The sequence below is a fragment of the Marinobacter alkalisoli genome, from assembly GCF_045449795.1.
Taxonomy (GTDB): domain Bacteria; phylum Pseudomonadota; class Gammaproteobacteria; order Pseudomonadales; family Oleiphilaceae; genus Marinobacter.
In genome coordinates this window covers 173015-288357 of the sequence record NZ_JBJJLB010000016.1, presented here as the reverse complement: position 1 = coordinate 288357, position 115343 = coordinate 173015, and the positions used below count along the sequence as shown (strand labels likewise).

Annotated in this window: 94 protein-coding genes, 1 tRNA gene and 1 other RNA gene (2 of these 96 running past the window's edge); 25 read left to right on the top strand and 71 right to left on the bottom strand. The window is 56.1% G+C overall.

Going from position 1 to position 115343, the window contains the following annotated elements:
- The 9 genes from aroC to ACJO3M_RS05830 all read right to left on the bottom strand — a co-directional run.
- A protein-coding gene (gene aroC / locus ACJO3M_RS05870; protein ID WP_407000440.1) for a chorismate synthase crosses the window boundary here: on the bottom strand, nucleotides 1-925 show its 5' portion. It extends 170 nt beyond the left edge of the window; the window shows 925 of its 1095 coding nt (coding positions 1-925); it begins with the start codon at nucleotides 923-925; the stop codon falls past the left edge of the window.
- A 36-nt stretch (nucleotides 926-961) separates the two neighbouring features.
- Nucleotides 962-1864: a 50S ribosomal protein L3 N(5)-glutamine methyltransferase gene (gene prmB / locus ACJO3M_RS05865; RefSeq protein WP_407000439.1), complete on the bottom strand. Its 903-nt coding sequence runs from the start codon at nucleotides 1862-1864 to the stop codon at nucleotides 962-964.
- A gap of 87 nt (nucleotides 1865-1951) precedes the next feature.
- The gene (locus tag ACJO3M_RS05860) at nucleotides 1952-3151 is read right to left on the bottom strand and encodes a patatin-like phospholipase family protein (protein WP_407000438.1); all 1200 of its coding nucleotides are present in this window, start codon (nucleotides 3149-3151) and stop codon (nucleotides 1952-1954) included.
- Nucleotides 3148-4062, bottom strand: coding sequence for a DUF4892 domain-containing protein (locus ACJO3M_RS05855; protein WP_407000437.1), 915 nt, complete (start codon nucleotides 4060-4062; stop codon nucleotides 3148-3150). The genes ACJO3M_RS05860 and ACJO3M_RS05855 overlap by 4 nt, the downstream gene beginning before the upstream one ends.
- Nucleotides 4052-4972, bottom strand: coding sequence for an alpha/beta fold hydrolase (locus tag ACJO3M_RS05850; RefSeq protein WP_407000435.1), 921 nt, complete (start codon nucleotides 4970-4972; stop codon nucleotides 4052-4054). Before ACJO3M_RS05850 ends, ACJO3M_RS05855 begins: the two co-directional genes overlap by 11 nt.
- A 22-nt stretch (nucleotides 4973-4994) precedes the next feature.
- Nucleotides 4995-5345, bottom strand: coding sequence for a PilZ domain-containing protein (locus tag ACJO3M_RS05845; protein WP_008171779.1), 351 nt, complete (start codon nucleotides 5343-5345; stop codon nucleotides 4995-4997).
- 167 nt (nucleotides 5346-5512) lie between these two features.
- A complete protein-coding gene (holB, locus tag ACJO3M_RS05840) occupies nucleotides 5513-6523 on the bottom strand; it encodes a DNA polymerase III subunit delta' (RefSeq protein ID WP_407000914.1) in 1011 nt (336 codons plus the stop codon).
- A gap of 25 nt (nucleotides 6524-6548) precedes the next feature.
- The gene (locus ACJO3M_RS05835; protein ID WP_407000434.1) at nucleotides 6549-8642 is read right to left on the bottom strand and encodes a transglutaminase TgpA family protein; all 2094 of its coding nucleotides are present in this window, start codon (nucleotides 8640-8642) and stop codon (nucleotides 6549-6551) included.
- Complete coding sequence (locus ACJO3M_RS05830; protein ID WP_407000433.1) at nucleotides 8642-9667, bottom strand: DUF58 domain-containing protein; 1026 nt, start codon at nucleotides 9665-9667, stop codon at nucleotides 8642-8644. Before ACJO3M_RS05830 ends, ACJO3M_RS05835 begins: the two co-directional genes overlap by 1 nt.
- Before the next feature lie 225 nt (nucleotides 9668-9892).
- Here ACJO3M_RS05830 and ACJO3M_RS05825 point away from each other — a divergent pair, with 225 nt between their 5' ends.
- On the top strand, nucleotides 9893-10522 hold the full coding sequence (locus ACJO3M_RS05825) for a hypothetical protein (RefSeq protein WP_407000432.1): 630 nt from the start codon (nucleotides 9893-9895) through the stop codon (nucleotides 10520-10522).
- 149 nt (nucleotides 10523-10671) lie between these two features.
- Here ACJO3M_RS05825 and ACJO3M_RS05820 read toward each other — a convergent pair whose 3' ends face one another.
- Both ACJO3M_RS05820 and ACJO3M_RS05815 read right to left on the bottom strand, forming a co-directional pair.
- Nucleotides 10672-11571, bottom strand: coding sequence for a DUF6160 family protein (locus ACJO3M_RS05820; RefSeq protein WP_407000431.1), 900 nt, complete (start codon nucleotides 11569-11571; stop codon nucleotides 10672-10674).
- Nucleotides 11572-11742: 171 nt separating this feature from the next.
- Nucleotides 11743-12351, bottom strand: a complete 609-nt coding sequence (locus ACJO3M_RS05815; protein ID WP_407000430.1) for a hypothetical protein — start codon at nucleotides 12349-12351, stop codon at nucleotides 11743-11745.
- 184 nt (nucleotides 12352-12535) lie between these two features.
- On the opposite strand from ACJO3M_RS05815, the gene pabB reads away from it, so the two are divergent.
- A complete protein-coding gene (pabB, locus tag ACJO3M_RS05810; protein ID WP_407000429.1) occupies nucleotides 12536-13888 on the top strand; it encodes an aminodeoxychorismate synthase component I in 1353 nt (450 codons plus the stop codon).
- 108 nt (nucleotides 13889-13996) lie between these two features.
- On the opposite strand, the gene thrH is transcribed toward pabB, so the two are convergent.
- Nucleotides 13997-14611 (bottom strand): bifunctional phosphoserine phosphatase/homoserine phosphotransferase ThrH, encoded by a 615-nt coding sequence (gene thrH, locus ACJO3M_RS05805; RefSeq protein WP_407000428.1) that lies wholly within the window; start codon nucleotides 14609-14611, stop codon nucleotides 13997-13999.
- A 200-nt stretch (nucleotides 14612-14811) separates the two neighbouring features.
- Between thrH and ACJO3M_RS05800 the strand changes: the two genes are divergently transcribed.
- Entirely contained in the window at nucleotides 14812-15540 is a 729-nt protein-coding gene (locus tag ACJO3M_RS05800) for a phosphoadenylyl-sulfate reductase (RefSeq protein WP_407000427.1), read from the top strand.
- Here ACJO3M_RS05800 and cysB read toward each other — a convergent pair.
- Nucleotides 15534-16511: an HTH-type transcriptional regulator CysB gene (cysB, locus tag ACJO3M_RS05795; RefSeq protein ID WP_406985184.1), complete on the bottom strand. Its 978-nt coding sequence runs from the start codon at nucleotides 16509-16511 to the stop codon at nucleotides 15534-15536. The two genes, ACJO3M_RS05800 and cysB, sit on opposite strands and share 7 nt — an antisense overlap.
- Before the next feature lie 260 nt (nucleotides 16512-16771).
- On the opposite strand from cysB, the gene ACJO3M_RS05790 reads away from it, so the two are divergent.
- Complete coding sequence (locus ACJO3M_RS05790) at nucleotides 16772-19495, top strand: winged helix-turn-helix domain-containing protein (protein WP_407000426.1); 2724 nt, start codon at nucleotides 16772-16774, stop codon at nucleotides 19493-19495.
- 257 nt (nucleotides 19496-19752) lie between these two features.
- On the opposite strand, the gene dinG is transcribed toward ACJO3M_RS05790, so the two are convergent.
- The 5 genes from dinG to ACJO3M_RS05765 all read right to left on the bottom strand — a co-directional run bounded on the left by dinG (nucleotide 19753) and on the right by ACJO3M_RS05765 (nucleotide 26807).
- A complete protein-coding gene (dinG, locus tag ACJO3M_RS05785; RefSeq protein WP_407000425.1) occupies nucleotides 19753-21945 on the bottom strand; it encodes an ATP-dependent DNA helicase DinG in 2193 nt (730 codons plus the stop codon).
- Nucleotides 21945-22700: a general secretion pathway protein GspB gene (locus ACJO3M_RS05780; protein ID WP_407000424.1), complete on the bottom strand. Its 756-nt coding sequence runs from the start codon at nucleotides 22698-22700 to the stop codon at nucleotides 21945-21947. Before ACJO3M_RS05780 ends, dinG begins: the two co-directional genes overlap by 1 nt.
- A complete protein-coding gene (locus tag ACJO3M_RS05775) occupies nucleotides 22700-24415 on the bottom strand; it encodes an AAA family ATPase (protein ID WP_407000423.1) in 1716 nt (571 codons plus the stop codon). The genes ACJO3M_RS05780 and ACJO3M_RS05775 overlap by 1 nt, the downstream gene beginning before the upstream one ends.
- Before the next feature lie 113 nt (nucleotides 24416-24528).
- Nucleotides 24529-26016: a DUF3336 domain-containing protein gene (locus tag ACJO3M_RS05770; protein ID WP_407000913.1), complete on the bottom strand. Its 1488-nt coding sequence runs from the start codon at nucleotides 26014-26016 to the stop codon at nucleotides 24529-24531.
- Nucleotides 26017-26021: 5 nt separating this feature from the next.
- Complete coding sequence (locus tag ACJO3M_RS05765; RefSeq protein WP_407000422.1) at nucleotides 26022-26807, bottom strand: MlaA family lipoprotein; 786 nt, start codon at nucleotides 26805-26807, stop codon at nucleotides 26022-26024.
- Between the two features lie 92 nt (nucleotides 26808-26899).
- Here ACJO3M_RS05765 and ACJO3M_RS05760 point away from each other — a divergent pair, with 92 nt between their 5' ends.
- Nucleotides 26900-27307, top strand: coding sequence for an acyl-CoA thioesterase (locus ACJO3M_RS05760; RefSeq protein ID WP_407000421.1), 408 nt, complete (start codon nucleotides 26900-26902; stop codon nucleotides 27305-27307).
- A 13-nt stretch (nucleotides 27308-27320) separates the two neighbouring features.
- Here ACJO3M_RS05760 and ACJO3M_RS05755 read toward each other — a convergent pair whose 3' ends face one another.
- The 3 genes from ACJO3M_RS05755 to ACJO3M_RS05745 all read right to left on the bottom strand — a co-directional run bounded on the left by ACJO3M_RS05755 (nucleotide 27321) and on the right by ACJO3M_RS05745 (nucleotide 34322).
- Entirely contained in the window at nucleotides 27321-28442 is a 1122-nt protein-coding gene (locus tag ACJO3M_RS05755; protein ID WP_407000420.1) for a beta-ketoacyl-ACP synthase III, read from the bottom strand.
- Nucleotides 28443-28543: 101 nt separating this feature from the next.
- Entirely contained in the window at nucleotides 28544-32488 is a 3945-nt protein-coding gene (gene hrpA, locus ACJO3M_RS05750; RefSeq protein WP_407000419.1) for an ATP-dependent RNA helicase HrpA, read from the bottom strand.
- A gap of 160 nt (nucleotides 32489-32648) precedes the next feature.
- Nucleotides 32649-34322 (bottom strand): AMP-binding protein, encoded by a 1674-nt coding sequence (locus tag ACJO3M_RS05745; protein WP_407000417.1) that lies wholly within the window; start codon nucleotides 34320-34322, stop codon nucleotides 32649-32651.
- Between the two features lie 185 nt (nucleotides 34323-34507).
- Here ACJO3M_RS05745 and ACJO3M_RS05740 point away from each other — a divergent pair, with 185 nt between their 5' ends.
- Nucleotides 34508-34993, top strand: a complete 486-nt coding sequence (locus ACJO3M_RS05740; RefSeq protein WP_407000416.1) for a MaoC/PaaZ C-terminal domain-containing protein — start codon at nucleotides 34508-34510, stop codon at nucleotides 34991-34993.
- On the opposite strand, the gene ACJO3M_RS05735 is transcribed toward ACJO3M_RS05740, so the two are convergent.
- Genes ACJO3M_RS05735 through ACJO3M_RS05695 form a run of 9 tightly spaced genes read right to left on the bottom strand, consistent with a single transcriptional unit; the run spans nucleotide 34994 to nucleotide 43225 of the window.
- The gene (locus tag ACJO3M_RS05735; RefSeq protein WP_407000415.1) at nucleotides 34994-35947 is read right to left on the bottom strand and encodes an AgmX/PglI C-terminal domain-containing protein; all 954 of its coding nucleotides are present in this window, start codon (nucleotides 35945-35947) and stop codon (nucleotides 34994-34996) included. It abuts the gene before it with no gap.
- The gene (locus ACJO3M_RS05730) at nucleotides 35940-36434 is read right to left on the bottom strand and encodes an ExbD/TolR family protein (protein WP_407000414.1); all 495 of its coding nucleotides are present in this window, start codon (nucleotides 36432-36434) and stop codon (nucleotides 35940-35942) included. The genes ACJO3M_RS05735 and ACJO3M_RS05730 overlap by 8 nt, the downstream gene beginning before the upstream one ends.
- Nucleotides 36431-36970 (bottom strand): biopolymer transporter ExbD, encoded by a 540-nt coding sequence (locus ACJO3M_RS05725; protein ID WP_407000413.1) that lies wholly within the window; start codon nucleotides 36968-36970, stop codon nucleotides 36431-36433. The genes ACJO3M_RS05730 and ACJO3M_RS05725 overlap by 4 nt, the downstream gene beginning before the upstream one ends.
- A 16-nt stretch (nucleotides 36971-36986) precedes the next feature.
- The gene (locus ACJO3M_RS05720) at nucleotides 36987-37634 is read right to left on the bottom strand and encodes a MotA/TolQ/ExbB proton channel family protein (RefSeq protein WP_407000411.1); all 648 of its coding nucleotides are present in this window, start codon (nucleotides 37632-37634) and stop codon (nucleotides 36987-36989) included.
- Between the two features lie 16 nt (nucleotides 37635-37650).
- On the bottom strand, nucleotides 37651-37950 hold the full coding sequence (locus ACJO3M_RS05715; RefSeq protein ID WP_407000410.1) for a hypothetical protein: 300 nt from the start codon (nucleotides 37948-37950) through the stop codon (nucleotides 37651-37653).
- Between the two features lie 27 nt (nucleotides 37951-37977).
- Nucleotides 37978-38358, bottom strand: coding sequence for a hypothetical protein (locus ACJO3M_RS05710; RefSeq protein ID WP_407000409.1), 381 nt, complete (start codon nucleotides 38356-38358; stop codon nucleotides 37978-37980).
- Nucleotides 38351-41128, bottom strand: a complete 2778-nt coding sequence (locus ACJO3M_RS05705; protein ID WP_407000408.1) for a tetratricopeptide repeat protein — start codon at nucleotides 41126-41128, stop codon at nucleotides 38351-38353. Before ACJO3M_RS05705 ends, ACJO3M_RS05710 begins: the two co-directional genes overlap by 8 nt.
- A gap of 17 nt (nucleotides 41129-41145) precedes the next feature.
- Nucleotides 41146-42660: a tetratricopeptide repeat protein gene (locus tag ACJO3M_RS05700; RefSeq protein WP_407000407.1), complete on the bottom strand. Its 1515-nt coding sequence runs from the start codon at nucleotides 42658-42660 to the stop codon at nucleotides 41146-41148.
- Between the two features lie 4 nt (nucleotides 42661-42664).
- Nucleotides 42665-43225, bottom strand: coding sequence for an AraC family transcriptional regulator (locus ACJO3M_RS05695; protein ID WP_407000406.1), 561 nt, complete (start codon nucleotides 43223-43225; stop codon nucleotides 42665-42667).
- Nucleotides 43226-43671: 446 nt separating this feature from the next.
- Here ACJO3M_RS05695 and hchA point away from each other — a divergent pair, with 446 nt between their 5' ends.
- Together hchA and ACJO3M_RS05685 are read left to right on the top strand one after the other, a co-directional pair.
- The gene (hchA, locus tag ACJO3M_RS05690; RefSeq protein WP_407000405.1) at nucleotides 43672-44535 is read left to right on the top strand and encodes a glyoxalase III HchA; all 864 of its coding nucleotides are present in this window, start codon (nucleotides 43672-43674) and stop codon (nucleotides 44533-44535) included.
- A gap of 4 nt (nucleotides 44536-44539) precedes the next feature.
- Complete coding sequence (locus ACJO3M_RS05685; protein ID WP_407000404.1) at nucleotides 44540-45250, top strand: PA1136 family autoinducer-binding transcriptional regulator; 711 nt, start codon at nucleotides 44540-44542, stop codon at nucleotides 45248-45250.
- A gap of 21 nt (nucleotides 45251-45271) precedes the next feature.
- Here the strand turns inward: ACJO3M_RS05685 and ACJO3M_RS05680 are convergent, their stop codons facing one another.
- From ACJO3M_RS05680 to ACJO3M_RS05625, 12 genes are all read right to left on the bottom strand, one after another.
- A complete protein-coding gene (locus ACJO3M_RS05680) occupies nucleotides 45272-46450 on the bottom strand; it encodes a vWA domain-containing protein (protein WP_407000403.1) in 1179 nt (392 codons plus the stop codon).
- 22 nt (nucleotides 46451-46472) lie between these two features.
- Complete coding sequence (locus ACJO3M_RS05675) at nucleotides 46473-47315, bottom strand: AAA family ATPase (RefSeq protein WP_407000402.1); 843 nt, start codon at nucleotides 47313-47315, stop codon at nucleotides 46473-46475.
- Between the two features lie 92 nt (nucleotides 47316-47407).
- Nucleotides 47408-49360 (bottom strand): VWA domain-containing protein, encoded by a 1953-nt coding sequence (locus ACJO3M_RS05670; protein WP_407000401.1) that lies wholly within the window; start codon nucleotides 49358-49360, stop codon nucleotides 47408-47410.
- Between the two features lie 31 nt (nucleotides 49361-49391).
- Entirely contained in the window at nucleotides 49392-49736 is a 345-nt protein-coding gene (locus tag ACJO3M_RS05665) for a hypothetical protein (RefSeq protein WP_407000400.1), read from the bottom strand.
- Nucleotides 49736-50182: a YcgN family cysteine cluster protein gene (locus ACJO3M_RS05660; RefSeq protein ID WP_407000399.1), complete on the bottom strand. Its 447-nt coding sequence runs from the start codon at nucleotides 50180-50182 to the stop codon at nucleotides 49736-49738. The genes ACJO3M_RS05665 and ACJO3M_RS05660 overlap by 1 nt, the downstream gene beginning before the upstream one ends.
- A complete protein-coding gene (locus ACJO3M_RS05655; protein ID WP_407000398.1) occupies nucleotides 50179-50472 on the bottom strand; it encodes a YcgL domain-containing protein in 294 nt (97 codons plus the stop codon). Before ACJO3M_RS05655 ends, ACJO3M_RS05660 begins: the two co-directional genes overlap by 4 nt.
- On the bottom strand, nucleotides 50469-51617 hold the full coding sequence (locus tag ACJO3M_RS05650) for a ribonuclease D (RefSeq protein WP_407000397.1): 1149 nt from the start codon (nucleotides 51615-51617) through the stop codon (nucleotides 50469-50471). Before ACJO3M_RS05650 ends, ACJO3M_RS05655 begins: the two co-directional genes overlap by 4 nt.
- 21 nt (nucleotides 51618-51638) lie before the next feature.
- Complete coding sequence (gene recR / locus ACJO3M_RS05645) at nucleotides 51639-52241, bottom strand: recombination mediator RecR (RefSeq protein WP_406985156.1); 603 nt, start codon at nucleotides 52239-52241, stop codon at nucleotides 51639-51641.
- 47 nt (nucleotides 52242-52288) lie between these two features.
- Nucleotides 52289-52612, bottom strand: coding sequence for a YbaB/EbfC family nucleoid-associated protein (locus tag ACJO3M_RS05640; protein ID WP_407000395.1), 324 nt, complete (start codon nucleotides 52610-52612; stop codon nucleotides 52289-52291).
- Nucleotides 52613-52625: 13 nt separating this feature from the next.
- Nucleotides 52626-54512: a DNA polymerase III subunit gamma/tau gene (gene dnaX / locus ACJO3M_RS05635; protein ID WP_407000394.1), complete on the bottom strand. Its 1887-nt coding sequence runs from the start codon at nucleotides 54510-54512 to the stop codon at nucleotides 52626-52628.
- 141 nt (nucleotides 54513-54653) lie between these two features.
- Nucleotides 54654-54750, bottom strand: an RNA gene (gene ffs, locus ACJO3M_RS05630) — signal recognition particle sRNA small type.
- Between the two features lie 80 nt (nucleotides 54751-54830).
- Entirely contained in the window at nucleotides 54831-55586 is a 756-nt protein-coding gene (locus ACJO3M_RS05625) for a 2OG-Fe(II) oxygenase (RefSeq protein ID WP_407000393.1), read from the bottom strand.
- 143 nt (nucleotides 55587-55729) lie between these two features.
- On the opposite strand from ACJO3M_RS05625, the gene ACJO3M_RS05620 reads away from it, so the two are divergent.
- From ACJO3M_RS05620 to ACJO3M_RS05590, 7 genes are all read left to right on the top strand, one after another.
- Complete coding sequence (locus tag ACJO3M_RS05620) at nucleotides 55730-56623, top strand: D-hexose-6-phosphate mutarotase (RefSeq protein ID WP_407000392.1); 894 nt, start codon at nucleotides 55730-55732, stop codon at nucleotides 56621-56623.
- 17 nt (nucleotides 56624-56640) lie between these two features.
- Nucleotides 56641-57456 carry a lysophospholipid acyltransferase family protein gene (locus ACJO3M_RS05615; protein WP_407000390.1) on the top strand — a complete coding sequence of 272 codons (816 nt, stop codon included), beginning with the start codon at nucleotides 56641-56643 and terminating at the stop codon, nucleotides 57454-57456.
- Nucleotides 57456-58403, top strand: coding sequence for an SDR family oxidoreductase (locus ACJO3M_RS05610; RefSeq protein ID WP_407000389.1), 948 nt, complete (start codon nucleotides 57456-57458; stop codon nucleotides 58401-58403). Before ACJO3M_RS05615 ends, ACJO3M_RS05610 begins: the two co-directional genes overlap by 1 nt.
- 68 nt (nucleotides 58404-58471) lie before the next feature.
- The gene (prsK, locus tag ACJO3M_RS05605) at nucleotides 58472-60604 is read left to right on the top strand and encodes an XrtA/PEP-CTERM system histidine kinase PrsK (RefSeq protein ID WP_407000388.1); all 2133 of its coding nucleotides are present in this window, start codon (nucleotides 58472-58474) and stop codon (nucleotides 60602-60604) included.
- A 131-nt stretch (nucleotides 60605-60735) separates the two neighbouring features.
- Complete coding sequence (gene prsR, locus ACJO3M_RS05600) at nucleotides 60736-62109, top strand: PEP-CTERM-box response regulator transcription factor (protein ID WP_407000387.1); 1374 nt, start codon at nucleotides 60736-60738, stop codon at nucleotides 62107-62109.
- A 52-nt stretch (nucleotides 62110-62161) separates the two neighbouring features.
- Nucleotides 62162-64858: a tetratricopeptide repeat protein gene (locus ACJO3M_RS05595; RefSeq protein ID WP_407000386.1), complete on the top strand. Its 2697-nt coding sequence runs from the start codon at nucleotides 62162-62164 to the stop codon at nucleotides 64856-64858.
- 161 nt (nucleotides 64859-65019) lie between these two features.
- Nucleotides 65020-67017, top strand: a complete 1998-nt coding sequence (locus tag ACJO3M_RS05590; protein ID WP_407000385.1) for a PA14 domain-containing protein — start codon at nucleotides 65020-65022, stop codon at nucleotides 67015-67017.
- Between the two features lie 24 nt (nucleotides 67018-67041).
- Here the strand turns inward: ACJO3M_RS05590 and xrt are convergent, their stop codons facing one another.
- Entirely contained in the window at nucleotides 67042-68610 is a 1569-nt protein-coding gene (xrt, locus tag ACJO3M_RS05585; RefSeq protein WP_407000384.1) for an exosortase, read from the bottom strand.
- 11 nt (nucleotides 68611-68621) lie between these two features.
- On the bottom strand, nucleotides 68622-69584 hold the full coding sequence (locus tag ACJO3M_RS05580; protein WP_407000383.1) for a GNAT family N-acetyltransferase: 963 nt from the start codon (nucleotides 69582-69584) through the stop codon (nucleotides 68622-68624).
- Between the two features lie 180 nt (nucleotides 69585-69764).
- Between ACJO3M_RS05580 and ACJO3M_RS05575 the strand changes: the two genes are divergently transcribed.
- The 4 genes from ACJO3M_RS05575 (at nucleotide 69765) to ACJO3M_RS05560 (ending at nucleotide 77901) form a co-directional block, all read left to right on the top strand.
- On the top strand, nucleotides 69765-74267 hold the full coding sequence (locus ACJO3M_RS05575) for a Kelch repeat-containing protein (protein WP_407000382.1): 4503 nt from the start codon (nucleotides 69765-69767) through the stop codon (nucleotides 74265-74267).
- Between the two features lie 146 nt (nucleotides 74268-74413).
- Nucleotides 74414-75391, top strand: coding sequence for a glycosyltransferase family 2 protein (locus ACJO3M_RS05570; RefSeq protein WP_407000381.1), 978 nt, complete (start codon nucleotides 74414-74416; stop codon nucleotides 75389-75391).
- Nucleotide 75392: 1 nt separating this feature from the next.
- On the top strand, nucleotides 75393-76913 hold the full coding sequence (locus ACJO3M_RS05565; RefSeq protein ID WP_407000380.1) for a lipopolysaccharide biosynthesis protein: 1521 nt from the start codon (nucleotides 75393-75395) through the stop codon (nucleotides 76911-76913).
- Between the two features lie 25 nt (nucleotides 76914-76938).
- Nucleotides 76939-77901, top strand: a complete 963-nt coding sequence (locus tag ACJO3M_RS05560) for a glycosyltransferase (protein ID WP_407000379.1) — start codon at nucleotides 76939-76941, stop codon at nucleotides 77899-77901.
- Here ACJO3M_RS05560 and ACJO3M_RS05555 read toward each other — a convergent pair.
- Together ACJO3M_RS05555 and ACJO3M_RS05550 are read right to left on the bottom strand one after the other, a co-directional pair.
- Entirely contained in the window at nucleotides 77898-79262 is a 1365-nt protein-coding gene (locus ACJO3M_RS05555) for an O-antigen ligase family protein (RefSeq protein WP_407000378.1), read from the bottom strand. The two genes, ACJO3M_RS05560 and ACJO3M_RS05555, sit on opposite strands and share 4 nt — an antisense overlap.
- On the bottom strand, nucleotides 79262-80416 hold the full coding sequence (locus ACJO3M_RS05550) for a glycosyltransferase family 4 protein (protein WP_407000377.1): 1155 nt from the start codon (nucleotides 80414-80416) through the stop codon (nucleotides 79262-79264). Before ACJO3M_RS05550 ends, ACJO3M_RS05555 begins: the two co-directional genes overlap by 1 nt.
- A 375-nt stretch (nucleotides 80417-80791) precedes the next feature.
- Between ACJO3M_RS05550 and ACJO3M_RS05545 the strand changes: the two genes are divergently transcribed.
- Nucleotides 80792-81838: a hypothetical protein gene (locus ACJO3M_RS05545; protein ID WP_407000376.1), complete on the top strand. Its 1047-nt coding sequence runs from the start codon at nucleotides 80792-80794 to the stop codon at nucleotides 81836-81838.
- 26 nt (nucleotides 81839-81864) lie between these two features.
- Nucleotides 81865-83094 carry a sugar-transfer associated ATP-grasp domain-containing protein gene (locus ACJO3M_RS05540; RefSeq protein WP_407000375.1) on the top strand — a complete coding sequence of 410 codons (1230 nt, stop codon included), beginning with the start codon at nucleotides 81865-81867 and terminating at the stop codon, nucleotides 83092-83094.
- Here ACJO3M_RS05540 and ACJO3M_RS05535 read toward each other — a convergent pair.
- The 22 genes from ACJO3M_RS05535 to ACJO3M_RS05430 all read right to left on the bottom strand — a co-directional run bounded on the left by ACJO3M_RS05535 (nucleotide 83029) and on the right by ACJO3M_RS05430 (nucleotide 109629).
- Nucleotides 83029-83994, bottom strand: a complete 966-nt coding sequence (locus ACJO3M_RS05535) for a glycosyltransferase family 2 protein (protein ID WP_407000374.1) — start codon at nucleotides 83992-83994, stop codon at nucleotides 83029-83031. The genes ACJO3M_RS05540 and ACJO3M_RS05535 overlap by 66 nt on opposite strands.
- A 1-nt stretch (nucleotide 83995) precedes the next feature.
- Nucleotides 83996-85321, bottom strand: a complete 1326-nt coding sequence (locus ACJO3M_RS05530) for a phenylacetate--CoA ligase family protein (RefSeq protein WP_407000373.1) — start codon at nucleotides 85319-85321, stop codon at nucleotides 83996-83998.
- Complete coding sequence (locus tag ACJO3M_RS05525) at nucleotides 85318-86325, bottom strand: polysaccharide deacetylase family protein (RefSeq protein WP_407000371.1); 1008 nt, start codon at nucleotides 86323-86325, stop codon at nucleotides 85318-85320. The genes ACJO3M_RS05530 and ACJO3M_RS05525 overlap by 4 nt, the downstream gene beginning before the upstream one ends.
- Nucleotides 86326-86327: 2 nt before the next feature.
- Nucleotides 86328-87215, bottom strand: coding sequence for a glycosyltransferase family 2 protein (locus ACJO3M_RS05520; protein WP_407000370.1), 888 nt, complete (start codon nucleotides 87213-87215; stop codon nucleotides 86328-86330).
- 2 nt (nucleotides 87216-87217) lie between these two features.
- Nucleotides 87218-88558: a phenylacetate--CoA ligase family protein gene (locus tag ACJO3M_RS05515; RefSeq protein ID WP_407000368.1), complete on the bottom strand. Its 1341-nt coding sequence runs from the start codon at nucleotides 88556-88558 to the stop codon at nucleotides 87218-87220.
- Nucleotides 88555-89658, bottom strand: coding sequence for a glycosyltransferase (locus ACJO3M_RS05510; protein WP_407000367.1), 1104 nt, complete (start codon nucleotides 89656-89658; stop codon nucleotides 88555-88557). The genes ACJO3M_RS05515 and ACJO3M_RS05510 overlap by 4 nt, the downstream gene beginning before the upstream one ends.
- Complete coding sequence (locus ACJO3M_RS05505; RefSeq protein ID WP_407000366.1) at nucleotides 89655-90779, bottom strand: glycosyltransferase; 1125 nt, start codon at nucleotides 90777-90779, stop codon at nucleotides 89655-89657. The genes ACJO3M_RS05510 and ACJO3M_RS05505 overlap by 4 nt, the downstream gene beginning before the upstream one ends.
- Nucleotides 90780-90789: 10 nt before the next feature.
- Nucleotides 90790-91947: a glycosyltransferase family 2 protein gene (locus tag ACJO3M_RS05500; RefSeq protein ID WP_407000365.1), complete on the bottom strand. Its 1158-nt coding sequence runs from the start codon at nucleotides 91945-91947 to the stop codon at nucleotides 90790-90792.
- Nucleotides 91948-91967: 20 nt separating this feature from the next.
- Nucleotides 91968-92879 (bottom strand): XrtA system polysaccharide deacetylase, encoded by a 912-nt coding sequence (locus ACJO3M_RS05495; protein WP_407000363.1) that lies wholly within the window; start codon nucleotides 92877-92879, stop codon nucleotides 91968-91970.
- Between the two features lie 39 nt (nucleotides 92880-92918).
- Nucleotides 92919-94136, bottom strand: coding sequence for an outer membrane beta-barrel protein (locus ACJO3M_RS05490; protein ID WP_407000362.1), 1218 nt, complete (start codon nucleotides 94134-94136; stop codon nucleotides 92919-92921).
- A 61-nt stretch (nucleotides 94137-94197) separates the two neighbouring features.
- The gene (locus ACJO3M_RS05485) at nucleotides 94198-95094 is read right to left on the bottom strand and encodes a P-loop NTPase family protein (protein ID WP_407000361.1); all 897 of its coding nucleotides are present in this window, start codon (nucleotides 95092-95094) and stop codon (nucleotides 94198-94200) included.
- Nucleotides 95091-96620, bottom strand: coding sequence for an XrtA system polysaccharide chain length determinant (locus ACJO3M_RS05480; RefSeq protein WP_407000360.1), 1530 nt, complete (start codon nucleotides 96618-96620; stop codon nucleotides 95091-95093). Before ACJO3M_RS05480 ends, ACJO3M_RS05485 begins: the two co-directional genes overlap by 4 nt.
- 50 nt (nucleotides 96621-96670) lie before the next feature.
- The gene (locus tag ACJO3M_RS05475) at nucleotides 96671-97315 is read right to left on the bottom strand and encodes an XrtA/PEP-CTERM system exopolysaccharide export protein (protein WP_407000359.1); all 645 of its coding nucleotides are present in this window, start codon (nucleotides 97313-97315) and stop codon (nucleotides 96671-96673) included.
- Nucleotides 97316-97377: 62 nt separating this feature from the next.
- The gene (locus ACJO3M_RS05470) at nucleotides 97378-98790 is read right to left on the bottom strand and encodes a TIGR03013 family XrtA/PEP-CTERM system glycosyltransferase (protein ID WP_407000357.1); all 1413 of its coding nucleotides are present in this window, start codon (nucleotides 98788-98790) and stop codon (nucleotides 97378-97380) included.
- A gap of 198 nt (nucleotides 98791-98988) precedes the next feature.
- Nucleotides 98989-99747, bottom strand: a complete 759-nt coding sequence (locus ACJO3M_RS05465; RefSeq protein ID WP_407000355.1) for a PEP-CTERM sorting domain-containing protein — start codon at nucleotides 99745-99747, stop codon at nucleotides 98989-98991.
- 208 nt (nucleotides 99748-99955) lie between these two features.
- On the bottom strand, nucleotides 99956-101440 hold the full coding sequence (gene prpD, locus ACJO3M_RS05460; protein WP_407000354.1) for a 2-methylcitrate dehydratase: 1485 nt from the start codon (nucleotides 101438-101440) through the stop codon (nucleotides 99956-99958).
- A 79-nt stretch (nucleotides 101441-101519) separates the two neighbouring features.
- A complete protein-coding gene (prpF, locus tag ACJO3M_RS05455) occupies nucleotides 101520-102698 on the bottom strand; it encodes a 2-methylaconitate cis-trans isomerase PrpF (protein WP_407000352.1) in 1179 nt (392 codons plus the stop codon).
- A gap of 62 nt (nucleotides 102699-102760) precedes the next feature.
- Nucleotides 102761-105373 (bottom strand): Fe/S-dependent 2-methylisocitrate dehydratase AcnD, encoded by a 2613-nt coding sequence (gene acnD, locus ACJO3M_RS05450; protein ID WP_407000350.1) that lies wholly within the window; start codon nucleotides 105371-105373, stop codon nucleotides 102761-102763.
- Between the two features lie 125 nt (nucleotides 105374-105498).
- On the bottom strand, nucleotides 105499-106629 hold the full coding sequence (gene prpC, locus ACJO3M_RS05445) for a bifunctional 2-methylcitrate synthase/citrate synthase (protein ID WP_407000348.1): 1131 nt from the start codon (nucleotides 106627-106629) through the stop codon (nucleotides 105499-105501).
- 112 nt (nucleotides 106630-106741) lie between these two features.
- Nucleotides 106742-107629, bottom strand: coding sequence for a methylisocitrate lyase (gene prpB, locus ACJO3M_RS05440; protein WP_406985115.1), 888 nt, complete (start codon nucleotides 107627-107629; stop codon nucleotides 106742-106744).
- A 97-nt stretch (nucleotides 107630-107726) separates the two neighbouring features.
- A complete protein-coding gene (locus ACJO3M_RS05435) occupies nucleotides 107727-108407 on the bottom strand; it encodes a GntR family transcriptional regulator (RefSeq protein WP_407000347.1) in 681 nt (226 codons plus the stop codon).
- Between the two features lie 112 nt (nucleotides 108408-108519).
- Nucleotides 108520-109629 (bottom strand): ShlB/FhaC/HecB family hemolysin secretion/activation protein, encoded by a 1110-nt coding sequence (locus tag ACJO3M_RS05430; RefSeq protein WP_407000346.1) that lies wholly within the window; start codon nucleotides 109627-109629, stop codon nucleotides 108520-108522.
- Nucleotides 109630-109983: 354 nt separating this feature from the next.
- Between ACJO3M_RS05430 and galU the strand changes: the two genes are divergently transcribed.
- On the top strand, nucleotides 109984-110820 hold the full coding sequence (gene galU / locus ACJO3M_RS05425) for a UTP--glucose-1-phosphate uridylyltransferase GalU (RefSeq protein WP_407000345.1): 837 nt from the start codon (nucleotides 109984-109986) through the stop codon (nucleotides 110818-110820).
- Between the two features lie 21 nt (nucleotides 110821-110841).
- Here galU and ACJO3M_RS05420 read toward each other — a convergent pair whose 3' ends face one another.
- Nucleotides 110842-111258 (bottom strand): helix-turn-helix transcriptional regulator, encoded by a 417-nt coding sequence (locus ACJO3M_RS05420; RefSeq protein WP_407000343.1) that lies wholly within the window; start codon nucleotides 111256-111258, stop codon nucleotides 110842-110844.
- A gap of 219 nt (nucleotides 111259-111477) precedes the next feature.
- Here ACJO3M_RS05420 and ACJO3M_RS05415 point away from each other — a divergent pair, with 219 nt between their 5' ends.
- From ACJO3M_RS05415 to ACJO3M_RS05405, 3 genes are all read left to right on the top strand, one after another.
- The gene (locus tag ACJO3M_RS05415) at nucleotides 111478-112428 is read left to right on the top strand and encodes a DMT family transporter (protein ID WP_407000342.1); all 951 of its coding nucleotides are present in this window, start codon (nucleotides 111478-111480) and stop codon (nucleotides 112426-112428) included.
- Between the two features lie 54 nt (nucleotides 112429-112482).
- A tRNA-Val gene (locus ACJO3M_RS05410) sits at nucleotides 112483-112559 on the top strand.
- Nucleotides 112560-112704: 145 nt separating this feature from the next.
- Nucleotides 112705-113526: an RluA family pseudouridine synthase gene (locus ACJO3M_RS05405; RefSeq protein WP_407000341.1), complete on the top strand. Its 822-nt coding sequence runs from the start codon at nucleotides 112705-112707 to the stop codon at nucleotides 113524-113526.
- A gap of 46 nt (nucleotides 113527-113572) precedes the next feature.
- On the opposite strand, the gene ACJO3M_RS05400 is transcribed toward ACJO3M_RS05405, so the two are convergent.
- Together ACJO3M_RS05400 and ACJO3M_RS05395 are read right to left on the bottom strand one after the other, a co-directional pair.
- Entirely contained in the window at nucleotides 113573-114580 is a 1008-nt protein-coding gene (locus tag ACJO3M_RS05400) for an NAD-dependent epimerase (protein ID WP_407000339.1), read from the bottom strand.
- A gap of 145 nt (nucleotides 114581-114725) precedes the next feature.
- Nucleotides 114726-115343, bottom strand: the 3' portion of a protein-coding gene (locus tag ACJO3M_RS05395; RefSeq protein ID WP_407000337.1) for a TIGR04219 family outer membrane beta-barrel protein. 126 nt of this gene lie beyond the right edge of the window; the window shows 618 of its 744 coding nt (coding positions 127-744); its start codon lies beyond the right edge, outside the window — the gene reads right to left on this strand; it ends in the stop codon at nucleotides 114726-114728.

Genomic DNA, 115343 nt, shown 5'->3' with positions numbered 1-115343 from the left:
CGTCAACATCAATACTTCGTCCTGGCAACCGCAGGCTGGATGTCGGTTTCAGGGCAATACTGGCCAGGATCGGCTGGCCGGAAGAAATTCCCCCAAGCACGCCGCCAGCGTTGTTGGACAGAAAGCCTTCAGGCGTCATTTCATCGCGGTGCTCGGTGCCCTTTTGCTCAATACAGCCAAAGCCGGCGCCAATTTCCACCCCTTTCACTGCGTTGATACTCATCAGCGCATGGGCCAGGTCTGCGTCCAGACGGTCAAAAATCGGCTCGCCCAGTCCCGGCGGCACCCCATCAGCCACCACGTTGATCCTGGCGCCAATGGAGTCCCCCTCTTTTCGCAGGGCGTCCATGTAGGCTTCCATCTCCGCTACTTTGTCGACGTCGGGACAGAAGAAGGGATTTTGGTGTACCTGATCCCAATCAAATTTTTCCGCCTTGATCGGGCCGAGCTGCGACAGGTACCCCCGGATGCGGATGCCCAGGCGCTGCTCAAGAAACTTCCTTGCCACCGCGCCTGCCGCAACCCTCATGGCAGTCTCCCGGGCAGAAGAGCGACCACCGCCCCGGTAATCGCGAATGCCGTACTTATGGGCGTAGGTGTAGTCCGCATGGGCCGGACGGAACTGCCCGGAAATCTTGGAGTAATCCTTGGATCGCTGATCGGTGTTTTCAATCACCAGTCCAATTGGAGTGCCGGTGGTCTTTCCCTCGAACACCCCGGACAGGATTTTCACCTCATCCGCTTCACGACGCTGTGTCGTATGTCGAGAAGTTCCCGGCTTGCGGCGATCCAGGTCCCGCTGCATGTCCTCTTCGGACAACGACAGTCCCGGAGGGCAACCGTCAATAATGCATCCCAGTGCAGCGCCGTGACTCTCACCAAAGGTGGTAACTGTGAACAACTTTCCGAAGGAGTTTCCCGACATGATTCAGTATCTTATCCAGGTTTTATAAAAAAGTTCTCAGGATTTTTTCTGCCACTGGCGAAGGTCTTCTGCAGTCACCAGGAAGACGCCGTCACCACCATTTTCAAAATCCAGCCAGGTCAGCGGCATATCCGGATAGGCCTGCTCAAGGGCCACCCAGCTATTGCCGACTTCGACAATAAGCAGCCCGCCCGGGTTCAAATGATCCGCCGCGCCAGCGATGATCCTGTGAGCAATGTGCAGACCGTCATCCCCGGCAGCCAGTCCGAGTTCCGGTTCATGGCGAAACTCATCCGGCATGCCGGCTAAATCCTCGGCGTCAACATAGGGCGGATTACTCAGGATAACGTCATAACGCCCTTCAATGCCGTCGAACACATCCGATTGAACCGTGCGTACCCGGTCGCCCAACTCGTGAAGCTCGATGTTGGATCTGGCCACGTCCAGGGCATCCGGCGAAACATCCGAAAGATCGACTTCCGCGTCTTCAAATATCGTGGCAGCTCCGATGCCGATGCAGCCACTGCCCGTGCAAAGGTCGAGAATACGCCCAACGGGGCGATCACCAAGCCAGGGTTGAAGGCCGCGCTCAATCAGTTCACCAATGGGAGAGCGCGGAACCAGCACGCGCTCATCCACATTGAACGGCATGCCCATAAACCAGGCCTCACCCAGCAGATAAGCCAGCGGCACACGCTCTTCGATGCGCCTGCGCGTACGGCTGATAATAAGCTCCCGTTCCTCCCGGATGAGACGGGCATCCAGGAACAGCGTGTTGTTCTCCAGGGGCAGATGCAGGCTGCGCATCACCAGTTGCACGGCCTCATCCCACACGTTGTCCGTGCCATGGCCAAAATACAACTCCGAGGCGGAGAATCGGGAAGAAACGTACCGCAGGAAGTCCCTCACGGTATGCAGGTCATCGATGGGGCTGGTCACGACATTCGGATTCCTGTGTGGGTGCGTATCTGGCCGGCATTATACGCTGTTTGCCCGCGCTACTGCAGCCCCAACCATCAACCCCGCTCAGACCGCGAGCGGGCCGGAACTGGTGCGACTCTCCTCGTACCGGTCCAATGCCGCTGCCATACGCTCCCGACCCAGCTGAATAAGCTCCGGCGCCTTGTGGTAATCGTAGCTGCGGGAGGCATTCTTCGGCACATTCACCAGCAAGTCCGGCGGATAACCGGCAATCTTGTACTGAACCAGGGCGCTCTGCATGGTTTCGATGGTCAGGTTCATAACGTCAAACTTGCCAATACCCAGCTTGTCCCAGTCGATGGTTTCATGGGTCAGTTCCGGATCATCCTGTATCTTTTCTGCCTGCTTTTTCTCTACGGCCTTGCTGATCTTGTCCACCGGCGAGTCACCGGTGGAGCCCGCCCCCTTGCGACTGGTGAAGGTTTTGATGGCGTCCCAGTCAAACCAGCGCGACGCTTTATCCCGGATAACGTTCACCCACTCTTCAGTATCACTGTCATCGCTTTCACCCGCGTCATTGAAGGCTGCATCGGGAATTCGGCGGCGGCGGTCATCCTCGCCGCTGAGGTTTACCGCCACAATCATATCGGCGTGGGAAGAAATGGTGGGAATGATGGGCAGCGGGTTCAACAATGCGCCGTCAACCAGAACCCGGCCATTCAGAACCAGCGGCGTCACGACACTGGGAATGGCAACGGAAGCACGAATCGCCTGATCAAGAGGCCCTTCCTGAAACCAGATTTCCTTGTGTGACAGTAAGTCCGTGGCAACGGCGGTATAGGCGATGGGCAGATCCTCAATGCGGGTGTCCCCTAGCATGTCACGCACCACGGAGAATATCTTCTCGCCACGAATGGCACCCACCGCATTGAAGGTCACATCCAGTAACCTGAGCACATCAAACTGGCCGAGTCCGGTCACCCAGTCCTTGTAATCCTTCATTTTCCCGGCCGCATACATTCCGCCCACCAGGGCGCCCATGGAACACCCGGATATGGCAGTTATTTCATAGCCCCGCTCTTCCAGAACCTCGATCGCGCCAATATGGGCGTAGCCCCTGGCTCCACCGCTGCCAAGAGTCAGCGCAACGGTTTTGCCCTTGCCCGGTTTCAACGGTTTCTTTTCTGATGACGCAGGCGATTTCGCAGCAGAGATACCTGCCCCCTCGACAACAGCAGACGCACCGTCCGCTGGCTTCTCGGCCTGATCGGCATGCTTGTCTGTCGGTTTATTCACCCGGATCACCTCGTAATCACAACAATTTCGACACGATCACCCTGACGCTCGGGAGAAAGTAAAACAACGGACGGCCCGACGGTTATCAGTGTCTGTCGACTCTTTGATACCCCGCTTTTTTCGAGGACCTGTGACAGGGACTCCATGGCATTTTGTGCCCGCTCCATGGCTGCCTCCAGGGGCTCATCTTCCCCGAGTGACGCAAAACCGGTGAGTACCACCTGAGCGCCCTCTTCCTCTACCCAGTTATTCAGCATTCGACGATCCGTTGCACTCCATTCAAAGCGATGGGTGATGCCCCCCTGCCACGGAATGATGATTGGACCACGCACCCTTGCATTGGCGGAATCGAGACCGGGAATTGCCGCGCCCTCACTGGCCTCCAGATGCTCGATCCAGACATATTCACGTTGGGTACCGCGAGTAACAGTGTAGACCAGGGTCAGCCAGGTCTTGCCGGATTCTCCCGTCACCGCGGCAACCAGGTAGTCCTGATCGGCATCACGCCCGTACAGCGTGGACTGATCAAAAATCTGGTTCGCCCAGACATTACTGCGACCACAACTGCGACCACTGCATTCGAACAGCACCTGGGCACCGCGTGACTGCAGAAGGGTCTGGTAATGCTCCCGAGCTTCGCCACGACTGGCATCCCGGTTAATCTGGTAAAGCCGGCCGACGCCCTTGACCGGAATCCGCGCCATGCGATCAGAGCGAATCGCGTTGTTGACCTCCCTGACCGGACTGAACAGAACCAGATGACCGGATGACACAACCGGAACTTCCTCTTCCAGTGAAGACTGGGGGAATGCATCCGGGAAACCGGACGGGGCATCTTCATCAGCCTGCACAACGGGGGCGACGCCGGCCAACACTAGCAAACCGGCGATGAGATAGTTCAGTAGCGCTTTAACCGTCATGGTTGATAAATGTCCTGATTGCACGGCTGACGGGCGTTACGTCCCCTTCAAAATGACAGTGATGGCCGCCCGGCACGATTACGGTTTCCATCCGGGAAATGGCTTTCAGCCGAGGCTCCCAGCCTTTTCGGTGGGACAACAGGCCATCTTCGGCGCGAATGAAAAGCGTGCGGGTAGTGACCTTCTGCAGACAAGCAAGAACCTGCGATTCTTCCAGCATCATGATTGAAGGATGCCGGAGCCGGGGATCAGTGCGCCAGACATGCCCCTCCCCAACGTCTCTCATGTTGCGGGGGATCAGCGTCATCGCGGCCTCGGGGGACAATGGGCTCAGGCCACCTTCCCTTGCCTTGGCCGCAGTCTCTATATCTGGGTAGACCACTGACTTACCCGAGCCGGTCATGCGTTTTTTGATGGCTTTACGCAACTGCGGGATGGTGTCTTCCGGTGGCCGGCTGATCGGGCCAATGCTGTCAATCATCACCAGGCTGCGGACATGTTCCGGAAACGCCGCGGCGTAGAGCACACAGACGATGCCGCCGAGGGAATGACCCACCAGATCCACCTGGTGGTCAGGACAATCACCGAAATGGCGCTCAACCAGTTCCGCCAGGTCGGATACGTAATCCATCAGCAGGTAACTCTGACCGTCCGGGCGATGGCCGGAATGACCGTGACCCGCCATATCCACTGCGTACACATCACGTTCTGCACACAGCTCCGGCGCCAGGTGAGCAAACGTCAGGCTATTATCCAGCCAGCCATGGAGCATCAGAATCGGACAGGAGTCGCTTTGGCCATCGGCGGCGGGCCAATGCAGCCCGGCCAGTTCGATATTTCGCAGGGGCCAGTTTATCTCTTCACAGGATGCATCAACGGCCACATTTGGGGACAACGCAATATCATTCATTAAAGGGTTTGTTCGCTTCCGGTTACATGGTGTGGGTCGGACGGTCTGAACTCAGTGACCCGGCCAGATAGGACTCGATCTTGGTTCGCGCGGTTTCATCGTCCCCATTGAACTGGACACCGATACCGGCCGCCCGGTTCCCCTGAGCGCCTTTCGGGGTAATCCAGATTACCTTTCCAGCAACCGGGATCTTCTCGGGCTCATCCATCAGGTTGAGCAGCAGAAACACTTCATCCCCAAGTTGATACTGCTTCTGGGTGGGGATGAACAGCCCACCCTGCCGGATGTATGGCATATACGCGGCGTACAGAACGGCCTTGTCCTTGATGGTGAGTGTCAGAATGCCACTTCGTGCGCCAAAACCGGGGCCCATAGTTAACACCTTTCTGTCTGTATGGCTGTAAACGTTGTTTTGTCGGATTACGCCTGCGGCTAATCCGACCTGCTTAACTAATCCGACCTGCGGATCAAATTCCCTGATATTTCGCAATCATAGCAGCAGTTGACCGAAATCGCTCTCCCTGCGGTAGCCGATCGGGATCAGGCCGATGCCCGTTTACGTGGCATTAAATCCTGCCAGGCGATCAACAGCCGAACGGCTTCCAACTCCGGGTTCACATTGTATACGCCGGCAGACCTGGCCTCATGGATCAACGCCAGTATCTGGTGCGCGCGCCAGGGCGGGTTGGATTTGGCCAGATAACCGAGCATATCCGCCGCATCCGTATCCCTCGGGCTGCCGCCGGCCGTTATCCGGGCCAGGTCCGCGGCCCAGCCCTCAAACAGCCAAAGGGCGCCTTCCAACCCCATGGCTTTGAAAGGCTTGGCGGCTTCTCCCACCGTTAACTGCCCTTTCATGAACTGGCGAAACTGCGCCAGTGCCTGATCGCGCTGCGTCAGGAAATCACTGGTCAGATACTCATAGGCCAGTCTGGGTGCATTGCCGGAAAGCGCCAATGCTTTACCGCACAATTCGGCTGACGGTTGGTCTGCCTCGTCGAGCTTCATAACTTCCGCCGCCAGCCATCGGGCAGCCGCGTCGCCATCAGGAATCGCAATCAACAGGTTCTGGCACCGGGACCGGATAGTCGGTAAAACCGGACGCCCGCTTTCCTGCAGCAAAATCAGCACGACATCGTCGGATGGCTCTTCCAGGGTTTTGAGCAGGGCGTTCGCGGAGTTGATGTTCAACTGGTCCGCACGATCAATAATGGCAATCTTGCGCCGCCCGACCTGCGGGGACGACACCGCAAACGTGGACAGGGCGCGCACCTGGTCTATCTTGATCATCCGCGATTTTTCCGGGGTGTATATCCGGATATCCGGATGGGTACCCGCCGAAACCAGCTCGCATTGCTTGCACACACCGCACGGCTGATGGCCGTTATCACTGTCGCTGGCCGGTTGTTCGCAGATCAGCAGCGCAGCCAGCCCGTCCGCGAACATCCGTTTACCGACACCACGCTCCCCGGTAACCAGCAGCGCATGGGGCAGCCGGTTCTCGGCAAGACGTTTCTGCAGGCTCTGCCAGGCTTCATGAAGCCAGGGCATGGACGCTTCAGATGGATTCAACCTGTTACCCTTCCAGTGCTGTTCTAGTGGTGGTTTTACGGGGCTTTGAGGAATCCCGTGACATCTGCTTTTTCATCGTGACCAGGAGGCGCCGCATCTGTTCGAGGGATTGACGCCCTCCCCTGTCCGGATCGCTGCCATAGTAATGCTTGTTAACCATCCGGGCAAAAGCCCTGGCAGTTCCGGCGGCGGCAGGCCTGGCTGAACCAATCCTTTCGGCCAGTTGAGCCGGAGTCTCTCCGAATCGCACCGGAATGCCGGCACGTTCACAAAGCCGGTGCCACTGATGGATCAACCTTACCACGGGATCACGGCTTGCCGACCGACGTACCTGCCACGCCGAGAATACACCCGCCACCAGCAACGCCAACCCGACAATGCCCGCCGTCGCGTAACCCAGCTCCTTGAGCCCGAGCCCCCCGGGCAAACGGGACATCAGGTCCATCTGTGACTGGCCCTGATAGCCAACGACCCAACGCTGCCATTGGTAATTGATCCTGTCCAGCTGCAACGACGCCCATTGCAGCATGGGGATATTGCCGTACCGCTGCGGCGAAGCCCAGTCGTCTTCCAGGAAAGAGCCTTCACCGGCGACAGCATCCCGCAAACCAGATTCAATGCGGTCGGGAGCGATCGCAGCCGTCGGATCCACACGTACCCATCCCTCGCCGTCAATCCAGGCCTCCACCCAGGCGTGGGCGTCGTACTGACGGACGATAAGGTACTCGTCATCAGCCCCGGGATCGCCACCCTGGTAGCCCACAACCACCCGTGTCGGAACGCCCGCCGCCCGCAACAAAAATGTGGTCGCGCCGGCGTAATGGGCGCAAAAGCCCCGTTTTGCATCGAACAGCAGGGCGTCAATGCCGTCTTCCGGCATGGCCGGCGGTCGCAGGGTATAGAAGTACTGCTGCTGCCGGAAGCGGGTCATCAACGCTTCGATCATGGCGCCAGGGTCGGGATAATCGGCTTTCAGCTCCTCCGCCAGCGCCCTGGCCCTGGGGTTGCCGCGACTTGGCAGCTGGAGGTATCGGCGCAGGCTTTGCGGCGCATCAGCTTCATCGGTTTCACCGCCAGTCAGGGCCATTCGATAGCGCACGGCGCTGTCCGCCGGGCGACGAAACCGGAAAAGCCCCTCATCGGTCGGCAACACATTGTCCGAAACCGCCACGGAACCATCCAGCGCGAACGCCCAACGCTCATCCGTGGGCTCCATCAGGACATCGTATTGGCCAGATTCAAGATCTCCCGCGCCGCCGTCAACGGCCACCCTTCCCGGTCGCCTGAAGGGCTCATTACGCCCCTGGCGCCAGGTTTCTCCGTCGAGATAGTCGAGGATCAGTCCACGCCAGTAACGATCCCGGTAGGCCGGAAGATCATCGCCAAAGGTGGCCCGGAAGGCTCTCTCGCTGCTCTGCGCCAGGTTGGAGATGTCACCCGGCCGCATGGTGTCACTGATACCCGATCTTGCCTGACCGGACACCATGGGCACGCTCCATAACGGTGCCATCCTGGGAAAGAAGACAAACAACAGAACCACTATCGGCAGCGTCTTCAGTAACATCGTACCCAGTCGCCGCCAACCGGAGGCCATGGACTCTGGCAGGTCGGGCGCATTCAGAACCTGAAGCCCCACCAGCAACAGCCCGACCGCCATCAGATTCACGACGGCCCAGTAGATCTCCTGATGGAACAGGAAATTTACGGTTGCCAGATACACCAGAATAAAGAACAGCACATAGAAATCCCGCGTAGAACGGGTTTCCAGCCATTTCAGACCAACCGCGAGCACAAAAAACGACGCCGCCGTATCCACCGTAAAACGCCCCTGAACGGTGGCGATATAGACCGCGATCACCCCCAGCATAATGCCGGTTTTCAACCATTTTCCCGGTAAACGGACACGGCCAGACTGTGCCAGCCAACGCCAACCCGCAAGGACAATACAGCTGGCGACCAGCCAGAGTGGAAGTCGATCCCATTGAGGGGTGAGCAGTAGCGCAAAGCTGGCAATCACCCAGATCAGGGCCCTGGTGGGTAATACAGGTGCCTCCGTTCCCTGCAAGGTCTGTTCGCCGTCAGCTCTGGCAAAGGTCATCAAACGCCCTCCCCGGCTACCGTCGACCCGGCGGCCTGGCCCCGTGTACCGAAAGCAGCCGTGGAATCATCCCGCGGCTTCTCCAGCCCAAACACCGCCAGACTCTTCAGGCACCGGCTGACATGGGCAGGCCCCGCGTCCGGACCTATCTCCTGTCCCGGCAGACTCAAACCGAAAGGAACGCCGGTTCGGCTGCGCTCAAGCACCTGGGCGGTGAGATAGCTGACTCTCAACTCCTGATCCACACCCGGAAAGGCCTGATAGTCGAGCCAGTGAGGGCTGCCCTGCTCACCTTCCCAGTCGGCAATCACCATCTGGCCGGTACGGGCGTATCGTTTCCATAACACCCGCTGGGTCAGATCCCCCTCCCGCCAAGGCCGCATATCCGCATGGTCATTGCCGTCCACGGAACGGGAGGTATCCTGATCATCGCCGTCTGTCACAGTGCCCGTTGCTTCCGGTGCCGGAACCGGCCGCGGGTAGACAATGCCAAAGGAGGCCGGTCGCACCCAGGACCAGGCCTTGAGCAGTCCGAACGGGAAGCGAGTTTCAACCCGGACCCGATCGGGACGAAAATACCCACGGCGGGGACTTTCAGCGGACAGCACCATATCCCCGGCCTGGCCTGCTGGAACGTGTTGCTGACTGAGGGTGTAGCGTTCACAGCTGAGCGATATGGCGATCGCATCGTGCCTGCCAGACACGGCACGGAACCGAAACGGGATCCTGTCTCCGGCAAAACCTTCGCCGGCCTGAACAAGGGTAAGCTCCAGACCCGCCAGATTCCGATGGGTCTGGTGCATGGCCGCCACCAGAATCGCGCCCAGCATGAACGTGAGAAGGTAAATCAGGCTGTTCTGATAATTGATCCCGGTGATGAGCATGATGAGCAGCAGCATGCCAAACACCACCCCGGGCCCCGTGGGCAGTATGAAGATATTGCGCTGACTGAAAACCTGCTTGTCCGCGCGGGGAATCCTGCGATTGACCCAGCGCTGCCAGCGTGTACGAATAGCCTGAACCATAAGGCTCCTGTTACCCAGCCAAGAACATTAGGCTGCCTATATAACCATCTTTCACGGGATTTTTATAACAATACTGACAATACACCGATGGTGATCACAAACCCGCCAGAAATCCCTTGAATTTGTGTCTGGCAATCCGAATACTGATTTATGGGGAGCTGACTGAGTGCCGTACCTTTTCAGACGCACCTCATCTTCGTGGATCACAGGCCAAGAGGCTATACCATGACACGCCCAACGTCCCTCTCCATTGCCATTATCAGCGCCACCGGCCTTGCCGCTTTCAGCTCCGCGCTGTCGGCCGGGGTACAAACCATGACATCCGATGAGATGGTGGAAACCTATGTGAAGGACTCCGCCGTTATTGTCGTCCCCAGGGATCAGCAAAAGAGCGCCGCAGACCGACAGCGCATTATTCGCTCCCTGACCATTTCCCCCGGTGAACCGGTTCTTACGGAAGCGGAAGAAGAAGCCTATCGGGAAGCCCTCCAGCGCTATCAGGAAGAAGGCAAGTCTGACGCCCTGGAACAGGCCGAGGAAGAGTTTCTCCGCCGCGCTTTACTGCTGCCCCAGGAAGAGCTGGCCCGCGCTCAGCCCCGGGCGGATTTTGCGCCCACGATCCAGCCCATTATTTTTGGCCAGCAGGCCCAGATCCCGGATGAGCCTTTCACCCAGACATTCCTGAATGACCAGCTCGGCATCGGCTACGATGGCCAGAACGTGAACTTTTCCATTGGCAATCCCCCGGGCATTGACCGCATTGAAGTTCCCCACGCCATTAACGAAGGGCCGGTCACACTGACTCCACGGCCAGGGGGCGGTTTTGATTTGTCGATCGCGGTGCCGGATCAGTAACGGCGTTCAGAACCACCTGGCGGGATAGATCGCATTCCTGTAACGGTGCCTCGCGAGGTACCGTTTTTTTGTTCGCAATTACCTGACAGACAAAAAAATGCCCCGCCAAAGGCGGGGCATAGTCAAGCTAGACTCTTTCGAGTGTTCGCTTAGGGCGTAGTAGCTGCATCAGCGTGACCGTAAACAGCCAGCTTGGTGTCAGTAACCGCCAGGTTGTCGATGGCGAAGGAACCGATGGAAGTACCACCGATTTCAACTGCACCGATAGACATGTCCATATAGACGTTGTTCACGTCGATACGCAACACGCCTGTTTCCGTGGACGCGCCGAGGCCAGCACCCTTGTAGACATCCAGATTTACGTTAGCAAAACCGGCCAGTACCTGAGCTTCCTTGGATGTCGCATCCAGACCGAATTCGCCATCAGCGTCAGCAGACATGACAGAGCCGTCACCGTCATAGTCGAAGTTGGCGCCAGCACCGGTGATCACCATGTCACGGACACCGATACCCAGGAAGTCAACGTCAAAGTCCATATCCTGTACGTCGAAAGCAGCAACGACGTTCAGGTGGTCAGTTTCGGTGTCCACGCGCAAGTCGAGCTGTGCCAGGTTACCGTAACCGCTCATGTTGGAGATCAGCGTGGTGCTGTCTGACCCGGTGCTGCCGGCCAGCAGTTCCATGGAGCCAACGGTCATACCCCAGTCAATCGGGTTGCCGTCCAGGGTGCCCACGTGGATAACTGCGTCGCCGTCATCGGCCACGTCGATATCGATCTTCAACTGATCCAGCAGATCAGTGTAGCCGGCGGCTGCGCCATCAGCTGTCACGCCGGCACCACCAAGAACGATGTCGTTGACCGCGAAGGAGCCTTCATCCGTGTACTTGAACTGGCCGATGCTTACTTTGGTTTCCAGTTCAATGGTCACACCGGCCTGACCGGTGACGTTACCCATTGCACTGTCATCCATTGCCCTCAGGTCAGCGTGAGCCGCGAAAGGGGCAGCGGCGACCGCTGTGGCGAGTGCGATTTTCTTCAGGCCTTTCATATTATCTCCTTGTAAACTCATGTTGTTGTTATCTGAGTTTGTATTTTTGTTGTGGGGTCCCTTACCCCACGACTCCATTTAAGATTGTTTTACAGTCCTAGTCCGTGACTGCATTCACAGTTCTTCACGAGTCGTTTACAACCTGAAACAAACGCGCATTACTTCTCAGTTTCACCCCTGATGAGCCGGCGATTCATTCTTGTCGTCGTAAAACATCTGGAAAGGCTTTTCCCTGGTAACCGCCTGTGAGAACGACACTTCCCCACCATCCAGGCGGAAAGGCACTACCTTGTTGGCGGAAATGCCGAGGCGATGCTCGTGCTCTATAACCAATGCCTCGGCATCCTCACCATCTTTAACCTTGCCGGTATAAAGTATGACTGCCGCATTGATTTTCCCGCGGCGTGCAATCGACTTGAGCGCTGCCCGGTACATCAGAATCCTCACCTGGGCGGGCGCCTGCCCTGCCTGATCATCAATATTGATTCGCTTGATGGTCTCCCCATCCTCCAGCAGCATCCAGGCCGCTGGCATGTTGGGGTCGTTATCACTTAACTCGCTGGCGTACTCTTCCGTTGCTTTTTCCGTGAGTTTTACCAGTTGTTGTTGACCAATAACGGCGAATTTTGCCAACTCTTCCTTAGTCAGCATGCCATCAGAGAGTACGCTGTTCTCCGGTATTTCGACGGCCAGCGTATTGTCCTGAGAAAACGCTAGAGGGGATGTGAGAAAAATTGCGGTCAACGCCATGTTGACCAGTGACTTGTTGAGGTTTGTCATCCTAATCTTCCTTATTATTTTCAATCGGTTTCCACACGACACCCCCGGAAGTCGGTTAAAATAGATTTACCAGCCTGTCCGGAGCTGAGGAATGTCCGCTCTATTAGATCAGCGGGAGTTCGGAACCGACAACGCCCGTTTTGTGGGCTGATTATCATTCTTCTACATTTGTTATGGGGTTAGTTTGAACCTGCCTGTTTCCAGACCCATTACCAGCGAAGAGTACAGCCACCTATTGGGCCATGCCTGCGAGGAACCCGACTTCGCTTATATCGGGAGCGTTGGATCCGGCGAGCCTCGGGGCGTCATCTGTGGGTTTTCCGCCTGCGCCTACCGCTCCCTGGAGATCAGCCCGGGCCGGTCCGCAGCGGCCGATCTCCGCAAGCTCGCCGGGCAAATGGAGGAAGCATCCCGGCACTATGCCACGCCCAGGAATGAAGCCGGGGAACACCTGACAGGCGGCTGGATTGGTTTCCTGGGGTATGAACTGGGCTACGTAAAAGAGAAACGCCTGATTGACCAATGCCCCGGCGTTGATGTTCCGCTCATGCATGCCGGCCTGTACCTGTGGTCTGCCAGCCATAACAGGGCAAGCGACAGCTACTATTTGTGGATCCACCCTGAATGCCCGGGAAACATCCGAAAAAGACTCCAGGAATGGCTGACAGGCGACCCAGCCTCACCGGATAAGAAGTGGCGTATGCCTACTCCGTTTACGCCGACCCAATCCCGGGACGAATTCGTAGCAAGCGTAGCAGCGGTTCGCCAGTACATTGAGGCCGGCGACTGTTACCAGGCCAACCTCTCCCAGGAGTTCAAGGGTCGCTATTCCGGCAATTCATGGCAGGCCTTCCGCGCGCTTTCAGACGCCAACCCCACGCCGTACAGTGCGTTCATCCGGACTGGCAGGCATTCAATACTCTCGATTTCTCCAGAACGCTTTTTGGACATCCGGGGAAAGACCGTTCACACCAGTCCGATCAAGGGCACCCGCCCGCGCGGTGCAACCCCCGAACAGGACGCGGCCCTGGCGGACGAGTTACGTGCCTCGGAAAAGGATCGTGCAGAAAACCTGATGATCGTGGATCTACTCCGGAACGACCTCGGTGTCAGCGCAGTGACCGGAACCGTGGCGGTAGATCAGTTATTCGCCCTTGAGTCCTACCGCAATGTTCATCACCTCGTTAGCCATATCCATGCCACACTCAAGGAGCATGTCTCACCGATAAAAGCACTTCTGGATGCCTTCCCCGGCGGCTCCATAACCGGAGCGCCCAAGATACGGGCCATGGAAATCATCCGGGAGCTGGAACCCCACTGGCGCGGCCCCTATTGCGGATCGGTGTTTTACTGGGGTTTAAACGGTGTATTGGATAGCAATATCGCGATCAGGACCCTGCTTTGTGATGACGAAGGGACCATACGATGCTGGGGAGGTGGAGGGATCGTTGCCGACTCCGATCCGCAGGCGGAGTATGAGGAGACGCTGACCAAAGTCCGGCCGCTTATGGAGTTTCTTGAGAAACTGGTGTTGTGAGTCAGATTCCGAAGTCGGGTTACGCTTTGCTAACCCGACCTACGGCGGTTCTCATGTAGGTCGGATTAGCCGCAGGCGTAATCCGACACAACAATCCACCCCAAAAACTCAGGCGCTGTGAACCGCACTGGCCTTGAGGAACTCCTGCCTGAGATCGTCAAACGTGTGAACCGCCGGGAACTGTGGGAACTCGTCAATGACGTTCTGCGGGGCGTGGAACAGGATGCCGGCTTCCGCCTGGCTCAGCATGGTGGTGTCGTTGTAGGAATCCCCGGCTGCGATAACCCGGTAGTTCAGCAGCTGGAATGCCCTGACCGACTGGCGTTTGGGATCGCGCTGGCGCAGCAGGTAATTGGTGATCTGACCGTTTTCCGCCACTTCCAGCTTGTGACAAAGCAGCGCCGGGAAGCCCAGCTTGGCCATCAGCGGCATGGCAAATTCGTAGAACGTATCGGACAGGATGACCACCTGGAAGCGCTCACGCAGCCAGTCCAGAAACTCACTGGCGCCGGGCAGCGGGTCCAGTTCACTGATCACTTCCTGAATCTGGGGCAGACCATAACCGTGCTCGTCCAGCAGCCGCAGGCGCTGCTTCATCAATACGTCATAATCAGGGATATCGCGGGTGGTGGCCCTCAGTTCCTCAATGCCGGTTTTTTCCGCAAACGCGATCCAGATTTCCGGGATCAGTACTCCTTCGAGGTCAAGGCACGCGAGTTCCACAGTGGTCTCCTGATTGTCATAGTCAGTGTTTCCGGCGGCCAGCCTGGACGCTCGGGTTTCAATGGGCCCGTATGATAAGAAAATCCGCCGCCGAATGCATCGTGCTTCTTGCCCGCTATAAGGATATACGACCACATTCCTTTAGCCCGGCGCGCCTTAATGGTAGATTTATCACACATTTATGAAGGACTAAGCTTTTCATGACAGACATTGGCGCGTTACAGCAGGAACTCGCAGGCCAGAGCCCCCGGGCCATTCTGAAAGCGGCCCTGGCGAAGTTCGATAATATTGCCATCTCCTTCAGTGGGGCCGAAGACGTGGCCCTGATTGAAATGGCCCACAAGCTCACGGATAACCTTCAGGTGTTCACCCTGGATACCGGTCGCCTGCATCCCGAAACCTATGAGTTCGTGGAACGGGTGCGCAAGCATTACGGCATTAACATTGAGGTGATGTTCCCGGATTCGCAGGAAGTAGAGGATCTGGTCACCCGCAAGGGTATGTTCAGTTTCTACGAGGATGGCCACTCCGAATGCTGTGGCATTCGTAAGGTCAACCCGCTCCGCCGCAAGCTGGCCACCGTCGACGCCTGGATTACCGGACAGCGCAAGGACCAGAGCCCGGGCACCCGCAACGATGTGCCGGTGGTGCAGATAGACGAGGCCTTCTCCACGGACGAACGGCAACTGGTGAAGTTCAATCCGCTGGCGGACTGGACATCAAAGGAAGTGTGGGACTACATCCGCATGACGGAAGCCCCATACAACAAGCTGCACGACAGAGGCTTCGTCAGTATCGGCTGTGAGCCCTGCACCCGGCCTGTACTGCCAGGCCAGCACGAACGTGAAGGCCGCTGGTGGTGGGAAGAGGCCACACAGAAAGAATGTGGCCTGCACGCAGGGAATCTGATCGCCAAAGACGGTCAGTAAGTCGGCAGCTCGACATCCCGGAACAGCTCTTCGATTTCCGATCGGCTGCCCTGATGCGCAACCGCCTCATCCACCCTCTCCTGGGTGAGATGGGGTGCGAAGCGCTGGATAAACTCGTACATGTAACCGCGCAGGAAGGTGCCCTTACGGAAACCGATGCGGGTGACGCTGGGCCGGAACAGCTTGCGCGCGTCCAGGGCAACCAGATCGGTATCAACCTTCTCGTCAAATGCCATGCTGGCTATGATGCCTACACCCAACCCCAGGCGGACATACGTCTTGATGACATCGGCATCGGCGGCGGTAAAGACCACCTTTGGCGTTAATCCCTGGGACTGGAACGCTTCATCCAGCTTGGAGCGACCGGTAAAGCCAAAGACATAGGTGACCAGCGGGTACTGCGCCAGCTCCGGCAAGGTTAACTCGGATAGTTTGGCCAGTGGGTGGTTCCTGGGCACGATCACGCTGCGATTCCACTTGTAGCAAGGCATCATGATCAGGTCATTGAACAGCTCCATGGCTTCGGTGGCGATGGCGAAATCCACCGCGCCGTTGGCCGCCATCTCCGAAATCTGCATCGGGGTTCCCTGGTGCATATGCAGAGACACGTCCGGATAGGCCTCGATAAAGCCACTGATAACCGGAGGCAGCGCGTACCGGGCCTGGGTGTGGGTAGTGGCAATACTGAGATCGCCCTTGCGCTGGTTGCTGAACTCCTGGGCAATCTTTTTGATGCCCTCTACCCTGCGAAGTATTTCCCCCGCTTCACGGATAATGATTTCCCCGCCCGGGGTGATCCGCGTCAGGTGTTTACCGCTGCGGGCGAACACCTCGAGACCAAGCTCATCCTCCAGCAGTCGAATCTGTTTGGAAATACCCGGCTGCGAGGTAAAAAGACTCTGGGCGGTGGCAGATACATTGAGATCATGGTGCGCGACTTCCCAGATATAGCGCAACTGTTGTAATTTCATCGACCCTGTTGCTCCCTGAATTCCCGGAAAACTCGGGCTGCGTTACCGCTGTGCTTCAGCCCACACTGATAAAACACAGAATACGCATAAAAATTTCATTTTTCATTCTTTTTTGGTATACACAATACCTTCCCACTCAGTTTAGACCAAAAACCGAATAACGCTGCATTCCTAATGCCCTTTTGCAGCCAGCACCCTTGACTTCAGTGTGACAAAGCACACAATCCGAAATCGATACTTCAAGTGCATTCAGGGATACGATGCTGCTGACCACCAAGTTCCTCAGACCCACCTCCGACCCCCGCGCCGTCAGTCGGGAACGGCTGTGCAGTCTGTTGCAACCCGGCTTCCAGAAACGGCTCAACCTTGTGGTTGCGCCGGCCGGGTTTGGTAAAACAACATTGGTGAGCCAGTGGTGCACGCAGTTGGGCACGTCGACCGCCTGGCTCTCCCTCGATGAACATGATGACGAACCCCGGCGCTTCTGGCAGTACATGGCTGGCGCGTTTGAGCACAGCGGGCTGGCAGGTATGGACCTCTGCCGGCAACATCTCAGCCACTGCTCCCTGCAGGAGCTGGAGGGGCCCATCACCAGTCTCATCAATGCCCTCGCCGCAGATGGCGCCCAGTGGTCGCTGGTGCTGGACGATTTCCACTTCATCCGGAATACCGATATCCAGCGCCAGTTCTCCTATTTTGTGGACTACCTGCCGCCGGGGGTCACGGTAACGCTCGCGTCACGCACGGAGCCTCCCCTGCCCCTGTCCCGTTGGCGAGTCCGGGCGTGGATCGAAGACATTCACCCCGGTTTGCTGGCGTTCTCCGAGGAGGAATGCCAGCGTTTTTTCCGGGAAACCATGGGGCTGGACGTCTCTGAGCAGGAAGTCCGGAAAATCTGCCGGAAAACCGAGGGCTGGGTAGCCGCCATGCAGTTGTCGGCACTCTCCGGGTTCAACAGGTCCACTCGTGAATCCTCGGCTCCGCCTATTACCGTCGATGTCGATGAGCGTCGCATCAATGACTATGTCCTGAGCGAGGTGCTGGAACAGCAGCCCGGGGATATTCGCGACTTTCTGATCAGTACGGCCTGTTGCCCCAAGCTCTGTTCAGCGCTGTGTGATTCGGTACGGGGGGCATCGAACAGTCAGTCTCTGCTCGAACAACTGCTGCGGCAAAACCTGTTCCTGATCCCCCTGGACACGCGCAACCACTGGTTCCGGTACCATGACCTGTTCCGGGACGCGTTGCTGCAGCGGGCATGGGCGCATGACCCGGACATGGCCGAGCAGCATTGGCAGCGGGCAGTGACGTGGTTGCTCAACCATGATCACGTGCAGGAAGGCATTGCCCAGATCGTTCGCCAACAGGACTGGGCCTGGCTGGCACGGGTTCTCGCGGAGCACGGCAATAACCTGATTCACGGCGGCTATCACCTCCCCGTTCTCAACTGGCTGGACTCACTACCGACCGACGTGGTGGATGACAGCCCGCAACTGCAAATGTTGCGGATCTGGGCCCTGTTCTTTGCCAACCGCGTGGAGATGCTTGAGCCGCTGCTTTCGAACCTCGAGGATATTCTGGATAAACGGGTGGCCGACTCCCACCCGGATGCCGAGGGCGCCCTGGGCCTGCAAAGCGAAATATCCCTGATCCGCTCCTACCTTGCGCGTACCAGAAACGATGACAAGAGCGCCAGTGATCTGACACGTCAGGTACTCAGGGATATCGACCATACCCGCATCCCCCTCAAGTCCGTCACCTACTACGGTGTCGGCCTGGACCACTACGGCAAGGGAGACCTGCCTTCCGCCAAAGAGGCGCTTCGTTCCGCGGTCCGCTATGGAGAACTGGAACGCAAACCCAGCACCGTGCTCTCCAGTGGCGGCCTGCTGGCCTGGATTCAGTACAATCGCGGCGATATCGATGACGCCCTGGAAACCTGTACTTCAGTTCGGCGCTGGGTGGACCAGCAGTATACCGATCCGGCTCAACCCAGACTGATTTCCTGCTGGCAGAACAGCGCGCTGACGGAAATATACCGCGAACGTAACGAACCGGAACTGGCGGCCTCTCACCTTGCGCCGCTGCTTGACCATGTCACTAACGGTACCGAACCCGGGCAACACGTTGTTATTCAGTACGTGCGGGGCCATCTCGCCTTCAGCGAGGGCCGTTACCAGGAAGCCATCGAATCCCTCGAGGACGCCGCCACGGTCGCCCGGCGGCGGCGCGATCATATCCTGTTCGAGCCTCCTGCCTGTTCCGCATTGCTTGCCCGGTGTTACCTGGCAGCCGGCCAGCTTCAGCGGGCACAACAGTGGGCCCAATCCGTCACCGATGAGCATTTTTCCAACCCCCTGAACCGGGAGCAGAACCAGATCAGTACGGCCAGGGTCCTGGTGGCTGCGGCCCGCCCGGCGGAGGCCATGTCGATACTTGCGCCGTTACGTCTCAGTGCTGAAAAAGATCAGCATTTCCGACACCTGGTGGAGATCCTGACGGTTTACGGAGAGGCCCTGCATGTCGAGGGGAAAACCTCAGAGGCCAGCCAGATGTTGGCTCAGGCGGTGCAGAAGGCCGCGGATGCCGGATTTATGCGATTGTTCGCTGAGGAAAGTCCCACTGTACGGGAGCTGTTGATGGAGTTGCCCGCCCTGCGAGCGTCTTCCGGCTGGAACAGCCGTTTGCTGGCGATGCTTCGCGGTATCAGCAGCCCGCCAGCGGGCCAGGAATACGCCCCGGGCAGGGATAACGTCGAGACAATGACCGCTTCTGGCGAGATCCTTGCGGAACCCCTGAGCCAGCGGGAACAGGAAGTGCTGACACTGATCAACGAGGGACTGGCCAACAAGGATATCGCCAACCGCATGAACGTTGCCCCTGCGACCGTCAAGGCACACATCCGTAACCTTTACGGCAAACTTGGGGTCAGCCGCCGGACCGAAGCCCTGGCCAGGGCCCGGGAACTCGCCTTACTGGATTGACCCGGATGGGCGGTTCGCTTTTGTGATGCGGATCACATTATTGGCGAACTATTGCGCCCCACTACGCCCTTTGGACGATCCGTCTAAGCCCCTTCTTCTTCTATGATTCATTTCACGGTGAGGCGCGCCCTCACCAGGAATTCTGAAACTTCAGGCCTTCAGATTCCTTGTTCCGCGTTGTTTTCGACGCCCGGGTTCGATTCAGAACCCCTTTTGACAAGAGCCATTCCCAACCGGGATGGCTCTTTTTTTATCGCTCACTGTTCGATAATACGGCGAAAAGGCGGCAAGGCATCCAGTAGTAGCTGTCCATAGCGGCGAGAGACAATCCGCCGGTCAAGAATGGTGACCCGACCGGTATCCTGCTCGGTCCTCAGCAACCGCCCGACAGCCTGGACCAGTTTGATGGAAGCATCCGGAACGGTTATTTCCATAAACGGGTTTCCGCCCCGCTGGGACACCCATTCCGCCAGACTCGCCTCGATCGGATCGTCCGGTACGGAAAATGGCAGGCGGGTGATGATCACGTGGCCGAGGTATTTTCCGGGTAAATCGATGCCTTCAGCAAAACTGGCCACCCCGAACAGCACGCTGGGGCGCCCTTCGTCCACACGGCTGCAATGCTGGCGTAATACTTCGCCCTTTGCCATATCGTCCTGGGTAATGATCAGGTCCGGATACTCCGGCGCCAGGGCGTCGCGAACGAGCTGCATCTGGCGGCGGGCGGTGAACAGTACGAGCGTGGCCTTTTCGCCCACCCAAAGATCCGGCAGGCGTGACACCAGGGCATCGGTAAAGGCGTCATCGGTTGGCATCGCCGTCATGGCAGGTACCTCTACCGTGGCCATTTCGGCGTAGCGGAAGGAACTGGGAACCACCAGGAAGCGGCTGGCTTCCGGCAACCCCGCCCGCGCCTGCAAACGGTCAAAACGCCCAAGCGCCGTCAATGTGGCGCTGGTCAGCACAGCGCCATAAGCACGGGACCAGAGCCTGGAATACAGCAGGTTGTCGGCCAGCACCGGACTGCTGTACAGGGTAATGTCCTCGGCATGGTCCCAGCGCTGGCGAATGGCCCAGCGAGCCGCGGGCGGGCTTTTTGCCTTCGGTTTTACCTGAATCTCTTCCCCGTCGGCCTCATCGGCGTCAGCAGGCCTGGCCCCGGAGGTCTCACACCAGGCTGCCCACAGCCTTAGCTGATCCTCAGATCTGGCATGAAACGAACCAATGACCGGGTACCAGGATTCCGCCGTTTCCCGGTCCACATCGTGTTCCTTGCGCTCATCAAACGCTTTCTGGAGCTCATCCACCAGAACGCCCAGCTGTCGCACCAGGTTGGCGGTCGCAATTCTGGCATCGGCAGCCAGCGCCGCCAGGGCTTCCGGTAGCTCTCCGTCCGGGTATCGCCACTGTGCTGAACGACGTTCTTCACTGAATTCCCAGCCGGTATTCTGCTCCGCCTCGTTGTAGACGTCGGTCAGAGCCATATCAACCCCCCGCGACGCCTCACTGACCCGATCAATGGTTTTTGCGGCCAGGGTCGATGGCGCCAGGAACGGCTGCATTTTCCCCATAGCCTGGGACAGTTGTTTCAGCCACTGCCGCGTCGCGTTCAGCGGTACGGACGCGGCGAAATGGTTCAGCGCCTTGTCCGGGAGGTGATGGGCCTCGTCGAAAATGAACAGCGCGTTTTCCGGCTCCGGCAGAATCGCTCCTCCGCCAAGGGCCAGATCCGCCAGGACAAGGTCGTGGTTGGCCACCACAATGTCGGCGTCGTCTAGATCTTTACGGGCGTCAAAGAACGCACAGCTGTCAAAATAACTGCAGTGGCGGTTGGTACACTGCCGGTGATCAGTGGTGACCTGTCGCCAGATGTCATCGGGAATCTGATCGGGCCAGTGGTCACGGTCGCCGTCCCAGGTCCGGGAGCCATAGCTGGCCAGCATATCCTCGAAAAAGGCGCGGGTTCCCGGCTCCTCGTTGCCGGGTCCATCCAGCAGGAACAGCGGCATGGTATCGCTGTCGCCGTTACCCTCGTCATGGAGGCGGGCCTCAAGCCGGGACATGCAGAGATAGCGCCCGCGCCCCTTGGCCAGGGTCCAGCTGAAATCCTGCTTGCTGTGCTTCCTGAGATCCGGCAGGTCCTTGTGGACGATCTGGTCCTGCAGCGCCACGGTGGCCGTGGAAATCACCAGCGTCTTGCCCAGGGCTTTGGCGACAGGAATAGCCGCAATCAGGTACGCCAGGGTCTTGCCAGTACCGGTGCCCGCCTCCACAACGCAGGCCGACGGCGGCGACGTACGCTGGCCGTCGTTATCGGTGATATCGCCCATATAGCGGGCAATTTCCGCGATCATCAGCCGCTGGCCATACCGGGCCCGAATATCCTTTCCCGCCAGGACATCCCGGTAGGTCTGCTGAATCTGCTGTTTGGTTTCGTCGGTCAGGGCCATCAGCGCGGGCTCACCCAGTCGCGGACCACTCCCACCCGGAACTGGCGGCCATTCTTGCTCAGCACCACGCCCTCCTCGGTAATGCGGTCGACGCGAATGCCGGAAAAGCTGTCACCGGTCCTCATGTACTGGTTGTTGATCATTACCCGCCGCGCGGAAGGATCGGACGAGTAGATATGGCTGTTGAAAATCAAATCGGGAATACTCTTCTGAAATGGCAAAGGGAGTTCGACCAGGTGGGGCACACGCCCCATCGGTTCCTGTTCAGGCAGCGCCGGAACGCTGTTTGCCTCCGTCCGGTTGGGTACGATCACCGTTGGACGAAGGCGGGGCTCCGCCTCACCGCTTTCGGCGAGAGCGTCCATTGGCTCCTCTACGGCCTCACCGGCCGGTTCTGTCCTGGCCGTATCCGATTCCGGAGACGACGTCTGGTTCCCGTCCTGTTGTGGCTGAACCGGGGCCACCGGCTCCCTGGCTGCTGCTTCCGGCGCGGAGTCTGACACACCGGCGCGCTCTCCCACACTCTCACTCGCACTCTTCCCAGCGCTCTCATCGGTGGCGGGCGCGCCACCGGGCCAGAAAATCACCGCCAGCACGATAGCATTAATAATCAACGCGACAGCCACCCAGACGGCGGCTGGTACCGTTTTTTTGCGGGGCTTGTGGATCAACTGGACCTGCTGGCCCAGGTCCGGAATCTTTCCCTGGCGACGCTCGGTTTCGGATTTCCGGAGAGCATCCAGTATATAGGACATCAGTCATCCCTCCGTGCCAGATCCGTTGGCGACAATCTTGGTCCGGATTCGTTCAGGTCATTGTTTATCTGGATAACCGTCATGGCGCCTGCGATACCATCAACCGTCAGCCCCTTCTGCCGCTGGTACCAGCGTACCTGCTCGCGGGTTACCATGCGCTTGACCTGGTCGCTTTCCTGGCGCCCGTCGGCGTGCAGGTCTGCCAGCTCCATCATTCGGGAGCTGAGCCAGAGTTGCTCGGTATCACTGTCGGTGTTGTCCTCACTATCATCCATGTAAGGCGGTAGTTGCCATAACACCGTAAAGTCACCAAACCAGTAGGGCTCAATGGAGTCAAAGGCCACCACCCTGGAATTCCCGGCCATGGCCAGAGTAACCTGGTCGCCTTCAAGGTGCCGGATCGTCACATACCGGCGCTGGCCCTCATCGTTACGAAGTTCAAGGATGGCCGGCCGGTTCAGATCTTCAAGACTTCTGCGCGCGCCCTGCCGAGCCAGACAGTCCAGACCCCGGATACGTGCGTAGATGCAGGGGTCGGGGTTGTCCGCGGGCTTATACTCTTTTCCCCAAAGTTCAAACAGATCACGGAAAGCTCCAGCCCGGGACTGTGAGTGAGACTCGAACCCGAAATCCAGTGCCGGTTCAGTCTCGGACTCCGTTTCTGACGAACGCTCCGGTTGGACAGGCGCTGGCGGGGTTTCCTGCTCAATGCGCTCAACCCTTCCGCCGACGGGATCACTGGTATCGACATCCGCTTCTACAGGTGCCTGCTCCGTAGAATCATCGGCATCCACCTGCCAACGTTCGAAAAGCCAGGCGGTGCCAACAATCGCAACAAGAATGGACGCGGCCAGGGCGAGATACCGGGGCTTGTTGGTATCCGCCGTCATCGGGCGTGCTGTGGGAGAATGGCCGCCATTCACTTCTTTTGCCGCCGTGCGGATATGGGCGGCTGTGATCACGTGCTCGCCTTCGGCATAAGCGCCCAACAGAGCACGATCACTGATCAGATTGATCAGCCGGGGAATACCGTCACTGGCTTTGAACAGCTTCTTGATCGCCCCCGGGCTGAAAATGTCAGCCCGCAGACCTGCCACGCCAAGACGATACCTCAGATAACCGGGCAGTTCGTCACGCCCAAGGGCATCCAGGTGGTAGCGTGCGGTCACCCGCTGGTTGAGCTGGCGCAGCTCGGGCCGCGCCAGTAACTCCTGGAGCTCAGGCTGACCAAGCAACACAATCTGCAGCAGCTTTTTTTCAGCGGTTTCCAGGTTGGTAAGAAGGCGCAACTGCTCCAGTACATCGGCAGACAGGTTCTGCGCCTCATCAATCATCAACACTTTGTGCCGGCCTGCTGCGTGAGCTTTGAGCAGATCCGCGTTGATCAGGTCCACCAGTTTCTTGATGCTGGATCCCACCGGGTGGGGAATTTCCAGTTCATCGCAGATGGACGACAACAGCTCCCTCGCGGAAAGCCGTGGATTGAGAATCAGGGCAATGTCGACGTTGTCCGGTACGTTTTCGATAAAGCAGCGGCTTACCGTGGTTTTCCCGGTTCCTACCTCACCGGTAATCACAATAAAGCCACCCTGCCCCTGAATCCCGTACATGAGGTGGGCCAGCGCTTCTTTGTGACGCTCGCTCAGATACAGGTAGCGGGGGTCCGGAGCAATCGAAAACGGGGGTTCCCGAAAACCGAAGAAATCGTAATACATGAGAGTCCAGTCAGGTGCTCAGGCGGAGCTTGCAGAAGTCATTGGGGAGGATTTCCCCAACAGGCTTCCCGGCCATCGCGGTATCATACCGCCCGCCTCCGGGAGATGTCATCTCAGGAGGCACCGGAATCTGCATTGCTTACCAGTTTGAGCCCCGCGTTTACCCGTTTTTGCTGATGTTTCAGCCGCCGGATGCATCGCTCAAGGGTTTTGGAAATTCTCGCGTGGGAACGGATCATCGAGATTTTCGGCCAGGTTGCCCGCTCACCCGCCAGAATCATCTCCCGCACGTATTCCGGCTCCGGGTTCGCCAGCATGCGCCGGTAATCCCGCAAGCGGTAGGATGGTGCAATAGTCACATCACCGGAGTAACGCTGAGCCATGATGGTATAGAGCTGGCCGGATACCTGCCGCATGATCTCGGGACGAACCCGCTTGCGGAGATAATCAAACAGGCCCTGACCATGAAACTGAATCTCGGACTTGAGTAAATGCATCGGCAGATTCGCCAGACTGAGCTTTTCGTCCCGGCCGCGGCGATTCAGGAAAGGCACCACGTGGGGGTTGGTCTGGCTGACGATGGTGAAGTTCACGTCGTAAAGATGCATCAGACGTTCAATCGGCAGGTCACTGACCACCGAGCCATCCACGAATTTTAACCGGGACATGTACGGCAGCGAGTTGCCATGGATGTCTTTCTTCATCAGGGTTACCGGCGGGTAAATTCCCGGTACAGCGGCACTGGCCAGCGCGGCACTCCACACCAGAAGGTACGGTGAGGTATACCCACACAACAAGCGGGCCTTCTGATGGGCCTGTACCGGCGATACGCTGAAGTTGATCGAACGCCCCGTCCGCTGGAACGCCTCCTCGAACGTAGACTCGCCGATGTTTGCACGCAGGCAGGCCTTGAGCTGATCCTGGTCCATCAGCCCGTCACCCTGCATCGCACTGATCAGCCCGCGCCATTTCCAGGCTTTCAGATTGTGATTCTCCGGCACCAGCATTTCCGGGATTTCCGCATCGGTATGAACCCCCAGGATTCCGGCAATAATCGCTCCAATACTGGACCCCGCAATTACCTGAGGCAGCAGCCCCTTCTCCCACAACGCCTTGATCACGCCAAAATGGAACATACCCAACGTCGCGCCGCCGCTCAGCAACAGCGTCGGGCGGCCGTAGCTGGTCAGGGTATCCCGGAAGAACTGCAGCTTCTCCGCCACTGGGAACCCGGGCACCGGGTGATCACAGAGGAAATCCAGCGCTTCACAGACCTGGGTGATGTATTCCTCCACCAGGTGTTTGGTACCCACGCGGGAGCGGCTGTAAAGCGCAGCGTTACCCATGTTGCCGAGGTCATGGTGAAGACCTTCCCGCAACGCTCGCTTCAGACGTTCGAAATCGTTCTGTTGTCGATACTGGCGAAGGTTACTGAGCCGATCGTAGATCAGCTCATAGTGATAGAGGTCAGAAACAAAGTCTTCTTTCCACTCCACATTTCCCTCGAGGAAATCGAGTTCCAGGGCAGCGGCTTTCCAAACTTCATAATTGGGCGCCTCCGCCAGCATCTTTCGAAACTTGCGAATGCGATCATCGGTCATTGCGATCAAAAATTTTCCAGCATCAGATCATCATTGTCTTCTGCAAACGGATCAGACGTGGTTTTGCCATCGTTGATCAGGTATTCCCTGCGTTGCAGATACGCGCTCCTGACAAAAGTATAGCCGTCTCCGGACATAAAGCCTTCTGCGGGGATGAGATCGGCTCGTTTATCGACAATCTGCAGGGCCCTGGCGAAGTAAACTTCCGGCTCCTCCACGGCGTCCCAGGCGGACGGAATAACCCAAAAATCAGTGCTCAGCCCGACAAAATCCCGGGGGTTGGATGGCCCCAGGAGTGGCAGCATCAGGTATGGACCGGACTCAACCCCCCAATAACCCAGGGTCTGACCAAAATCCTCCGGACGTTCCGGAAGCTCAAAAGCCGTAGCGACGTCAATCAGCCCTCCCAACCCGAATACGGTGTTGTAGGTGAACCGACCAGCCGCCACAACAGCGGCCTCGCCCTTGAGCTGGAACAGACTGTTTGCGAAATTACGGACTTCGGAGAGGTTATTGAAAACATTGGTCACAGCCCGGTCGGCGAACCCTGGCATCACCGTACGGTACGTCTGGGCTACCGGCCTCAAGAACCAGTTATCGATGGTCTCATTGAAGGTATAGACCTTGCGATTCCAGTTTTCATAGGGATCACTTTCATTAACCGGCCCGGACATCTCGGGGGCGGGTTCCTGCACGTTTTGGGCGGCCACCTGCGCAGCGCCCCCCACGAATCCGATGAGAGCGGCCAGCACTATGGCAAGTGCCCGGCACCGGGAAAAATAATCTGTCATTTTTGAGCCTGAGGTTGTTAAATCCGTTTCAGTTCGTCGAAAATACCGGCTCTGTTTTTCTTTTTATTCGCTCTCAGGTTCGGAGGAACCCGATGTCAGTACCGGGAAATCTAGTCAACACTTTGTCCGTCCCCCTTCGCTGGGGAGATATGGACGCATACGGCCACGCCAACAATACGGTTTATTTCCGCTTCTTCGAGGAAGCCCGGATCGTATGGCTGAGATCCCTTGAATTAGGCGGACCCGAGGCAGCCGACGGGCCGATCATTATAAAGACCAGCGCCACCTTTCTGAAAGAGCTGAACCACCCGGCCACCGTTGTGGTGAAAACATACGCCGACAAAGCCGGCAATACCAGTCTGGATACTTACCATACCCTGACGGATGCCGACACGGGTGAATTGTATGCAGAGGGTTATGCCAAGATTGTCTGGTTTGACCGGGCAGCCCGCTCATCCACCCGGCTGCCGGACACACTCAGGGCCCTGGCAGCCGAATAGATATCAGCAGGGGCTATCGGCGGCGTACCACTACGCTGCCGATGGAGTAACCAGCCCCGAAGGAGCAGATCACGCCCAGGTCACCGGATTCCAAATCATCCTTGTGTTTGTGGAAAGCAATGATGGAGCCGGCGGAACTGGTATTGGCGTATTCATCAAGAATCACCGGCGCCTCATCGATATCGGCATCGCGACCCAGCACCTTGCGGGCAATCAACTGGTTCATGTTCAGGTTGGCCTGGTGAAGCCACATGCGACGCAGGTCATCTGCCGCCAGTGACAACCCCTTGAGCTGGTTCAGGATCGTTTCCGCAACCAGCGGGGACACTTCCTTGAAGACCTTCCGACCCTGCTGCACGAACAACTTGTCCGGCTTACCAATGCCAGTCTCATCGCCCCGATTCAGGAAACCAAAGTTATTGCGGATGTTGTTGGAGAACTTGGTCTTGAGGCTGGTGCCCAGAACCTCGAACCCCTGCCCTGAAGCTGTATCTTCCTCTCGCTCCACCAATATCGCGGTACAGGCGTCGCCAAAAATGAAGTGGCTGTCGCGGTCACGGAAATTCAGGTGGCCGGAACAGATTTCCGGGCTGACCACCAGCACAGCGCGGGCACTGCCGTTTTCCACGGAATTGACCGCCGCCTGCAGACCAAACGTTGCCGAACTGCACGCCACGTTCATGTCATAGGCAAAACCTTCAATACCCAGGGCGGCCTGAACTTCGACAGAGATCGCCGGGTATGGGCGCTGCATGTTGGAACAGGCAACGATCACCGCATCCACGTCTGCCGCCGTCTTTCCGGCCTGTTCCAAGGCTTCCTTGCAGGCTGCCACCGACATATCACACTGCACGGAGGGCTCATCATTCCCACGCTCGGGGATGTGCGGCGCCATACGCTCCGGATCAAGAATGCCGGTCTTGTCGATCACATGACGACGTTTAATACCGGATGCCTTTTCTATGAAGCTCGAGGAAGAAGGCTGCAGAGCTTCCAGTTCGCCACGGGCGATCTCGTCGGCATGCTGGCCATTATGGATTTCAACGAAGGCGTTGAATGCCTCCACCAGTTCGTCGTTGTCGATGGTTGCAGGCGGTGTATACAGACCGGTTCCGCTGATGACGGCTTTAATCACGCTAACCCCACGTCATGGTAGTGAAAACAAATGAAAGAACGTTCCGCTTATGCACCAAATAGTAACACAGTCCTGATAATTTGCTCGCGCCGACGAAGGTCTCAGACCCGGGTCTTCTCCCACTGGCGGTCCAGCCTTTTAACAGACACCGGCATGACTGTGCCCAACTGCTGGGCAAAGAAAGACACCCGGAACTCTTCCAGCATCCACCGATACAGCACCAGTTCCGGATCCCGTACACCCTGGCGCTGCTGCTCCGCCTGTTTACTGGCGTAACGCGACCAGAGCGGCTCGATCGTGTGAAGAAACTCCCGCTCACGCCCCATTTCCCGCGGCATTTTCTCGAAGCGGACAGACGCCGCTTCGAAGTAGCGGCCAAACTGTTCCAGCCACTGGGTCGGGGTGGCGACCAGAAAGCCGGGATAGACCAGGTTCTGAAGCTGAAATTTCAGGTCCGCCATGCTGTTTGCCTGCGCCAGGCTGATCTTGCCTTTCAGCTGTTTAGCCACGGCATGATAGCCTTTCATCGCCTGATGGAGGTGTTCATCCGCCTGCTCCAGGGCCGGGATGAAATCCCCCCGGCCGCCGTCGAAAATGGCTTCGAACTGTTGCCGGTCACGGGGCAAACCGTCCGACAGAAAGTGCTCCATGGCAGTCGCCACCAGCAAATCATCCAGTAACACTCTGGCCTGCCCCACCGGTGCAAACATCAACGCCGAACCTTTGAAGTACGGAAGTTTTCGTTCCAGATCATCCAGGGTGTTGCCGAACCGGTTAAGCATCAGCCGGGCGACCGCCTTGCGGGTGGCATCCTCCGCGGTCAGCGGGTCCAGGTAGCGGGCCTGTTTCACGGCTTTACCAAGGTCTTCCAGCGCCGGGTAGACCGTCACCTGCATACCGCCTTTTTCGGTCTGGACTGACTTCGGGAGCGACCCGAAATCCCAATCGACATACTCCTGCTCCGACTGGGAGTCGTCAGGTGTCTGGGCAGCGGAGGCCAGGGCCGCTTCGGCCTTGCCTTCAAGCTGGTCCTGCAGCACCGAGGTTTCCCGCCCTTCGGCCATCAACTTGTCGCCATCCCCCATCACCCGGACGTTCATCCGCAGGTGTCGGGGCAGTTCGTCTTCCGGCCAGGCCTCTGGATCGATCCGTACCCCGGTCATTCGCCGCAACTGTTCTCCCAACTGGATTGCCAGGGGTTGATTGGACGGCTGCATATTCTCCAGGGCGGCGTCCACAAAATCCGGTACCGGCACAAAGTTCCGACGCAGCGACTTGGGAAGTCCTTTGACGAGGGCGATGCATTTTTCCCGTAGCAGTCCTGGCACCAGCCACTCAAGCCTGCGTGACGGAATCTGCTTCAGCGCCATCAGCGGCACCTGCAAGGTGACACCATCCCGCTCACTCGTGGGCTCGAATTCGTAACTCAGGGGATACTGCACACCTTCCCACTCGAGATAATCCGGGTACAGCGAGTCCGCTTGTTCGTCCACCGGACGCTGCAGGATATCCTGCTCGGTGAGCTCCATGTTTTTCAGTTCGTCTGCACTGAGGCCTTTCCACCAGGTCTCGAAGTGGCGACCGCTGACTATGTCCTCCGGCAGACGCTGGTCGTAGAACGCCACCAGGGCTTCGTCATCCACCAACAGATCACGACGCCGGGTTTTCTTCTCCAGATTCTCGACCGTATCCAGCAACGCCCGGTTACGCTCGATAAACGGAGCCCGGGAGCGGTAATCACCTTCCACCAGTGCACGCCGGATAAACAGTTCCCGACATTCCTTCGGGTCTACCTTGCTGTATGGGATGCGCCGGCGCGGTACCACATCCAGCCCATACAGGGTGACTTTTTCATAGCCCATGACCTGTGCGCGCTTTTGCTCCCAGTGGGGCTCAAAATAATGGTGCTTCACCACATGCCCTGCCAGCGGCTCGATCCATTCCGGCTGTATGGCGGCCACCATGCGGGCGAAGACACGGCTGGTTTCGACGATTTCCGCCGCCACGATCCATTTGGGGGCGCTTTTGGACACCTTGGAGCCGGGGAACAGGGTCACCTTTCGGTTGCGCGTGGCCAGGTACTCGCGCTTTTCCACCTTGACCGCGACCTGCCCCAACAGGCCTGCCAGGATGGCTTTGTGCAGGGAATCATAAGATGCGGGCTCAGTATTGAAAGCCAGCTTCTGTTCGCGGCAGATCAGGGTGAGCTGACGGTGGATATCCCGCCACTCACGCATCCGCATCCAGGACAGGAAGGTCTTCTGGCAAACCTTCTTGAGCTGATTCTGGGACAATTCCTGGCGCTGTTCCTCATAGAAATTCCACAGGTTGAGCAGGCTGGCAAAGTCTGACTCCTTGTCGTTAAACGGCGCGTGGGCCTGGTCTGCAGCCTGCTGTTTTTCCTGAGGGCGCTCGCGGGGATCCTGAATGCTCAGGCCGGCGATGATCACCAGTGTTTCCGCCAGGCTGCCAAGCTCCGCGGCGGTTACCAGCATCCGCGCCAGCCGGGGGTCCAGCGGCAACCGTGACATGGTGCGACCAAGGCGGGTCACCTGACGCTTGTCATCGACGGCGCCCAATTCTTCCAACAGCTTATAGCCGTCATTGATCAACCGGCGGTCCGGCGCCTCCAGAAACGGGAAATGACGAATTTCCCCGAGGCCGGACGTCGCCATTTGCAGAATGACAGAGGCCAGGTTGGTGCGAAGAATCTCCGGATCGGTGTATTCCGGGCGATTGATAAAATCCGTCTCGTCGTACAAACGGAAGCAAATGCCCGGCGCCACCCGGCCGCAGCGCCCTGCCCGCTGGTTGGCACTGGCCTGGGACACGGGCTCAACCGGCAGGCGCTGAATCTTGGAGCGCACACTGTAGCGGCTGATACGCGCCACGCCGGTGTCGATGACGTAACGAATCCCGGGCACCGTCAGCGAGGTTTCTGCCACATTGGTGGACAACACAATGCGCCGGCCCCGGTGCCCCTGGAAGACGCGGTTCTGCTCCTGATTACTCAAACGGGAGTACAGCGGCAGCACCTCGGTGTGCCTCAGATCCACATGGCGCAGCACCTTGCTCAGGTTGCGGATTTCCCGCTCGCCCGGCAGGAACACCAGGACATCGCCCGGAGGTTTCTTCTCCTGCCGTTCGTGCTGCTCGATTTCGTCGATAGCGCTGATCACCCCGTCCGTCCAGCTCTGGTCGCGGTCATCCTCATCACCGGTCAGGGGGCGGTATCGAACATCCACAGGATAGGTACGGCCGCTGACCTCGATGACAGGCGCATCACCAAAGAAATGGCTGAAGCGCTCCACTTCGATGGTTGCCGAGGTGATGATCACTTTCAGGTCGGGCCGTTTGGGCAGCAATTGGCGCAGGTAACCCAACAGGAAATCGATGTTGAGACTGCGCTCATGGGCCTCATCGATAATCAGGGTGTCGTAGCGATCAAGGAACCGGTCATGCTGGACTTCCGCCAGCAGGATGCCATCGGTCATCACCTTGACCCGGGATTGCTCGGAGGTGTTATCAGTAAAACGAACCTGATAACCCACCTGCTGACCGGTCTGCTCTCCCAGTTCCTCGGCAATGCGCCCGGCCACGCTGCGCGCCGCAAGTCGCCGCGGCTGGGTGTGGCCGATCAGCCCACGGATGCCCCGGCCGCTGTTCAGACAAATTTTGGGTATCTGGGTGGTCTTGCCTGAGCCGGTTTCACCGGCAATGATCACCACCTGGTGTTTTTCAATCGCCTCACGGATGTCATCCACCCGATCGGACACCGGCAGATCCGGCGGAAAGGTCGCGGGCTTGTGCAACGCCTGGCGTTGTTGCACCCGCGCCAGCCCACGATCAAGCCAGCCCGCCATTTTCTCCAGGTCTTTCTGCCCCGGCTTCCCCTTTTTTCGCGCCAATAGCTTGTGGATGCGGGCGGCCTCCTGCTGATTGCAGGCGTCCAGTTGCTCCATGATGGCTTTGACTACAGCCTTGCTGTCCGGCGTGGAAGCCTTATCCGGTGTGGCAGATACTGATTGCGACGGGGTCCGGGACATGAACAGGATTCACCAGTGTCGAGATGGATCAAAAGGAAATTGGCGCCAGTCTAACGGGAACTGCCTGCCTGTTAAACGAAAAAACCCCGCCTAAGCGGGGTTTTCTGGACCGTAAAGCCTGCAAGCGCAGGCTTTAGCCGGGTTTTACTCTCGGCCTTTATCAGGCGTTCGCTTCGTCACGCAGTTCGCGACGCAGGATCTTGCCTACGTTGGTCTTGGGCAACTCGTCCCGGAACTCAAAGTTCTTGGGTACCTTGTAGGCGGTCAGGCGCTCACGGCAGAACTCTTTCAGTTCATTCTCGGAAACACCTTCGGCGGTCGCCACCAGGTATACCTTGACGGCTTCGCCACTCTTGGCATCCGGAATACCCACGGCGGCGCACTCAACCACCTTCGGATGGCTGCTGACCACGTCCTCAATCTCGTTCGGGAAGACGTTGAAGCCGGATACGATGATCATGTCCTTCTTGCGGTCCACGATCCGGATATAACCGTCTTCCTGGATCAGCGCAATGTCACCGGTCTTGAGATAACCATCCTCGGTGAAGGATTTCTGGGTATCTTCCGGACGCTGCCAGTAGCCGCGCATAACCTGTGGGCCCTTGACGCAAAGCTCGCCAGGTTCGCCCAGCGGGGTCTCGTTTCCTTCGTCGTCAATGGTCTTGATCTTCGTGGACGGAATCGGAAGACCAATCGTACCCAGCTGAATAGCGCTGTGCGGGTTGAAGGTCACGACCGGTGATGTCTCGGTCATGCCATAGCCTTCGCTGATTTCACAACCGGTGACGCGCTGCCACATCTTGGCGGTGTCGCTGGTCAGCGCCATACCACCGGAAGAGGTCAGCTTCAGCCCGCTGAAGTCCAGGGCCTTGAACTCGTCGTTATTGCACAGCGCCACGAACAGGGTATTCAGACCCAGGAACGCGGTGAACTTGTGGTTCTTCAGCTCCTTCACGAAGCCAGGAATGTCGCGGGGGTTCGGAATCAGCACGTTATGGGCGCCGGCTTCCAGCATGATCCCGCAGTTCAGGGTAAAGGAGTAGATGTGGTACAGCGGCAGCGGCGCGATCACCACTTCCTGACCTTCCACCACGATGTCTTCCATCATCGGGCGGGTCTGCAGCAGGTTGGCCACCAGGTTGCCGTGAGTCAGCATGGCGCCCTTGGCCACACCGGTGGTACCGCCGGTGTACTGCAACACGGCAATGTCGTCCTGCTTGCATTCAACCGGGGTAAACTTTTCCCGGGCGCCGGCACTCAGCACCGCAGGCAGCTTATGGGCCTGAGGCAGGTTAAACGGCGGCACCATCTTCTTGACGTGTTTGACCACGGCATTCATCAGCGTACGCTTGATCGGTGAATGCATGTCGGCAATTTCAGTCACAATGACATGCTCAATGCCGGTCTGCGGCAGCACCTTCTCGGCGTTTTCCGCCATGTTGGCAAGAACCACCAGAGCCTTGGCGCCGGAATCGTTGAACTGGTGCTCCATCTCCCGAGTGGTGTACAGCGGGTTGGTGTTCACCACAATCAGTCCGGCGCGCATGGCGCCAAATACCACTACCGGGTACTGACTGACGTTGGGCATCTGCACGGCGATGCGATCGCCGGGCTTGAGATCGGTCTTGTTCTGCAGCCAGGCAGCAAAGTTACGGCTCTGGGTGTCGAGATCACGGTAAGTCAGGGTGGCGCCAACAGCACTGAATGCGGGCCGATCGGCGTATTTCTTCACGGCCTGCTCAAATACATCAACCATGCTTTTGTATTTGTTCAGGTCAACCTCACCGGGTACACCAGCGGGGTATTTGTCCTGATAGAACTGCTCGAAATCCATCACCATCTCCTGTTTGGCGCTTGTGTTTATAATGATTTACCAGTGTCGTTGTGATCAGAAAATCAACCCGACAAAAGTATCAGCCGAAAAATGAGGGGGAGAGAATAGCAGTTTTGAGAACAATGAGGTAGTTTTCAGAGCACACCTGTTCTGGACTTTTAATCTGCAAAATCGTGGAGCAACTGATGAGCGAAACGCCGGACACCCTTGACAATATCACCTACGATGAACTGTATGAGGGCGACTCCGCCACCTTTAGCCGCACCCTGACGGAAGATGAGCTGATATTGTTCGCGGCTGTTTCCGGTGACGTGAACCCGGTACACCTCGACTCCGAGTTCGCCGCCGAATCCATGTTCAAGGAACGCATCGCCCACGGCATGTGGAGCGGTTCACTGATTTCCGCTGCGCTCGCCACGGTGATGCCGGGCCCCGGAACGATTTACCTGGACCAGAGTCTGTCCTTCAAGCGCCCCGTCAAGCTGAACGATACCCTCACGGTAAAACTGACGGTGCTGAAGAAGGAAGCGAAAAACCGGGTCGTGCTCGAATGCGACGTTCGCAACCAGAAAGACGAAAAAGTGGTCAGTGGCGAGGCAAAGGTCATTGCCCCGACCAAGAAAGTATCACTGAAGAAGCCCCGCCTGCCGAAGATCATCATCGAGCACTGATCAGCCCGGCAGGAAATCGATCGGGAACTTCACTTTGCGGGCCGCCACGTCGTCGGCCCCGAAGTTGAACAACTGAACCCGGGTCGCGATACGACGTTCAAGTTCCGGGTGATCCAGCTCGGAGCTGACCACCTCACACCGGGAAACCGAACCGTCCGGCTCAATCACCAGCTCCAGCAACACCTTGCCCTCCAGAGTGGGATCCTGCCTCAGCTCACGGCGGTACAGCGAGTACAGCGCGGTTTTCTGGGCATCAAACACCTGGCGGATATTACTCATTCCCCGCTCATCCGGGCCCTGGTCCGGCTTTGCCACCGGCTTCGGCGCCTGCTCAGGGGCGACCGCCACTTCACGGACCTGATGCTCCTCAACCTGTACCTGTTTGGTCGGACCGCGATCGGCCGCAACGCCACCACTGCCACTCAGAGTCTCGCCAGTTCCGGGATGGTCACTCTGTATGTCACGGGAACTGTCGGATACATTGGCAACCAGAGCAGGTTCCGCATCAGACTCAGGGGCGCGCAATGCCGCCAACTGATCCTTCATGGCCAGCAATCCCGAGCGTGAAGCCCTTGCCCTCGCCTGCTCGACGGATTGCGATCCGGTTTCCTCGACCGTCGCCGGAGCTACCGGCTGATGCACCTCTTTCTGACGGTCCGGCGCTGGCTCCTCGTCCACTTTTGCTTCCTGTTCAGGTTCGGTCGGCGGATCCTTGACCGGCTCGGGCACGCGGACCGGCTCCGGCGGGTCTTGTTGCTCAATCAGCCGTGCCAGCCGGGGCGGAACATCCGCAACCTCATTCCGGTCCGGTTCGGGCACCTCCGTCAGCGGGATCAGGATCGCAGGCGGCAGGCACAGCACGAGCATAAATAACAGAATCAAACCGAAACGACCGGTTTCCCCGTTTTCCGGCGTCCAGGGCAGCTCCATCCGATTGCGGCCAGGCTCAGCCATTGCGGACCTCCCCATCGGATTCGACCGCAAGCCTCACCCGGCGGTACTGCTGATCAACGCAGGTCTGCATAATCTTCCGTAACAGCCGGTAGTCGGTGTCGCGCCCGGCCATGATGGTCACCTCGAACCCCTGCTCCGGCACCTCACCCCGGCGCTCACGGTGCCACGCCAGCTCCTCCGACAGGCCCGTCACGACGGCCTCTCCCGTCTCAATGGCGTCCAGATGAGCCACTTCCCGGCCCTGTACCAGAACGGACCGGTCACTGACCTGAACAGTCAGGGTCTCTTCTGCTTTCTGCTGCGCAGAGGACAGAGGCAGCGGAACATCCGAGTTGTTCTGCATGACCTTCACATCGGAGGAGTTGACCATCAGGAAGAACACCAGGATGGTGAAAATATCCATCAGCGACACCAGGTTCAGGCCCCCGGTGCGGTGCATGCGTCGATAATGCCGCTGCATGCGACGGGCCCGGCGAGATGTTTTCATGCCCCCTCCCCTGAATTCCCTTCCGGCGCCTGCGCTACGGCATTGAGTTCGCGATCCGCCGGGGCATCCGCCAGTGCGACATCCGGAAACAGTTCTGCCTCCACACGACTGGCAGCAACAACGGTCGGATAGGAGCGCACGGTATCCATGGCGGTCACCAGGGTCTGGTAGTCAATATCCGGCCCGACCTCAAGCACCACATCCGTCTTGTCCGGCACCCGCGCCTTGATGCGCTTGAGGGTATCGAGCAGGCCAGCGAAGTCCTGTTCGCTTTCCTGTAACGGCAGGGTGCGGATAACGCCACGCTCGCTGTCGGAAATTTCCATTCCTTCGGGAATCAGTGTCACTACCAGCCGCAACTGTTCGGCGGAGGGCGCCTGCCCCGGCTCCATGCCCGGAAACTGCAGCTCAATGGTCCGGATCTGGCTGAACACCATTCCCAGTAACAGTACCGGCACCAGAACAATCATCAGGTTCAGAAAGGCGGTAATATCCAGCTCCGGGCTGTTCAGGGCCCGGCGATGTCTGCGTCTCATACTGTTAAATCCCGGCTCAGGCGGCAGATTGGCTGGCGCCCGAATCTGAAATGATGTTCAGTAACTTCACCCCGGCCATCTCAAAGCTGTCGACGATCTCGTTTGTGCGGGTTTGCAACAGCGCGTGAAACATCAACAGGGGTATCGCAGACATCAGACCGAACGCAGTGGTGTTCATCGCCACGGAGATGCTTTCAGACAACAGCGTGGCCTTCTGGGCCGGATCCGCTGCCGCCACGGCGGTAAACGCGGAAATCAGACCAATAATGGTGCCAAGCAGCCCCATCAGGGTGGCAATATTGGCCAGGGTTGCCAGGTACTGGGTGCGTTTTTCAAGTCGCGGCAACACCTCCATTAACCCCTCTTCCATGGCGTATTCGATCTCTTCCCGGCGGTTGTTGTTCAGCAGCCGCCCGATTCCCGCGCCCATAATGGAGGCAATGGCGCTGTCGGAACTGCTCGCCGCTTTCATCGCGCGCTGATAGTCCCGTTTTTGCAGCAGCGGTAAAATGCCCCGCTCGAAGGCCCGCCGGTTACGGCGGCGCACCGAACCCAGATAAATATAACGCTCCAGGGTTATGGCAAGGCCGATCACCAATACCACGGCGATGGGGTACATGAAGGGACCACCTTCCTGAAAAAAACGAATCACGGTTTCCAGCATGTTCAGACTCCTGCAGTTACTGCGCAGACAGGTATGAATCCGGTGACGGATTCAGGGTTTCACGAAATATCCGATGACGCTCAAGCGCCAAAGGATCCTGGGGTTCAAGTAAATCGGGAGCGTGATCGTCCAGCTCTGCCCGGGGCCTGCGCGGCAGGGTGGGCGGTTGCCAGGGCAGGATGTACAACACGCCGGGATCATCATCCCGGGAGTAATCGGTTATTCCCTCGACGCTCAAGGCCTCGTCAGAACGCTCACCGGGCTCCTCCGCCAGGGCGTATCCGCTGGTCACAACCATTACGATCAAACCCCTCATCAGGGCACCGGGCATTCGACGAACCATCTATTGAAGCCTCCGTTCCAGATCCGCGATCCATCCCGCCACCAGCTTGTCCTCGCTATCGGTCAACGCCCGATAGCGGCGGTAGTGATCCAGTGCAGTGTCGAGCTCAAACAGATAGAGTTCGGAGATGACCGCAAGGTTGTAATGCAACTCGGGAGTTTCCGGGGCTAATTCGATACCGGAGCTAAGCAGCCTGGCGGCTTCCCGGAACTGCCCTTGCTCCCGTAATGTCAGTGCCTGGTTGTTCATCGCCACGATGTCTTGCCTGGTGAGGGTCTTTGCTTCAGAGCTTTCCAGAGATGGCTCGTTACCCGGCTGGCTGGCACAACCAGCCGTCAACAGCAGGACAATCATTGCTACCAGAGAGCGGATGTCAGGCATCATCAGGCTCCTCTTGCGTCATCCAGCGCACCTCCCGTGCGTATCGTCCGGGAAAAAGCGTTGCCAGGGCTTCCAGGCTCTTCGCTATCCATTCGCTGTACTCCCCATCCGCCAGCCGCTCATGATTGCGGGCATGAAGGTCGATGGCTTTCTCTTCAAACGGGTAGGCTTCTTCCTCAAGCAGCATCTGGTATTGCGCCTGCTCAAGTTCATTCAGCGTTTCCGGGATGTCAGACGTCATCAGGTCAGCCGCGAGGGTCCGATAGAGTTCGGCGTGGCGGAACATGGCTTCGGACTGCAGCCTTTCCCCATCCAGCCGGCTGGCCTCGGCGAAGCGGTCCCGGGCCTGCTCAAGCGCAGCCTGTTTGCGTGCCAGTGATTGTTCCAGGGGGTGGACAAGTGCTATGGCCTCAAACTCCATGGCGGCTGATTGCCCCAGCGCCATGGCCGCATCAGCCGACCATCGCAGGGTGTCAGTTGAATGCCACTGGCTGCCGAGCTCAGCGCTCACCAGTTGTTCCCGATACAGACCGGGTGATATATCCGACTCCAGCAATCGCTGGCGCATAGTCTGACGCTGGATATGCTCGCTGGCGTTGGCGGACTGCCCGGGGCCGGCGAGGTATTGCTGATAGAGATCGTTGCGACGATGCACCGCGCCGCCCTCGTGGAAGAACTCCGCTGCCCGCAGCTTTCGGGGCCAGGCATCCACCTCATGGGCGACCGCATCCATCAGTTCCGATGCGGCCCGGACAGGCTGCCCAGACCTCGAGTAGGCCAGTACCAGTTTATCGCTGATTGCGGCTGTCAGGCCGTGTGCGGGGAAATCGGAACGGAACCGGGTCAACTCGTTGATCGCAGCCGGCCATCGTTCCGCCTGAAGCAGGCTGTTGGCAGCATCGTAGCGTCCCTTGATAGCAATATCGGAACCCGGTAATACCTTCCCCACCCGCTGGAAATGCGTCACGGCGGAATCGGTATCCCCCGCTTCCAATGCGGCCTCTCCCTGACGGTAGACCGCAGTGGCCAGCTGCCGTTGTAATGCTTCCACCTCATCCGGATCAATCCCGGTCAGGCGATGCTCTTCAATCAGCGTTGCGGCGTTGCGCCAGGCATGCTCTGCCTGCCCATGGCGAGCGGCTCTGGTATGGACTTCGCCAAGCACCAGCCAGGCGCTGTACGTCTCCTCCGGAGTTGCGGAAGTCTGGGCCTGGACTCGCTCAGCAAAACGGCGTGCATCGCCGTAAGCTTCCTGCTCCAGCCAACGGTTGGCAATATCAGCATTGAGACCGGAAAGCCTGGCATCACCCGGAAAACGATCCGCCAGTCGCTCCGCCGCCAGGGACAATTGCTGGAGACTGGTCTCATAGGCTATCCGGCTGTCGAGTCCGTTCCGGTGAATGGTGACGGCTGCCCAGGCGGCGTCATCTGCATCAGGGTACGAGTCGAGGTGATAGGCCGCCTGCAGGTAGTTATCAAGGGCATTCTGGTACTGCCCCGCCTGTAGCCGGGCGTCGCCTGCCAGCCTCAGTAAGTCACCCGTGTCCGGCGCGCGCTTACTGAGCCCTTCGTAGTAAGCCGCCGCCTTCGCAAAGTTGTTGCCAGACGCACTCTCACCCTGCTGGTAATAATAATCCGCCAGCCTGCGGCTCAGCGTCTGCCACAGCGCCTGATAGGACTCCGACAGCTTGCCGTACTGCTGATCATTTCCATACGCGGCAACGTAGGCTTTCCGCGCTTCGCGAACGCGGTCGGGGCTACCGGCCATGGACCAGACATCAATTATCTGTGCCATAAAGGCCGGCGCCTCGGGGTGATCCGGCTGCCACTGGACAAAGGCCTGGTTGACCGCAACGCTGTCTGCGAATCTGCCAAAGCTGGCGTAATGGTCCGCCAGCCGGTCAAAAATCAGATAGTCATAGGATCTGGGTCCGCCGCCGGCCAACCAGGCAGTCAGGGCGTCAATTCCCCTGGTCTCAGCGGCCATCAACGCCAGTACCCGCAAGGTATCATCGACGAGTTCTGTATTACCCGCGGACAAATCCATCATGCTGGTGGCATCCGGCAACTGCTGATCAAGCACCGCCATAAAGGTTGAGGCCGCCCGGCTCCATGCGGCCTCACCCTGTTTGTACTGGCTCCAGCCCTGCATATAGCGGGCTTTGAGTTTGAGCCTGTCGCCACCGGCCCCCGAAAACAGCCGGTTATATTCCGCCTCGGCTTCGGCGTATGCCGCCCGGGAAAACGCAGCTTCCGCGATCCGGAAACGGGCCTCGGGAACCAGCGGTGATTTCGGGTACAACCCGGTTAACTGCTTCAGCCGTTGAATGGATTCATCACCCTGCCCCACATAGGCATGGGCTTTGGCCATCTGGTACAGCAATTCGTCCAGCTTTCCTTGGAACGACCCGCTTTCGATGATTGATTCGTAACTGTCGAGGGCTTGCCGGTACAGTCGTTGCTCTTCCGCGTTATCCGTCTGAACCACCTGGCCAGACACCTGCTGAATGTTTGCCAGGCGGTTCAGGGCATCAATCCGGACTTCCGGTTTATCGGACGAGTCAAACAGGCGCTGGTAGCGTCTGGCTACTTCCCTGGGTGATATGGCCGGCATCGGGCGGGACTCGAACTTCAGGAATACCGGCCGCATGTCGGCAATGGTTTCACCATCACGGCCGAGTTCCACCCGGAATGACTCCTGGGCACTGACTCCGGACACACCGCCTGCCGCCAACCACAGCGCCATCAACGACCATCTTGGCACCTTCATTCCTGCACACACTCTCATCACTGGCCACCCTTTTCGAGCGATTCCAGCGCCAGATACTCGTACAAATGAGCAATCTGCTGTTCGGTTTTATCCAGCCCATAGCCCATCCTTTCATCCTGCCGGGCGACGAACGCCAATGCCTTTTCATCAAGGACGGTTTCCGCCCGCACCCGCAAACCGGAGGCACGCGACTGCAGCGCACCAAGTCTGGAAATGGCGGCCTCAGTGCGTGTCAGCAAGCGCTCAAGCACCGTATTCCGTTGTGCCAGCCTCTCATCCAGTGCCACCAGGGAAGATTCACTACCCCCCAGCACATGCCCTGTCGTGGTCAGAGATTTCAGTTGCTGCGGATCACTGATCCTGGCCTCCAGCTTTTGAACCCGGGCGCGTAACTGGCCAACCCTATCCATCAGCATGGCCTTCCGGTCACTGGCGGCTGCCGGGGATGTCGCGAGACGGGTTGTCAGAGAATCGCGGAAAACGCGAAGGTGGCTCACTTTTGCTTCCAGCGAAGCTGCAAGCCCGGTGAGCTCCGACACCCGTGCAACGGCATCCTGAGCCGCCGGGCTTTCCATGAACCTCAGCAGGTAAGCCATGCGCGGCTGTGTGAGGGTGCGGTTATCCGCCAGAAACCATTGTGCGTCGGAATCCCGGGCATCCTGAACCAATGCTTTCCAGGCGCCATCCTGACGAATGCGGGAGGCCAGCTTACGCAGGGTCACACGCTCGCTTTCAAAGGATGCATTTGCGGCAAGATACGCTTCACCCGCCTGCCCCAGATAACCGGAGAGGTCATAACCCTGCCCAATTCCCAGCCAGGCATCTTCTACCCCGGGATACGCCAGGGGGTACTTCTTCGCACGGTGCCAGGACTGCATTGCTGCACGATGGTTGTTCCGCGCAGCCAGCGCCAGGCCATGGAAATACAAGGCGCGAGGGGTGTAGTAGCTGTTGAGGGGCACCTGCTCAAGAAACCCGATGGCCTTCTGGTACTCTTCCTCCAGGTAAGAAAGGTAGCCCGCCCGCACCAGAAGCTGACTTCTCAGATTGGTGCTGCGCTCGCTCACGGTATCCTGCTCAGACATCGCAAGAGCGACGCGAAGGGCAACCAGTGCACGGGTCGGATTGAGATCCCGCTTGCTATAATCCGCCGCCAGATTCATGTAACCAAGGGCGGCCCAGTAACCGGCTTCCATGCCTGACAGAAGCTGCCCCGCCCTGTCCCGATGACCTGCCCGACGTTCCAGTTCCGCCTGCTCGTAGATCGCCTGCTGACGAACCTCGTCACTCCGCCCTGACGCCATCTGAGCCTTGAGCCAGGACTCCGGATCTTCGCTGAGATTGCTCGCGTAAAACTGAGCGCGCTCCGGCTGTCCCGAGGCCAACGCGAACCTGGCAAGGCCGGCTGCCAGCGATTGCTGCTCACGTTCGCTGGCCGCAACGGAGGACAGCAGCATTGCAGCAAGCAGCACCGTGAACCCGAACCACCGCACACAACCTCGCCAACGACGGTATACCAGACTGACAACCATGCCCCTACTTCCACTCCCTGAAAGAAACCTGCGGCTCGTAATCCGGCGCCCTTGCATCCAGGGATACCTGGATACGATATTCCCCTGGCAGCTTGCGGAAACGGTGGGTTGATTCCCGTCTGACGTAACGATCATCCGGGGCCCGGGCAGTCAGCACCGTTTTGAGGACATGGTCACCGTGGGGAAGATTTCCGGTATACAGCTGCTGAACACCACCCTGCTCAAGGGCGCTGAGTTCCCGATCTGAATAGAGGTGAGACGCAACCGGCGTGTCATCAACGTAAAGCTCTACGGAATCCAGCGTCAGGGCATCTTTGCGGGCAAGTGTCAGAAATACTGTCACCCGGGTATCGGCTGGATGGAGAATGCCTTCCTCAAGCGCGAAAACCTCCACCGCCAGGCTTGCGACGTCGGCCTTGAGCTGACTGATCTCTGCATCCAGCTCATTGGCAGCCACATGGCTGGGGAACAACAGGGTATGGCCAAGAATGACCAGTAATATGACGGTGAGTCTAAACCGGCCCCGACTCGAAGCGGGGCCAGTAGCCTGCTCTGCGGCGAACATACGCTTTCTGCCTCTTGTTATACACCGTTACACACTGACAAGAAGCGTAACACCCGGTTACTTTCAAGAACGGTATCCAGATCACCAATTGGACAACTCGACGTGTCGACTTATTTGACGGATATTCAGGCGAGACTTACGGAAGCGGCGAAGGAGGAAAGAGCATGGCAGTCTACTGCTCTGATATACAACGAATTAACTCAAGTGGCCCCGGAATTGCTCTAGGCGAGGGAGCGGGGAAGCCGTGACAGCGACCCCGTTTAAAATGCCGAGCTTTGCCGATGCCCTCAACCGCATCGGCTTTTTTTTGGGGTTTCCGAACTATTTGCGGCCTCCCTCTATGCCTGTGCCCCCACGCGGAACCACGTTGAGGTAAAACCCTCATTTTCACCGAAGTCCGGCCCACTATAATGAAAGACTCAATCCCCATAAGTGAGGAAGCAACCATGACTAACATGCAATCTGAGGACAAGCGCCCTACTCCGGATCCCGCCGAAGATAACGCATTCTTTCCCTCTCCCTATTCGCTAAGCCAGTTTACTTCCTCCAAGTCTGATCTTAGCGGTGCCGACTACCCTGCTCCCTATACAGGTGGTCGCTGGAAGGTGTTGATGATCGGTGCTGACGAGCGGTACCTGCTAACGGATAACGGCACAATGTTCTCGACCGGCAATCACCCTGTAGAAACCCTCCTGCCAATGTATCACCTGGACAAAGCCGGTTTCTCCTTCGACGTTGCTACCCTTTCCGGCAACCCGGTCAAATTCGAGTTCTGGGCGATGCCGTCCGAGGACGAAGAGGTGAAGGGGCTTTTTGCTAAGTACCGTGACCAGTTCAAGAAGCCCTTGAAGCTTGCTGACGTGGTTGAAAAGGCTCTCGGTGATGATTCGGACTACATCGGTGTGTTTATCCCCGGCGGCCATGGGGCTTTGATCGGTCTGCCTGAAAGCGAAGATATGAAAAGCGTCCTTGAGTGGGCCGCTGAGAACGACAAGTTCATCATTTCGTTGTGCCACGGTCCGGCAGCTTTTCTTGCCGTTGGTGACAACTCAAGCTTTACAGGTTACAAGATCTGCGCTTTCCCGGACGATCTCGACGCTCAGACGCCAGGTATGGGCTACATGCCAGGTCATCTGACGTGGAAGTTTGGTGAAAAGCTGAAGGCAATCGGGTTCGATATCATCAACACAGATATTTCCGGTGCGACCCACCAGGATCGCAAAATGCTCACCGGCGATAGTCCTCTTGCCGGTAACGCCCTCGGAAAGCTTTCGGCCAGTGCTTTGCTTGAAGAAGTGGCCCGAGAGTAACCCCATGCAAGCAGACGCCACACTTCGCACCGCGCTTGCTATCGAAGGGTGTGAAAGCCTTCAGGCCATTCAGGATGCGGTTCGCGCCTTTGCCGGACCGCTCGGTTATGATCGATTCATTCTGTTCTCTGCGTCCTCGACGCTTGATGGCATTGTCGAGCGTATCTACTGGGTGGAAGGGGACTGGTTCGGGAGTGGTGAAGCAATCGATGCACAAACCTATGTTCGCCGTTGTCCGGTTACGCGAAACATACTGGAGGTGTGCCAGCCATTCTTTTGGACCAAGATTCTGGATCAGGATGGTGAGCGCTATCGCGTCGTCCGCAAACCGCACGGCTATGGCATCCATGGCCTGCAGATCCCGGTCTTCGGCCCCCTCGGACTGGAAGGCGCCATGAGCCTGGGCGGGGAAAGAATCGATGCATCGCCACAAGCCCGTCTTGCGATGGGTGTGGTGGCAACATCTGCATTCTTTTCCGCTCGCAGGCTTATGGAAGCCCCCAAAGAACAGAACGGCAGGAACCTTTCAAAGCGGGAACGCGAGGTGCTGTCATGGACAGCTGTTGGCCGGCGACATGCCGATATCGCAGCTACTCTCGGGCTGTCCAGACGAACCGTGGAAAATCACCTCCGGAGAATACGAATACGTCTCGGCGTGGCGACTACGGCCGAAGCCATCAGAGTTGCTATTCGCAACGGGGATATTGAGGGGTAACCCAATATCCCTTGCACCTTTTTATTTACTCAACTGCTTCATGGCCGACTCCAGGCCTTCAATGGTCAGCGGATACATGTGATCGTTAACCAGTTGCCGGGTCATGCCCAGTGAACCGCCAGTTCCCCAATAGCTTTCGGGCAGCGGATTGAGCCACACTACCTTGCGGAAATGATCGGAAATGCGCTGGAACCAGGTGGCGCCGGCCTCTTCGTTCCAGTGTTCGATCGATCCACCGGGGTGCGAGATCTCATAGGGCGCCATGGTGGCATCCCCCACGAAGATCACTTTGTAGTCCGGGGTGTACTTGTTGAGAATATCCCAGGTACTCGTAGTTTCGTTCATGCGGCGAATATTGTTCTTCCACACGCTTTCATAGACGAAGTTGTGGAAGTAGAAGTACTCCATGTGTTTGAACTCCATGCGCGCGGCGGAGAACAGTTCCTCGCAGACACGCACGTGGGGATCCATGGAGCCGCCGACATCGAAGAAAATCAGCACCTTGACCGCGTTATGCCGCTCGGGAACCATCTTCAGGTCAAGATAACCGGCATTGCGGGCAGTAGAGCGAATGGTATCGTCCATGTCCAGTTGGTCTGCGGCGCCCTGACGGGCAAATTTGCGGAGTCGGCGCATGGCAACTTTGATGTTGCGGATACCCAGCGTGATGCTGTCATCCAGATCCTTGAATTCGCGCTTCTCCCAGACCTTCACTGCCCGGCCATGACGACCGTTTTTCTGGCCGATACGAAATCCTTCCGGGTTATAGCCATCGGCGCCGAACGGCGACGTACCGCCGGTACCAATCCACTTGTTACCGCCAGCATGGCGTTCCTGCTGCTCTTCCATGCGCTTCTTGAAGGTTTCGATCAACTCTTCAAGACCGCCAAGGGAATCGATTTTGGCCTTGTCTTCCTCGCTGAGATGCTTCTCGAATTCGGCCCGGAGCCAGTCATCGGGAATCAGCATCTCCATCAGGTCCTCGAGATTCTCGATTCCCTCGAAGTAGGCCTTAAAAGCGCGGTCAAACTTGTCGAAGTGGCGCTCATCCTTTACCAGACACACCCGTGACAGGTAATAGAACTCCTCCATATCCGCGAAGGCCAGCCGGTTTTGCAGGGCCTCCAGCAGATCCAGAAATTCACGCAGGCTGGCGGGCACTCTCGCCCGCCGCACTTCGAGAAAAAAATCAATCAACATAAGGTGTAGCTCTTGCTGAATGTCAGCTGCGACGACGAGCCATGAAGGCCAGCTTCTGCAACAGGTGAACGTCCTGCTCATTCTTCACCAGGGCGCCGTAAAGCGGCGGCAACGCAGAGCTGGTGTCCTTCTCCTGCAACATTTTGGCAGATAATTCATCCGCCATCAGCAGTTTCAGCCAGTCGATCAACTCGGACGTGGATGGCTTTTTCTTCAGGCCCGGCACCTTGCGCACGTCAAAAAACACCTCCAGGGCGTCCCGTACGATTTCCTGCTGCAGCCCCGGGAAGTGCACGTCCACGATGTCTTGCATGGTGTCGTGATCCGGGAAGCTGATGTAGTGGAAGAAACAGCGACGCAGGAACGCGTCCGGCAGCTCTTTCTCGTTATTACTGGTAATCACCACAATGGGGCGTTGCTTCGCCTTTACGAATTGCTGGGTCTCGTACACGAAGAATTCCATACGATCGAGCTCCAGCAGCAGATCGTTCGGGAACTCGATGTCGGCCTTGTCGATCTCGTCAATCAGCAGCACTACCTGTTCGTCAGCCTCGAAGGCTTCCCAGAGCTTGCCCTTGACGATGTAATTGCTGATGTCCTTGACCTTCTCATCCCCCAGTTGGGAATCACGCAGGCGGGACACCGCATCGTATTCGTAGAGGCCTTGCTGCGCCTTGGTGGTGGACTTGATGTGCCAGGGGATCAGTCGCTTCCCCAGAGCAGAGGCCATTTCTTCAGCCAGCAGGGTTTTGCCGGTCCCGGGCTCGCCTTTAATCAGCAACGGGCGTTGCAGCGAGATAGCCGCATTCACCGCCATCTGCAGGTCATCAGTAGCTACGTATTTCTCGGTACCGGTAAACTTCATTCTGTTGGTTCCTGTTCGATTATCAGTTTGTCCGCAGCGGAGTATAAAGCCTTGCCCTGCCAGTGATAAGGGCTGCCAGCACCACCCCGGCCTTAGGGTTTGCGTTCTTCCTCGCCCTTCGGCTTGTCGCCGTCAGCGGGAGGGGATTCAGGATCATCACCGTCTTCGGTGTCTGGAAGATCATCAAACTCGGAGAGATCGAAGTCTTCCAGGCCAAATTCTTCTGTGCTTTCTTCATCATCGGCCTCGGTGCTGGCCACCGGGATTTCCTCTTGTGGCTCAGGCTCAGGCTCAGGCTCAGGCTCAGGCTCAGGCTCAGGCTTGGATTCGGGTTCCGGTTCCGGTTCCGGTTCGAGTTCGGGCTCCGGTTCGGGTTCTACCACCGGTACTCCCTCCTCATCCTGACCTTCCTCGCCGTCCTTATCTTCAGTGTCGGTTTTGGTGTCAGTGGCAGGCGCTGCTTTGCGCTTGCGCCGAACAACGGCATATACCCCACCAGCGACAATAAGGATCACTACGATACCGCCTGCGATCATCGCCCAAAGCGGCACAGCCGGATCGGATTCCTCCGGTTCTACAGGATCGGCCCGGGGCTCCTCGACGGCACTGATGTCAATAGGCCCGGCGCTGGCGCTGTCTTCTGCAGGCTCCGGCTCGGGCTGTGGCGGCTGAGCGGGCTCTTGCTCACCTTCTGCCCCAGACTCAGGAGCGTCCTCCTGAACGGGTGCCATGGGTTCGGTGACCGCCGGCTCGTCTGATGGCACGGAGGAAGCCTGGCCCTCCGGAACATCGAAACGGCTGACACCGGTGAACTTGCGGGAGAACGTTTGACCGTCTGCAACCACATCAATCACATACTCCCCGGGGGATGGCATTCGCCCGATGGTGTCCCGGTAGACCCCGTTTTCGGGCGGCTGCTCTCCGGACAGTACCTTGGTCCCGCTGCGATCATCCTCGGAGGTGATGGTGACACGAACGTCGATGACATCCAGAAAGTCCGGATCGGTGAGCTTGTCCTGGTCTTCAAAAAACGCTATCCGCAGCGCCAGAGGTTCCTCTTCGGAGAATGCCGGCGGCACCGGGTTCACCACCATGCGCAAGTCACTGACGACAGTTACCCGGCTGCCTTCGCCAAGCTCACCGTTCAGTCGCCACTCCCCTTCTTTCGGGTCGGTGACAGTAATCAGGTCATAGCCGGATTCCCGAGCCCAGCGCATGGTGTCACCCGGATTGCCAACCGCGGCCATGTTGCCATCCGGGTCTGTTAGCTGAAGCTCACGGGTATCACGGGTTTCGCCCTCACCCCAGAAAATCAGTGCGGTAAATTCCTGCACGCCGCTGTCGACACTGAACCGGTTGCCTTCGATAGGCACCTGCTCCTGGGGCACAGCGGCATTCAGAGCTTTCAGGAAGGCGCGGTTCAGGGCATCGGCGGAAGGCGCAATACTGTGGCTGCCCCCGGTTTCCCCGGCCAGGGTTTCCAGAAACCCGACATCCGCTTCGGCGGACAACGCCACCGTATGGAACGTTGCCCCTTTGGCGATCAGATCATCCAGCAGCGGCCCCAGAATGCGTTCACGCTCGGCCTGATTCTCCTGATCACTGTCAGAGATATCGACCTTGCCATCGGTCAGCAGGATGAAGTCCGTATTGGCCAGATCCCCATCGGTAAAATAATCGTCGCTGGCGACTTCAATGGCCTCGCCCAGATTGGTGCGAAGGGCAACGGAATTGATCTCTGAGGACCGGTTGATCATCCGTTCCCGCCAGCTGTCGTCAACGCGATCCCGGGGAACCAGCATGTTGACGTACTGGCCAAAGGTCCAGAGACCGGCGTAAGCGTCTTCCGGCAGCATTCTGGCAAGCAGGCGCACGGCCGGTTGCCGGAGGTTGTCAGGGTCGTTGTCTTTCATGGACCCGGAAATATCCACGATAATGCGGACATCCGCGCCCTCGGGAAGCTGAACATCGCCTGCTTGCTGGGCGTTTGCCCACACCGGCAGGCCGAGGGTGACAACGAGACAGACTCTCAGTATCCAGCGCATCGTGACTCCGTTTTATTATTGTTCTTTACGCTTACCGCTTCACCAGTCGATAGCGAACCAGGTCCAGCAACCACACCAGTAGCATCACCAGCGCGGCAATACCCAGGTTCAGCATTGCCCTGGCCGAGGCATCCGCATCGCCAAGGATCAGCTCGTATCCGCCATACAGCCACGCCGGTACCCACCAACCCGCCACATCGGCGGATTCCACAGGCGTCAGCAACAGCACCACGAGAGCGGCCTGTAGCAAGGTGCGCAGGCCATACAACGGCAGCATCCGGAACAGCCGGGACACCATGTAAAAGAAAACCACAAAGGAAACGGCGTAGAGCGCCCAGAAAATGCCGTATGCGAGTTGAGCTTCAGTATCGATCATTACAGGATCCAGTGAATTATGTGTTCTTCCCAGTCTTCTTCCGGCACGCCACCTTCTGAGATCACGCGATGGCGAACCGAGACTCCGGCCTCATGAACGGTTTGCGGATCACCCGACCGTAGCGGGTGCCAGTCCGCCAGCGGGCGGTTTTCCGCCAGTGTCCGGTAGGCACAGGTAAACGGTAGCCAATGATAATCCGCAAGCGCGTCAGGTGTTAGTACGGTGCAGGCCGGAACTTTCTCCAGCCGCTGAGGATAGACCGTACAGCGGCAGGTATCCGTGTCCATGTACCGACAGACCAGATCGGTGTAGTACACGTCTCCGGTGTCTTCGTCTTCCAGTTTGGCCAGGCAGCATTTGCCACAGCCATCGCACAGGGATTCCCATTCAGCAGGCGTCATCTCGTCCAGGCGTTTACGCTGCCAGAAGGGAATCTCTGCAATCATGACTGGCGTTGCTCCGGCTTTTTGCGGAAATCCACCACGTAGCTGTCGTTTTCCTCGGGCATCTGCAGGTAGAAGTCCTTGTCCGCGATAGCATTCAGCACCTGACTACCGTCAGTGCGGGCCAGCTTCCTGTCCGGCGTCATCACCAGATCCATGGCGTGAACCGGCGCTCCGAAAATACCGCGCAGGCTCTCTGGCAGGTCATCCCATATCTGGCCGCGACGCACGTAAAGGTAGGTGTCCGCCTTTTTGCTGCTGCGAAACACCGAAACAAACTGTTTATCCGTCATGATGTCAATAATTCCTCAAGCTGTTCACGAACCGGTGCAATAATCTGGCTGCGCCAGCCACTGGTAAATAGTCCGGCCGACAGATCACGCTGGTGAACCACGGCCTCAAGTCGTTTACGGGGCGCCAACAGTTCCACGGGCACATCCGCCGCCTCCGCAGCCTTCACAATGACTCGTTTGAGCTGCTTGTAGAAAGCTTGCTCCTCACGGGTCAACGGCGCTGCAATCTGTGGCAGGTCCGTTGCATCGGCCTCACACCCTTCAGCAATCAACTGCAGTATTTTATCACCGTAACGGCGGGTCACCGGCTGGGGTAACCCCTGAATGTTGGACAGAGCCCGCAGGGAATCCGGCAGGCGTTCGGCAATGGCAATCAGCAACGGATCCGCGACCACGCGGCCCCGGGGGCGATCACGGTGACGGGATTCTTCTTCACGCCAGCAGACCAGCTTCTGCAGGACCGCCTGCTGCTGGGGGTTTAACGTCCAGCCACCGCGGAGTTTGAGATAGTGATTCTGTGGATCATCCTGCCCGGATAGCTCAGCGGCAAAGCGGGCGGACTCATCATACAGGGCCTGCTCGAGGTTTCGCTCCCGGAGATTCGCCACGACCCAGTCGTACATCGGCGCCAGGAACCGGATATCGTCCAGCGCATAACGCTCCTGGGCCGCACTCAGGGGGCGGGAAACCCAATCCGATCGGGTGGCGGATTTATCCAGGGTTTCGCCGAACAGGGTCTCCACCAGGCGGGCATACCCCATGGAAAAGCCAGCGCCGGCAAGTGCGGCCCCGATCTGAAGGTCCACGACACCGGCGGGTTCAAGTTGCAGCCAGTGCCGGAACAATTCCAGATCCTCGCTCATGGCATACAACAGCTTCGGGGAATCGGCGTCCGCCAGGATCCGCCTGAATTCTCCGGACTGTTCGGCAACGCCGGGATCCACCAGGCAATACTCACCGCCCAGACCAAGCTGGACCAGCCCGGGAATCGGAAAGAAGGTGCTGACCCGCTCAAACTCGGTGTCCAGCGCCAAGAACTCGCCCTCGCCACCGGCGAGCCAGCGGTCGAGATCCTCCGGCTCGCGTATCCAGTGAATAGTGGCAGGCGCAGCGGGTGCCGTTGCGACTGGAGTCGTGAAAGCCATAGAAATGTGCCCGATCAGTCTTTAGTCAGCCAGGGGCTTGCGCCCTCGGAATGCGTGAGTCAGGGTGAATCCGTCGACATACCCAAGCTCTCCGCCCACGGGAATGCCATGGGCCAGCCGGGTAATCAGAACGTCTTTACCGTCCAGACGGTCGGCAATGTAGTGGGCCGTGGCCTCACCCTCTACGGTAGGGTTGGTTGCCAGGATCAATTCCTTGACGCCCTCGGCCTTGATGCGCTGTAACAGCCGCTCAATACCAATTTCTTCCGGACCGACACCGTCAATCGGCGACAGGTGCCCCATGAGTACGAAGTAGCTGCCACGGTAATCGCCTGCCTGCTCGATGGCCAGGAGATCGGAGGGGCTTTCCACCACGCACAGGGTACCGGTAAGACGAGCGGGATTCTCGCAGATGCCACAGACAGGGGTATCGGAGAAATTCTGGCAGCTATCGCAACGGCGAACGCCGGACATGGCAGTGTTCAGGGCCTCTGACAGCCGGAAACCGCCGGAACGTCCCCGTTCCAGCAGGTGAAATGCCATGCGCTGGGCGGTCTTCTGCCCGACCCCGGGAAGACACCGGAGCGACTCCACCAGTTCATCGACCAGCGGGCTAAACGCCATGCAACATCCTCATGTAAGTTATAAACAAAAATCTTTAAACCAATGAATTAAAAGGGCATTTTAAACCCGGGAGGCATGCCCATTCCGGACATCATGCCGGACATTTTATCTTTCTGGTTGGCCTCGACACGACGCACGGCATCGTTGACGGCCGCCGCAAGCAGATCTTCGAGAATCTCCTTTTCCTCGCTCATCAGGGACGGGTCAATCTCCACCTTGCGAACGTCGTGGCGCCCATTCATGGTGACTTTGACCAACCCGGCTCCAGACTCGCCAGTGACCTCTTCCTTGGCAATCTCTTCCTGGGCCTTCTGCATTTCTTCCTGCATTTTCTGGGCTTTTTTCATCATGTCGCCCATGCCATTCATCATCTGTTCATCTCCTTCAACGGGAACCTTGTAAAGGCCGGATACTCTCTTCGACTACCCTGCCCTCGAATCGTTCAACGATGGACTTCACCAACGGGTCGCTCCGGATCGCGGATTCCGCAGCCTGTTGACGGGCCAGGCGCTGTCGCTCCTCCCAGGCCGCCGGTGTCTTGCCGCCGGTTTCACCCTGCTCTATACGCAGGTTGATGGTGTCGCCGAAGCGATTTCTCAAGGCAGCGAGAATCTTTTCCTCATGCCGGGCGTTCAAAAGACGGGCGTGCCCCTCTTCCATCGTTAACAGGATGGTGTCTCCGTCACGAGTGAACGCGGTGTGGCTGGCCAGGTTACCTGGCATGCCGACGATACCAAGGCTGCGAAAGTCCCTCTCCCAGACAAATTCACCGGAAAGCTCCTGTTCCGGCTCCTGTATCGGTTCAGGCGCAAGCTCGGGCTCGGGAACGGGTTCGGGTTCGGGTTCGGGTTCTCGTGCCGCAGGCGCAGACTCCTCGCCCGGCGCGGTCTCGGACAGATACTCCGGTACTGGGCCAGGATCGAATTCCGGCTCGGGAACCGGCTCAGGCGACGGAGCGGACTCCCCGCTGGCTTGCGGCTCTGACTGTGGTTCCGGCACGGGCTCCGGTGTTTCGGCTACGGACTCCTGTACCGGCCCGGCGGGCTCTGGTTGAGCGGCCGCCGGCGCCGGTTGAGATGCGACAGGCGCTGGTTGCACCCCTGCGGGCGCAGGGTCAGGCTCGTCGCGGGATTCCGCTGAACCGGACTGACGGCCTGAATTGAACGCAGGGGGCTCCCGGCGATCGGTACCGGGACGGAAGGCCAGCATCCGCAGCAGGGTCATTTCAAACCCCATCCGGGCATCCGGTGTCACCGCCAGATCCTTACGCCCCATCAACGCAGCCTGATAGAACAGCTGGGCATCTTCCGCACTGAGTTGTCGCGCCAGCGTCTGCACCTGGGCCGCATCGCCAAGGGCATTATCCACACTGCCCGGCACCACCTGCTCCATGGTGACGCGGTGAAACAGGGATAACAGGTCTGCCAGGATCACGCTGTAATCCGGCGCGAAATCCGAAATACGGTGTATCTCTGAAAGCAGCGATGGCCCGTCGTTGCCCACCAGGGCATTGACCAGCTTCTCGATATCCCGCTGGTCAATCGTGCCCAGCATGTTGCTGACATCACTGGCGGCCAGTTTCTGGTTACCAAAGGCGATGGCCTGGTCCGTAAGGCTCAGGCCATCACGCATACTGCCATCCGCCGCACGGGCCAGTAACCACAGCGCCGGCTCTTCGAATGGAATCTGCTCTTCGGTCAGGACATGCTTCAGGTGGCCGGCGATGTGCTCCGGCGTCATGCGTTTCAGGTTGAACTGCAGGCAGCGGGACAACACCGTGACCGGCAATTTCTGGGGGTCGGTCGTGGCCAGCAGGAACTTCACATGCTCTGGCGGCTCTTCCAGCGTCTTGAGGAACGCGTTGAAAGACTGGTTGGTGAGCATGTGCACCTCATCGATCAGGTACACCTTGAAGCGGCCACGGGTGGGCGCGTACTGGACGTTTTCCGTCAGCTCCCGCATGTCATCCACCCCGGTACGGGATGCCGCATCGATCTCGATCAGGTCAACAAACCGGCCTTCCTGGATTTCCTGGCAACTGGTGCATTCACCACAGGGCCTCGGCGTGACGCCGGTTTCACAATTCAGGCACCGGGCCAACAGACGGCCAATCGTGGTTTTACCCACGCCACGGGTACCGGTGAAGAGATAAGCATGGTGAAGACGTTGATTTTCCAGGGCGTGAATCAATGCCTGAAGCACGTGCTCCTGACCAACCATGTCCTCAAATGTACGGGGGCGCCATTTACGGGCAAGTACCTGGTAGCTCATGTTTCGCCAACTGCAGTGAAAATGGCCTTAACCTTAGCACGGACATGAACTGATAAGAAGCCGCCGGGCTATCGGTTGGGACTGGAAAAAGCGTCGATTTCAGCGGGATAAGACAGAAAGAAAGGTAAAATCTGGGGGTGACTCCACCAGCGACACTCCGGCACACAATTCCACCGCTGCGGCTGCTCCCTTCCGGGCCTGACCGGGTTCACGGTTTCATGTTGCGGAGGCACCAATGGAGCCACCATAACGGCGTTTCAGGACATTTCCCTGAAAGCGGCGCGCATAGTAACAAAAGGGTTGGCGGACTACAACGACTTATAACGGCAGCGGCACTTCGTCCTGACGGAACCAGCACGCAAGGCTGTATCGGGCGCGGTTTGCCGGCAGAACCTCGTGGGGAATCTCTTCGCTCAGGAACAGCACCATGCGCCCCATCTCCGGCAGCACCATGCCACACGACTCATCCTGACTGTCACGATTGAACAGCTGTAATGTTCCGCCATCCCCGGCCTGCCACTGCTCATTGAAATAGAGCACTAGACTGACGATGCGCGAAGCACGACCAGCAAAGCTGTCGAGGTGTTTGCGGTAAAAATCTCCGGACTGATAGGTCGCGTAGTGGGCCTCGAACCGCTTGAGCCCCAGGAACAGCCGCCGATTCAGGCCTTCCTGTATCTGTGCCAGGCAGTCAAACAATGCCTGCTGCGGCGGAGTGATGCCCTGCAGCCAGGCAATCCTGTCGCGTCTCACTGAGCGGTCACGGGTCAGATCAGCGCCCCGGCCGATGCCCGCTTTTTTCATGGCGTCCGTTACATCCAGTATCCGGACCTCTTCCCTCAGGGCACTCAGTAATGCATCTCCCAGACGATCACGAACATCGACACTGACCCAGCCGGACTCTGTCAACTCCATTGCCAGGTCGTCCAGCCATTGCTCGGTGACGCCATCGTACCCACTGCCAACAGAGGACGCTTCCGGTGGGGCCACGCCCTCGCCGGCAACGGCGTCAAATTCGCAACTGCTATCCGTGATCAGCGCATTCCTGATCGGACTAACAACCGGGTGATCCATGGTTCTGCTCCTCTGCAAGCCCGGTATTTTATGCCGGATTCTCGCGGCAACGTCAGTTTTAATTTACTCTGTTGGTAAGCAAATACACCTAATCCCTGAGCAACACCCCAGGGACAGACACATCACGTAACAAGAGGCACTGAGTGACAACAAAACCCGGGCACTGGTCGTTTACCCGCTGGACTACCATCGGGCAACTGGAAGCCATCGACGTTCATCATCCATTGTTCCGCGCTCAACTATTCCTCCAGGGAGCTCACCTCACCCACTTTGCCACACACGACAAACCGGACTGGCTCTGGCTCAGCGACACCGCGCGCTTTGAAACCGGCCGGGCGATTCGGGGTGGCGTCCCCATCTGCTGGCCCTGGTTCGGAGTGCCGGGGAAAAATCCGCCGGAAGTCCGCAAACGCATCCACACCACCGATTCCCATGGCTTTGCCCGTACAGCCCTCTGGAAGCTGGAGGATGTTCAGGAATCCGCCCACGAAGTTGAAATCAGCCTGTCACTGGCGGCCAATGAAGATTTTTCCGACCTGTGGACGGGGCACGCACTGGCACTGGTGACCTTCAACTTTTCAGTCAAGGGCTGCCAGATTGCGCTGACGACGACCAATCTCGGTAGCGAGCCCATGGCCTTCACGCAGGCACTGCATACCTATTTGCCCACGGCCGACATCCACCAAACCCATGTTGAAGGGCTTGACGGCTGCGACTATGTAGACACGCTGCAGAACTGGAGCTACCACTTGCAAAAAGGGGCGCTGTCGTTTCAGGGCGAAACTGACAGGATATACGAGTCCGGTGCCCCCCTGGTTGTTGCCACACCCGCCAGCCGACGTTCACTGACCGCCATCGGCAGCGACTCCACGGTTGTGTGGAATCCCGGTCCGGAGAAAGCGCAGGCACTTTCGGACTTTCCCGACACTGGCTGGAAATCCATGCTGTGTGTCGAAACCGCCAATGCACTCAGCGATTACCGGGTGTTGAATGAGGGGCAAAGTCATACCCTCGGCGTAATGATTGGACGAGTTTAATCTATCAGGGAGCCTCAATGAGCCTGGCATCAATCCTCAAATCCAAACTGGTTCCTGCGGAGCTGAGCGAGCAGATCAATCGCATCCGCAAGCCGATCGGCAGCCTCGGTTACGACCCCTGGGGCTACAATAACGAAGCCATCAAGTATGGCTTTTCGCTGACCAGGCAGATCTACGAGAAATATTTCCGGGTTCAGGCCAGCGGTGTGGAAAAGATCCCCTCCGAGGGACCCGTGCTGATCATTGCCAATCACAGCGGTCAGTTACCGATTGACGGTCTGCTCATTGGTTACGCCCTGGCCTCCCGCGAGGTGAATCCCAGGATTCCCCGGGCGATGATCGAACGCTTCTTCCCTACCGTGCCCTACCTGGGCAACCTGCTGAACGAAATGGGGGCGGTGCTGGGTGATCCGGTCAATTGCGCCAAGATGCTGGCCAACGATGAGGCGGTCATTGTGTTCCCGGAAGGCGTGCGGGGATCCGGCAAACTCTACCAGGATCGCTATCAACTCAAACGGTTCGGCAACGGCTTTATGCACCTTGCCATGAAATACAAGGCCCCTATCGTTCCTGTTGGCGTGGTTGGATGCGAGGAAACCATTCCCGCCATCGCCAATATCAAGCCGCTGGCGAAGGCATTGGGCATACCCTACGCGCCCGTCGCATTGCCGGTTGTATTGCCAGCGAAGGTTCACCTCAATGTGGGCGACCCCATGTATTTCGATGACCTGGAAATCCCCGAGGAGAAAGTGACCGATCGGGTTGAGCAGGTGAAGGCGGAGATCAGCAAGCTGATTGACAAGGGTCTGAGCGAAAGGAAAAGGCTGTTCTGATGAGCGAGCAACAGAGACCACGCATACTCGTGACCGGCGCCGCAGGGGCCCTGGCACAACAGGTGATTGACCGGCTCCGTGAAGACTGTGACCTGGTAGCGGTGGATTTCCGCGAGCAGGTCTATCTGGGTGACGACATCCCCAGTTACTGCATCGACTTCAACAAGCGGGTGTTCGAAGACCTGTTCAGACGCTACCGGTTTGACGGCGTCATTCACCTGGGCCGGATCATGTCCAGCCAGCTGACCCGGATGCGCCGATACAACGCCAATGTCCTCGGCACCCAGAAGTTACTGGACCTCAGCCACAAATACGGCATCAAACGGGTGGTGGTACTCTCCACCTTCCACGTATACGGCGCAGTGGCTTACAACCCCGCGCTGATTGACGAAGAAGCCCCGTTAAAAGGCGTGGGCCTGAGCGCAGACCTGGTGGACTCCGTAGAGCTTGAGAACCTTGCCAACATCTACCTCTGGCGCTACCCGGAACTGAACATCACCATTCTGCGCCCCTGTAACATTGTTGGCCCCGGGGTGAGGAACTCCATCAGCACCCTGCTTGCCAGCGAACGGGCGCCCGTGCTTGCCGGGTTTTCCCCGATGATGCAGTTCATCCACATTGATGACATGGCGGACGCCATTGTTCTGACCTATAACAAGCCCCAGCGGGGTGTCTTCAACGTAGCGCCGGAAGACTGGGTTGCCTATCAGCATGCGCTGAAACTGTGTGGCTGCAATCGCCTGCCGATTCCCTCCATACCGCCGGCGCTGCCAAAGCTGATTCTGAAAACACTCAGTATGAGAAGTTTCCCGTCGTATTTGATGCACTTTTTCAAGTATCCTGTCGTCATTGACGGCAGAGCTTTTGCCAGGGAATTTGGATTCAGCCCCCGACGACCGCTGAAGGAAATCTTCCGATTCTATCGGGAGAACAAAAAACCGGTGTGACGGCATGACACCGCCTGAAGGCGGATGCCGTCAGGGATTTGGGGGCATAACAACGCAGGACGCGAGGCATGTTAAGTAATTTCAGTCTTATCAGCCACTCTACGGCAGCCATCTCGTTTGGCCTGCTTGGGTTGCTTATTGCCTCCCATTACCTTCGCCGGGACATCGACAGAGTTCTGCTGCTGGCATCTGTCGTGTCAGTGATCTGGGCAGGTGCCCTGGTTGCCCAGAACCTCTGGGGGCAACCTTCATTCTTCATCCGTTATTTGCTGGAACTGCTTCGGGATGCCGCCTGGATTACCCTGCTGTTTGCCCTCCTCCGGAACTCCTTCCGGGCCACGGCCATTGTAGGACGGCTTCGCCGGATGCTGGCCATTGCCACCATCTCACTGATCGTCTTCCTGCTGGTATTCGGAGCACTGGAATATACCTTTGGCCTGGACCTCCTGGACGGCAAGACCAAGGTTGTCGGCCAGATTGTGCTGTCGTTGATGGGGCTCTCGCTGGTTGAGCAGATCTGGCGAAACTCCGTATCGTTTGGCCGATCAAGCATGAAGTACATCTGCATCGCCGTCGCCACGATGTTTGTCTTCGATTTTTTCATGTACGCCGACGCCCTGTTGTTCGGCCAGGTTTCCGAGTCGTTCTGGAACGCCCGGGGACTGGTCAACGCGGCCCTTGTGCCCCTGTTCGCCATCAATACCATTAACACCCGCAAACAACCGGTGGAATTTCAGCTTTCCCGCTCTGCGGTCTTCCACGCAGGCACCTTTATGTTTGCCGGGGCCTACCTGCTTTTCCTGGCCGTTGGCGGCTACTACGTCCGGGCCCTGGGCGGTGCCTGGGGCGAGGCATTGCAGGTATTGTTCTTCACCATTGCCCTCGCATTCCTGGTAACGCTGCTGACATCCCGACGGATACGTTCAAGACTGATGGTGTTTATCAGCCAGAATTTCTTCGACTACAAATACGACTATCGCGAAGAGTGGCTGAAAATGACCCGGGAGCTTGCGAACCTGAGCGATGACCCGCCCTTACCCGAGAGGGTTGTACGTATCCTGACGGGTCTGGTGGAAAGCAACGCGGGGGCTATCTGGTTGCGGGACGAACAAGGCGCTTACGCGCTCAAAACCGCCGTCAATCTCACTACCCCCAAGTTCACCACCATTGAGGGAGACGGGGAGATTGCCCGCTTCTTCAGGGAACGTGAATGGATTGTCGACCTTCATGAATACCGTGAAGACCCCATTCGTTACAACCTGCTTGAAATCCCGGATGCCATCACCCGCATTCCGGATGGCTGGCTGATCATTCCGCTGTACCTGGGGAATGACCTTTATGGTATTGCCCTGGTTGGCAACCCCTATGCCCCCGTGGAACTGAACTGGGAAAACTTTGATCTGATCAAGGTGGTTGCCCGCCAGTCCTGTAACCTGCTGGCCCAGGCAGATGCCCAGAATCGCCTCTCCCGGGCCATGCAGTTCGAGGCCGTCAGCAAAGCCTCGGCTTTCATGGTTCATGACCTCAAGACTCTGATTGCCCAATTGTCGCTACTGGTCAAGAACGCACCCCGTCACCGCGACAATCCCGCTTTTATTGATGATATGGTAAACACCACTGATCACGCCGTGCGTAAAATGGCGAACCTTGTTGACCACATCCGCAAACCCGCCGAAGACACTGAATCAGCCGAAATTCTTGACCTCCGGGATGTGGTCATCCAGCTCGCCGAACATTACAGCCGTCGGCCGCCGGCCCCACGCATTATCGGCACCCCCTCGCCCAGCCCAATCAAGGCGGATCGCGAACAACTGTGCAGTGTGCTCGGGCATCTCATCCAGAATGCCCAGGACGCGACACCACCGGAAGGCGAGGTAACGCTGACCCTGAAAATAGCCACGGACAATGTCGTCCTGTTTATCCAGGATACCGGCGCCGGAATGACGGAAGAGTTCATACGCTCCCAGCTCTTCAAGCCCTTCGAGAGCACCAAAGGGTTGACCGGCATGGGAATCGGTGCGTATCAGGCCAGGGAGTATCTGCGGAAAGTAGGGGGCAATATTGACGTTACCAGTGAGCCAGGGGTCGGATCCTGCTTCTCTGTTCGCTTCCCGCTGACCGCGCCCAATCAACGCAAAACAGAAAATGAAATGGATGGGCCAACTGAACAGCGGCCCAGGCAAGGACAGAACGCCAATTAATTGCCGCTTTTAAAATTTAAATCACCCAGACATTGCAAAGCGTCAACATTCAGTTAAGAATTGTTACAGGGATGAGTTGATCAATATTGCATCAATATAGTTACAGGGCAAAAAAGGGATTTAGGGCTGTTGTGAGTAAACGACTGTTAATTGTAGAGGATGACCCCGGCCTTCAAAGCCAAATGCGCTGGTGTTTCAGTGACGACCTGGAAGTCGCCATGGCGACAGATCGTGAATCCGCTCTGACAGCGCTCAGACGCATCGAACCAGACGTTATCACCCTTGATCTGGGCTTGCCGCCGGACGCTGGCGGAGCATCCGAGGGGTTCAGCCTCCTGGAAGATATTCTACGCCTGTCGCCACAAAGCAAGATCATTGTCGTGACGGGGCGCGAAGACAAGGAAAATGCCGTCAAAGCCATCGGCATGGGCGCCTGCGACTTTTATCAAAAGCCGCTTGATGCGGACATCCTTACGTTTGTTGTCAATCGCGCCTTCAGAATTGCCGAACTGGAAAAAGAAAACCGGGAACTGTCTGAGCACCGCAACGGCACCAGCATCAAAGGGATTGTGGCTACCAGCCCACAGATGCTGGCTATCTGCAGAACCCTGGAGAAAGTCGCCCCTACTGACGTCACCACGCTGATCACCGGGGAAACCGGTACCGGCAAGGAATTGCTGGCCCGTGCGCTCCACGACCTGAGCCACAGACACACCAAGACATTCGCCGCCATCAACTGCGCCGCCATCCCCGAAAACCTTCTGGAAAGCGAACTGTTCGGCTTCGAGAAGGGGTCATTCACCGGCGCCACCCAAAGCAAGAAAGGCAAAATCGAAAACGCCAACGGCGGAACCCTTTTCCTGGATGAAATCGGAGACATGCCGATGGCGTTACAGGCCAAGCTGTTGAGATTCCTGCAGGAACGTGTTGTCGACCGGGTAGGTTCGGTCAAGCCGGTTCCCGTAGACGTACGGGTTGTCTGCGCTACCCACCGGGACGTCCGGACGCTCATTGATCAGGGCGAATTTCGTGAAGACCTCTATTACCGGATCAGCGAAATCACTCTGGATGTGCCCCCGTTGAGGGAACGTGAGGGGGATGCCCTGGTGATTGCCCAGTCACTTCTGAGATCTCTCGGCAAACATATGGACCGCCCCAACCTCACCTTCACCGAGGATGCCATTAATGCAATCACCACGTACCAATGGCCCGGGAACGTCCGGGAAATGATCAACAAGGTGAAACGGGCAACCATAATGGCGGATGGAAAACGAGTCACCGCCCTCGACCTGGAGCTGGAACAGAGTGCCGACAGCAGGGACAACCTGCTCAATCTCCGGCAGGTCCGGGAGACCGCTGAGCGCCAGGCGATCATTCAGGCACTGCAGAGTTGCGGGTTTAATATGGCCCAGGCATCCAGACTACTGGGAGTCACCCGACCTACGCTGTATAACCTTACGGACAAATACCGTATTGAAACGTCACATGCGGCCTCAGGGGCCTGACAAACGGACAGGGACATCAGAACAAGCACCTGACAGGAAAAGGAACAGGGCCATGAAAGCAGTTGTTACAGCACGCGCCATCCTGCTATCGGCTGCCGTTGCGATCGGAATGGCCGGTTGCGGCAGCGATAATGAAATGAGCCAGGAAGAGATCCAGTACCTGAGCCACCTGGATCAGTCCCGTTTTTTTCAGCGCCAGGGCGAACTCAAGGCCAGTACACTGGAAGCCCGCAGCGCTATCGACCTGCAGCCAGACGAGCCGGCCCCCTACTTCATCATTATCAACAACCTGCTGAAAGCCGGTGATGCCATCAACGCTGAACGCCAGCTCAACCGACTGATGGATGACATTCCGGAAGAGACGCTGGACAGCGGAACCAGAAACCGGGCCCAACTGATCCGCGCGGAAGCCAATCTGATGCAGGGCCACTTTGACAAAGCCCTGGCCAATCTGGCGGAGGTCTCCACGGAGGATCGGGCCCTGGAAAGCGAAGCCGGTCTCCTGAAAGGCCGGATCCTGTTGGCTGCAGACCGTCTGGACGAAGCAAAGCAGGCTTATGAACAGGCACTTTCTATCACCAACGACTCCGCCCTGCCCTTTGTCGGTCTGTCCCGGGTGGCCCATGCCGCCGGAGATCGGGAAGCCGTCCAAAGCTATATCGCACAAGCGGAACAGGTGAATGGCGAGAACGCGGAGCTCTGGCTCTGGAAAGCGCAGCTCGCCCATGAGGCGGAGGAATGGAAGACGGCAGAAGAAGCCTACATTCGCGCCCTTGAGGATATTGGTCAGTACGACATCATGACGTTCCGCAAGTACGAAACCATATCTGCCCTGGTCCGTGTTCTGAGGGCTCAGGGTAAGGCATCGGAAGCCTTTGTGTACGAGGAAATACTCGCAAAATCCGGCCCCGGCACGATCAAAAGCAACATAGCCGCTGCCAGGGAAGCCTTTAAGGACGGCGATCTGGATTCCGCCGCCAACTACCTCGAAGAGGTATTAACCCATGCTCCGAACCACGAGCAAAGCACCTTGATGCTGGGCATGATTCGCTTCCGCCAGGGTCAGGTTCAGGAAGCAGAGCGACTGCTTCGGCCGATAGCCGAAATGGGAGACTCTGAAGCCGCCAGAAAACTGCTTGCCGCCGCACGGATTCAAATGCAGGATCCGGAGGAAGCCCGGGCCATTCTCGAAACCCTGTCCGACAAGGACACCGACCCGGAAACGCTTGCCCTCGTTGGCATCGCATCCCTGTCATCCGGCGATCTGGAGGCCGGCGAACCGCTGATCGAGGAGGCGTTGTCACTGGCCCCGGACAACCACGCGCTCAGGCTTCGCTACGCAGGCTACCTGATTCAGCGGGGAGAGTCTGAAAAGGCCATTGCTCAGGCAGCACAGGTGCCAGCGGATTCAGATCTGCACGCCCAGGCCCTGATGGTAACCATCGAAGCACACCTGTCATCCGGTAACAACGCTGATGCGATCGCCGTGGCGGATGCCTGGATTAAAAACAAACCCGACAGCACGGCCGCTATTATAGCCCGGGGCAACCTGGCAGCGCGGACCGGCAGCCCCGACCAGGCCAGAGGCTACTTCCAGCAAGCCTCGGAAAAGTCGCCGGACCTGGCCGCACCACACATCGCCCTTGGCAACCTTGCCAGGAGTCAGCAGGATCTTGCGCAGGCACAGACTCATTTCCGTCAGGCTGTGGCCCTGGCTCCGGACAATCGACAGGCGCTACAGGGGCTCGCGGGCGTCATGGAGCCCGCGGAAATACGAACTTACATGCGGGATCTTCTGGAGCAACAGCCGGATGCGACCGGACCAAAACTGATCCTGCTTGAGGCAGCCCTTATTGAAGGAGACAACCGGGAAGCCGACAAGCTCTCTGCCGTACTGCTGGAACGAACCGAGGAAAACACCCCTGCGCGGGCCGAGCCCCTGGTGGCCGGCATTTACAATTCGGTAGCCTCCCGTTTACGCCAAGACGGCAAGAACGAACAGGCGGCAACGGTACTGGAACGCGGCCGGGTACTGTTTCCAGAGTCTGCGGACATAACACTTCAGGCCGCAGCCGTGGCCTTTTCCGAAGGTAACCCGAAGCAGGCCAGGGAACTGCTCCAGGAAGCGAAGAAATCGCACCCACTATCCGCTGCGCCCTACACAGTGGAAGCGCGGTACTTCGAGCAGCAGGGACAGTTCGATCAGGCCGCGGAGCTTTACCAACTGGCCCTGGAAAAATCGCCTTCGGCGGACCTTCACCACGCCTACGCCCGCTCCCTGCAGCAGTCCGGCCGCAAACAGGAGGCCATGGGGGCTCTGGACACTGCCCTCGCATCCTACCCGAACAGCACGCAGTTACTGCTCAGCCAAGCCATGCTGCACCAGTCTGACGGTGACCCCGAGAAAGCCAGGCAGGGCTACGAAACCCTGCTGAAATCAGCCCCGGATAACGCCCTGGTGCTCAACAACCTGGCCTGGCTCTACCATCAACAGGGCGATGCCAGGGCGATGGACCTGGCGCGCAAGGCCTATGAAAAAAGCCCGGACAACGCATCGGTAGCGGATACCTACGGCTGGATCATGTTCAAGGCCGGTAACCACAAGGACAGCCTGCCCGTTCTGGAAAAAGCCTACCAGTTGCAACCGGATTCCGAGGAAATTGCCATGCATCTGGCCGAAGCCTACAGAGCTTCCGGCCGGGCAGACGAAGCTCGCGAAATCCTGGAGAAATTCGGCGGGCAGGGGTAACCCCTGCCCGCCCTTTCCAAGGACTGTCCTCCGGTCAACATTCGGATTCGATATAACCCATAGCCCCAAAGTCCAAAACAATCCAAGCATCCGCTGGCGGCACTTCCTCACTGAAACAATACTTAACGTGTTGCATCATTGACCAGGAAGGCGGGTGACGTATGTCTGTTTGCAAAGTACTGGGAGTAGGAAGTGCAGTCATTCTGATCAGCGGTTGTCAAAGCTGGCAGTTTCGAGGCATTGAGGATCTCCCGCCAACGGCTGCGCTACCCGAGGACAGCGAACCTGGCAAGGTGGAAGTCCGGTATTTTGACGGCATCAGTGGCTCGAGCGTTGACGACCTTATCAGCCAGGAGAAATACCCCGACAACCCTGACGAAGTCGTTGAACTCACCAGCCTCCAGGTACCCGGCGGACGAACCGACAATTACGGATCGCTGGTACGGGGTTTTATAGAACCTCCCCAGGATGGGGATTATCGTTTCTTCGTTGCAGGGGATGATGAGACCCAGTTATGGCTAAGCACTTCCGACAATCCCGCTGATGTATCACTGGCCGCTTCCGTTACCGGCTATTCCAATCCTGGCTATTACCAGAAATACTCCTCGCAAACCTCCGCCTACAAAACTCTATCCGCTGGAAAACAGTATTATTTTGAGATCCGGCATAAAGAAGGCGGCGGCGGCGACCACTTTGACGTCGCCTGGGAAGGCCCGGGGATCAGCCAGCAAATTATTGACAGCGCCTACCTGCACTCCTGGGCCGAACCGGTCTATGGTGACGATGTCAGCTCTGGTGAAGCTTACTCCCTGGGCTATCGGGTGGGCTTCCTTGACGGCTCTGAAGGCCTGGCATTCAACCCGGACTATCCCCCACTCGATGCGGACAAGGACGGCATCTATGACAACTGGGAAGTGGTCTATGGGCTTGATCCATCCAACCCCGACGACGCTGCTTCCGATCCTGACGGAGACCTGCTCTCCGCAGCCGATGAATTCCTGATTGGCACCGCCGAAAACAACCCGGATACAGACGGTGACGGTATTCCCGACGGCAGCGAATACGCCTATGACCTGGATCCACTTGATGCCTCGGATGCCGAGGGGGACCTGGATAACGATGGTTACACCAATCTTGAAGAATATCAGGCGGGGACAGCATTGAATGACCACGAAGACATGCCGGTCGAGGAAGAGGAGCCGGAGCCACAATTCATCGCAGGCTTCACAGGACAGTACTTTGAAGGTACATCGTTTGACCGGCTGGTTCTGACCCAGGTCAACGAATCCGTCGACTTCAACTGGGGTCAGGGCAGTCCCACCCCGGACATGCCCAGCGACCAGTTCAGCGTGCGTTGGAGCGGTACTTATACTGCGCCCCATAATAGTGGCAGCAATAACTACGAGTTTACCGTCAGAACCAACGATGGGGTCCGCCTATACGCCAACGGTGAACTGGTCATTGATGACTGGACACAGCATGCTCCGACCTCCTTCAGTTATGAGCGTTCACTGGAAGCTGGCGAGCCATTAAATCTGACCATTGAGTACTTCGAAGATGTAGGCAGCGCTGTGGCTCAATACTCCGCGAGGAACATGACCACCAACGAGAACCTATCGACCGCGTCGACTGTTACCACACCAGACTATACCTCTCTCAATAGCCAGGACACCGATGGTGACGGTATTCCCGATACCTGGGAGCTACGGCATGGTTTGAACGCCTGGGTGCCGGATGCCGATGGCGTCAACAACAATGACGGTATCAGCAACCTGCAAGCGTACGACAGTGGCCTGGATCCCTACACGCTGGAAACCGTGGAGACAGACAGCGACGGAACCACTGGCGAAGAACCGGAAACCACCGAGCCAGAACCCTCCGATCCAGGAACCACAGACAGCTCCGTTACCCTGTCCTGGACGGCTCCGTCCACACGAATGGATGGCAGTTCGATCGACCTCAGCGAGATCGATTACTACATCATCAACTATGGGCAGAGCGAATCGGACCTGAGTCGTGAGCAGAATGTTGGTGGTGATCTGATGTCCTACACATTCGACGGCCTGGCATCAGGTACCTGGTACTTCACCATCCGGGTGGTCGATACCAACGGCCTTACCAGCGCACCATCCAGTCCAGTGTCGGCAGAGGTGCAATAAGGTGATGAGGAGCAAGTCCGATGTTCAGCGTCGTGACTTGCTCCCATACAACTCATCGAGATGTGCCTGCGCCTTTTCCCGGATATCCGGGAACAGTGAATTGAGTTCGCCCACGGCGTCACAGCTGTCACAGGTTAAGGCCAATACAACCAGAGACGCATCGTTGCGAGCGTTCAGGGCTCCCGTTAGTTGAGCCAGCTTCGCCTGCAATTCATTACTTTCCCAGCGCCCCTCAACGTAATACCCATAGGCCAGGTGAACTCTGGTTTCGCTTTGCCGGTATTTCAGCGTTACCCCACCCAGCGTCAGCCCCGGTCCGGCATTAACATCAAAGGTCTGTTCCGGAATCAGTTGGCTGGTGTCGTACAACCGATTCCCATAGTGCACCAGTTCTGCCCCCGGCCTCTGTACTTCATAGGTGTATATCCCGGTCAGGATCTCGATCGGGCCTGTGGTGTCTGGCACGGGCTCATCGCGGCTCATATAGACATCGACCTGGGACTGATCCGGGCGCTCCATGACAGGAACCCATCCTTGCAGCTCATTCCTGAACAGAGGCAGCCATTCTGAGCGACTGACCAGTGATGCCGGTTGAACCCTTGAGCCAGAGAGCCCGTGGGTGCCCTGCCCGTTAATCGTTGCCCAGGAAGCGAACGAGAACAGTGCCAGGGGAACAACCCCAAGCATCAGCAACCTGCCTACAGGAAAGCCGCCTCTGCCCGACGCAGGATCGGGAACACGCCTTGCGGTCCCCTCACCGCTCCTGGCTTCCCGCCTTTCCAGATAACGGGCAAACAGGAACAGCGGAACCAGTGTGCCTGCAAACACCCACCACCCGAAATGATCGTGCGCATTGATCAACGAAGATGTCATGTTGGACTCATAGCCCACATAGATAATGACAAAGACCCGAATCCAGTTTGCCAGCAATGACAGCATGACAGCCGCCACAAACAGGTTAATCCGGGCAGTCAGTGAGCGGTAATTCAATTCGCTGTGGATCGTTGCCAGTGTCAGCCCCACAAGCAGATAACGCAGACCCGAGCACCCGTGGGCAATCTCAAAGGCCCCCACACCCGGAAAGTAAACAAACACGCCTTCAACGATAAACTCAATGTCGAGCCAGGACAGCAGGAACTGGTTGACAGCAACCGTTACCAGCTGCAATGGCCAGGACAGGTAATCCCACACCGGGATGGCAAACACCAACACCCCGATAGGCAGGAAAAAAGCCATGGTCTGACGCCAGCCCCACACCAGAAGCAACGTACCAATCAGCATGGGCACCAACGCGATTTGCTGAAGCGCCTCGATCAATAGCAGGCTTCCGATCAGATAGACTGCAGCAGCGGCCAGTAAAGGCCATAACCAGTGCGGATAGAAGTCCGGCACCGGCCGGTTGGCAAGCCATTTCCGGACCGTCAGCACCAGACTGACGATCAGCACCAGAAAACCATGGGAGTAGGATTCATCAAATTTCAGCCAACGACTTCCCAGTACTTCCAGCGCCGGCCACAAGCCAACCGCCAATAACGCGACCAGCGCTATAGGAATCATCCAGTGCAACGGGGAATTCAGGGACAAACGTTCCATGTCTACAGCGCTCAGCCTTTAAGTAGATACAATCGCTTTAACAACCGGCTGCGAACCACCATTACGGATATCAGGGGGTCTGTGCGGTTCGCCAGTCGTTCCTTATAGTTCTCGTTCTTACCGCCGCCGGCCAACATATCAAACGTATGCACGGCAGGGTTGTCAAAAGCTTTCTCGACACTATAGCCAAGATGGAGCGTTCCCAGGGCGATTTTCCGGTGAAAAGACTCGTCAAAGCCGGATTGGATATTGTAGGTCACACCCTGGAACATCACGTTATACAACACGGATATCGCTTTGTGATTGCAGGTCAGCACAGATAGTTCCGGTACTCCGCCCTCTTTTTCAATCCGTGAAAGGAATTGCCCGTGGAAGAGAAGGCTGTCGTTATTGAAGCACGGGCGACCCCAGCGATGACCATGGAACTGGTTCAGCAGCGTAAAGAAGTCTCCCCGTTGCGAAGGCCAGAAGTTTTTAAGCTCAATGTGGCCTTCGGCCTGCAACAGCTTCCTCCGGTTATAGAACTTCAGTCGGGTATTCGAGCCCAATGAAGACAGATAGTCGTCAAAACCGCCCGATGTCGAAATGCTGTAAGCGTCATCACTGGCAACGGTCCGGACCAGCCAGCCCCGTTCCCGGGCAACCGCCTTCAGGGCGCGAAAATCCCCGGAGTTCACCCGCATATCGCGAAATACCGCTTCCGACCAGTGGCTCTGGTCGAGATCGTCAAACAGCGAACCCAGTGATCCGGCAGCTCCAAAACCGTTGTACTCGGTGCGGGGAGTGGAGAGCCGTCTGTAGTTGGTGCCAACAAACTGCAGGCAACGAATCGGGAGAAGTTTCCGCAAACGGTAGCGATCCAGATAAAGCCCGGATCTGCCTCTGCCGCCATCGGACAACAACTGGAAACCGGGGGTATCACCCCAGACCTCCCACCAGCTTTTCTGCCACGCCTCAGTCTGAAACAGGCTCACAAAATGATCGTCCCTGAGTCGGAAGCCCCGCAAGGCCATGTCGAAAAATCTTACAATCCCGTAATAAACCTAGATCTGAACCAACGTTATCACACTGTATTAGAAATTTAATATCTCTCGTGGCATCAAAGATGCTGCCCCCTGAACGATGGCTTCATGGATCTTCAGGAGGCGGGCGACATGATATTTTCCGGATCCCGAGGTGGTCGACTCAACCACTTTTTCGTTGTCCTTTTCTCACTCTTACTGCTTGGATTATCCAGTTCCGCATTCGCGGCACCCAGCCTGCTGATCAGCAAGGCTCCTGACCGAAGTGCAGCAATCGCCCTGAACGGTGCTGAAATCAGTGACCTTGCCTATATCTTTGTCGGTCCATCCACGGGCGTCAACCGGGTGGATTTCTATCTCAACAGCACGCCTCCTGGCACCCCCAGACTTATCGAACGTGTTGCCCCCTTCGATTTTAACGCGACAGAAGCGAACCTCACGGCAAAACCGTTCGACACAACCTCCCTACCCGACGGCCAGCACAGTATTCACGCTACCACATATTATACCAACGGCACGTCTGAGGTACTGTCCGCCACTTTTACAGTCAACAACTCAGTGCCAGTGCTGGAGTTCAGTCAGACGGCTGCGTCATTCACCGCCCAGCAAGGATCCAGCAGCACCCAATCGCTGTCCGTCAGCCTGTCATCATCAAACGACGGTAACGTCAGCTTTACCCTGTCAGACGACGCCAATTGGCTCAGCCTGTCACCAACCTCCGGCACTACTCCGGCGACCATCACCGTCACAGCGGACCCATCGGGATTGCCGGCAGGAAACCACACAGCAACCGTAGAGGCTTCCGGCACCGGTGTAAGCAAAGCTTATCTACAGGTGTCTTTCGACATTATCGAGCCCGCTGGTAGCGATTACACCCTGATGGTCAGCTCGTCGGCAGACAGGTCGTCCGCATCGCCACTCCAGAACGCCAGTGTCAGCGGCGATATCTTTGTTTTTATACCCACGTCACCCGGTATTTCGAGAGTCAATTTTTATATCGATAACCCGCAGAAGTCGGGATCTCCCAACCAGTCAGAAGGCCTGGCTCCGTACGACATGGCTGGTACAGCACCTAACGACCTGGCGTACCCCTATGACACCCTGGCTCTCGCGGACGGCTCTCATACAGTGACGGCAGTAGTCAGTTTGTCCGATGGCTCCGTTCATGAAGTCACGGACTTCTTCGACGTGGTCAACAACACCAGCCAACTGTCCTTCAGTACGGAATCACTGGCCGGGTCACGGCATGTTGATAACCCGGAACCGGTCACCAGCTCCGTCACCCTCTCCGCGAGTGACAATTCCGGCGCGCCATTCAGCCTGTCAACCGATGCTCCCTGGCTCAGCGCTTCCGGAAACTCCGGTACTACACCTGCAACCATCACGGTGACCGCTGATCCGGCTGGCCTGGCCGAAGGCACCTACACCGGTAAGGTAACCGCCTCGGCAACGGGTTACGAGAACGACGAACTGACCTACACCCTGACAATCACAGCTGGCAGCCAGGGGGTGCTGGTGTCCCCGACATCCCTCACTTTCTCAGGTGAACCCGACACCCCGATCGCCGGCAAGACCCTGGATGTGAGCCATTTCGATGGTGATGCACACGACTTCAACGTCAGCACCAACATGCCGTGGTTATCCGCCCAGCCTTCAACCGGCACCACACCTCAAGCTATCACTGTCAATGTGGACAGCAGCGGCTTGGCGTCGGGTAATTACACAGCCATCCTGACTATTACCTCCAGCGGTAGTGATCCTGTTGATGTGCCGGTCGGCTTGACCATTGCCAGTAGCGACAAGTGTGCCCCCGTTGACTGCTCGGATGTACGGGTGAACTTGCCCTATCAACTCAGTTTTACCGAGAGCCAGGGCTACTACATGGATCGGAATGGCTGGGGTACAGGCTTTACATGGTTGGACGCACCCAGTTCGGGCACCGGCTTTATCCAGGAAAACCTGGAAATGCATTTCCTGCAGGGCTATCTGGAATACAACACCACTGCTGGTATCAAGTTCGAGGGCAACAACAGCCAGGACAACGCCCTGGCGGTGGGTTTCGCTGCGCCTAACCAGATTACGCGCATCACCACCCAGATCCTCGACGTACCCCAGGGAACCGGAAAATACGAACAGGCCGGTCTATGGTTTGGTAACGATGAGGACAACTACATTAAACTGGTAATCCTCTCCGACCCCAAAGGCCCGCGTATCCACTACCTGCTGGAGGTGGGCGGCACGACTGTCACACAGAAAAATATCTCCGCCTCCGGATTGATCGGTTCAGACATTATTTTCGGGATGACGGTCAACCCATTTGACCGTACGGTGGAACTCAATTACAGCCTGAACGGGGGTTCCACCGTTCAGGTGGACACATTGCTGCCACCCGATGAATTCTTCAGCTTCGATGCCGCCGGTATAGACCCGGAAATCGGCACTCGCAGTTTTGCCGGCATATTCGCAACCCACCGGCACGCTGCGGCCTCAATGATCTATAAGTTTGATGAATTCACCCTGCAGGAAGGCGATGGCCCCCTCGCCCCGGACTCAGGCGTGGACTTCATCCGCAAAGACTACAATGTGGACTTCCCGACCTCTATGGTCTGGGGCCCGGACGGCCGACTGTATGTAACAGAACTGTTCGGCACTATCCACGCGCTAACGTTTGATGCCGATCTGAATGTCGCCGACGATCAGGTCATCGAATCGCTGGTAAATAACATCGGGCCGAGACTTACCCTGGGCATTACTGTCTCTCCGGACTCCACGGAAAACGACGTCGAACTCTGGGTCGCACACTCCAGTCCCTCGGTGGACAATGGTGAGCCGAACTCGGGTATGGTCACCAAACTCGGTGGCGCAAACTTCAGCACGGTTCAGCACGTCATTACCGGGCTGCCCCGTGCCATTGCGAATCACTCGATCAATTCCATTCATTTCGGTCCGGATGATAACCGCCTGTACATTGCCATGGGCGGCAACACCGGTGCAGGCGCGCCCAATGAATCCAACTCCGAGTTTGGTCAGATGGAGGAACAGCCCCTGAGCGCCGCCATTCTTGTCGCGGATGTCTTCGCAGCCGGGTTTGATGGTACCTGCAACAACACCAGTGACATCTTCGGACCTCCCCCTTGCGACGTTATTCCCTATGCCACGGGTCTTCGCAATAGTTATGACTTTGTCTTCCACAGCAATGGCAATATGTACGCCACCGACAATGGGCTGGGCGTAACCGGCACCTACCCACCGAGCCCGGAACCTGCGTGTTTTGGCTTTGGCGATACCGCCAGTTATCTGGACGGGGGCCACAACCCCGGCGCCCAACCGGACCTTCTGCTGCTGATCAAACAAGGTTCCTATTACGGTCATCCCAACCCCTATCGGGACGAGTGTGTCTTCAAGGACGGCTCCTATCAGGGCGTCACACCATTGCCCAACTATGAGGAGCCGATTTTCAACCTCGGTGAACACAAATCCTCGAATGCCATCATTGAATACGATGGCGGTGAGGGCTGCGTTGGCGACTACCTCAATGGTCAGTTGTTGATCACAAACTACTCCGTGGGTGATGACATCTTCCGGGTTGGCCTCAACGAAACCGGAACCGAAGCCACTGATGGCGCCCCCCTCGCGACGGGCTTTAATGATCCGCTCCCCCTGGCCCGTAACACCACAGGAGACATGTTCATTGGCCAGTTCGGCGGAGGCAAGGTCACCTCGCTGCGCCCGGTCAGCCTGGGTTGCTGGGCATCCAAAGCGCCGGCCCCCATTGCCGTACTAGACGCCACCGGCGCGGCCATAAACGGTAAGGTGTATGCCGTGGGCGGGAAGAACAGTAGTGGTCATCTCAACACCCTGTTGATCTACGATCCGGCCAGCGATACCTGGAGCCAGGGCGCCAATCTCCCGGGAGAAGGCGTTGAGAATCCCGCCGTTGCCGTACTGAATAGCAAACTGTATGTGTTTGGCGGTTCCACTGCGCCCTTCTCCGGCGCTGTTGCCAATGCCGCAGTCTATGATCCGGCCAGCAACAGCTGGACTCAGTTGGCGGATATGCCAACGCCTCGCGGTGGCCCGACTGCCCAGGCGGTTGACGGTGTCATCTATGTCATTGGCGGCATGGGTGGCAATGGCGCCTCCCTGGCCACCGTGGAAGTCTACAATCCCGGAAGCAACAGCTGGCAGACCGCTCCCTCACTGACCTATGTGCGGGACAACCCGGGCTCGGCCGTACTCAATGGCCAGATCTACGTGTTTGGCGGCAGGCACCGGAATGCGGACGGCAGCACAACCACTGGTGAAATGAAAACCGTGGAAATGTTTGACGCTGCAGCCAACGCCTGGATAGAGAAAGCCCCGATGCCTACCGGCCGGCGCGCCATGAGCGTAGGTACCATCAATGGCAAAGCCCAGGTCGTGGGCGGCGAACTCAATGGAGGCAATTCCTCCGGCGTGTTCAATCAGAATGAAGAGTATGATCCGAACACCAATCTCTGGCGCCCCCTGACCAAAGTGCCGACACCGAAGCACGGTGCAGCTGCGGCAACCGTCGACGATACGTTCTATATCATGGGTGGCGGTATTACCTCTGGCTCATCCTTCACCAGTTCGATGGAAGCCATGCGCTTCTGATCCTACTCGCACCCTCCTGTTGAAGGCTGAATCACCGGCCTTCAACAGGATACTTCCGACCCGTGATCTACGTTGCTATCTCCTGCCACATCACATACGTTATACTTTCCAAAACCAGTCGAACGACAGCAGTGGCAGGGACGCAAATGCCAAAAGCTTCAGTGATAATCCCGGCATATAATGCCGAGGACACTATCAGCGTGACGATTCAGTCAATTCTCCAGCAAAGCTTTACGGATTTTGAGCTGATCATCGTCGATGATGGCTCCACCGATGACACCACCAGGGTTGTCCATCGCTTTGACGATCCACGCATCCGTTTGTTCACCCAGGCAAACAGCGGCCGCCCCGCTGCCCCGAGAAACCGGGCTATCCGCAAATCACAGGGCGAACTGATCTTCATCTTCGATTCCGATGACGTCATGCTACCCGGCAAGATGGCCACAACAGTCGCCATGATGGAACAGGCACCGGATGCCGGCCTCGCCTTTACCGGTTTTGCCTGCATTGACGAGCAGGACAAAATCGTCAATCCGGACTTTCTTGCGCCCTACCAGACCCTTCATCAAATTCCCAAAAAGCCAGTCGGGAAACAGGCATACCTGATCGAATCCCACGCCGCACTCCGGGGCCTGGCGGCATCCAATTACCTGGGTACATCCGGCGTGGCGATACGCCGGGAGATATTTGACAGGGTGGGTTATTTCGACGAGGACGTCCGCAATTCCGATGATTTCCTGATGTGGCAGGCCGTGGCCAGCCAATACGACCTGCTGTATATACCGGAAGTGTTTCACCAATACCGCATCCGCTCGGGCAGCATATCCCTGAGAAACATTGAAGACCGCGCCCCGGGCCTGATTGCCTGCACCGAAAAAATGAAACGCTTTCATCAGGGTGATCCCGCGTCCCTCAAACTGCTGAACCAGAGAATTGGCCGGTACCATTTCGAGGCCGGCTACTCCTATTTCTCGAAGTACAAAATGAAGGAGGCCCGGCATGCCTTTATGTGCGCTCTGGGCAAGCGGATCGACAAAAAAACGCTGTTTTACCTCTCCCTGTCGATGCTTCCGGCCAGGGCCTTGAGTCAGCTCAAGCAACTCAAATCCATTACCAGTAACTGACGTGTCTACCGCCATCGCGTTACTCAAAGGCTCCGTGACGAGGGTATCGCAAACCCTCGTCAGCATCATCGTCGCGTTTGTGATGATGCCCTTCCTGATCCACGAACTGGGGGATCACTGGTACGGTATCTGGACCGTGGTCGGTAGCCTGGCAGCAGCCTATCATCTCTTCGATATGGGTATGGCCAGCGCAGTCACCCGTTACGTCAGCCAATCCTTTGGCCTGAAAGACGACCACCAGGCCAACGTTACCATCAATACGGCGCTGGTCATCTATATCGCTATCGCCTTTGTGATTGTTCTGGCCAGTATCGGGGCCAGTTTCGCAAGCAGGTTTTTTCTCGAATCGGAAGCCGACAAGGATCTGGTGCAGTTACTTGTACTCATTATCGGTGTGTCCGTTGCGCTCGAATTCCCCTTCAATGCCTTGGCCGGCGTGGCCAGCGCAAAACTGCGTTTCCATCAGGTGGCCCTCACCCGGATAGCCATGACCTTGCTGGGCGCGGTACTGAACTGGTGGTTCATTTCCAATGGTTACGGCATCGTCGCACTGGCAGTTATCACCTTCTGCACAGCCAGGATCTCCAACCTGCTCTACCTGCTGATCTGCAAATCCGCGTTTCCGGGCCTGAAATTTTCAAAAGCCCTCGCATCCCGCGCAAACAGTAAAGAACTGTTCCAGTACAGCGTCTGGTCTTTCGTCATTGCGATCGCCTACCAGCTAAGGAACAACGTAGACAACTTTGTCGTGGCAGGCTTCCTGTCCGCAGCCAGTGTGACCCATTACGCCATTGGACTGAGATTGGTGGATTACGTGGCGCAGTTCCTCAGCCAGGCCACCAACATGTTTGTTCCCATATTCACCGGCTACCACGCACGTGAAGACAAACGGGAGCTGCACAGAAAATTGCTGTTCATCACCCGGCTGAACCTCGTTGCAGCGTTGATTGCCGGCGGCGGGCTGGTGATCTTTGGTGACGCCTTTATCGCACGCTGGATGGGCCCCGACTACAGCGACGCCTACTGGGTTATGGTCATTCTGCTGGTAGGACGCCTGATTGGCTTTGCCAACCACCCGCTCAATTCCGCAATGTACGCAGCCAACAAACACAGCATTGTCGCCAAGATTGATGTAATAGAAGTCATTCTGAACCTTGGCCTCAGCCTGATACTGGTCCAGTTTTACGGGCTGATTGGCGTCGCCCTTGGCACCATGATCCCGCTACTGATACTACGCCTTTTTGTTCTGCCAACATTTGCCTGCCGTGCCATCGAATTGCCAACCAGAGACTATTATCTCTGTATGGCGCGACCGTTTATTGCCCTGCTTGTCCCGCTCTCAATCCTGTTTTACTGGATCCATGTCAGCGTGAAGCTGGATGGCTACCCGGATATCATAGGATTAGCGATGGTGATGTCGTTGGTCTGTGGAATTGCGGGTCTGAAACTGGCATTTTCAGAATCCGAGAAAGTGGAACTCCGGAAACTGGTGCCCAATCAACGACTAAAGTCATTGATATGACAGTATCAACCCCAAGGTGAGGATTATGGATAAACCGTTGGTCACAGTGATTGTACCCGCCTATAACGCATCCGACTTTATTGCGGAAACGCTGGAGAGCATCCTCAACCAGACCTATGATAACCTCCAGGTCATCGTGGTGGATGACGGATCAACCGATGATACCGCACGCATCGTTCAGTCCTACTCTCCCCGGGTAACCTATATACATCAGGCAAACAGTGGCGGATGCGCTGCCCCCCGAAACCGGGGCCTTGAGTATGCGCGGGGAGAATTCGTCACCTTCTTTGATGCGGACGACATCATGCTGCCCGACAAACTGAGCCGGCAGGTTGATGCCCTGATACGGCACCCGAATGCAGTCATGTGCATAACCAATTACTGCAACTTCACCGGCACTAAACGATCGACCGACCACATGTCCACGTGCCCGGCCATGGTCCCTTACCTCGACAGGCACAAAAGCTCCGACTTTACACTGGGCTCTGAGGAGTGCCGAAGTATCCTGATCAGTGAAAATTTCACGATTGCTTCCGCCCCCCTATTCAAAACAGACATTATCAAGAAACTTGGCGGGTTCGACCAAACACTGAAAGCCTGCGAGGATTTTCATCTGATATACCGGACAGCCATGCAAGGCGATGTTGTTGTAAACCCGAATGTAGGCTTTGAACGGAGACTGCACGACACCAACATGAGCAACGATAACGAGCGGATGTTACGAAACCTCATTGCCAGCCGGCATGACTTGAGCCTGAATGAAACCAATATCGTTCTACAACGCCATCTGAAACACCGGGTTCGCCGATACCGTCGGGACCTGCAAACCTGCCTCGTGCTGAAAAAACAGCTGAGTAAAGCATTGAAACTGTACGGAGAAACCTTCCCCCCCCAGTCGATCTCCGATCTCAACCACGATGTACGACAAGGCATCAAGATCGCCTTGCACGGTATCGCTCCCGGGAAGTTTCCGGATCGGCAACACTAATTCTGGTGGTTGATCCGCCGGGCCAGGGGAAACTTCCGTTTAACAGGCGCCAGTTCAGTAGATTTAGAGGGTGCTCCCTCTTCCTCCATCTGAGTAATCCGAGTTCGCACTGCACCGAGTAACACAACTGACAACCCGCCAAACAGGTACCACTCGTAACTTTTCAACCCGTAACTGGCCAGGCTGAATAGCAGGTTCATCAGCAGCCAGACCTGCATGGCTTGGGTACATCGGTACAGGAAATCATCCTTCGCCAACCTACCCTTGATAAGGCGAGCTGCCTCCCGAAAGTTACGGATCATCGCTGACAGATACAAAATAAACAGAATCAGACCGATCAAGCCGATTTCCTGCCAGATCTCCGCCCATAGAATGTGGGATATCTGATCCTTACCGGCAACATTCCAGTTTGCCTCCCGCGAAGTGCCAAGGCCGTGGCCGATAATGGGGCGATTCATGGCCACGCGGAAGTCTGATGACCAGCCTTCGATTCGACCGGCCGCCGACGATGACTGCCGGGCATCGTCACTGACGATCGAGAGGTAGCGATCCTTCTGAACCTCATTCAGGTTCATGAAAATGACTGCAAGACCGACGACGCCGAGGACGAGGAGGAGGAACTTGTGGGTGCTCTTGAGCCAGATGCCGAAGGCGATGATTCCCAGAGCGAGGACCCCGGAGCGAGAAAGTGTGAGGCCCATGGTATACAGAAGTACGGGTATCAGAAGAAGGTAAATGAAAAAGGTCTTTTTGCTAACTGGAGCAAAAATGTAATGGATAAATGGAATTACCGTAGCAATAACGAACGCTAGTCCGTTGGGATTGATTGTATCCACTGGCGCCCCCGCCAAGCGTCCAGCAAAATCGGTTCCTCCCAAGTGAGTAGCCGACCCAAGATAACCGGTGGTAATGTTAAGAACAAGCGGTTCCAGAATGCGAATCAGGTTACAAATAACGAATACGGCAATGACAGATTTCAGCCGCTTGTCATTAACAATAAGATTAACGGTAAAGAAATAGAAAATGGCGCCTTTAATAAAAGCAACCATCCCATTATTTATAACCGAACCCGGCCATTCCACTAACGGTAGTGTGATAACCGAATAGACAAAAATCGCCAGCAGGTACTTTGACGCCGAGTCAAGCCTTGATCCTTTCGTGGACTTTGAACTGAAAATAAAGAACGAAATGGCTGCTACCAACAGGAAATCAAATCGTATAACCCCCAGAACAGGTAAACGAGCAGGCAAACGAAGAAAAAAACTCACCAGATACAAAAGATACAATAGAAAGGCCGCATGGGTTTCCTTCTCTACCACTCTCTGATTCGCACCAAGTGTATGGCCCAGGCTATGAAACATTATCCAAGCACCCTTTCATACAATGCATGGATTTCCTTTGCAGATTTCCTGATATCAAATCGATCCACAGCAATAGGAGCAAAGTCTTCAAACGGTTGTCGGCCGATTTCCAGACATTCAAGAATTCCCTTGGCCAGACTATTCGCATCTCCGGCCTTCACCTGAATAGCAGGAGTTCCTGCTAACACCTCTCTAAGTCCAATACAGTCGCTTCCCACAAAAGGAACTCCAGCACACAGGGCTTCCATTGGTTGGAGTGGGCATGCCTCCCAAAGCGATGGCATGGCGATGAGGTCACAGCCTTTCATGGCTCCCGAAACATCCTCCAAGAAAGGAGCAAAAACAAAGTTTGCCTCTAAACCCTTACCCTCAATACTACGTTTTTCTTCTCTAAAAAACTCCCCCGACCCGAAACAGACAACTTTAATATTGCTCTCAACATCTCTATTTATAATTATATCCACTGCTTCAACCAAATACCTAAACCCCTTTTGACTCATAAATCGACCAAAGAATCCAACCACTTTATTTGATTTATCTATTCCAAAATCCTCACATATAGATATCGGACTAGAGTTGCAAAATTTTTCGGGCTCGATGCCATTACGTATCACAACTGACTTTTCGCAGATGCCAGGAAACCAATTTATCAGGTTATCCGCCGCATCTTTTGAAACAGAATGGACAATTTTGCTACGACCTAATGACAACTTTAGAGCAATCATCTTAAAAAAACCGAGACTACCAGAAAATTGAGAGTCATTGATAACGTCGTGACTTGTAACTATATAGGGAGCACTGCTAAAAATTAGACCCAAAAGGCAATAAAATGAAGAACTGAAACCGTGGGCGTGAACTATATCAATTTCATCTTCTTTAACTATACGCGCTATACTCTTAACAAAATTCAACCCAAGCATTTTGTCGTTGGGTATCGAATACCAACAATCAACTTCATTATCTAACGATTCCCTCAGAGAAGTTAAACCATCACACTCTGTCGCAATTATTGAAAATCTACACCTATCACTTCTTACACTCCGGAGAAAGTATTTAACGAATGTCCTAATTCCTCCAGCTGGCCATCTTATTACCAATAAAATATGGATCGAGCCAGTCTCATCACATTTCGTCTTTCTAATATTTGCGCGCATTAAAATCCCTTTCAACTATCAAATTAACTTAGACTAATTAACGTAACTCTTCCAACTAAATTTATCACAGAGTATAAACAGATAGCTTTCCACCAACACCGACTGCCTACCCATCCACCTACCTACGACCTAAGAATAAATTGCTATTTAATCAAGATATTAATAGCTCAAAACACTGAAAAATCAACTTAAATATAAAAATTTCCACAAAACAATGTTTTTAACGATAAAAGTTATAACAAATGACGCATCTCTATCAAAATCATATTAAAGAGTTACCGACTATCTTTTCTGTAACTAGCCTAGGGGCGAATCATGGACTAGAATTTGTTATAGTAGTCAGTAGTCACTCCTTGATCTAGGGCTGGATTATAGATGAATAACCAACTCCGAAACATCATATTAAAGCGTATCATAACCATACCTTTCCTCCTCGGTTCATCTCTAACCGTCCTTGCAGATCCTTCTATTTCTGAGTTTGAAGGCACGCTTCAACATGGTCAGGTTGTGAAAATCTCAGGTCAAGATTTTGGCACACCTTCCAGCACTGATTTAAGATTATGGGATACGATTGATAACCAATCAGCCTATAACACATTAGCTAGAGGTACAGCGGTGCCAACAGATACCGGCCCTTGGGAAGATAATGGAAATACGTGGTCAAACCTAATTGTAATTGGAGAAGAGCCGCGCTCCAGCTTACCTCAATCCTCAAAAGTTTATCAAGGTACAGGAAAGGCGTTTTTGGGATGGCCAAAAGCTTTCAATAATAATCGCAATAATACCCTATATCTAACGTGGTACCTAAAGCCAATGAAGGATCCAGATGAGTTTGGTGGATCGAATAAATTTACCAGAATATGGGATGCTCCTGATGGAAGCGGGACCCGTCTCGCGTGGAACCAAATATTGATTGGCGGTGAGTCAATACCTAACTCTAGTTGGGCTAATTGGGGTGGCAATATTGCTTCCTGGAATCGTATGGAAATGTTGATAGATGGAAGACGAGGTCTCGTCAAAGCGTGGACAAACGGAAGGCAAATTCATAATATAACATCATTCAGCAAGGCTAATGTTGAAGAAGGTCTAACTCCTGCGCAATTGGGTTTCGACGCAAATTACGCAGACCGATATGAAACACTTCGGTTCTACATTGATGATATTTATGCTTCAGACACACCAGCCAGGGTCGAGCTCTCAAGCAGCTCAACATGGGATGGGACAGCAGGGAAAAGGGAAGTTCAGCCTATCCGCTCCTGGTCAGGATCCGGCATATCTTTTGAGATAAATCTTGGGGCTTTAGATCCTGACGGTCCACTTTACTTATACGTTATTGATGAGGACGAAAGGGTTAATTCACAAGGTTTTGAAGTAGCGGCTTGTCCAAAATGCCCAGAACCTACTGTACTCGAAATAGAATGAATTATTGAAGAAAACAAGGATGTTAGATGAAAAATATTGCCTCATTGAATGGAAGAGATATTGTTGAAAAGATATACATTTTTACAAACCTATTTTTAGTACGATTATGGAAGGAAATCGCACCTATACTTAGAAGGTTCCAACGATTTATAGCACTTCCATACGTTTATATATTCTGGACAGATTGGAAGTCTTGCACAAGGAGTCCACTTCTTGTAGCTATCGACTTTCTATATATATTTTTCGTTCTAAGATCTTTTCCGGATAACTACACACCCTGCAAGCTATGGGAAAAGCCCAAAGACGAATGGCATTATTATTATGGCTCAAATTATAACCCCTATCAGAGGAAAGCACTTAGAAAGGATGTTCAAATAAAGGAGTATGAAATCGTCTACGAGGACAAACGAATTTGTGAAGATGTATGTAGGGCTCACGGAATACCACTTCCCTCTTATTATGGAATAATCGATATCGGATCTGATGTAGTTGAATTCTTGCAGTCGTGCAATTTGAATAGTGACATTAAAAAACGATTTATAGTTAAACCGATGAATGGTAAAGGCGGCCACTCCATATTAATATTTGAATCTAATAATGGATATATTTACAAATATTACGATGGAAAGTTCACAACATGCGATAAGCTAGTAGCAGATCAAGCATACATAGTGCAAGAATTCGTAATTCAGGATGAACATCTATCAAACATTTCCCCCTCAACAAATACAGTCAGAATTGTTACAGGCTTAGAACGTAGCAATAACGTACTAATTATTGGTGCGTATATGAGATTTGGAAGTGGAGCTACGCTAATTGATAATTTGAGTGCTGGCGGATTAGCAGTAGCAATTGATCTTGTAACAGGTAGGCTTTCCAAAATTGGAGTCGACCGCAATGGTACAGAATATCTGAAACACCCTTCCTCTAACCACGTATTTGAAAGAACCGAAGTCCCACAATGGGTCGAAGTTTGCCAACTGGCGAAAAATATACAATCTTCTATTTCCTATCACAAACTCTTGGGCATGGATATAGCGATAACAAAATCCGGCCCTGTTTTGATCGAGATAAACTCAATTTACGACAATATAGACTTAGAACAAGTTTGTGGCCCAATATTGAAAGACAAATCTGTTTATGAGTTTTATAAAAGCCACAATTTGTTAATTAGTAAACCACAAAAAAACCTAGTATCTTTTTCTACGCTGAAAAGCCATTCCGCTAAAGCTGAAAATCAGCCCGAGAGCTCTTGAAGAGAAGTATGCAATAGATAGAATGTAAACAATGGCTGACTGCAATGAGAAGTAGCTCACCGAGCTTTCTCGCATCTTTCTATAATGAAACAATGTTGGACCAATCAATATACCTAAAACTGAAAGCCACGCCACAATTTCAATTTTAAATATCAAACCAAAAAACAGCGACAAAGTGGAAACCAAGAATAATAAAGAAAACAAAAATACTAGATCATTTAGCCCATTATTAGAGTATATAAATGAAGATGCTAACCAAAACTGCCTCGCACAGAATTGTTTAAAAGTTTTAGGGTATCCCAAATGAATTACATCCAGTCTTTCATCGTACTCTATTCTTGTTCCATATTGACGAATTCTATGAGAAAAATCAGAATCCTCACCTGCATTGAGTGCCACATTGAACCCGCCGACCTCGTCAAATAGCTTTTTTGGGAAGATCATGCTAGCTCCATTTAGGTTCTTCATATCATTATGCTTTCGTACCCTTTTGAAGAACCAATATTTTTCTAGCCTGGACGGCTCGTCACTCATCAATGCATCACCGCCAACCACACGAAGTTCTCCTGGCATAGATAAAACCTTGGTGACAGCCGTTTCGACCCAGTCTGCCGGAGCCACACAGTCTGCATCAATAAACGCAAGGATTTCGCCGGTGGAGTTCTCAACCGCGTAATTCCTAACTGCGCCAATACCCACACCATTATAGTCATGAACTGCAACTGGATATTTACAAGCTATACCTTTTGTATCATCACTAGACCGATTATTAACCACTATTATTTCATATCTATCTTCCGGATAGCTTTGAGCGAGAAGCGATTCTATACATTTACTTATGTGCTTTTCCTCATTATGGGCTGGAACCAAGATAGAAACAGACGGTAATCTTCCTGTCATTTCATACTTCCCTCTTAACGACTCTAAGCTTACCAGATGGTTCCCTATCTATTTTATCAACCTTTTGGACCTCCACTAATAAGGCTCTATCAAAATCGCGACTTAGCCTTTTCTTTATATATTTAGAAATATAGTCAAAATTTTCGTTAGCTATGACTTTAACAGTAAGGTTTAATTCTTTATTCTGCAGAAACTGGACTCCATCAACCACTAAACCTTTCTTCTTTAAATCTTCTATAATATAAAGAAAGAACTCACCGTGGAACTTCTCCCCTTTGATGTTTATCAAACTGTCGTATTGACGACCATATACCCTTTTAATAACTGTTAGCGATCTGCCGCACTTACAGCTTTCACTTGTCAGTTCTCCCCAGTCTTTGATTCGATATCGTATCAGTGGCATTGAGAAGTTTGTCAGATCAGTAACAACAATTTCACCGGGTGTATCCGGAGGACAAGGCTTTCCGCTACGATCTACAACTTCCAACAAAACATTTTCGCAGTTAATATGAAACCCAAACTCTTCGCATTCATGGGCAATTGTACCAATCTCACCACATCCATATTCATTATATACAGGAGCCTTAAAAATATCTGATATATATTTTCTATCAACGCTTGTTAACACTTCGGACGTAGTAATTATAGCCTTAAGAGAAAACTTGACATCTAAATCATTTTCATCAATATATTGCGCAAACTCCTTTATGATTGACATATACCCGTAAAAATAATCAGGACCTATTTTCTCAATTTTACGCAAATAATTATTAAAAACTTTATCACTATACTCAAATGCTGAGACTCTATATCTGTTACATACAAAATCAATTAGCTTTGACTTAAACTTTTCTTTGTAATTATTTGGCACCCCCCAAAATCTTACTTGCTTATCGCCTACCTCAACTCCCGCCCAAGAGTAGCCCCTCCATGTTGCAGCAAGCTCACGGGCAAATCCTTTAGAGTCTTTCAATACTGTTACAGGCGCTCCAGTTGATCCACCAGACGTCTTTGCTCGTTGCCCTCTGACTTTCTTGAAGGTCAATCTATCAGAAAATTTTCTTACGTCATTTTTTTCTATTACTTTAATTCCAGATATTTCGTTAATACTTTCTAGTTTTCCAATTGGAAGATAGCTATAGAACGAAACGTTTTTTCTTGCATGATTAATTAGCTTGTTAAGGCTTTCAAGTTGAAACTTCTCTAGTGCTTCCACTTCATAATATTGGGAATTTAAAAAACCTGAGTACACTGAATTAAACCGCTCTCCTCTAACAAGAACCGTGAACTGATAAATAATTCTAAAAATACGCTTACGAATACTCACGCTCGATTCTCGCTCTTTCCAAATTGGCCTCTAACTATCAAACCTAAATAGCTGATACCAAAAATCGTTTTTTCAAATTCTTCTGCACTATTGTTTGCTGGATACCGGCCTATCTCTAAAGGATCCTTAATCGGTGAAATGCTAGAAAACGCTGTTACTCCATATGTATACCCACACTTAACAAGCCATCTTTTTATATCTTCGTTGAAATCCGACAACTGGCCATTTGGATAACAAAATATCTTTACATCTTCACCAAGATTTTTCTCTAGAATAGCTTTGGAGTTACTTAGCTCAGCATTAACCCCGCCCTGATCTAGCTTAGTTAAAATTGGGTGTGACACTGAGTGGCTTTCAACATTCAAACCGTCAGATTGCAACTCTTTTATTTTATCCCATGTAATTGACTTGTACTCATTGGGCAAATTATTTGGTCTTTTAACATCGAAAATTCTGTACATTCTTTTTATGAAATCAAGCTTTTCCGAATTGCTTATAGAAAGACAATAATCAGAAATAACTTGCCAAGCTTTGTGTTTTTCAGCTTGGACATTGATCTCCTCGTGCATCCCATCTATTTTTATATTCTTAACTTTTGTTTTATTTACAATATATCGGATTTCGTCAGGCCAGAGCCATAAATCACCATTAACAAAGCCGGTCGTAACAAAAAGCGTGGCTGGAACACCAGCCCTCTTTAGGATAGGAAAAGCCAACTCAGCAAAATCAGCGTACCCATCATCAAAAGTTACACAAACCGCATGTTTCGGCACTCTTCCCTCTTCATGGGCTGTCATCAACTCCCTTAACGTAAGGGGGTTGAAGTGCTTTTTAATAATTTCCACCTGTCGTTTGAATTGCTCTACTGGGATGCCCTCACCCTCCGGGTCTTCAGTAATCCGGTGATACATAAGAATTTTAGGGTGGTTCCTGGATAAGAAACGTGCAACTTTTAACCCTCCCAATGGTCGTGTTGCGCGATAGATCAGTTGGTTGAGTGTCATGGTTACACCTTTCTCAACATCAATTTGGCTAAAGACCGCCAGGCAGGCCAATAAAGAAAATCCCGGCTCAAGCCGGTCAGGATATCCCGGAAAGGCTCAAAGAATTTCCTTTCTGCACTGGCAATAGCCATGCCCCTACTCACATACATATCCGCCCAGGCTCGGGCTGCCAGCTGTCTTGAAATCTCCTGGGGATGGCTTGCCAGAAATTTCTGTAGTATGAGAAATGCGTTGTCGTACCGGCCCCGGTAATTTTTCGACATCTGGCCTGGCCAGATCCGGTAGATATAGGTTTTGTCCGGCGCATACTGAAACCGCCAATCTACCGAATAGCGCAGCCATAGGTCCCAATCAATCCCCATAGGCAAGTTCTCGTCAAATGCTCCATTTCGTTCAAGGCATGCCCGGCGGATGACCGCCGTACCAAACGGGATGAAATTCTTGATGATGAGTTCGTTGGTGATTTTCCCGCTGTGACGCTTGTAGGGCTGGGGTTTGTCCAGACCCTGTCCGTTCTGGTCAATATAGGAAACTTCGCTGTACACAACGCCCACTGAAGGGTCTTCAAATAACGGCATCTGTATCGTCAGTTTATCGTGGCTCCACACGTCGTCCGCATCGCAAAAGGCAATAAACTCACCCCGAGCCTCTTTTAATCCGCGGTTCTTTGCCCTGGGCTGCCCTCCGTTGTCAGTCGGTACGTAACGAACCCTGGCCTCCCCACGGAACTGCTCCATGCGTTCTGATGTGTCATCTGTTGAACCATCGTCCACAACGATGACCTCGATGTTCTTCCAGCGTTGTGCCAGTACAGACACAATCGCCTCCGGCAGGTACTGCCCCATGTTGTAGGTCGCTATCACTACGCTGACCAGAGGTTGGCTATCCATCGCTACACCATGCATATCGAAAACCGATACTTGCCGGAGCTTTCCTGGGGAATAGCCGCAACATCCTTGATGGTTAACGCTACCCGTTCATCGAACACTTCTCTCATTGCGTTTATCAGTCCCTCGTCCGTTTCATTGTCAAATTCCCTGCCCTTCACACGGTTGATGATCACATGATCGAGGGCGTCCTGAACCAGCTGCATTTGTTCCACTCCGGGAACTTTGGTCAGGGTTCTCTCCACCAATGAGATCCCAGCCACCTGCCCGCCATCCGGCAGCTTGAGGAAGTCCGCCACACGTCCTTCCAGGCGCTCCAGTATCGGAAACCCACGGCCGCAGCCGCATGGCTCTTCAGAATATACGCCCACGTCTTCAACGCGGTAACGAATCAGCGGCATACCCCGGTTATTCAGGTCTGTCACCACAATTTTGCCCGGCTCTCCGGGAGCAACGGGCTGGTTATTGCCATCCAGGAACTCCACATAAACGTGGGGCATGTTCAGGTGCATTCCCTGGTGTTGTTCGCACTGGCACGCAATCAGCCCCACTTCCTCACATCCGTACCGATTGGTTACCGGGCATGAGAACGCCTGCTCGATAACCGACCTATCACTTTGCAGCAGCATCATGGATGTTGCGACGATGCCTTTGGGTTGCAGGTCACGTATATCCTGCTCTAAAAGGTATTTCGCAAAGATGAAGATCGAGTGGGCATGCCCAAAGACCAGGCCGGGCTTTTCTTTTCGCCACCGCTCAACAAACTCCGCCATTGACTGGTCATTGAGGTTCATCGTGTCGAGGTAGATGGTTCGGTCCAGCAGGTGATGGCGGAGTTTCTGCTTTATGGTGCGCGGCACCGGTGGGTTTCCCCACACCGATGCCTTCTTCACGCCCAGATCCCACCCGGCCCAACGATCCGCCAGCCACTGAGCAGCGTTGCGTCGTTCCTGACAGGATTCATCAAAGTACAGTTTGAGAGAAACCCCTGTAGACCCTCCGGTTTTGGCGCACACCAAGTCTTTCCTATCGAATTCATCGCTGATGAAGTCATCCAGATGGTTACGAAGGTCCTGCTTGGTCGTCACCGGCAACCTGCGGAACTGCTCTGCGGAAATGATGTCCGTTGCGCCCAGGCCCAGAGTATTGAACAGCGCTCGATAGTACGGGCTGTGGGTTGCCGCGTAGCGGACGGTTTCCATAACCCGCTCCCATTGCAGTTCCCTGACTTTTTCCTGCGGCCACCATTGTTGTGCTTCCAGTTGCCTCCATTCCGGCAGGCGTTTGCTTCCGTCTTTTTTATCCCAGAGCGGGTAGAACAGATGCCTGGATAAAGCTTCCATCATGCTTGTGCCATCCCTGGTTCGATCTCACGGTACAGCGCTATATGCTGCGACAGCATGGTGTCCAGTGAGTAACGGGTCGTGATTTGAGCGACGCTGGCCACCCCCATCGCCCTGCGTTTGTCCGGGTCCATGATCAGTTCAATTAATCGGCGGGCCAGCGCTTCGGTATCGCCAACGGGAACAAGGAAACCATTCACCCCTTCCTCAATGATCTCCGGGTTGCCTCCGGTCCGTGTACAGATAACGGGTTTGCCACATCGCATGTATTCGATGATGGCGTTGGAGAAGCCTTCAGTTTCGGAGCAAAGAACCGCAATATCAAAACCCTGTATGTGCTCTTCGGGATTTGGTTGGCTGCCGAGTAAATGAACCCTGCTTTCCAGTCCCAACTGATTGATCCGGTGAAGGTAGGGTTCCGGATCCCCGCCGCCAACGATGCGGAGCTCGACTTGATGGCCTTCTTTATGAAGCAGGCCGACGGCTTCAATCAGATCTTCAATGCGCTTGATCGGGCGGAGGTTCGCCACTATGCCGATGACAACGGTTGAGTCATCCGGAGAATCATCGATTTCCTTGTTAACGGAAACAGGTTGATCCGGGTAACCGTTGTAGATCACGTGAAGTTTGTCTGTCGGAACACTTTCCAGGCGGCTTGTGACCTCGGCCACTGCCTGGCTGTTACAAACCACGCCGTTTACACAGCGGCCAGTGAGGCTGAGTATCCTCAGATACAAATCGCTGTACCAGAAGCCCATATCCCGTCTGGAGATGAGGGTCTTGAGCCCTGCCGCTCTCATCATGGGAGGACAGATTACTGAAGCATCATTGAAAAACACGTGAACAACCGTGAAGCCTTCTGTCCGAAGCTTTCTGGCGTAACGGTAAACCCGCAACCAGCTTACAGGACTGGACAGGCTGTTGACCCGAAGGTCCTCCACAGGCACTGGAAATTCGCCACTTCGGGTGTAATCCGTTCCCCGAAAAACTGCAAATCGAATATCCCAGTGCCTGGCCAATAGCCCCTCTACCAGTTTCAGAACCTGGCTCTCGGTGCCCGCAAAAGGATTTTCATATCGATCCATGATAATACTGAGTTTCATGCCAGTGCCCGCTGATAGACGTCAAGATACCGCTCCACCATGGATCGCCCGGAGTAATCCCTCTCCACGCGTTGCTCCGACCACCTTGTACACTCTGACCTTGTATCGGCGTCGGCGAACGTCGCCGCTATTGCATTCGCCAAGCTCTCAGGGCTTTCATACTGAATCAGCCGGCCGCCCAGTCCCTGCCCCAGCACATTGCCAATTTCCCCAACGTTGCAGGCAACGATGGGGAGTCCAAGGGTCATGGCTTCCAACAAGGTAATCGGCAGCCCTTCTGTCAGTGACGGCATGCAAAGCACGTCTGCCCGTTTCATCATGGCCGGAACTTCTGTCAGGTAGCCGGGCAGCAATGCGTCACCAAGCAAGTCGTGGGAATGCAGCTGTTCTTCCAGCTCCGTGCGCTGTTTCCCTTCACCGATAATGACCAGCCCGGTGGACGGATACCGCTTTTTCAGTTCTGCAAAAGCGGCGACAAGACGATCAAACCCCTTCTCTTTGGATAGCCGGCCGACACCAAGAACGATGTACTCGAACCGCCTAAGAAATGTTTCAAGATCTGCGGGCAGTTCGGTTGCGGCGCGCTCGCATAGCGACGCAGTGCTGAGACCGTTCACCACAACAACGACACTCGGTGATCGTGCGAGCCTTGAGGGAATCTCATTGCGCATGGAATCCGACACCAGTACGACCTGTCTCATTCGGCCAAGCACCAGCCGGTCCAATGACTCGTACAGCCAGGCCTTGGTATATCGAGGCGCCTTCACATAGCCGTGGAGGGTAGTCACCAGTGGAATCTTCCGAATACGTTCCGGCCACAGCCCCATCAGCACATTGAACTTGTAGCCGTGGGAGTGGAGTAACTGAACCCCCTCTGCCCTGGCCCATCGGATGATGTCCCTCGCTCCTTTCAGATTAAACCCGGGGCTCATCCGCCATGGGATAACCGGCAGGCCCTGCCGCCGGGCCTCGGTTTCCAGGGCCTTATCTCCGGCCCCCGGTTCCCCGGCGCTAAGAATCATTGGTGATAGCCCCTTTGCCATCTGCTCATTAACTAGCGTCAGCAACATGTTTTCTGCCCCATAGAGGCCACCGCTATCAATCAGGTGAAGCACTTTCATGAATCAGTCCTCACCCCTTCCTCGGATTCCAGACCACCTTCTTCTCCCCTTTTATGAAAGCGAGCGTAGCCTTGAAAGACGCGACGTTCAGGAGCAAGAAGTAGTATGGAGCGGAATACAGAAATGACAGGTTTTGCCCCGGAGTCTCGTTTCTACGACCGACCCAACCCAATCCGTACAAGGCGATCAGCCCGAACAGGCAGACGGAATAGAATCCGCCCCTGGGGGCGAGCGCCAGGGTTGTGATCGTGAACATCGCCAGGGGAATAAAAGCCAGGTAGCGCAGTAGTTTGTGGGACACCATCTGCAGCGCAAACAGCCCAAATCGGAGCGGATTCATCAGGTGCGCCATGTCCTTCAGGGCCCACAGGGCACGCAGCCCGACACGAACCCGCATGCTGAATTCACTGTCGCTGTCGTCGTTGGTGTTTTCCTTAAGCAACGCGCGCGGCTCATACACCACACGATACCCCTGTTCCACGACTTTCAGGGGCTGAACAAAGTCCGGCAACTGGTCCGCTTGCAAAGGTTGGTGCAAGGATTTACGCATGGCGTCGATGCCGCCATCCACACCGACTATGGACCCCAGCTGGGTCTCATACTCACGAAGCCGGTTCTCATACTTCATATAGGCGCTGCAACCATCACCAACGAGTGAGCCATCCTGATTGGCGTAGACCATTTTCCCGGTGACATAACCCACGTCCGGGTCGGCAAAGTTGCTGACCAGGTAGTTGATGGCGTTGATATCCCAGTGGGAGTTCGCATCGGCAAAGAGGATGATGTCTCCCGTTGCCCGGGGAATCAGCAGGTTCAGGCCGGACGTCTTGCCCTGGCGAGGCTCCTGGCGCACCAGATGTACCGGGCACCGGGCTTCACCAGCCATTGTGGTAACGATGTCGTCGGTACCGTCATCGGAACCGTCGGACACCACCAGGATTTCCAGCAATTCAGATGGGTAGTGCTGCGCCAGCTTATTCTCGAGCGTTGCGCGGATGTCAGCCGCTTCGTTAAAAGCTGCGATCACAATCGAGACCGACGGCCGATAACCGTCCTCCCGATTCACTGGTATCGGGCGAAAGGCTGCCAGCATCCTCGCCAGTAACGGATAGCCGGCGTAGATATACATCAGCAGTAGCAGTGACAGCCAGAACAGCAGTTTCAGCATTGTCATTCATCCATGAGGTGTTACAGGGTTCTTAGTACCTGGCTGTTGGTGACATCCCGGCCACCAGCCACAAACGCGGGTTCCAGAACCCCGCTTGCCTTGAGCACGTCGGACATGGTGGTAAAACTGAAACGCTTCAGTAACCGTTCCAGCCGCGCCTCACACACGTCCAGGTTATTGTAGTGGCGGAACCGGGACAGCCATTTCACCTTCATCCTGGGCTGGCCCGGGTCCACTTCCCAGGGATGCAGGTAAAAAACGAAAGGCTGGCCCTGGCGGTTGATAGACCCAAGACCCCATTGGCTGAACCAGTAAGGAAACAGGCGGAAGTATCCGCCGCCGGCAATCGGTAGCGTGTATCCGGGGAGTTTCAGCGTACTGAGCGGAAATTCCGCCAGTTCACGCCCCAGATCGGTTTTGACGCGGTGGGGCCAGCGTGGGGTTCCGGGCATGCCATATCGATCATGATGAACGGGAAAGATGGAAGAATCCCAGGTGAAACCTTCCTCCCAGAGGATATCCAGCGCCCAGCGCGACTGCGCCGTAATCGAGTAACTGGCGGCGCGATACCCGCTTATCCGCTCGCCGGTAATGTCCTCAAGAATCTGTTTGGACCGCCGGGTTTCTTCCCGGAATACCTCCGGCGTTTGCGTATATATGAGCTGATGGCTGTAGCCGTGGCTCGCCACTTCGTGGCCTGCATCCCGGATACGCTGAACCAGACCGGGCGATCGCTCCGCGACCCAGCCCAGCACAAAGAACGTTGCCCGGGTATTGGTCTGCTCGAACAGAGCCAGCAAACGGTCGGTGTTGGCTTCAACGCGGTATTCCATGGACGACCAGTCATCGCGGCTGACGGCCTCAGCCAGCGCAGCGACCTGGAAGTAATCTTCCACGTCCACGGTAAGTGCGTTTTTTATGTTTCCATTCATGGCTTTATTCCCTGCCTAACGAATGCGTGGGTCTCCGCCCTAAAGAAACTGATAGTTAAGCCCGACTAAAATCCAGTTTTCGTCGAACTCGCGGGTTGTGATGTCACTGTCACGCCGCTCGTGACCTACTCGGCTGATCACGCTCAGCTTACGGTTGAGCTGAAAATCGATACCGGCATTGGCCCGAAAAAGTACATCCTCTGTGTCATCGTCCTCGTAGGTCAGGAAGTCGTAACCCACCCCGAGCGTTGCTGTCAGCTGACCGGTGATGGGGCGTCGGTAATCCGCACTGACCCCCGAGCGTTCCTCTTCTGTCTCAAAATCAAGGTACTCGGAACGGTTGGCGTACGCCGCGGCGGACAGGCTGGAACCACCGCTGAACTCCTTTCCCAGCCCCAACCGTATGGCCGACACTTCCACCGCGCTGGTCTGCTCCAGGTTGAACACAAAATCTCCGAACCGAATATCAAAGTCCGAGGTCTGGTCCGTTAATTCCCGGCTCGCCTCCAGTGTTAATTCGGTGGTCGGGTTTATATCCCGGGTCAGGATCAGGTCACCGACAATGGCGTCACTTTCCCGGTCACTGTTATTGAGCGAGGATTCAATCTGGCTGTAACCCACTGAGCCCCGCATGCTGGTTGCCGCCCAGGTCTTGCTGAAGGTGGCGTTCAGGGTTTCGCGGTCGATCTCCTCATCCGTATCCAGCTCTGCCTGGTTCACGCTGGCACTGAACCCGCCGGTGAACGTTGAGCTGAAGAAATGGTCCCAGCCGATGCTTCCGATGTAGCGCTCGCTATCGGTCTCTTCCGGCTCGCTGTATTCCGTATTTTCATACTGCGCAGACAGGAACAGTTGGTCCACGGGCCCGAGGTTAAATGTCACTAACGGGCCGGTACGAAACACATTCTTGCGGGTCCGGTTGGTCGGGGTGTTACTGACCCTGCTGTCCTGCACTACGTCCCTCAACTGGTCTGTCAATTGCCAGACTACGTTGTTACCCAGTTGGCAATCGCCCATGAAGTCGAGGTTGGTGTAGGTTTCCGGATCAAAGGTATCATCCAGCCAGTAACCGTAACCGAACCTGGCGCCAAGATCGGAATTACACTGCCCTGGATCGGAGGTGTGCTGAATCCCAACGCTGACCCGCGTTTCCAGATCGGATTCTTCATCAAAAGCCGTTTGTCGCGCGTTGTCCGAGTAGCGCGATTCCAAACCACCCGATATCGTCGCGGGGGCCGCCATGACGAGCCCTGGCATGACCGTGAGTATCCCGAGGGCACACTGTTGCCACGGTCGAATCCTCTCTGATACCTCGCTCCTAACCATTGACCACGGCTCCCACAAATTTCTCGGAATGAAAGGCTGTGGCCGCCTGCTCCGCCACTTTCGGTGTTATGCGCCCATGGGGCACCACCAGCATGGCGTAATCGCACAGCTCTGCAAGAATACGGGCGTCCGGCGATTCGGTAATGGATGCGGTATCGAGTACGATAAACCGATCCGGGTAGCGCCTTCTCACCGCCTGGAGAAACTGTTTCATCCGGAAGGATGTGAAAAATTCCGCCGGCATTTCCCTCTGGCTACCAGCAGGAATCAACCGCAGCCGCGGAATTCCGGTCGGGTAAAGGATGCGGGCGATGTCGTAATCGGGATCATCCAGAAAATCCGTCAAGCCGGTTTCCGGCATGATGTCCAGGGTGGTGTGGAGGGACGGATCCCTGAGATTGCAGTCGATCACCAGGGCGGTCTTGGATTGATCGAACGCAAAAGCCGCCGCCAGGTTCAGTGCCACGAAAGACGCACCCGCGCCAGACGAAGCACCGCTGACCACCAGTGTGAAGTTGTTGCCACCGGACGCTTCCAGCAACTTGGTCCGCAGATCCCGGAACCGATTAACCAATTGTCGGTTGCTGGATTCGGGGTAGATAATCCGCCGCTCATCCATATCATCCGGCGTGAGCTTTCTGGGCTCCTGCATCCGAACGATCTGTTTGCTGATGACATACCGGTCAACGGCTCCGGGGCCCAGTTCCAGGGAACTGGGTACCAGCATCCTGGAATCATCCCATTCGGAGTAGGGAACGCCCTCCCCGTTCAGGTCGTTTTTTCTGCGTAACCAGTAATTCTCTTCACCCGTTTTGTTGTCATCCCGGGCGCTTATCTGGTCATCATCGTTGTCCAGTGGGGCCTCGACTTTGTCGTTATGTTCGGTCATCCGATTACTCCCATCATTGAGGCAACTACCAGGGCGATGTAAACAGCCACTGCAATGATCGCGCATGCCCCCACCAGCACCGTTACCCGGCGGTCACGGCGTATTTCGAACGGTGTTCTCACTTGAGGAAGCTCAACCAGGACCGGTAAACCGATGTCGTCTTCCAGTTGCTGCCTTGCCTTTACCCGGGGATCGATCTGCAGTAGCCCCGCCGCCAGTCCGAACGGCGCAAGCAATCCCAGGAACAGCCCTGCCACCGCAAAGGTTGAGAATTTGGGGCCAGAGGCGCCCAACGGGAACTGCGCGGTCTCGTTGATCCGATAGTTCAGGCCCTGCCCTTCCACATCCAGATGCATGGACACCCGTGCCCTTTCACGGCGTTTCAGCAGGTCGTCGTAAATCTGTTTGTTCACTTTCATGTCACGGGTCAGGTCGGAGTACTGGGCCTTGTTTTCCTGTATCCGCTCCATCCGCCTGGTTTGTTCAGCCAGCAACTGCTCAAAAGAGTTGATGCGGGTGTTGATGGTCTGGATGTTGGCCCTGGTGCGGGACAGCTCGGACTGGATCTCCTGGTAAACAGGGTTGGACACTACCTCACCGCCCCGTGAAAGGACGCTCTCGTCCTGGTTAGCCATGGCTCTTGCACGCTGCCGCCGTAGTTCCTGCAGCTGCTCCTTCAGGATGACGATGTCCGGGTAGGTATCGTGGTACCGCAGCCGCAGGTTATCCAACTGTTCCTCGAGAGAGCTGATCCGGTTCTGGTAGGCATCCGCCGTCCGGCCCTCACGAATGGTGGGGTTTACCCGGTTCAGTTCGTTTTCCAGGGACCGCGCCCGGGTTTGCAGCTCGGCACGCTCGAGTTCTGCCAGTTCCAGCTGATTTCTCAGGCTGGCCATCCGGTTGTTGGCTGCCCCTTCCGTACCATCCACGTTTTCGGACAGGAACTGTTTAAGGCGGGCCTCCACTTCTGCTAACTGGCTTTCGTAGCTTTTGACCTGCTTATTGATGAACTCATAGGCGTTACGGCTTTCGGCACGCTTACGCTCATTGCTTTCCTCGATAAACAGTTGCCCCATCCGCTGGGCAACCTGAAATGCCTGCATCGGCGATTCAGACCGGAAACCAATGGCGAAGTAGGTATCCCCTCTTGGTCGAACGATCAGGTTATTCCGCAGGTAACCAATTCGCCCTTCCATCCGCTCGGGATCAATATCAGCCGCTCCTTCGCCGAAAATACTTTCATCCACCGCGACTCTCTCCACCACGCTCCTGCTCCATAGCAGCTCTTTCGCGGCGGACGCCCGGTCATTGATCTCCGTGGTTACGGCGCTGCCTTCCATCAACGGTCGGATAATGTTCTGGTCGTCGATGAAGATGATGGTTTCCGATTCGTACTTGTAGGGCCACAGGAAGCCCGTTGCCAGGACACCGAAACTGACAACCACGAATAGCAGGAGCGTCAGCCACTTCCTTGCCCGCACTTCCCTGAGGATTTCAACCGGTAATTGTGATAGAGGTAAGGCCATAGCGAACAACCCACACTAGATTCTGTAGAGTTTCACGGTGCGACCGACGCTCAGAAATTCCGCTCGGGAACACTGAGAATATCGCCAGGGCGTATCGCATAATTGGTTTCGACATCGCCGTTGTTGAGGATGTCCTCAAGCCGGACCGGAATGGCGACGACTTCACCACCCACCTTGCGATACAGCATCGAGTTATTCAGTGCCGCGAACGGCGTGGCGCCACCAGCGCCGAGTACAACATCAAGCACGGTCATGCCTGCACGGTGGGGGACGGAAACGGGTTGCTGCACCGCTCCGGTTACCCGCACGCGATCGCTGTATTCGTGACTGCCCATCGACGTCACCACGATGCTGACCTGCGGCTCGCGGATATATTGGGCAAGGTTGATTTCGATCTCTTCCGCCAGTCCGACCGGCGTGCGGCCACTGGCCTGGACATCACCAATCAGAGGCACGGAAATCTTGCCATCCGGGCGAACCGGCACGGTGATGCTCAGATCTTCGTTTCGCCAGACCGAAACCTTGACCACGTCAGTGGCACCCAGCACGTATTCATCAACACTGGTTGATGTGTCGACGTTCAGGGCACGCCGAATTTTCTCCGGTGAGGAGGGAGATGGGCTGGCACAACCGGCAACCAAAGCTACCGCAGCCAATAACAGAGAAATCCCTGCGAAGGAGTACATCCGTGACATTGTGAATCCTCTCTACAAGTCCTTGCTTCATTCCATGTTCCGGGAACAGCACAACCCCGAAACTACCTTGATCCTTTTTTGAACAATACCACTTCCACTGTCTGAATTATAATCAACAAATCCAGCAACAAACTCTGATTCTTGATGTAATAAAGGTCGTAACGAAGTTTCTCCCGGGTGTCCTCTTCGTTGTCCGCATAGGCAAAGCATAGCTGAGCCCACCCGGTCAGACCCGGCTTCACCCGGTGTCGCTCACTGTAAAAGGGAATTTTCTCCGACAGCTGCTGAACGAAGACCGGGCGCTCCGGTCGAGGCCCCACGAACGCCATGGTTCCGTTCAGCACATTGAATATCTGGGGCAGTTCGTCGATCCGTACCTTACGGATGAAATCACCGACCTTTGTCACGCGGGCATCATCCCTGCTCGCCCACACCGCACCATTTTTCTCGGCGTCAGTAATCATTGATCGAAACTTGTGAACCTGAAATATCCTGCCATTGAGCCCAACACGCTCCTGGCTGTAGAAAACCGGAGATTTCAGGCCATCTTCAATCTTGATCGCGATGGCTGTCAGAATCATGAACGGCAAACTGGCCAAAAGCAGCGTGGTAGCCGCCATGATGTCCAGTGAACGTTTCCCGATTCCGAACACCGAAGAAACGGTGAAGCCGTCCGAAAACACCAGCCATCCGCGGGTAATCATTTCCAGGGCCACTTTTCTGGATTCCTGTTCGTAGAAGGTTGCTCCGTCAATAATCTTGACGCCTTCCATCTTGCATTCCAGCAGGTCATCCATAGGCAACCCTTTCCTGCGGTCATCCACGGCCACCACGATCTCAGTCACGGGGTGGCGCAAGATATGCTGGTGTAGCGTGCAAGGCAATTGAAGCAGGTGCTCCTCCGCCACTTCGGTGTGCTCTCCGGGGAGGGGGACGAATCCGGTTAACTTGAACCCCTGGCGGTTAAAAGGGGTTCTCAGATCCTCCAGCAATTGCCGCGCCCTGTAGCCCGAACCCAGAACCAGCACTTTCCGCTTGAAGGCATCCCGGCCGGCTACGGCGAAAAAGATAGAACGCACAATGCCCAGCAGAAAGAAGCCAAATACCGAGGCCGACGTCAGCACACCACTGGACCCAAGGTACCAAAGCCAGTCACTGGCAAGCAGGTAGGTAAATCCGGACGCCGGAACCGCAACAATCAGGGCCATGATCGTTCTGAGCATCATCCCCGACATGCCTTCTTCGACATGGGATTGATGCACACCGATCGCAATCATGACCAACAGGCAAACCAGCGCGAAGATTACGGCGGAGGGAATCAGGACGCGAAGACTTTCCAGGAAGTACGTCAGATCGCCGAAATAACGGAAGAACGTGGCCAGAAGGAAACTGCCAACCAGCACAAAAAAATCTATCAGGCCCAAAATAACAAAGGGGACATGAATGTAATGCCTGAACAATCTGACGTGGGCCACGTCAACTCCTTTTGTTGTTCACTCGAACTGGCACCGTGCATCCCATGCAACGGAATCTGCTGTCAACAACAAGTGTAATGTAATTTTTTGTAACTTCAACGGAATCGATAAAATTTCCGACACTACCTGTAAAAAAAGTTAACAACGCAACCCGGAAACCGGGTTGCGTTGTTTGTTTTTTTTACAGCAGCTACTCGGTCAGCCTCTGCGGCGACGCATCATGCCAATTCCCATAAGCCCCAGGCCCATAAGAGCCAGAGTGCCGGGCTCGGGAACCTGGCCAACTGTCACATTATCGATACCAAATCCGTCATTGGTGTGATTGGATTTAAACACCAGGGAGGTAATGGCAACATCGCTGATAAAGCCCAGGTAATACGCTGCGCCCTCGCCCTGTGCACCCGTGAAGATGTCATTCATGCTGTAGGTTGCCGTGGTGTCGTCCTCAAAGACGATATCCAGCAGGCCACCAACGTCATTGGGGTCGGTCATGTAGAACCCCACAGCCTTGAACATCCCGCTGATGGAGAACTGCATTTCCTGGGAGTCCATGCTGTCGAGCCAGTTGTTGTTACCTGGTTCGTCCGGCAGCGGATACCGCCCAATGAACGGACTGGTTGTGGAATCCAGAACTGCTAATCCACCCGTACAGCTGAAGCCGCCGTCATTGCATGCCTCTGTGGCGCCGTTTCCCGCGGTCTGGAGCTGGGTAAACGTGCCAACGCCGGTATTGATATTGACGAATTGGCCGGACGAATCCGTGGCGGCGGTAAAGCCTTCAAAGTCTTCCGTGGTAGTGTCTTTGAGGTACGACAGAAAAGTCGCCTCTGCGGCTTCTGCGGTTGCCGTTCCTGGCCCACTCAGGGTCACATTCATCACGGCGGCGTTAGCAGCCGACACCGAGAACAATGACGCAAGAGCAATCCCTACCGTTGTTGTTGCAAGAGCCCTTTTCATTTCCTCACTCCTTTGTGTGGTCGTCCATTTACTGCGACATCCACTACAAAGCAATTGAAGGGCCAACTTATTTTTATCTTTTTTATCAATGCCTTATTTATTCTTGTATTTTTCGATGTAAAAATTCCTGACTACGTACTGTTTCAAAAGCGACATATCCGTAAGCCGCATTATCAATCCCGCGCGCCCTTCGCATCGACGGAAAGACTCAGATAACAAACAGACCGACAAATTCCTGAACCGACGTCGATTCCAGCGTTTCCTGGTCGGTACACATATCGACAATGCGATGGCAACGTTGAGCCGGGAACCGGGTGGCCAGGTTGTTACAGAATTTGTCCACGAGTAGCGGGATGCCCTCTTTCCTTCGCCGCCTGTGGCCAATGGGATACTCTACCGCCACCTGCTCGGTGCTGGATCCGTCTTTGAAGAACACCTGTATGGCATTGGCGATGGAGCGTTTGTCCGGCTCCAGGTACTCGCGGGTATAACGCTCGTCTTCCACGATATCCATTCTGGCGCGGATATCGTCGATGATCGGGTTGGCATTGTGAAAGCCGTCTTCGTAGTGCTCTGCCGTCAGGCTGCCGAAAATCAGGGGAACCGCCGCCATATATTGCAGGCAATGATCCCGATCCGCAGCATTGGCAAGCGAGCCTTCCTTGGAGATGATGCGAATAGCGGATTCGTGGGTGGTGATGACAATCCGGTCGATGTCATCAAGCCGGTCTTTCACTTGCGGGTGCAGGGTAACGGCCGCCTCGGCTGCGGTCTGAGCGTGGAACTCCGCCGGGAAGGAAATCTTGAACAGGATGTTTTCCATCACATAGGAGCCAAAATCCTGCGGTAGGGAGAACCGCTGCTGGTCCTTCGGTTTCAGTTTCTGGTCTTTGTTGGTCTTGCTGAACAGCACATCGTAGAAGCCCCACTGGGATGCCGTCAGGACGCCGGGGACACCCATCTCGCCGCGCAGGGCGATATCCGCCAGGCGTACCGCCCGGGAGGTGGCATCGCCTGCCGCCCAGGATTTGCGGGAGCCGGCATTGGGTGCATGGCGGTATGTACGGAGGGACTGGCCGTCCACCCAGGCATGGGACAGCGCAGACAATAACTGCTCGCGGCTGGCGCCCATGAGTTTGGCGGCAACTGCGGTTGATGCCACTTTGACCAGCACCACATGGTCCAGCCCTACCCGGTTAAACGAGTTCTCCAGCGCCAGCACGCCCTGGATTTCATGGGCCATGATCATGGCTTCCAGAACCGCGCGCATGGTGATGGCGTCCTTGCCTTCGGCCACGCGCTTCTGGGAAATATGATCCGCGACCGCCAGGATGCCGCCCAGGTTGTCCGATGGATGCCCCCACTCCGCCGCCAGCCAGGTGTCGTTGTAATCCAGCCAGCGTACAATGCAGCCTATATCCCAGGCGGCCTTAACCGGATCGAGGCGAAAGGAGGTGCCAGGCACCCGTGCGCCGTGGGGTACCACCGTACCCTCAACGATGGGCCCCAGGTGCTTGGTACACTCCGGGAAGCGTAATGCCAGTAAGCCACACCCCAAGGTGTCCATCAGGCAGTTGCGGGCAGTGTCCCAGGCTTCTTCGCTGTCGACCTCGTAGGTCAGGACATAGTCCGCAATTTTCTGCAGGACATCGTCGTAATCCGGTCGAACGTTCTGGTCTACATTGCTGCTCATTGGCGCTCTCCTTTTCCGGACGGATGAGGGACGGCCATGAATAACGGCTGACTTACCCGGTAAAGGTAAGTCTAGGTCATTACTGAGCGGTTTGCGGTACCCGAACCCAGCCTTCCATCAGGATCCGCGCGCTGCGGCTCATAATGGCTTTGGTGGCGGTCCACTGACCGTCTACCTGCTTTGCCTCGGCGCCAACCCGCAGGGTGCCGGACGGATGCCCAAAGGTCACATGGGTACGGTCACCGCCGCCAGCGGCCAGGTTCACCAGGGTTCCCGGAACGGCAGATGCCGTTGCAATCGCCACCGCAGCGGTTCCCATCATGGCGTGATGAAGCTTGCCCATGGACAAGGCGCGCACCAGCACGTCCACATCCCCTGCCCCGATCGACTTGCCGCTGGAGGACACGTAATCCACCGGCTTGGCGACAAACGCCACTTTCGGGGTGTGCTGACGGTTCGCGGCTTCCTCGATGTTCTGGATCAGACCCATTTTCACCGCGCCGTGGGCACGAATGGTCTCGAACATGGCCAGCGCTTTGGGATCGCTGTTGATGTCGTCCTGCAACTCGGCGCCCTTGTACCCGATGTCCTCCGCGTTGACGAAGATGGTCGGGATACCGGCATTGATCATGGTGGCTTTCAGAGTACCCACGCCGGGTACGTCCAGATCGTCCACCAGGTTACCGGTGGGAAACATGGAGCCCTCACCATCGGCCGGGTCCATGAATTCCACCTGCACTTCGGCGGCCGGGAATGTCACCCCGTCCAGCTCGAAATCGCCGGTTTCCTGGACTTCACCGTCGGTGATCGGCACATGAGCCACGATCGTTTTACGGATGTTGGCCTGCCAGATGCGGACAGTACAGGTGCCGTTTTCCGGGATACGTTCTTTGGCGACAAAGCCACCGTTAATGGCGAACGCACCCACCGCAGCGGTCAGGTTGCCGCAGTTGCCGCTCCAGTCCACGAACGGCTTGTCGATGGAGACTTGGCCGAACAGGTAGTCCACATCGTGATCAGGCTGGGTGGGTTCCGCCAGGATGACGGTTTTACTGGTGCTGGACGTGGCGCCGCCCATACCATCGATCTGCTTCTGGTAGGGATCGGGGCTGCCTATGACGCGCAGCAGGAGTTGGTCCCGGGCTTCGCCGGGGACCTGGCACGCTTCCGGCAGGTCTTTCAGGCGGAAGAATACGCCTTTGCTGGTGCCGCCGCGCATGTAGGTGGCGGGGATTTTGATTTGGGGATTGGTAGGCATAGGGTACCTTTTACCTTTTTGTCGGATTAGGCCCGAAGGGCCGTAATCCGACATTCCTAAGATTACGCAGCCCCTTCGGACTCCAGGAAATCCTGGGCAAAGCGCTGCAACACACCACCGGCCTTGTAGATCGACACTTCCTCAGCGGTATCCAGGCGGCAGATCACCGGCACCCGCTCGGAGTCGCCATTCTTCCGGTGGATGATCAGCGTCAGTACCGCGCGGGGCTCCGGCGTGCCTTCCACATCGAAGGTTTCCGTGCCATCAATACCCAGGGTCTTGCGGGTTGTGCCTTCCTCGAACTGCAAAGGCATCACGCCCATACCCACCAGGTTGGTCCGGTGGATGCGCTCGAAGCCCTCGGCCACGATGGCTTCCACACCCGCCAGCGCCACACCCTTGGCGGCCCAGTCACGGGAGGAACCCTGACCATAGTCCGCGCCGGCGATGATGATCAGCGGCTGCTTGCGCTCCATGTAGGTTTCGATCGCTTCCCACATGCGGGTGACCTTGCCTTCCGGCTCGATCCGCGCCAGAGAGCCCTGCTTCACATCGCCGTTTTCATCCCGCACCATTTCATTGAACAGCTTGGGATTGGCGAAGGTGGCCCGTTGCGCCGTCAGGTGATCGCCCCGGTGAGTCGCGTAGGAGTTAAAGTCTTCCTCCGGCACGCCCATCTTGTGGAGGTATTCACCGGCTGCGCTGTCCATCAGGATGGCGTTGGATGGTGACAGGTGGTCGGTGGTGATGTTGTCCGGCAACACCGCCAGCGGTCGCATGCCCTTCAGGGTTTTCTCACCCACCATGCCGCCTTCCCAATACGGGGGGCGACGGATGTAGGTGCTCTGGGGACGCCAGTCGTAGTTAGGGTTGGTGTTGGCCTGGGCATCCCGGGTGATGTCGAACATCGGAATATAGGTGCTGCGGAACTGCTCCGGCTTCACACTGGATTTCACGATGGCATCGATTTCCGCGTCGTCCGGCCAGATGTCCTTCAGGGTGATGGGGTTACCATCCTTGTCGTACCCCAAGGCATCCTTCTCGATATCGAAACGGATGGTGCCGGCGATGGCATAGGCCACAACCAGCGGCGGCGACGCCAGGAACGCCTGTTTGGCGTACGGGTGAATCCGGCCGTCGAAGTTCCGGTTACCGGACAATACCGCAGTGGAGTACAAATCACGGTCGATGATTTCCTGCTGGATCTTCGGATCCAAAGCACCGCTCATGCCGTTACAGGTGGTACAGGCGAAGGCCACGACACCGAAACCGAGCTGTTCCAGCTCCGGCATCAGTTCGGCTTCTTCCAGATACATTTTCACCGTCTTGGAACCCGGCGCCAGGGAAGTCTTTACCCATGGCTTGCGGGTTAGCCCCAACTTGTTGGCGTTACGGGCAATCAGGCCGGCCGCCACCATGTTGCGGGGGTTGCTGGTGTTGGTGCAACTGGTGATGGCGGCGATGATGCATGCGCCGTCCGGCATCTTGCCTTCTTCCTCTTCCCACTGGCCGGCAATGCCGCGTTTGGCCAGCTCGGAGGTCGGCAGGTGCGCGTGGGGGTTGGACGGGCCAGCCAGCGTGCGGGTCACTGATGACAAATCAAATTTCAGCACACGCTCGTATTCGGCGTTTTTCATGCTGTCGGCCCACAGACCGGTTTCTTTCGCGAACTTTTCGACCAGGGCTACCTGATCGTCTTCACGACCGGTCAGCTTGAGGTAATCGATGGTCTGGCCATCGATGTAGAACATGGCGGCCGTAGCACCGTATTCCGGCGTCATATTGGAAATGGTGGCGCGGTCGCCCACGGTCAGGCTGTCTGCGCCTTCACCGTAAAATTCCAGATACGCACCGACCACCCGCTCCTTACGCAGGAACTCGGTGATCGCCAGAACCATATCGGTGCCGGTGATGCCCGGTTGCAGTTTGCCTGTCAGCTCCACGCCGACGATATCCGGCAGACGCATCATGGAGGCACGGCCGAGCATGACGCTTTCCGCTTCCAGGCCGCCTACGCCTACGGAGATAACCCCAAGGGCGTCTACCATCGGAGTATGGCTGTCAGTGCCCACACAGGTGTCCGGGTAGGCAACATGCTTTCCTTCGCCATCCGGGCGGTTCTGAACCACCGGGGACATCTTCTCCAGGTTGATCTGGTGCATGATGCCGTTGCCCGGAGGAATCACGTCCACGTTCTTGAACGCGGTCTTGGTCCAGTTGATGAAGTGGAAACGGTCATCGTTGCGGCGGTCTTCAATAGCGCGGTTCTTCTCGAACGCATCCGGATCGAAACCCGGTGCTTCGACGGCCAGGGAGTGATCCACGATCAGCTGGGTCGGAACGACCGGGTTGACCTTCGCCGGATCACCGCCCTTCTCCTTGATGGCATCACGCAGGCCAGCCAGATCCACCAGGGCGGTCTGACCGAGGATGTCATGGCAGACTACCCGGGCAGGATACCAGGGGAAGTCCAGGTCGCGCTTGCGCTCGATCAGCTGCTTCAGGGAGTCCGTCAGCATCTCCGGCTCGCAGCGGCGAACCAGCTGCTCCGCCAGGATCTTGGACGTATACGGGAGTTTGTCATACGCGCCGGCCTGGATGTCTTCCACGGCCTGACGAGTGTCGAAATAATCCAGGTCGGTGCCCGGGAGTGATTTGCGGTATTCAGTGTTCATGGGGGTACCTTGATTCTGGTTTGTCGGATTACGGCTTCGCCTAATCCGACCTACGTGGCTGATGGCGATAATATGTAGGTCGGATTAGCCAACGGCGTAATCCGACACACAAGCCTGAAGTCACATCATGGCCGTTGGTCGATCGGCACCCACTTCGCATCCGCCGGGCCGGTGTAATCGGCGCTCGGACGAATAATGCGGTTATTCTCGCGCTGCTCTTTCACGTGAGCAGTCCAGCCGGATACGCGAGACATCACGAAGATCGGCGTGAACAGCTCGGTCGGAATGCCCATGAAGTGATACGCGGATGCGTGGAAGAAGTCGGCGTTACAGAACAGCTTCTTCTCGCGCCACATGACGGCTTCACAACGCTCGGATACCGGGTACAGCACGGTGTCACCCACTTCTTCCGCCAGCTTCTTGGACCACTGTTTGATGATGGCGTTGCGCGGGTCGGAATCCTTGTAGACCGCGTGGCCGAAGCCCATGATCTTTTCCTTGCGCGCCAGCATGCCCAGCAGGCCTTCTTCGGCTTCATCCGGAGTCTGGAATTTCTGGATCAGTGCCATGGCAGCTTCGTTGGCGCCACCGTGCAGCGGGCCGCGCAGTGAACCGATGGCACCGGTTACGCAGCTGTGAATATCCGACAGCGTGGAGGCGCATACACGGGCGGTAAAGGTCGAGGCGTTGAATTCGTGCTCCGCGTAGAGAATCAGGGAGACGTTCATTACCTTCTCATGGAGTTCACTGGGCTTCTTGCCGTGCAGCAGCTCCAGGAAGTGCCCGCCGATGGAGTCCACATCGCTGTCGGTTTCGATACGCACGCCTTCGTGGGCGAAGCGGTACCAATAGGTGATGATGGACGGGAACACCGCCAGCATGCGGTCGATCTTGTCGTCCTGCTCGCTGAAATCCTGCTCGGTTTCCAGGTTACCCAGCATGGAGCAGCCGGTGCGCATCACGTCCATCGGGTGCGCATCCTTGGGAATCTGCTCCAGAACAGTTTTCAGCGCAGCTGGCAGGCCACGCAGGCTCTGGAGTTTTTGCTTGTAGGCATCCAGTTCCTGCTGGTTGGGCAGTTTGCCGCTAAGCAACAGATAGGCGATTTCCTCGAATTGGGCTTTCTCCGCCAGATCGGCGATATCGTAACCACGGTAGGTCAGACCGGCGCCACTCTGGCCGACGGTACACAGTGCGGTTTCACCAGCTACCTGGCCACGAAGGCCTGCGCCACTCAGTTTTTTTGCTTCAGCCATTGTTGTTCTCCCTCATCGTTTTGTCTGGGGTGTCGGATTACGCCTTCGGCTAATCCGACCTACATGTCTATAGCTCCCCTCTCCCGCCAGGGGAGAAGGAACAAAAGTGTCGTTAACCTTTCTTTTGCTGGAACAACTGATCCAGCTTCTGCTCGAAATCGTGGTAGTTCAGGAAATCATACAGTTCCATCCGGGTCTGCATCAGGTCGACAACATCTTTCTGATCGCCTTTTTCCAGGATGTTCTCGTAGACCATCAAGGCCGCTTTGTTCATGGCGCGGAAGGCACTCAGCGGGTACAACACCATATCGGCGCCGGCTTCGGCGAGTTCCTTGCGGTTGTACAGCGGCGTGGCGCCGAATTCGGTGATGTTGGCCAGAATCGGTACATCCAGAGCCTCGGAGAATGCCTTGTAGTGCTCAAGCTCGGTCACCGCTTCGGCAAAGATGCCATCGGCGCCGGCTTCGATGCAGGCTTTGGCTCGCTCGATGGCGGCCTCCAGGCCTTCTTTCTGGAAGGCATCGGTACGGGCCATGATGAAAAAGTCATCGTCTTCTCGGGCGTCCACAGCGGCCTTGATCCGGTCAACCATTTCTTCCTGGGAAACGATTTCCTTGTTCGGGCGGTGGCCACAACGCTTCTGGGCAACCTGATCTTCAATGTGGACCGCCGCAGCGCCGGCACGTTCCATTTCACGGATGGTGCGGCCGATGTTAAAGGCGCCGCCCCAGCCGGTATCGATGTCCACCAGCAGCGGCACGTCGGTCGCGGCAGTGATGCGACGGACGTCTTCGACCACGTCGTTCATGGAGGTCATGCCAAGGTCCGGCAGGCCGTAGGAGGCGTTTGCGACGCCGCCACCGGACAGGTAGATCGCCTGGTGCCCTACCCGCTCCGCCATCATCGCGGAGTATGCGTTAATAGTGCCGACAATCTGTAGCGGGGTGTTTTCTTTCAGGGCCTTGCGGAAGCGGGCGCCGGGGCTGAGTTTTTTGGACATGGTGTTGGCCTCTTCTCTGGTGGATTCTTTTTGTCGGATTACGCCTGCGGCTCACTGTGCCGTTCACCGGTATAACCGACATACACTTCCTTTATTTTTAGATGGTTAAACCACCTTCTTTAATCTTTTTCTCAATATTCTGGCGGGCGGCATTGATGTGGCGCTTCATCAGAAATTCCGCCAGTTCTCCGTCCCGCTGGGCGATGGCTTCCACTATCCGGCGGTGCTCGCCCAGAGCCATATGCGGCCGGCCGGAGGCGGTGCTCAGTCGATAACGATACATCCGGACCATGTAGTAAAGATCACCCAGCAGCATTTGTGCGAGTTTGGCGTTGCGGCTTCCGGTGGCGATCCGGTGGTGAAAGTCATAATCCCCCTCTGCCTGATAGTAAGCCTGGCCCTGGGCCTGCTCAATCATCGTTTCATGGCTGTCGAGGGTGGCGTAGAGATCCGCGATTTCTGCATCTGTCATGCGCTCCGCGGCCTGGCGGGCAGCGAGACCTTCCATTATCTCGCGGATGCGATAAAGCTCCATCAACTCCTCGGTGCTCACCGACACCACTTTTACCCCGGCATGGGGGCGGCGTATCAGAAGACCACGGGATTCAAGACGCCCCAGCGCTTCACGCAACGGGCCACGGGTGAGATTAAAGCGGGCGCACAACTCGACTTCGCCGATCTTTTCGCCCGGAGAGAGATCGCCTTTTACGATAGCCGTTTGCAGACAATCGAAGGCCTCGTCGGCGCGCGTGTAGGATTGAGAGATAACTTCCGGCATATTTTGTCAACAATAGTGACTTCAATGAACCGGAATTTACGCCTCAGGGGGTTTATTGTCAACAATCCGAAAATTCAGGAATGGCATTTTGTCGACAGGCAGTTGGCGACAGTCACAACCCCATCGACAGGGAGAAGCGCACATCAGGGTGCTCCGGCACCGCCATGGCCAGGCTGGATGCCCGGAACATACGACCAACACTGACATTGGCAGTAAAGGACCGACCGGTCAGCCTGAGTGACACCTGCGCGCCGGCGGCCTTGCCACACTGACCGTCCGCCGCCCCGGCGTAAGGAGCCCAGCCGTGAAGCAAAGAGAAGCCAACGTTTGATAACACATGATCCATAACCGGAACCTGTAATGGCGGGCTGAGCGTGCGCATCCTCAGCCAGCCACCTTCATGGGTATACAGAGACTGTCCGTTGAATCCCGCGAGCAAGGATGGCCCCGCCACCATAACTCGTTCGGAACCAGGAAGATCTTCATCCGCAAACTGGTAGCGACCACGGAGCTCCCACCCCCAGCGGAAAATCTCCCTTTCAAGGGAGGCGTTAACAGAAAGCTTGTAGAACCGCGCTTCTTCGTCAACGTCCGCCTTTAACGGATAGTCCGATGCCGAGTATTCACGGCCACCCATGGCCACCATTTCCGTACTGGCATGCAACCCCGCCCAAAGGCCCTGGCTCCACCGGCCCTTAACACCCAATGACGACAATTCATAGGCCCCGTCAGTCACCAGGCGCCCCTGCTCAAGTGTTCGGGTGTCACGTCCGGTATGGTTAACCACACCGTTCAGGGCGATGCCGTAACGGGAGAATAGGAAACGGGAGCCTGAGAGCGACAGTACGCTGGATTCATTGCGGGCATCGTACCGCCGGTCGCCGTCCTTGACCGAATGCTGATACTGGTAGTCTCGGGCGGTCAGGCTCAGGCTGGTGGCGCCAAGCGGAAAGCTGAATCCCAGTTTGAGCGCCCGTGACTGGTTTTTATCCCGGTTGGATTTTGAGTCATGAAAGTTCAGGCCAAGCGACTGCTGCTCCCCCAGGATCTCATCCACAGCAACCCCCAGCCGACCGTCGAGGCCATCTCTGGTGTGGGAGGATTGCCCGGAAAACGTCAGCAGGGACCGCCAGCCGTTGTCAGGCGCGCGGTCGGCCGCTTTGGCATAAAGGCTGTGGCTGAATGCGCACCCGAGCAGTGCAAGCAATATCAAACGGATCAAAGTCGCTGTCCCCGGCCGGCGGCAAAATCTGGAATCACAAAACGCCGGCCAAACATTAATCAAAATTCATCAAAGCAGGAATGTATGACATCAGCCGCCACAAATCCATTCGCCGTTGCCTAATTTTACAATCTCGATGTCTATACAGAACAGCACTTTACAAAACCTTCTGAAAGCTTTTTCCAGAAAAATCAAAAGGACACCCGAAACCCGCAACATTGGGCAGATTTACCAATCTCTACATATCTGAACAGAGACCTCCATTTAGGCCGGCATCTTGGTTACACTTGGCACACTTTGTGACTCCGCCTTCTTCACAGGCAGTGCCTCCAAAACGATATAAGGACGAACGTTATGATCAGAAAGTGCCTCTTCCCCGTTGCCGGGTACGGCACCCGCTTCCTCCCAGCGACCAAGGCGATGCCCAAGGAAATTCTGCCGATTGTTAACAAACCGCTGGTCCAGTACGGCGTGGAAGAAGCCGCGGAAGCCGGCATTCATGAATTCGGCTTTGTTACGGGCCGGGGCAAACGCGCCATCGAAGATCACTTCGACATCAGTTACGAGCTGGAACACCAGATAGCCGGCTCGGGCAAGGAAGGCCTGCTGACCTCCATCCGTGATTTGATTGATAACAACACGTTTGCGTTTACCCGTCAGAACGAAATGAAAGGTCTTGGCCACGCAATCCTGACTGGTCGTAACCTGGTAGGCGACAGCCCCTTTGCGGTGGTTCTGGCGGACGATTTCTGCGTGGAAGACGGTGCCGGCGAGGGTGTCCTGACCCAGATGGTGAAGCTGTACAACCAGTTCCGCTGCTCCATTGTCGCTATTGAGGAAGTGCCTGCTGACGAGACCCACAAGTACGGCGTGATTGCCGGCGAGTCCATGAAAGACGGCTTGTACCGCATCACCGACATGGTTGAAAAGCCCGCTCCGGAAGATGCCCCCAGCAACCTGGCGATTATTGGGCGCTACATCCTGACGCCGGATATTTTCGACATCATCGAGCGCACGCCTCCGGGCAAGAATGGCGAAGTCCAGATTACCGACGCACTGCTTGAGCAGGCAAAGAATGGCTGTGTTCTGGCTTACAAATTCAAGGGCAAGCGGTTCGACTGCGGCAGCATAGACGGTTTCGTGGACGCCACCAATTACGTGTACGAGAACATCTACAAGAACGGCAAGTAAGGGTAAGGTATCAGGGCCGGACTACCGGCCCAGGATCTGAAGAATCATGCGCCGGTTTTCCCCGGACGTTTTGCGGAACCGGCGCAACAGTTCCAACTCCTCCTCTGAGAGCTGAACACGGCTCAATTCCTTTTCGAGCTCCGCCAGCGCCACTCCCAGGTCATCGCTATTGCTGAACGCCAGGCCAGGCAGCTCCAACTGCCCGTTATCGGCACCGGCATCAAGATCCACCAGGCTTTCCAGTGGTGTTTCGGTATGAATGCATACGTCCAGCAGTTCCGCTACGCCAGGATAGCTGCGCTGTTTGGTGTCCGACGCTTCCCAACTGGAGACCCGGGCCTCGTCCACACCGCACATCCGCGCTACATCCTCACGGGACAAATGCCCGGCTTCACGGATTTGCCGCAGGCGACGGTTAAAGGTTTGCAGGTACCGCATAGCTCAATGCCTCTGCCCTATAGGCCACATTCGCCCCGGATCTTCCGGAACTCCAGTCCTGAAGAAAAATCCCAAACAGTGAATCAATCTGGAAATGTAACGTACATACAGCGTTATACACAATCGGCTCCGTAATACCCCCCACTTTCTTTTCTAGTTCGCAAGCTATACATTGTTTCGCTCTCCAAACTTATGAACCACAGATGAAGTGCGACCCTGATGTCCGACGCCCACAAATCCGACCTGTTCCTGGTAGTTGTTACCCTGTTGGCAGCCATCAGCTGGATATTCTCCAAAGAAGCCGTACTGTTGATGCCGCCGCTGCTTTTTATGGCGGTGCGATTTCTGATGGCAGGCGGGCTGTTGGCCATTCTGGCCAGTCGTTCCCTGCGACGGCTCAGCGCGGACCAGATACGCCGCAGCGTCGGTGTGGGCCTGGTTTTCGGGACCGCCATGAGTTGCTGGATCATGGGTCTGTTCCACGGCACCCATGTGGGTGAAGGCGCCTTCCTGACCAGCCTTGGGGTAGTGATAGTCCCGGTTATTGCCCGCGTTGTTTTCAAGGAAGACCAGCCCACCAGCACCTGGATTGCCATCCCTATCGCGGTGGCCGGCCTGGCCCTGCTGTCCCTGAAGAATGGATTCCGGCCAGAAATCGGGCAACTGTTCTTTGTGATGGCGGCCTTTATCTTTGCTCTGTATTTCACCCTCAATACCCGCGCCGCCAATCAGCGAACGGTGATCAACCGCCGTGGCGAGACCGTCGAAAAACACCGGGTACCGGCATTACCGCTGACCGCTATCGCCCTGCTCACTGTTGGCACGCTGACGCTGATCGAATCCCTGGTGCTTGAGACCTGGCAGCCATTGCTCAACGATTTCCCGCCCATCCTTGTCTGGTGGGTGTTTGCCAGTGCGGTGATCGGTACCGCCGGACGTTTCCTGCTGCAAACCTACGCCCAGAGCCTGTCAGCAAACAGCCATGGCGTGGTGATCCTGGTACTGGAACCGGTGTGGGTCGCGCTGTTCGCTGCCGGCTGGTTCTCCGAAACCATGAGCCCGTCCCAACTGGCCGGTTGCGGGCTTATTTTTGCTGCTTTATTGGTCAATCGCTGGGGCGTTATCAGCAAGGCACTGAAAGGTTGGCTGCGAAGCCGAAAGACCGCATAAAAGTGGTTGACCCGCACCGCCGGAATCAGTATATTTCCTCCCCGTTGCAGAGACAGGACCATAGCTCAGTTGGTTAGAGCGCTACCTTGACATGGTAGAGGTCCCCAGTTCGAATCTGGGTGGTCCTACCAACTCTGTGAAGAAAGTCAGTCACTTGCGAGCTTCGTGAGAACTGGCTTTTTTTGTGCCCGATCCTCAGCCCCTGCCCCTCCGCTGAGTGATATAATCTTTCCCCAGCCGATCCCGGCTTCCGCCTCACCCGGAACCCATAGCCTCATGCGCACCATCGTAGACCTTACTCTGAAAAAGCCCCAGATCGCTGTCGATGCCCTCAGCGAAGCGACCGGGCTGTCCAAACAGCGCATCAAGGACGCCATGGCCAAAGGCGCCTGCCGCTGGACCCACAAGGGGAAGCAAGTGCGGTTGCGCAAGGCGAAGAGGGAGGTGAAAGCCGGAACACGGCTGCAACTGTTCTACGATGACATTGTACTGGCCCGAAAACCGCAGCCGGCGGAGCTTCTGACCGACTTTGGTCATTACAGCGTATGGTTCAAGCCCCACGGGCTGCTGGCCCAGGGTTCCCAGTGGGGGGATCACTGCAGCCTGATACGGGTTGCGGAGGTGCAGTTGGGCAAACCCTGCTTTCTGGTACACCGGCTGGATGCGGATGCGGCAGGACTGATGCTTATCGCCCACGACGGCAAAGCAGCGGCAGCCCTGTCGGAATGTTTTGCCGGACGCTCCCTGCGAAAGGTGTATCACGCCCGGGTGTGCGGGCATCTGGAAGCACAGGCGCTGACCATCAACACACCGGTAGACGACAAAGAAGCCATCAGCCACGTCAGCACCCTGGCAAGTGAGGCGCCCGAAGCCAGTACCGTTGTCGAAGTGATCATTGAAACCGGACGAAAACACCAGATCCGGCAACACCTCGCCGGGCTGGGCCACCCGATTATTGGTGACCGGCTGTACGGCACTGCAGACAAACTGCCCCTCCAACTGGTAGCGGCGGAGCTCGAGTTCAGTTGTCCGCTGGCCGGCAAGAAGCGCCTGCTGCGCCTGCCTCCTGAATTGAACGATGTAGTGTCTGCGGCTTAACGAAAAAGGGCCAGCATAAGCTGGCCCTTCATAGCGACGCTTACCGTTACACCTTGTAGAAATCCCGATACCAGTCCACGAAGTTGGCAATGCCCTCTTCCACCGTGGTGGATGGCTTGTACCCCACATCGTCGATCAGATCGTCCACATTGGCGTAGGTGGCCGGCACATCCCCCGGCTGCAGTGGCAGCAGGTTTTTCTCTGCCTTTTTGCCCACCCGCTCCTCGATGATCTCGATAAACCGGGACAGCTCCACCGGATTATTGCTGCCGATATTGTAGAGACGGTACGGCCCCTTGCTGGTGCCCGGATCCGGCTTCTCGCCGCTCCAGTCATCGTTGGGTTCGGCCACATGGTCCAGGGTACGGATCACGCCTTCCACGATGTCATCAATGTAGGTGAAATCCCGCCTGTGATGGCCATGGTTGAAGACGTCGATCGGTTCGCCGGCCAGTATTTTTTTGGTAAAAATGAACAACGCCATGTCCGGCCGGCCCCACGGGCCGTACACCGTGAAGAAGCGAAGTCCCGTGGTCGGCATGTTGTACAGATGACTGTAAGTGTGGGCCATCAGCTCATTGGCCTTCTTGGAGGCGGCATAGAGGCTCAGGGGGTGGTCCACGTTGTCATGCACGGAGAATGGCATGGCTTCGTTGGCGCCGTATACAGAGCTGCTGGAGGCGTATACAAGGTGCTTCACGTTGTTGTGGCGGCAGCCTTCCAGAATATTCATGAAGCCAACCAGGTTCGCGTCCACATAGGCATGCGGGTTTTCCAGGGAGTAGCGAACACCGGCCTGGGCCGCCAGGTGTACGACCCTCTCCGGTTTATGCTCGCGGAACAACGCTTCCATGGCCTCCCGGTCGGCAACATCCTTACGCACCTCCGTGAAGCCCTGTTGATCGGTTAGTCTCGCCAGGCGAGCTTCTTTCAGGTTGACGTCATAATAATCGTTGACGTTATCCACTCCGATCACCTCGTCACCGCGATCGAGCAGGCGGTGAGCCAGGTGCGAACCAATGAAACCGGCGGTTCCCGTAACAAGGATTTTCAAGATTTTTCTCCATAGTCCATTTGAGGCCGATGACCCACAGTTTACCGAATCCGGTCACAAGCGGACACCGACGCGAACAGAAGCGGCATAAAAAAAGAGCGCCATAGTTGGCGCTCTTTTCTACAGCGATAAACACCCTGTTCGATCAGAACCGGAGACCGGCACTCACGAAGGGTCCGCCCAGGTCGACGTCCAGCTCGTCGTCACCATCTTCGTAGTCGATGGAGATTTCACGGTAGCCAGCGCGCAGCTGCAGCATGGAAATCTCATACTGGCCATAGGCGTTGTAATCGTAAACTGAATCGCCATCAAAGCTGATCAGGTTGGCTTCACCGCCGACAGACACACCGGTAAACGGCAGATCGAACCGGGCCGCCAGGTAACCCATGGGCACAACCGCATCAATTTCGGATTCGCTGACTGCGGTGCCATTCACTTCCTGAACCCTCAGTTCTCCGTCCAGATCACGAACGGTCAGGCCCAGGTCCAGGTTGACCCAGTTATCCAGAACTTCGTAGTAGAGCGTCAGGTCCAGTTGGTCCAGATCCAGATCGGAATCAACTTCGGTGGCGCCACCCAGGTTGACGATAATATTGTCAAAGTCAGCCCCCAGCTCGCCACGACCGCTCTGTTCAATCGAGGTGTAGTTCAGGCGAACGTTTGGCAGCAACGGCACCGGGTGTTCAACGTAGGCAGTCAGATTGACGTTGGAATCACTGCTCAGGTCCAGATCGTTTTCAACGTCGACCACATCGCCGTTGGA

Coding starts and splice junctions, on each gene's coding strand:
- ACJO3M_RS05855 (WP_407000437.1), bottom strand. CDS start 4,062: ATGACGGTTAAAGCGCTACTGAACTATCTCATCGCCGGTTTGCTAGTG.
- ACJO3M_RS05850 (WP_407000435.1), bottom strand. CDS start 4,972: ATGAATGATATTGCGTTGTCCCCAAATGTGGCCGTTGATGCATCCTGT.
- ACJO3M_RS05845 (WP_008171779.1), bottom strand. CDS start 5,345: ATGGGCCCCGGTTTTGGCGCACGAAGTGGCATTCTGACACTCACCATC.
- holB (WP_407000914.1), bottom strand. CDS start 6,523: ATGCCCTGGCTTCATGAAGCCTGGCAGAGCCTGCAGAAACGTCTTGCC.
- ACJO3M_RS05835 (WP_407000434.1), bottom strand. CDS start 8,642: ATGACCTTTGCCAGAGCTGACGGCGAACAGACCTTGCAGGGAACGGAG.
- ACJO3M_RS05830 (WP_407000433.1), bottom strand. CDS start 9,667: ATGGTTCAGGCTATTCGTACACGCTGGCAGCGCTGGGTCAATCGCAGG.
- ACJO3M_RS05825 (WP_407000432.1), top strand. CDS start 9,893: ATGACACGCCCAACGTCCCTCTCCATTGCCATTATCAGCGCCACCGGC.
- ACJO3M_RS05820 (WP_407000431.1), bottom strand. CDS start 11,571: ATGAAAGGCCTGAAGAAAATCGCACTCGCCACAGCGGTCGCCGCTGCC.
- ACJO3M_RS05815 (WP_407000430.1), bottom strand. CDS start 12,351: ATGACAAACCTCAACAAGTCACTGGTCAACATGGCGTTGACCGCAATT.
- ACJO3M_RS05800 (WP_407000427.1), top strand. CDS start 14,812: ATGACAGACATTGGCGCGTTACAGCAGGAACTCGCAGGCCAGAGCCCC.
- cysB (WP_406985184.1), bottom strand. CDS start 16,511: ATGAAATTACAACAGTTGCGCTATATCTGGGAAGTCGCGCACCATGAT.
- ACJO3M_RS05790 (WP_407000426.1), top strand. CDS start 16,772: ATGCTGCTGACCACCAAGTTCCTCAGACCCACCTCCGACCCCCGCGCC.
- dinG (WP_407000425.1), bottom strand. CDS start 21,945: ATGGCCCTGACCGACGAAACCAAACAGCAGATTCAGCAGACCTACCGG.
- ACJO3M_RS05780 (WP_407000424.1), bottom strand. CDS start 22,700: ATGTCCTATATACTGGATGCTCTCCGGAAATCCGAAACCGAGCGTCGC.
- ACJO3M_RS05775 (WP_407000423.1), bottom strand. CDS start 24,415: ATGTATTACGATTTCTTCGGTTTTCGGGAACCCCCGTTTTCGATTGCT.
- ACJO3M_RS05770 (WP_407000913.1), bottom strand. CDS start 26,016: ATGACCGATGATCGCATTCGCAAGTTTCGAAAGATGCTGGCGGAGGCG.
- ACJO3M_RS05765 (WP_407000422.1), bottom strand. CDS start 26,807: ATGACAGATTATTTTTCCCGGTGCCGGGCACTTGCCATAGTGCTGGCC.
- ACJO3M_RS05760 (WP_407000421.1), top strand. CDS start 26,900: ATGTCAGTACCGGGAAATCTAGTCAACACTTTGTCCGTCCCCCTTCGC.
- hrpA (WP_407000419.1), bottom strand. CDS start 32,488: ATGTCCCGGACCCCGTCGCAATCAGTATCTGCCACACCGGATAAGGCT.
- ACJO3M_RS05745 (WP_407000417.1), bottom strand. CDS start 34,322: ATGGATTTCGAGCAGTTCTATCAGGACAAATACCCCGCTGGTGTACCC.
- ACJO3M_RS05740 (WP_407000416.1), top strand. CDS start 34,508: ATGAGCGAAACGCCGGACACCCTTGACAATATCACCTACGATGAACTG.
- ACJO3M_RS05735 (WP_407000415.1), bottom strand. CDS start 35,947: ATGGCTGAGCCTGGCCGCAATCGGATGGAGCTGCCCTGGACGCCGGAA.
- ACJO3M_RS05730 (WP_407000414.1), bottom strand. CDS start 36,434: ATGAAAACATCTCGCCGGGCCCGTCGCATGCAGCGGCATTATCGACGC.
- ACJO3M_RS05725 (WP_407000413.1), bottom strand. CDS start 36,970: ATGAGACGCAGACATCGCCGGGCCCTGAACAGCCCGGAGCTGGATATT.
- ACJO3M_RS05720 (WP_407000411.1), bottom strand. CDS start 37,634: ATGCTGGAAACCGTGATTCGTTTTTTTCAGGAAGGTGGTCCCTTCATG.
- ACJO3M_RS05715 (WP_407000410.1), bottom strand. CDS start 37,950: ATGAGGGGTTTGATCGTAATGGTTGTGACCAGCGGATACGCCCTGGCG.
- ACJO3M_RS05710 (WP_407000409.1), bottom strand. CDS start 38,358: ATGCCTGACATCCGCTCTCTGGTAGCAATGATTGTCCTGCTGTTGACG.
- ACJO3M_RS05705 (WP_407000408.1), bottom strand. CDS start 41,128: ATGAAGGTGCCAAGATGGTCGTTGATGGCGCTGTGGTTGGCGGCAGGC.
- ACJO3M_RS05700 (WP_407000407.1), bottom strand. CDS start 42,660: ATGGTTGTCAGTCTGGTATACCGTCGTTGGCGAGGTTGTGTGCGGTGG.
- ACJO3M_RS05695 (WP_407000406.1), bottom strand. CDS start 43,225: ATGTTCGCCGCAGAGCAGGCTACTGGCCCCGCTTCGAGTCGGGGCCGG.
- hchA (WP_407000405.1), top strand. CDS start 43,672: ATGACTAACATGCAATCTGAGGACAAGCGCCCTACTCCGGATCCCGCC.
- ACJO3M_RS05685 (WP_407000404.1), top strand. CDS start 44,540: ATGCAAGCAGACGCCACACTTCGCACCGCGCTTGCTATCGAAGGGTGT.
- ACJO3M_RS05680 (WP_407000403.1), bottom strand. CDS start 46,450: ATGTTGATTGATTTTTTTCTCGAAGTGCGGCGGGCGAGAGTGCCCGCC.
- ACJO3M_RS05675 (WP_407000402.1), bottom strand. CDS start 47,315: ATGAAGTTTACCGGTACCGAGAAATACGTAGCTACTGATGACCTGCAG.
- ACJO3M_RS05670 (WP_407000401.1), bottom strand. CDS start 49,360: ATGCGCTGGATACTGAGAGTCTGTCTCGTTGTCACCCTCGGCCTGCCG.
- ACJO3M_RS05665 (WP_407000400.1), bottom strand. CDS start 49,736: ATGATCGATACTGAAGCTCAACTCGCATACGGCATTTTCTGGGCGCTC.
- ACJO3M_RS05660 (WP_407000399.1), bottom strand. CDS start 50,182: ATGATTGCAGAGATTCCCTTCTGGCAGCGTAAACGCCTGGACGAGATG.
- ACJO3M_RS05655 (WP_407000398.1), bottom strand. CDS start 50,472: ATGACGGATAAACAGTTTGTTTCGGTGTTTCGCAGCAGCAAAAAGGCG.
- ACJO3M_RS05650 (WP_407000397.1), bottom strand. CDS start 51,617: ATGGCTTTCACGACTCCAGTCGCAACGGCACCCGCTGCGCCTGCCACT.
- recR (WP_406985156.1), bottom strand. CDS start 52,241: ATGGCGTTTAGCCCGCTGGTCGATGAACTGGTGGAGTCGCTCCGGTGT.
- ACJO3M_RS05640 (WP_407000395.1), bottom strand. CDS start 52,612: ATGATGAATGGCATGGGCGACATGATGAAAAAAGCCCAGAAAATGCAG.
- dnaX (WP_407000394.1), bottom strand. CDS start 54,512: ATGAGCTACCAGGTACTTGCCCGTAAATGGCGCCCCCGTACATTTGAG.
- ACJO3M_RS05625 (WP_407000393.1), bottom strand. CDS start 55,586: ATGGATCACCCGGTTGTTAGTCCGATCAGGAATGCGCTGATCACGGAT.
- ACJO3M_RS05615 (WP_407000390.1), top strand. CDS start 56,641: ATGAGCCTGGCATCAATCCTCAAATCCAAACTGGTTCCTGCGGAGCTG.
- ACJO3M_RS05610 (WP_407000389.1), top strand. CDS start 57,456: ATGAGCGAGCAACAGAGACCACGCATACTCGTGACCGGCGCCGCAGGG.
- prsK (WP_407000388.1), top strand. CDS start 58,472: ATGTTAAGTAATTTCAGTCTTATCAGCCACTCTACGGCAGCCATCTCG.
- ACJO3M_RS05595 (WP_407000386.1), top strand. CDS start 62,162: ATGAAAGCAGTTGTTACAGCACGCGCCATCCTGCTATCGGCTGCCGTT.
- ACJO3M_RS05590 (WP_407000385.1), top strand. CDS start 65,020: ATGTCTGTTTGCAAAGTACTGGGAGTAGGAAGTGCAGTCATTCTGATC.
- xrt (WP_407000384.1), bottom strand. CDS start 68,610: ATGGAACGTTTGTCCCTGAATTCCCCGTTGCACTGGATGATTCCTATA.
- ACJO3M_RS05575 (WP_407000382.1), top strand. CDS start 69,765: ATGATATTTTCCGGATCCCGAGGTGGTCGACTCAACCACTTTTTCGTT.
- ACJO3M_RS05570 (WP_407000381.1), top strand. CDS start 74,414: ATGCCAAAAGCTTCAGTGATAATCCCGGCATATAATGCCGAGGACACT.
- ACJO3M_RS05560 (WP_407000379.1), top strand. CDS start 76,939: ATGGATAAACCGTTGGTCACAGTGATTGTACCCGCCTATAACGCATCC.
- ACJO3M_RS05555 (WP_407000378.1), bottom strand. CDS start 79,262: ATGTTTCATAGCCTGGGCCATACACTTGGTGCGAATCAGAGAGTGGTA.
- ACJO3M_RS05550 (WP_407000377.1), bottom strand. CDS start 80,416: ATGCGCGCAAATATTAGAAAGACGAAATGTGATGAGACTGGCTCGATC.
- ACJO3M_RS05545 (WP_407000376.1), top strand. CDS start 80,792: ATGAATAACCAACTCCGAAACATCATATTAAAGCGTATCATAACCATA.
- ACJO3M_RS05540 (WP_407000375.1), top strand. CDS start 81,865: ATGAAAAATATTGCCTCATTGAATGGAAGAGATATTGTTGAAAAGATA.
- ACJO3M_RS05535 (WP_407000374.1), bottom strand. CDS start 83,994: ATGACAGGAAGATTACCGTCTGTTTCTATCTTGGTTCCAGCCCATAAT.
- ACJO3M_RS05525 (WP_407000371.1), bottom strand. CDS start 86,325: ATGACACTCAACCAACTGATCTATCGCGCAACACGACCATTGGGAGGG.
- ACJO3M_RS05520 (WP_407000370.1), bottom strand. CDS start 87,215: ATGGATAGCCAACCTCTGGTCAGCGTAGTGATAGCGACCTACAACATG.
- ACJO3M_RS05515 (WP_407000368.1), bottom strand. CDS start 88,558: ATGATGGAAGCTTTATCCAGGCATCTGTTCTACCCGCTCTGGGATAAA.
- ACJO3M_RS05510 (WP_407000367.1), bottom strand. CDS start 89,658: ATGAAACTCAGTATTATCATGGATCGATATGAAAATCCTTTTGCGGGC.
- ACJO3M_RS05505 (WP_407000366.1), bottom strand. CDS start 90,779: ATGAAAGTGCTTCACCTGATTGATAGCGGTGGCCTCTATGGGGCAGAA.
- ACJO3M_RS05500 (WP_407000365.1), bottom strand. CDS start 91,947: ATGCTGAAACTGCTGTTCTGGCTGTCACTGCTACTGCTGATGTATATC.
- ACJO3M_RS05495 (WP_407000363.1), bottom strand. CDS start 92,879: ATGAATGGAAACATAAAAAACGCACTTACCGTGGACGTGGAAGATTAC.
- ACJO3M_RS05490 (WP_407000362.1), bottom strand. CDS start 94,136: ATGCCAGGGCTCGTCATGGCGGCCCCCGCGACGATATCGGGTGGTTTG.
- ACJO3M_RS05485 (WP_407000361.1), bottom strand. CDS start 95,094: ATGACCGAACATAACGACAAAGTCGAGGCCCCACTGGACAACGATGAT.
- ACJO3M_RS05480 (WP_407000360.1), bottom strand. CDS start 96,620: ATGGCCTTACCTCTATCACAATTACCGGTTGAAATCCTCAGGGAAGTG.
- ACJO3M_RS05475 (WP_407000359.1), bottom strand. CDS start 97,315: ATGTCACGGATGTACTCCTTCGCAGGGATTTCTCTGTTATTGGCTGCG.
- ACJO3M_RS05465 (WP_407000355.1), bottom strand. CDS start 99,747: ATGAAAAGGGCTCTTGCAACAACAACGGTAGGGATTGCTCTTGCGTCA.
- prpD (WP_407000354.1), bottom strand. CDS start 101,440: ATGAGCAGCAATGTAGACCAGAACGTTCGACCGGATTACGACGATGTC.
- prpF (WP_407000352.1), bottom strand. CDS start 102,698: ATGCCTACCAATCCCCAAATCAAAATCCCCGCCACCTACATGCGCGGC.
- acnD (WP_407000350.1), bottom strand. CDS start 105,373: ATGAACACTGAATACCGCAAATCACTCCCGGGCACCGACCTGGATTAT.
- prpC (WP_407000348.1), bottom strand. CDS start 106,629: ATGGCTGAAGCAAAAAAACTGAGTGGCGCAGGCCTTCGTGGCCAGGTA.
- prpB (WP_406985115.1), bottom strand. CDS start 107,629: ATGTCCAAAAAACTCAGCCCCGGCGCCCGCTTCCGCAAGGCCCTGAAA.
- ACJO3M_RS05435 (WP_407000347.1), bottom strand. CDS start 108,407: ATGCCGGAAGTTATCTCTCAATCCTACACGCGCGCCGACGAGGCCTTC.
- galU (WP_407000345.1), top strand. CDS start 109,984: ATGATCAGAAAGTGCCTCTTCCCCGTTGCCGGGTACGGCACCCGCTTC.
- ACJO3M_RS05420 (WP_407000343.1), bottom strand. CDS start 111,258: ATGCGGTACCTGCAAACCTTTAACCGTCGCCTGCGGCAAATCCGTGAA.
- ACJO3M_RS05415 (WP_407000342.1), top strand. CDS start 111,478: ATGTCCGACGCCCACAAATCCGACCTGTTCCTGGTAGTTGTTACCCTG.
- ACJO3M_RS05405 (WP_407000341.1), top strand. CDS start 112,705: ATGCGCACCATCGTAGACCTTACTCTGAAAAAGCCCCAGATCGCTGTC.